Origin of the sequence: Sulfitobacter sp. 1A12056, assembly GCF_043558125.1 — a bacterium.
Taxonomy (GTDB): Bacteria; Pseudomonadota; Alphaproteobacteria; order Rhodobacterales; family Rhodobacteraceae; genus Sulfitobacter; species Sulfitobacter faviae.
Genome location: NZ_JBIFFY010000002.1, coordinates 1 through 107665, shown reverse-complemented (window position 1 = coordinate 107665; position 107665 = coordinate 1). Strand labels below are relative to the sequence as shown.

Annotated in this window: 121 protein-coding genes, 1 tRNA gene and 1 other RNA gene (1 of these 123 cut by a window edge); 67 read left to right on the top strand and 56 right to left on the bottom strand. The window is 63.3% G+C overall.

Going from position 1 to position 107665, the window contains the following annotated elements; translation table 11 throughout:
* Positions 1-267 carry the 3' portion of a M48 family metallopeptidase gene (locus tag ACGYLD_RS04865; RefSeq protein WP_271692480.1) on the top strand. The gene continues 420 nt to the left of window position 1, outside the view, so the window shows 267 of its 687 coding nt (coding positions 421-687); its start codon lies off the left edge, out of view; it ends in the stop codon at positions 265-267.
* On the opposite strand, the gene ACGYLD_RS04860 is transcribed toward ACGYLD_RS04865, so the two are convergent.
* Complete coding sequence (locus ACGYLD_RS04860) at positions 264-1385, bottom strand: aminodeoxychorismate synthase component I (RefSeq protein ID WP_271692478.1); 1122 nt, start codon at positions 1383-1385, stop codon at positions 264-266. The two genes, ACGYLD_RS04865 and ACGYLD_RS04860, sit on opposite strands and share 4 nt — an antisense overlap.
* A gap of 8 nt (positions 1386-1393) precedes the next feature.
* Positions 1394-1687 (bottom strand): Dabb family protein, encoded by a 294-nt coding sequence (locus ACGYLD_RS04855; RefSeq protein ID WP_007118141.1) that lies wholly within the window; start codon positions 1685-1687, stop codon positions 1394-1396.
* A gap of 126 nt (positions 1688-1813) precedes the next feature.
* Between ACGYLD_RS04855 and ACGYLD_RS04850 the strand changes: the two genes are divergently transcribed.
* Positions 1814-2464, top strand: a complete 651-nt coding sequence (locus ACGYLD_RS04850) for a GntR family transcriptional regulator (RefSeq protein WP_067264652.1) — start codon at positions 1814-1816, stop codon at positions 2462-2464.
* A gap of 178 nt (positions 2465-2642) precedes the next feature.
* Positions 2643-3089: a GNAT family N-acetyltransferase gene (locus tag ACGYLD_RS04845; RefSeq protein WP_271692476.1), complete on the top strand. Its 447-nt coding sequence runs from the start codon at positions 2643-2645 to the stop codon at positions 3087-3089.
* On the opposite strand, the gene ACGYLD_RS04840 is transcribed toward ACGYLD_RS04845, so the two are convergent.
* Together ACGYLD_RS04840 and ACGYLD_RS04835 are read right to left on the bottom strand one after the other, a co-directional pair.
* Complete coding sequence (locus ACGYLD_RS04840) at positions 3086-4048, bottom strand: acetyl-CoA carboxylase carboxyltransferase subunit alpha (RefSeq protein WP_271692475.1); 963 nt, start codon at positions 4046-4048, stop codon at positions 3086-3088. The genes ACGYLD_RS04845 and ACGYLD_RS04840 overlap by 4 nt on opposite strands.
* A 158-nt stretch (positions 4049-4206) precedes the next feature.
* Positions 4207-5166 carry an L-malyl-CoA/beta-methylmalyl-CoA lyase gene (locus ACGYLD_RS04835; protein WP_271692473.1) on the bottom strand — a complete coding sequence of 320 codons (960 nt, stop codon included), beginning with the start codon at positions 5164-5166 and terminating at the stop codon, positions 4207-4209.
* A gap of 257 nt (positions 5167-5423) precedes the next feature.
* On the opposite strand from ACGYLD_RS04835, the gene dgcN reads away from it, so the two are divergent.
* Genes dgcN through ACGYLD_RS04820 form a run of 3 tightly spaced genes read left to right on the top strand, consistent with a single transcriptional unit; the run spans position 5424 to position 8256 of the window.
* Positions 5424-6425, top strand: coding sequence for an N-acetyltransferase DgcN (gene dgcN / locus ACGYLD_RS04830; RefSeq protein ID WP_067264538.1), 1002 nt, complete (start codon positions 5424-5426; stop codon positions 6423-6425).
* A gap of 2 nt (positions 6426-6427) precedes the next feature.
* Positions 6428-7393 carry an N-acetyl-D-Glu racemase DgcA gene (gene dgcA, locus ACGYLD_RS04825; RefSeq protein WP_394401454.1) on the top strand — a complete coding sequence of 322 codons (966 nt, stop codon included), beginning with the start codon at positions 6428-6430 and terminating at the stop codon, positions 7391-7393.
* Between the two features lie 2 nt (positions 7394-7395).
* A complete protein-coding gene (locus ACGYLD_RS04820; RefSeq protein ID WP_394401451.1) occupies positions 7396-8256 on the top strand; it encodes a D-amino-acid transaminase in 861 nt (286 codons plus the stop codon).
* A gap of 3 nt (positions 8257-8259) precedes the next feature.
* Here ACGYLD_RS04820 and ACGYLD_RS04815 read toward each other — a convergent pair whose 3' ends face one another.
* Complete coding sequence (locus ACGYLD_RS04815) at positions 8260-8703, bottom strand: DMT family transporter (RefSeq protein WP_067264528.1); 444 nt, start codon at positions 8701-8703, stop codon at positions 8260-8262.
* A 106-nt stretch (positions 8704-8809) separates the two neighbouring features.
* Here ACGYLD_RS04815 and ACGYLD_RS04810 point away from each other — a divergent pair, with 106 nt between their 5' ends.
* The gene (locus tag ACGYLD_RS04810) at positions 8810-9268 is read left to right on the top strand and encodes a MaoC family dehydratase (protein WP_394401448.1); all 459 of its coding nucleotides are present in this window, start codon (positions 8810-8812) and stop codon (positions 9266-9268) included.
* Between the two features lie 85 nt (positions 9269-9353).
* Here the strand turns inward: ACGYLD_RS04810 and ACGYLD_RS04805 are convergent, their stop codons facing one another.
* Complete coding sequence (locus ACGYLD_RS04805; protein WP_067264526.1) at positions 9354-9665, bottom strand: DUF1244 domain-containing protein; 312 nt, start codon at positions 9663-9665, stop codon at positions 9354-9356.
* A gap of 152 nt (positions 9666-9817) precedes the next feature.
* Here ACGYLD_RS04805 and pyk point away from each other — a divergent pair, with 152 nt between their 5' ends.
* From pyk to ACGYLD_RS04780, 5 genes are all read left to right on the top strand, one after another.
* Positions 9818-11263 (top strand): pyruvate kinase, encoded by a 1446-nt coding sequence (gene pyk, locus ACGYLD_RS04800; RefSeq protein ID WP_271692464.1) that lies wholly within the window; start codon positions 9818-9820, stop codon positions 11261-11263.
* Between the two features lie 26 nt (positions 11264-11289).
* Positions 11290-11514, top strand: a complete 225-nt coding sequence (locus ACGYLD_RS04795; protein ID WP_394401445.1) for a hypothetical protein — start codon at positions 11290-11292, stop codon at positions 11512-11514.
* Positions 11515-11640: 126 nt separating this feature from the next.
* Entirely contained in the window at positions 11641-11841 is a 201-nt protein-coding gene (rpmI, locus tag ACGYLD_RS04790) for a 50S ribosomal protein L35 (protein ID WP_067264506.1), read from the top strand.
* A 15-nt stretch (positions 11842-11856) separates the two neighbouring features.
* Positions 11857-12222, top strand: coding sequence for a 50S ribosomal protein L20 (rplT, locus tag ACGYLD_RS04785; protein ID WP_067264504.1), 366 nt, complete (start codon positions 11857-11859; stop codon positions 12220-12222).
* A 254-nt stretch (positions 12223-12476) separates the two neighbouring features.
* Entirely contained in the window at positions 12477-13673 is a 1197-nt protein-coding gene (locus ACGYLD_RS04780; RefSeq protein WP_271692461.1) for a Hint domain-containing protein, read from the top strand.
* Here ACGYLD_RS04780 and ACGYLD_RS04775 read toward each other — a convergent pair.
* Together ACGYLD_RS04775 and ACGYLD_RS04770 are read right to left on the bottom strand one after the other, a co-directional pair.
* Positions 13662-13874 carry a hypothetical protein gene (locus tag ACGYLD_RS04775; protein ID WP_394401442.1) on the bottom strand — a complete coding sequence of 71 codons (213 nt, stop codon included), beginning with the start codon at positions 13872-13874 and terminating at the stop codon, positions 13662-13664. The two genes, ACGYLD_RS04780 and ACGYLD_RS04775, sit on opposite strands and share 12 nt — an antisense overlap.
* A gap of 93 nt (positions 13875-13967) precedes the next feature.
* Positions 13968-14642 (bottom strand): type 1 glutamine amidotransferase domain-containing protein, encoded by a 675-nt coding sequence (locus ACGYLD_RS04770; protein ID WP_209216575.1) that lies wholly within the window; start codon positions 14640-14642, stop codon positions 13968-13970.
* Positions 14643-14814: 172 nt separating this feature from the next.
* On the opposite strand from ACGYLD_RS04770, the gene pheS reads away from it, so the two are divergent.
* From pheS to ACGYLD_RS04750, 4 genes are all read left to right on the top strand, one after another.
* Positions 14815-15888 (top strand): phenylalanine--tRNA ligase subunit alpha, encoded by a 1074-nt coding sequence (gene pheS, locus ACGYLD_RS04765; protein WP_394401438.1) that lies wholly within the window; start codon positions 14815-14817, stop codon positions 15886-15888.
* Between the two features lie 67 nt (positions 15889-15955).
* The gene (locus ACGYLD_RS04760; RefSeq protein WP_271693862.1) at positions 15956-16237 is read left to right on the top strand and encodes a YrhK family protein; all 282 of its coding nucleotides are present in this window, start codon (positions 15956-15958) and stop codon (positions 16235-16237) included.
* A gap of 9 nt (positions 16238-16246) precedes the next feature.
* Positions 16247-18643 carry a phenylalanine--tRNA ligase subunit beta gene (gene pheT / locus ACGYLD_RS04755; protein WP_271692457.1) on the top strand — a complete coding sequence of 799 codons (2397 nt, stop codon included), beginning with the start codon at positions 16247-16249 and terminating at the stop codon, positions 18641-18643.
* Between the two features lie 20 nt (positions 18644-18663).
* A complete protein-coding gene (locus ACGYLD_RS04750) occupies positions 18664-19107 on the top strand; it encodes a YtoQ family protein (RefSeq protein ID WP_276153751.1) in 444 nt (147 codons plus the stop codon).
* A gap of 253 nt (positions 19108-19360) precedes the next feature.
* On the opposite strand, the gene ACGYLD_RS04745 is transcribed toward ACGYLD_RS04750, so the two are convergent.
* A complete protein-coding gene (locus tag ACGYLD_RS04745) occupies positions 19361-19525 on the bottom strand; it encodes a hypothetical protein (RefSeq protein WP_271692454.1) in 165 nt (54 codons plus the stop codon).
* On the opposite strand from ACGYLD_RS04745, the gene ACGYLD_RS04740 reads away from it, so the two are divergent.
* Entirely contained in the window at positions 19463-20416 is a 954-nt protein-coding gene (locus ACGYLD_RS04740) for a histidine kinase dimerization/phosphoacceptor domain -containing protein (RefSeq protein WP_333909712.1), read from the top strand. The genes ACGYLD_RS04745 and ACGYLD_RS04740 overlap by 63 nt on opposite strands.
* 122 nt (positions 20417-20538) lie before the next feature.
* Positions 20539-20970 carry a large conductance mechanosensitive channel protein MscL gene (mscL, locus tag ACGYLD_RS04735; RefSeq protein WP_209216569.1) on the top strand — a complete coding sequence of 144 codons (432 nt, stop codon included), beginning with the start codon at positions 20539-20541 and terminating at the stop codon, positions 20968-20970.
* 62 nt (positions 20971-21032) lie between these two features.
* Here the strand turns inward: mscL and ald are convergent, their stop codons facing one another.
* Positions 21033-22151: an alanine dehydrogenase gene (gene ald / locus ACGYLD_RS04730; RefSeq protein WP_271692452.1), complete on the bottom strand. Its 1119-nt coding sequence runs from the start codon at positions 22149-22151 to the stop codon at positions 21033-21035.
* Between the two features lie 138 nt (positions 22152-22289).
* Here ald and ACGYLD_RS04725 point away from each other — a divergent pair, with 138 nt between their 5' ends.
* Positions 22290-22748, top strand: coding sequence for an Lrp/AsnC family transcriptional regulator (locus ACGYLD_RS04725; RefSeq protein WP_120351940.1), 459 nt, complete (start codon positions 22290-22292; stop codon positions 22746-22748).
* A gap of 256 nt (positions 22749-23004) precedes the next feature.
* On the opposite strand, the gene rpsU is transcribed toward ACGYLD_RS04725, so the two are convergent.
* Positions 23005-23211: a 30S ribosomal protein S21 gene (gene rpsU, locus ACGYLD_RS04720; protein ID WP_007118112.1), complete on the bottom strand. Its 207-nt coding sequence runs from the start codon at positions 23209-23211 to the stop codon at positions 23005-23007.
* Positions 23212-23321: 110 nt separating this feature from the next.
* Between rpsU and ACGYLD_RS04715 the strand changes: the two genes are divergently transcribed.
* The 4 genes from ACGYLD_RS04715 (at position 23322) to ACGYLD_RS04700 (ending at position 25999) form a co-directional block, all read left to right on the top strand.
* Positions 23322-24014, top strand: a complete 693-nt coding sequence (locus tag ACGYLD_RS04715; protein WP_394401432.1) for a COQ9 family protein — start codon at positions 23322-23324, stop codon at positions 24012-24014.
* Positions 24015-24086: 72 nt separating this feature from the next.
* Positions 24087-24821 (top strand): energy-coupling factor ABC transporter ATP-binding protein, encoded by a 735-nt coding sequence (locus ACGYLD_RS04710; protein WP_394401429.1) that lies wholly within the window; start codon positions 24087-24089, stop codon positions 24819-24821.
* Positions 24796-25392 carry an energy-coupling factor transporter transmembrane protein EcfT gene (locus ACGYLD_RS04705; protein ID WP_394401426.1) on the top strand — a complete coding sequence of 199 codons (597 nt, stop codon included), beginning with the start codon at positions 24796-24798 and terminating at the stop codon, positions 25390-25392. The genes ACGYLD_RS04710 and ACGYLD_RS04705 overlap by 26 nt, the downstream gene beginning before the upstream one ends.
* Before the next feature lie 61 nt (positions 25393-25453).
* On the top strand, positions 25454-25999 hold the full coding sequence (locus tag ACGYLD_RS04700) for a biotin transporter BioY (RefSeq protein ID WP_209216564.1): 546 nt from the start codon (positions 25454-25456) through the stop codon (positions 25997-25999).
* A gap of 31 nt (positions 26000-26030) precedes the next feature.
* Here the strand turns inward: ACGYLD_RS04700 and ACGYLD_RS04695 are convergent, their stop codons facing one another.
* Both ACGYLD_RS04695 and ACGYLD_RS04690 read right to left on the bottom strand, forming a co-directional pair.
* Entirely contained in the window at positions 26031-27137 is a 1107-nt protein-coding gene (locus tag ACGYLD_RS04695; protein ID WP_394401423.1) for an acetyl-CoA C-acyltransferase, read from the bottom strand.
* On the bottom strand, positions 27134-28363 hold the full coding sequence (locus ACGYLD_RS04690; protein WP_394401420.1) for a class I adenylate-forming enzyme family protein: 1230 nt from the start codon (positions 28361-28363) through the stop codon (positions 27134-27136). The genes ACGYLD_RS04695 and ACGYLD_RS04690 overlap by 4 nt, the downstream gene beginning before the upstream one ends.
* Before the next feature lie 97 nt (positions 28364-28460).
* Here ACGYLD_RS04690 and ACGYLD_RS04685 point away from each other — a divergent pair, with 97 nt between their 5' ends.
* Positions 28461-29471, top strand: a complete 1011-nt coding sequence (locus ACGYLD_RS04685; RefSeq protein WP_276153749.1) for an NAD(P)H-quinone oxidoreductase — start codon at positions 28461-28463, stop codon at positions 29469-29471.
* A 162-nt stretch (positions 29472-29633) separates the two neighbouring features.
* Here the strand turns inward: ACGYLD_RS04685 and ACGYLD_RS04680 are convergent, their stop codons facing one another.
* Entirely contained in the window at positions 29634-30278 is a 645-nt protein-coding gene (locus ACGYLD_RS04680; protein ID WP_271692444.1) for a ribonuclease T2, read from the bottom strand.
* Positions 30279-30401: 123 nt separating this feature from the next.
* Here ACGYLD_RS04680 and ACGYLD_RS04675 point away from each other — a divergent pair, with 123 nt between their 5' ends.
* The 3 genes from ACGYLD_RS04675 (at position 30402) to ACGYLD_RS04665 (ending at position 33786) form a co-directional block, all read left to right on the top strand.
* Positions 30402-31181 carry a DUF1013 domain-containing protein gene (locus tag ACGYLD_RS04675; protein WP_067268570.1) on the top strand — a complete coding sequence of 260 codons (780 nt, stop codon included), beginning with the start codon at positions 30402-30404 and terminating at the stop codon, positions 31179-31181.
* A gap of 118 nt (positions 31182-31299) precedes the next feature.
* Complete coding sequence (locus ACGYLD_RS04670) at positions 31300-32421, top strand: endonuclease/exonuclease/phosphatase family protein (RefSeq protein ID WP_271692442.1); 1122 nt, start codon at positions 31300-31302, stop codon at positions 32419-32421.
* A gap of 186 nt (positions 32422-32607) precedes the next feature.
* Positions 32608-33786, top strand: coding sequence for a type III PLP-dependent enzyme (locus tag ACGYLD_RS04665; RefSeq protein WP_271692440.1), 1179 nt, complete (start codon positions 32608-32610; stop codon positions 33784-33786).
* 75 nt (positions 33787-33861) lie between these two features.
* On the opposite strand, the gene recR is transcribed toward ACGYLD_RS04665, so the two are convergent.
* The 4 genes from recR to ACGYLD_RS04645 form a co-directional block, all read right to left on the bottom strand.
* Entirely contained in the window at positions 33862-34455 is a 594-nt protein-coding gene (gene recR / locus ACGYLD_RS04660) for a recombination mediator RecR (RefSeq protein WP_271692439.1), read from the bottom strand.
* Between the two features lie 55 nt (positions 34456-34510).
* On the bottom strand, positions 34511-34855 hold the full coding sequence (locus ACGYLD_RS04655; RefSeq protein ID WP_007118099.1) for a YbaB/EbfC family nucleoid-associated protein: 345 nt from the start codon (positions 34853-34855) through the stop codon (positions 34511-34513).
* A gap of 51 nt (positions 34856-34906) precedes the next feature.
* The gene (locus ACGYLD_RS04650; RefSeq protein ID WP_271692438.1) at positions 34907-36673 is read right to left on the bottom strand and encodes a DNA polymerase III subunit gamma/tau; all 1767 of its coding nucleotides are present in this window, start codon (positions 36671-36673) and stop codon (positions 34907-34909) included.
* 77 nt (positions 36674-36750) lie between these two features.
* Complete coding sequence (locus tag ACGYLD_RS04645) at positions 36751-37113, bottom strand: YidH family protein (RefSeq protein WP_276153748.1); 363 nt, start codon at positions 37111-37113, stop codon at positions 36751-36753.
* A 63-nt stretch (positions 37114-37176) separates the two neighbouring features.
* On the opposite strand from ACGYLD_RS04645, the gene ACGYLD_RS04640 reads away from it, so the two are divergent.
* Positions 37177-38010: a neutral zinc metallopeptidase gene (locus ACGYLD_RS04640; RefSeq protein WP_271692436.1), complete on the top strand. Its 834-nt coding sequence runs from the start codon at positions 37177-37179 to the stop codon at positions 38008-38010.
* A 130-nt stretch (positions 38011-38140) separates the two neighbouring features.
* Here the strand turns inward: ACGYLD_RS04640 and ffs are convergent.
* Positions 38141-38238, bottom strand: an RNA gene (ffs, locus tag ACGYLD_RS04635) — signal recognition particle sRNA small type.
* A 37-nt stretch (positions 38239-38275) separates the two neighbouring features.
* On the bottom strand, positions 38276-40120 hold the full coding sequence (locus tag ACGYLD_RS04630; protein ID WP_271692434.1) for a 5'-nucleotidase C-terminal domain-containing protein: 1845 nt from the start codon (positions 40118-40120) through the stop codon (positions 38276-38278).
* A gap of 165 nt (positions 40121-40285) precedes the next feature.
* On the opposite strand from ACGYLD_RS04630, the gene nudC reads away from it, so the two are divergent.
* Together nudC and ACGYLD_RS04620 are read left to right on the top strand one after the other, a co-directional pair.
* Positions 40286-41254 carry an NAD(+) diphosphatase gene (gene nudC, locus ACGYLD_RS04625; protein ID WP_271692432.1) on the top strand — a complete coding sequence of 323 codons (969 nt, stop codon included), beginning with the start codon at positions 40286-40288 and terminating at the stop codon, positions 41252-41254.
* Between the two features lie 72 nt (positions 41255-41326).
* The gene (locus ACGYLD_RS04620; protein ID WP_271692431.1) at positions 41327-41800 is read left to right on the top strand and encodes an SRPBCC family protein; all 474 of its coding nucleotides are present in this window, start codon (positions 41327-41329) and stop codon (positions 41798-41800) included.
* Positions 41801-41816: 16 nt separating this feature from the next.
* Here the strand turns inward: ACGYLD_RS04620 and ACGYLD_RS04615 are convergent, their stop codons facing one another.
* Positions 41817-42674 carry a prephenate dehydratase gene (locus ACGYLD_RS04615; RefSeq protein ID WP_209216552.1) on the bottom strand — a complete coding sequence of 286 codons (858 nt, stop codon included), beginning with the start codon at positions 42672-42674 and terminating at the stop codon, positions 41817-41819.
* Positions 42675-42828: 154 nt separating this feature from the next.
* Between ACGYLD_RS04615 and ACGYLD_RS04610 the strand changes: the two genes are divergently transcribed.
* Both ACGYLD_RS04610 and ACGYLD_RS04605 read left to right on the top strand, forming a co-directional pair.
* Positions 42829-43329, top strand: a complete 501-nt coding sequence (locus tag ACGYLD_RS04610) for a cytochrome c family protein (protein WP_271692430.1) — start codon at positions 42829-42831, stop codon at positions 43327-43329.
* Positions 43330-43453: 124 nt separating this feature from the next.
* Positions 43454-44275: an alpha/beta fold hydrolase gene (locus ACGYLD_RS04605; protein WP_394401411.1), complete on the top strand. Its 822-nt coding sequence runs from the start codon at positions 43454-43456 to the stop codon at positions 44273-44275.
* Positions 44276-44316: 41 nt separating this feature from the next.
* On the opposite strand, the gene ACGYLD_RS04600 is transcribed toward ACGYLD_RS04605, so the two are convergent.
* Positions 44317-45570 carry a GAF domain-containing sensor histidine kinase gene (locus ACGYLD_RS04600; RefSeq protein ID WP_271692427.1) on the bottom strand — a complete coding sequence of 418 codons (1254 nt, stop codon included), beginning with the start codon at positions 45568-45570 and terminating at the stop codon, positions 44317-44319.
* Positions 45571-45836: 266 nt separating this feature from the next.
* On the opposite strand from ACGYLD_RS04600, the gene ACGYLD_RS04595 reads away from it, so the two are divergent.
* From ACGYLD_RS04595 to ACGYLD_RS04580, 4 genes are read left to right on the top strand one after another with little or no spacing between them, the layout of a single operon-like run.
* On the top strand, positions 45837-47765 hold the full coding sequence (locus ACGYLD_RS04595) for an extracellular solute-binding protein (RefSeq protein WP_394401408.1): 1929 nt from the start codon (positions 45837-45839) through the stop codon (positions 47763-47765).
* Between the two features lie 9 nt (positions 47766-47774).
* On the top strand, positions 47775-48866 hold the full coding sequence (locus tag ACGYLD_RS04590) for a microcin C ABC transporter permease YejB (protein WP_067268603.1): 1092 nt from the start codon (positions 47775-47777) through the stop codon (positions 48864-48866).
* Entirely contained in the window at positions 48866-49972 is a 1107-nt protein-coding gene (locus ACGYLD_RS04585; RefSeq protein ID WP_271692426.1) for an ABC transporter permease, read from the top strand. Before ACGYLD_RS04590 ends, ACGYLD_RS04585 begins: the two co-directional genes overlap by 1 nt.
* Entirely contained in the window at positions 49969-51549 is a 1581-nt protein-coding gene (locus ACGYLD_RS04580; protein ID WP_394401405.1) for an ABC transporter ATP-binding protein, read from the top strand. Before ACGYLD_RS04585 ends, ACGYLD_RS04580 begins: the two co-directional genes overlap by 4 nt.
* Positions 51550-51677: 128 nt before the next feature.
* Here the strand turns inward: ACGYLD_RS04580 and ACGYLD_RS04575 are convergent, their stop codons facing one another.
* Positions 51678-53141: a D-alanyl-D-alanine carboxypeptidase family protein gene (locus tag ACGYLD_RS04575; protein ID WP_394401402.1), complete on the bottom strand. Its 1464-nt coding sequence runs from the start codon at positions 53139-53141 to the stop codon at positions 51678-51680.
* 263 nt (positions 53142-53404) lie between these two features.
* Positions 53405-54112 (bottom strand): HAD family hydrolase, encoded by a 708-nt coding sequence (locus ACGYLD_RS04570; protein WP_271692423.1) that lies wholly within the window; start codon positions 54110-54112, stop codon positions 53405-53407.
* A 156-nt stretch (positions 54113-54268) separates the two neighbouring features.
* Here ACGYLD_RS04570 and clpS point away from each other — a divergent pair, with 156 nt between their 5' ends.
* The 7 genes from clpS to ACGYLD_RS04535 all read left to right on the top strand — a co-directional run bounded on the left by clpS (position 54269) and on the right by ACGYLD_RS04535 (position 59123).
* Positions 54269-54592 carry an ATP-dependent Clp protease adapter ClpS gene (clpS, locus tag ACGYLD_RS04565; RefSeq protein ID WP_067268646.1) on the top strand — a complete coding sequence of 108 codons (324 nt, stop codon included), beginning with the start codon at positions 54269-54271 and terminating at the stop codon, positions 54590-54592.
* A gap of 3 nt (positions 54593-54595) precedes the next feature.
* Complete coding sequence (locus tag ACGYLD_RS04560) at positions 54596-55588, top strand: class I SAM-dependent methyltransferase (protein ID WP_271692422.1); 993 nt, start codon at positions 54596-54598, stop codon at positions 55586-55588.
* A 19-nt stretch (positions 55589-55607) separates the two neighbouring features.
* Positions 55608-56408 carry an SDR family NAD(P)-dependent oxidoreductase gene (locus ACGYLD_RS04555; protein WP_067268615.1) on the top strand — a complete coding sequence of 267 codons (801 nt, stop codon included), beginning with the start codon at positions 55608-55610 and terminating at the stop codon, positions 56406-56408.
* Between the two features lie 89 nt (positions 56409-56497).
* Positions 56498-56574, top strand: a tRNA-Met gene (locus tag ACGYLD_RS04550).
* Positions 56575-56715: 141 nt separating this feature from the next.
* The gene (locus tag ACGYLD_RS04545; protein ID WP_067268618.1) at positions 56716-57147 is read left to right on the top strand and encodes a thioesterase family protein; all 432 of its coding nucleotides are present in this window, start codon (positions 56716-56718) and stop codon (positions 57145-57147) included.
* Positions 57148-57222: 75 nt separating this feature from the next.
* Positions 57223-58191, top strand: a complete 969-nt coding sequence (locus ACGYLD_RS04540) for a Gfo/Idh/MocA family protein (RefSeq protein WP_271692421.1) — start codon at positions 57223-57225, stop codon at positions 58189-58191.
* Positions 58188-59123 carry an acetamidase/formamidase family protein gene (locus tag ACGYLD_RS04535; RefSeq protein WP_271692420.1) on the top strand — a complete coding sequence of 312 codons (936 nt, stop codon included), beginning with the start codon at positions 58188-58190 and terminating at the stop codon, positions 59121-59123. The genes ACGYLD_RS04540 and ACGYLD_RS04535 overlap by 4 nt, the downstream gene beginning before the upstream one ends.
* A gap of 68 nt (positions 59124-59191) precedes the next feature.
* On the opposite strand, the gene ACGYLD_RS04530 is transcribed toward ACGYLD_RS04535, so the two are convergent.
* The 7 genes from ACGYLD_RS04530 to hmgA form a co-directional block, all read right to left on the bottom strand.
* Positions 59192-60871, bottom strand: coding sequence for an ABC transporter substrate-binding protein (locus tag ACGYLD_RS04530; protein WP_394401398.1), 1680 nt, complete (start codon positions 60869-60871; stop codon positions 59192-59194).
* A 235-nt stretch (positions 60872-61106) separates the two neighbouring features.
* Complete coding sequence (locus ACGYLD_RS04525; RefSeq protein ID WP_394401395.1) at positions 61107-61295, bottom strand: DUF2783 domain-containing protein; 189 nt, start codon at positions 61293-61295, stop codon at positions 61107-61109.
* Positions 61292-62899, bottom strand: coding sequence for an FAD-dependent oxidoreductase (locus ACGYLD_RS04520; protein WP_394401393.1), 1608 nt, complete (start codon positions 62897-62899; stop codon positions 61292-61294). The genes ACGYLD_RS04525 and ACGYLD_RS04520 overlap by 4 nt, the downstream gene beginning before the upstream one ends.
* A gap of 10 nt (positions 62900-62909) precedes the next feature.
* Positions 62910-63164, bottom strand: a complete 255-nt coding sequence (locus ACGYLD_RS04515) for a hypothetical protein (protein WP_394401390.1) — start codon at positions 63162-63164, stop codon at positions 62910-62912.
* A complete protein-coding gene (locus ACGYLD_RS04510; protein WP_394401387.1) occupies positions 63164-64114 on the bottom strand; it encodes an MBL fold metallo-hydrolase in 951 nt (316 codons plus the stop codon). Before ACGYLD_RS04510 ends, ACGYLD_RS04515 begins: the two co-directional genes overlap by 1 nt.
* A 46-nt stretch (positions 64115-64160) precedes the next feature.
* Positions 64161-65414, bottom strand: coding sequence for a fumarylacetoacetase (fahA, locus tag ACGYLD_RS04505; RefSeq protein ID WP_394401384.1), 1254 nt, complete (start codon positions 65412-65414; stop codon positions 64161-64163).
* The gene (gene hmgA, locus ACGYLD_RS04500) at positions 65389-66801 is read right to left on the bottom strand and encodes a homogentisate 1,2-dioxygenase (RefSeq protein WP_394401381.1); all 1413 of its coding nucleotides are present in this window, start codon (positions 66799-66801) and stop codon (positions 65389-65391) included. The genes fahA and hmgA overlap by 26 nt, the downstream gene beginning before the upstream one ends.
* A 66-nt stretch (positions 66802-66867) precedes the next feature.
* On the opposite strand from hmgA, the gene ACGYLD_RS04495 reads away from it, so the two are divergent.
* Positions 66868-67317 carry a MarR family winged helix-turn-helix transcriptional regulator gene (locus ACGYLD_RS04495; RefSeq protein ID WP_067268636.1) on the top strand — a complete coding sequence of 150 codons (450 nt, stop codon included), beginning with the start codon at positions 66868-66870 and terminating at the stop codon, positions 67315-67317.
* Positions 67318-67343: 26 nt separating this feature from the next.
* On the top strand, positions 67344-68228 hold the full coding sequence (locus ACGYLD_RS04490; RefSeq protein WP_271692413.1) for a DMT family transporter: 885 nt from the start codon (positions 67344-67346) through the stop codon (positions 68226-68228).
* Between the two features lie 2 nt (positions 68229-68230).
* Here the strand turns inward: ACGYLD_RS04490 and ACGYLD_RS04485 are convergent, their stop codons facing one another.
* A complete protein-coding gene (locus tag ACGYLD_RS04485) occupies positions 68231-69040 on the bottom strand; it encodes a division plane positioning ATPase MipZ (protein WP_271688345.1) in 810 nt (269 codons plus the stop codon).
* Positions 69041-69274: 234 nt separating this feature from the next.
* Here ACGYLD_RS04485 and ACGYLD_RS04480 point away from each other — a divergent pair, with 234 nt between their 5' ends.
* On the top strand, positions 69275-69949 hold the full coding sequence (locus tag ACGYLD_RS04480; protein ID WP_394401378.1) for a hypothetical protein: 675 nt from the start codon (positions 69275-69277) through the stop codon (positions 69947-69949).
* 187 nt (positions 69950-70136) lie between these two features.
* Here the strand turns inward: ACGYLD_RS04480 and rpmE are convergent, their stop codons facing one another.
* The 12 genes from rpmE to ACGYLD_RS04420 all read right to left on the bottom strand — a co-directional run bounded on the left by rpmE (position 70137) and on the right by ACGYLD_RS04420 (position 77278).
* Positions 70137-70358, bottom strand: a complete 222-nt coding sequence (gene rpmE / locus ACGYLD_RS04475; protein ID WP_067262252.1) for a 50S ribosomal protein L31 — start codon at positions 70356-70358, stop codon at positions 70137-70139.
* An 11-nt stretch (positions 70359-70369) separates the two neighbouring features.
* Complete coding sequence (gene rplS, locus ACGYLD_RS04470; protein WP_067262249.1) at positions 70370-70753, bottom strand: 50S ribosomal protein L19; 384 nt, start codon at positions 70751-70753, stop codon at positions 70370-70372.
* A gap of 272 nt (positions 70754-71025) precedes the next feature.
* On the bottom strand, positions 71026-71187 hold the full coding sequence (locus ACGYLD_RS04465) for a DUF1328 family protein (protein ID WP_082849512.1): 162 nt from the start codon (positions 71185-71187) through the stop codon (positions 71026-71028).
* 69 nt (positions 71188-71256) lie between these two features.
* Entirely contained in the window at positions 71257-72045 is a 789-nt protein-coding gene (gene trmD, locus ACGYLD_RS04460; protein ID WP_271692411.1) for a tRNA (guanosine(37)-N1)-methyltransferase TrmD, read from the bottom strand.
* A complete protein-coding gene (locus ACGYLD_RS04455; RefSeq protein ID WP_394401375.1) occupies positions 72042-72833 on the bottom strand; it encodes a hypothetical protein in 792 nt (263 codons plus the stop codon). Before ACGYLD_RS04455 ends, trmD begins: the two co-directional genes overlap by 4 nt.
* 15 nt (positions 72834-72848) lie before the next feature.
* A complete protein-coding gene (gene rimM, locus ACGYLD_RS04450; protein ID WP_271692409.1) occupies positions 72849-73376 on the bottom strand; it encodes a ribosome maturation factor RimM in 528 nt (175 codons plus the stop codon).
* Positions 73373-73522 carry a hypothetical protein gene (locus ACGYLD_RS04445; RefSeq protein ID WP_271692408.1) on the bottom strand — a complete coding sequence of 50 codons (150 nt, stop codon included), beginning with the start codon at positions 73520-73522 and terminating at the stop codon, positions 73373-73375. Before ACGYLD_RS04445 ends, rimM begins: the two co-directional genes overlap by 4 nt.
* Positions 73522-74151, bottom strand: a complete 630-nt coding sequence (bluB, locus tag ACGYLD_RS04440; protein ID WP_067262242.1) for a 5,6-dimethylbenzimidazole synthase — start codon at positions 74149-74151, stop codon at positions 73522-73524. The genes ACGYLD_RS04445 and bluB overlap by 1 nt, the downstream gene beginning before the upstream one ends.
* Positions 74152-74167: 16 nt before the next feature.
* On the bottom strand, positions 74168-74554 hold the full coding sequence (rpsP, locus tag ACGYLD_RS04435; RefSeq protein WP_067262240.1) for a 30S ribosomal protein S16: 387 nt from the start codon (positions 74552-74554) through the stop codon (positions 74168-74170).
* Positions 74555-74597: 43 nt separating this feature from the next.
* A complete protein-coding gene (locus tag ACGYLD_RS04430; protein WP_067262239.1) occupies positions 74598-74906 on the bottom strand; it encodes a chorismate mutase in 309 nt (102 codons plus the stop codon).
* Entirely contained in the window at positions 74903-76423 is a 1521-nt protein-coding gene (gene ffh, locus ACGYLD_RS04425; RefSeq protein ID WP_271692407.1) for a signal recognition particle protein, read from the bottom strand. The genes ACGYLD_RS04430 and ffh overlap by 4 nt, the downstream gene beginning before the upstream one ends.
* A gap of 270 nt (positions 76424-76693) precedes the next feature.
* On the bottom strand, positions 76694-77278 hold the full coding sequence (locus ACGYLD_RS04420; protein ID WP_271692406.1) for an FMN-dependent NADH-azoreductase: 585 nt from the start codon (positions 77276-77278) through the stop codon (positions 76694-76696).
* A gap of 126 nt (positions 77279-77404) precedes the next feature.
* On the opposite strand from ACGYLD_RS04420, the gene ACGYLD_RS04415 reads away from it, so the two are divergent.
* Positions 77405-78292: a LysR family transcriptional regulator gene (locus ACGYLD_RS04415; protein ID WP_271692405.1), complete on the top strand. Its 888-nt coding sequence runs from the start codon at positions 77405-77407 to the stop codon at positions 78290-78292.
* A complete protein-coding gene (locus ACGYLD_RS04410) occupies positions 78280-79182 on the top strand; it encodes a DMT family transporter (RefSeq protein WP_271692404.1) in 903 nt (300 codons plus the stop codon). The genes ACGYLD_RS04415 and ACGYLD_RS04410 overlap by 13 nt, the downstream gene beginning before the upstream one ends.
* A 234-nt stretch (positions 79183-79416) precedes the next feature.
* On the opposite strand, the gene ACGYLD_RS04405 is transcribed toward ACGYLD_RS04410, so the two are convergent.
* The gene (locus ACGYLD_RS04405; protein ID WP_271690001.1) at positions 79417-79773 is read right to left on the bottom strand and encodes a helix-turn-helix transcriptional regulator; all 357 of its coding nucleotides are present in this window, start codon (positions 79771-79773) and stop codon (positions 79417-79419) included.
* 240 nt (positions 79774-80013) lie between these two features.
* On the opposite strand from ACGYLD_RS04405, the gene ACGYLD_RS04400 reads away from it, so the two are divergent.
* The 7 genes from ACGYLD_RS04400 (at position 80014) to smc (ending at position 86710) form a co-directional block, all read left to right on the top strand.
* Positions 80014-80364 carry an AtpZ/AtpI family protein gene (locus ACGYLD_RS04400; RefSeq protein WP_067260640.1) on the top strand — a complete coding sequence of 117 codons (351 nt, stop codon included), beginning with the start codon at positions 80014-80016 and terminating at the stop codon, positions 80362-80364.
* A 1-nt stretch (position 80365) separates the two neighbouring features.
* The gene (locus ACGYLD_RS04395) at positions 80366-81127 is read left to right on the top strand and encodes a F0F1 ATP synthase subunit A (RefSeq protein WP_067260637.1); all 762 of its coding nucleotides are present in this window, start codon (positions 80366-80368) and stop codon (positions 81125-81127) included.
* Positions 81128-81191: 64 nt separating this feature from the next.
* The gene (locus ACGYLD_RS04390; protein WP_007118046.1) at positions 81192-81416 is read left to right on the top strand and encodes a F0F1 ATP synthase subunit C; all 225 of its coding nucleotides are present in this window, start codon (positions 81192-81194) and stop codon (positions 81414-81416) included.
* A gap of 90 nt (positions 81417-81506) precedes the next feature.
* On the top strand, positions 81507-82064 hold the full coding sequence (locus ACGYLD_RS04385; RefSeq protein ID WP_136720208.1) for a F0F1 ATP synthase subunit B': 558 nt from the start codon (positions 81507-81509) through the stop codon (positions 82062-82064).
* Positions 82065-82079: 15 nt separating this feature from the next.
* On the top strand, positions 82080-82640 hold the full coding sequence (locus ACGYLD_RS04380) for a F0F1 ATP synthase subunit B (RefSeq protein ID WP_168613456.1): 561 nt from the start codon (positions 82080-82082) through the stop codon (positions 82638-82640).
* 95 nt (positions 82641-82735) lie between these two features.
* A complete protein-coding gene (locus ACGYLD_RS04375) occupies positions 82736-83026 on the top strand; it encodes a hypothetical protein (protein ID WP_168613455.1) in 291 nt (96 codons plus the stop codon).
* A 228-nt stretch (positions 83027-83254) separates the two neighbouring features.
* Positions 83255-86710: a chromosome segregation protein SMC gene (smc, locus tag ACGYLD_RS04370; protein ID WP_271692403.1), complete on the top strand. Its 3456-nt coding sequence runs from the start codon at positions 83255-83257 to the stop codon at positions 86708-86710.
* Between the two features lie 136 nt (positions 86711-86846).
* Here smc and ACGYLD_RS04365 read toward each other — a convergent pair whose 3' ends face one another.
* Entirely contained in the window at positions 86847-87203 is a 357-nt protein-coding gene (locus ACGYLD_RS04365; protein WP_394401368.1) for a helix-turn-helix domain-containing protein, read from the bottom strand.
* A 164-nt stretch (positions 87204-87367) separates the two neighbouring features.
* On the opposite strand from ACGYLD_RS04365, the gene ACGYLD_RS04360 reads away from it, so the two are divergent.
* On the top strand, positions 87368-88276 hold the full coding sequence (locus ACGYLD_RS04360) for a LysR family transcriptional regulator (protein WP_271692400.1): 909 nt from the start codon (positions 87368-87370) through the stop codon (positions 88274-88276).
* Between the two features lie 75 nt (positions 88277-88351).
* Here ACGYLD_RS04360 and ACGYLD_RS04355 read toward each other — a convergent pair whose 3' ends face one another.
* Entirely contained in the window at positions 88352-89950 is a 1599-nt protein-coding gene (locus tag ACGYLD_RS04355) for a phosphoenolpyruvate carboxykinase (RefSeq protein ID WP_271692399.1), read from the bottom strand.
* Positions 89951-90329: 379 nt separating this feature from the next.
* Between ACGYLD_RS04355 and ACGYLD_RS04350 the strand changes: the two genes are divergently transcribed.
* The 7 genes from ACGYLD_RS04350 to ACGYLD_RS04320 are packed head-to-tail and all read left to right on the top strand — an operon-like array spanning position 90330 to position 95707.
* Positions 90330-91031: a response regulator transcription factor gene (locus ACGYLD_RS04350; RefSeq protein WP_067260621.1), complete on the top strand. Its 702-nt coding sequence runs from the start codon at positions 90330-90332 to the stop codon at positions 91029-91031.
* A gap of 42 nt (positions 91032-91073) precedes the next feature.
* Complete coding sequence (locus ACGYLD_RS04345) at positions 91074-92762, top strand: sensor histidine kinase (protein ID WP_271692398.1); 1689 nt, start codon at positions 91074-91076, stop codon at positions 92760-92762.
* Between the two features lie 21 nt (positions 92763-92783).
* Positions 92784-93212, top strand: a complete 429-nt coding sequence (locus tag ACGYLD_RS04340) for an HPr kinase/phosphorylase (protein WP_271688325.1) — start codon at positions 92784-92786, stop codon at positions 93210-93212.
* The gene (gene rapZ / locus ACGYLD_RS04335; protein ID WP_271692397.1) at positions 93209-94114 is read left to right on the top strand and encodes an RNase adapter RapZ; all 906 of its coding nucleotides are present in this window, start codon (positions 93209-93211) and stop codon (positions 94112-94114) included. The genes ACGYLD_RS04340 and rapZ overlap by 4 nt, the downstream gene beginning before the upstream one ends.
* Complete coding sequence (locus ACGYLD_RS04330; protein ID WP_271692396.1) at positions 94111-94503, top strand: PTS sugar transporter subunit IIA; 393 nt, start codon at positions 94111-94113, stop codon at positions 94501-94503. Before rapZ ends, ACGYLD_RS04330 begins: the two co-directional genes overlap by 4 nt.
* A gap of 16 nt (positions 94504-94519) precedes the next feature.
* A complete protein-coding gene (locus tag ACGYLD_RS04325) occupies positions 94520-94789 on the top strand; it encodes an HPr family phosphocarrier protein (RefSeq protein ID WP_067260603.1) in 270 nt (89 codons plus the stop codon).
* A 33-nt stretch (positions 94790-94822) separates the two neighbouring features.
* Positions 94823-95707 carry a lysophospholipid acyltransferase family protein gene (locus ACGYLD_RS04320; protein ID WP_271688322.1) on the top strand — a complete coding sequence of 295 codons (885 nt, stop codon included), beginning with the start codon at positions 94823-94825 and terminating at the stop codon, positions 95705-95707.
* A 79-nt stretch (positions 95708-95786) separates the two neighbouring features.
* On the opposite strand, the gene ACGYLD_RS04315 is transcribed toward ACGYLD_RS04320, so the two are convergent.
* A complete protein-coding gene (locus ACGYLD_RS04315) occupies positions 95787-96662 on the bottom strand; it encodes a 3-hydroxybutyryl-CoA dehydrogenase (protein WP_168612495.1) in 876 nt (291 codons plus the stop codon).
* 156 nt (positions 96663-96818) lie between these two features.
* Between ACGYLD_RS04315 and ACGYLD_RS04310 the strand changes: the two genes are divergently transcribed.
* Positions 96819-97652: a DUF6473 family protein gene (locus tag ACGYLD_RS04310; RefSeq protein ID WP_276154330.1), complete on the top strand. Its 834-nt coding sequence runs from the start codon at positions 96819-96821 to the stop codon at positions 97650-97652.
* 73 nt (positions 97653-97725) lie between these two features.
* Here the strand turns inward: ACGYLD_RS04310 and ACGYLD_RS04305 are convergent, their stop codons facing one another.
* The 7 genes from ACGYLD_RS04305 to ACGYLD_RS04275 all read right to left on the bottom strand — a co-directional run bounded on the left by ACGYLD_RS04305 (position 97726) and on the right by ACGYLD_RS04275 (position 102218).
* A complete protein-coding gene (locus ACGYLD_RS04305) occupies positions 97726-98652 on the bottom strand; it encodes an electron transfer flavoprotein subunit alpha/FixB family protein (RefSeq protein ID WP_067260593.1) in 927 nt (308 codons plus the stop codon).
* A complete protein-coding gene (locus tag ACGYLD_RS04300; protein ID WP_209216512.1) occupies positions 98652-99410 on the bottom strand; it encodes an electron transfer flavoprotein subunit beta/FixA family protein in 759 nt (252 codons plus the stop codon). Before ACGYLD_RS04300 ends, ACGYLD_RS04305 begins: the two co-directional genes overlap by 1 nt.
* 161 nt (positions 99411-99571) lie before the next feature.
* Positions 99572-100147: a cob(I)yrinic acid a,c-diamide adenosyltransferase gene (locus tag ACGYLD_RS04295; protein WP_394401362.1), complete on the bottom strand. Its 576-nt coding sequence runs from the start codon at positions 100145-100147 to the stop codon at positions 99572-99574.
* On the bottom strand, positions 100147-100353 hold the full coding sequence (locus tag ACGYLD_RS04290; protein WP_067260586.1) for a twin transmembrane helix small protein: 207 nt from the start codon (positions 100351-100353) through the stop codon (positions 100147-100149). The genes ACGYLD_RS04295 and ACGYLD_RS04290 overlap by 1 nt, the downstream gene beginning before the upstream one ends.
* A gap of 57 nt (positions 100354-100410) precedes the next feature.
* A complete protein-coding gene (locus tag ACGYLD_RS04285; protein WP_394401359.1) occupies positions 100411-101244 on the bottom strand; it encodes an SDR family NAD(P)-dependent oxidoreductase in 834 nt (277 codons plus the stop codon).
* A 57-nt stretch (positions 101245-101301) separates the two neighbouring features.
* Positions 101302-101994: an SH3 domain-containing protein gene (locus tag ACGYLD_RS04280; protein ID WP_394401356.1), complete on the bottom strand. Its 693-nt coding sequence runs from the start codon at positions 101992-101994 to the stop codon at positions 101302-101304.
* Entirely contained in the window at positions 101991-102218 is a 228-nt protein-coding gene (locus tag ACGYLD_RS04275; RefSeq protein WP_394401353.1) for a hypothetical protein, read from the bottom strand. The genes ACGYLD_RS04280 and ACGYLD_RS04275 overlap by 4 nt, the downstream gene beginning before the upstream one ends.
* Here ACGYLD_RS04275 and ACGYLD_RS04270 point away from each other — a divergent pair.
* The gene (locus ACGYLD_RS04270; protein WP_394401351.1) at positions 102208-104649 is read left to right on the top strand and encodes a DNA topoisomerase IV subunit A; all 2442 of its coding nucleotides are present in this window, start codon (positions 102208-102210) and stop codon (positions 104647-104649) included. The genes ACGYLD_RS04275 and ACGYLD_RS04270 overlap by 11 nt on opposite strands.
* Before the next feature lie 25 nt (positions 104650-104674).
* Here ACGYLD_RS04270 and ACGYLD_RS04265 read toward each other — a convergent pair whose 3' ends face one another.
* Positions 104675-106033, bottom strand: coding sequence for a cytochrome P450 (locus tag ACGYLD_RS04265; RefSeq protein WP_394401348.1), 1359 nt, complete (start codon positions 106031-106033; stop codon positions 104675-104677).
* Positions 106034-106160: 127 nt separating this feature from the next.
* Here ACGYLD_RS04265 and ACGYLD_RS04260 point away from each other — a divergent pair, with 127 nt between their 5' ends.
* Both ACGYLD_RS04260 and ACGYLD_RS04255 read left to right on the top strand, forming a co-directional pair.
* A complete protein-coding gene (locus ACGYLD_RS04260; RefSeq protein ID WP_271692384.1) occupies positions 106161-106739 on the top strand; it encodes a hypothetical protein in 579 nt (192 codons plus the stop codon).
* A 162-nt stretch (positions 106740-106901) separates the two neighbouring features.
* Positions 106902-107665, top strand: a 764-nt coding sequence (locus ACGYLD_RS04255; protein ID WP_394401345.1) for an elongation factor Tu, incomplete at its 3' end; no start/stop codon positions are given.

The window sequence follows — 107665 nt, the reverse complement described above, 5'->3', positions numbered from 1 at the left end:
AAACCCTATGCCCGCATCACCCTGCGCGATACGCGCTCCCGCTGGGGGTCTTGTTCAAGCGACGGGGCGCTGATGTTCTCTTGGCGGCTGATCATGACCCCGCCCGAGGTGCTGGACTATGTCGCCGCCCATGAGGTCGCGCATCTGGCACAGATGAACCACTCCCCCGCCTTCTGGGCCGAGGTCACGCGGATCTACGGCGATTATCAGGCGCCGCGCCAATGGCTGCGCGACCATGGCGGCGGGCTGCACCGCTATCGATTCTAGGCCAGCGTTGCGAAACGCGCCTTCAGCAGCGCTTCGGCATATTCATCCTCGGCCGTGCTGTCATGCACCACGCCGCCGCCCACGTTCAGCCGCAGCCGCCCCTCTGGGTGACAGGTCGCCGTGCGGATCGCCACATTGAACTGCATCGCACCCGTGGGGGCGATCCACCCCACCGCGCCGCAATAGGCATCGCGCGGGGCCGGCTCCAAGGCGCGCAGGATCTGCATCGCGCGGATCTTGGGGGCGCCGGTGATCGAGCCGCAGGGAAAAAGCGCGTGAAAAAGGTCGGTCAACCGCTTTCCCGGCAAGACCTGCGCCGTGATGCGCGAGGTCATCTGGTGCAGGGTCTCATAGGTCTCGATCTCGAACAGTTTCGGCACCTCGACACTGCCCACCTCGGCGATCCGGCTGATGTCGTTGCGCAAAAGGTCCACGATCATCAGGTTCTCGGCCATGTTCTTTTCCGAAGCCGCAAGGTTGGCGCACAGCTTCGCGTCCTCCGCAGCATCCCGCCCGCGCCGCGCCGTGCCCTTCATCGGACGGGCGGTGAGCTGTCCCTCGGCGGTGAGCGCAAAGAACAACTCCGGCGAGCGCGACAACAGCACAGGCCCGCCAAGATCGACGAAAGCCCCATGTGCCACGCTTTGCCGCTGGCGCAGCCGGGCATAAAGCGCCGCTGGCGTCCCGGTATATCGCCCCTCCATCCCAAAGGTCAGATTGGCCTGATAGATGTCCCCCGCGCTGATGAAATCCTGCACTTCAGCAAAGGCGGCCTGATACTGTGCAAAATCCCAATCCGGCGTGAGCGCCGACAGGCTGGCATCACCCGCATCTTCGGCAAAACCATAGGCCTCGGGCGCATCAAAGACGCCAAAACGCAGCAGGGGCAGCCCGCGCGCCGCAGGCATCAACGCACGCAGCTTGTGCGAGCCGAGATAGCCCAACTCATAACTCGCATAGCCCGCCAACCAGGCGCCGCTTTCCTGCGCCGCTTCAAGTGCTGCAAAGGCCGCAGGCACCTCAGCCGGGGTATCGGCACTGATGATCCGCCGCGGCGCGGTAAAGGCCGTGCCGTGCCCCAGCGGGCCAGTGTCGAAAAGAACGCGCGGGCCAGCCATGGCGCGCCTTAAAAGTCCGCAGGCACGCGCATATCGCGCAGAGGCCGCACGATATCGATGGATTCCTGGTAGATCGGATGCGCCTTATAGGCGGCCAGCGCCTCGGCATCCGGGAATTCGGCATAGACGACCACATCCACATCCCCCGACAGCGCATCAACACGGGTGTTCTCGCAGATCTCGAAAGTCGTCGAATGCGGAATGTCGGCCAGTTTCCAAAGCCCCGCCACGATCGTCGGAATGTCCTTGGGGTCCTTGGCCGAGAAAAAGACCACATGACGGATGAAGTTTCGTTTGGTCACGGCGCGTCTCCTTAAGGCAGTTTGACCTCCGATAAATCGCCGCAAGGCCCGCGACAACGGGTGATCGCGTCTTGGCTGCAAAATGCCGCGCTTGACGGGTGGCCGCTTTGTGATCACAACCGCATCATGAACCTGACCCCACGCCCTGTTGAGGCCACACCACTGGCCCATGATCGTGTCTACCGCCGCCTGCGCGCGCGGATCATGCATGGTGATCTGCCGCCCGGCCACGCCCTCACCCTGCGCGGCATCGGCAAGGAATATGAGGTCTCGATGACCCCGGCGCGCGAAGCGGTGCGGCGGCTGGCGGCAGAGGGGGCGCTGACCATGTCGACTTCCGGGCGCATCTCCACCCCCGAACTCAGCAACGAGCGGATCGAGGAGCTGGCCGCTCTCCGCGCGCTCTTGGAGGTCGAGCTTGCCTCACGCGCCCTGCCACGCGCCCATATGGCGCTGATCGAGCGGATGCAGACGATCAACACCAATATTGCCGAGGCCGTGGCCCACCGCGATGCCGTCAGCTACATCCGCACCAATCTCGAATTCCACCGCACACTTTATCTGCGCGCCCAAGCGCCCGCCATGCTCGCCATGGCAGAGACGGTCTGGCTGCAACTGGGCCCCACCATGCGCGCGCTCTATGGCCGCCTGCGCCGGACCGAGCCGCCGCATTTCCACCGTCTGATCATCGCCGCCCTGCGCGCCGGCGATGAGCCGGGGCTGCGGCTGGCAGTGCGTTCGGATGTGACACAAGGTCTGCGCATGCTGGCCAGCTGATCCCGCCCATGGCTTGACAGCCGGGCAGCAGCGGCGCATCAAAGGCATATGGAAAAGACCATCTTCACATCTGTCTATTACCCCCGTTCCTGATCGGCGCGGCACCCATTCCCATATCCACAAGCCGCCACAGCGCGGCTCTGCTTGTCTCCCTGTGGTGATCACAGAAAGAGACGACATGCCCCCCATTCGACCCGCCGTGAAATCCGACCTGCCGATGGTGCTCGATCTGGCCCACGCGCTGGCCGCCTACCACGGCGACACTGCCACCGTGACGCGCGCCGCGCTGGAACGTGACTGCTTCGGCCCCAACCCGTGGGTCACCCTTCTGGTGGCCGAAGGCGCAACCGGCCTGCATGGCTATGCCGCGCTCTGCCCGCGGATGCAGTTGCAATTCGGCGCAAGAGGGATGGACCTGCACCACCTCTTCGTCTGCGACACGGCCCGCGGTCGCGGCATTGGCCGCGCGCTGGTCGAAGCGGCGCTGGACCACGCCCAGAGCCAAGGATGCAGCTATGTCACCGTAGGCACGGATACAAAAAACCGACGTGCGCAGGGCTTCTACCGCGCCGCCGGTTTCGATCAAATCACGCCTGATCCGCGTTTTCGGCGGCGGCTGGCTTAGGCCGCCAGCCCCTTGCGCCCCATCTCAAGGAACTTGGTCCGGCGTTCCTGAACCAGCGTCTTGCCGTCCTTGCCGTCAAGCTCCTTGAGCATCGCTTCAATCGACTTGCCCACGGCCTTGATCGATTCCTCGGCATGGCGGTGCGCCCCGCCCATCGGCTCGGGAATGATCCGATCGATCACACCAAGCGTCTTGAGCTCTTCCGCCGTCAAACGCATTTGCTCGGCGGCTTCGCGCATCTTCTCGCTGTCTTTCCACAGGATCGACGCACAGCCTTCGGGCGTAATCACGGAATAAACCGAATGCTCCAGCATAGCGACGCGGTTCGCCGTGGCGAATGCCACCGCCCCGCCAGAGCCGCCTTCGCCTACGATCACGCTGACCAAAGGCACGCCGATCTGCAGACATTTCTCCGTCGAACGGGCAATCGCCTCGGACTGGCCGCGCTCTTCGGCACCCTTGCCGGGATAGGCGCCGGGCGTGTCGACGATGGTGACCACCGGCAGGTTGAACTTGTCGGCCAGTTCCATCAACCGCACCGCCTTGCGATAGCCCTCAGGCCGCGCCATGCCGAAATTACGCTCAATCCGGCTCTTGGTGTCATTGCCCTTCTCATGGCCAATCACCACCACCGGCGTATCGTTGAACCGCGCCAACCCGCCCATGACAGCCAGATCATCGGCAAAGTTCCGATCCCCCGCCAAAGGCGTGAATTCGGTGAAAAGCGCCTCGATATAATCCTTGCAATGGGGCCGCTCCGGATGGCGCGCCACCTGACATTTCCGCCAAGGCGTCAAAGAGCCATAAAGGTCTTCGAGCATCCCGGCGGCTTTCTTATCCAGCGCGCGGGCCTCATCGGTGATGTCCATCTCTTCATTGGACCGGGCCAACGCCCGCAGCTCTTCCGCCTTGCCTTCGATCTCGGCCAGTGGTTTTTCGAAATCCAGATATTGGGTCATTGCATGCTCCGGCTTGTTGCCTGTGTATATGGAGCGCCGCGCGCCGGTTTGCAACGCGGGTTTGCAAGGCAGGCGAGCCCACGCCCCTCCCTCTTCATCCTTTTTCAAATACCCTCGGGGGGCCGGGGGCAGGGCCCCCGGCGGCTTGCCAAAAGCGCTCAGCCCCCGGAGATCATCTCGGACTGGCGTACGATCACCTCCGCCTGTTTGATGCTGGCGATATCCACCAACCGCCCCTTATAGACGGTGGCCCCTTCGCCCTTGACCTTGGCCTCTTCCATCGCCGCGAGGATTTCGCGCGCCTCGGCCACAGCCTCTTCCGACGGGGTGAACACCTCGTTGCTCAGCGCCACCTGCTTGGGGTGGATCGCCCATTTGCCGACCATGCCCAAGGTGGCCGAGCGGCGCGCCTGTGCGCGGAAACCCTCGTCGTCCGAGAAATCGCCGAAAGGCCCGTCGACGGGCAGCACACCATGCGTGCGGCAGGCGGCGACGATGGCGGCCTGCGCCCAGTGCCACGGGTCCGACCAATGCTTCTGCTCGCCGCGCTGCATATAGTAGTTTTCTTGCGTGCCGCCGATGCCGGTGGTCTGCATGCCCATGGAGGCGGCGAAGTCGGCGGCCCCAAGCGACATGGCCTGCAAACGCGGAGAAGAGGCGGCGATCTCTTCCACATGGGCGATACCGGCGGCGGATTCAATAATGACCTCAAAGCTAATTTTCTTCTCGCGGCCCTTGGCGGTCTCAACCGCCGTCACCAGCGCGTCGACGGCATAGACATCCGCCGCGCAGCCCACCTTGGGGATCATAATCTGATCAAGCCGCGGCCCGGCCTGCTCCAGCAGTTCCACCACGTCACGATACCAATAGGGTGTGTCCAGCCCGTTGATCCGCACCGAAAGCGTCTTGTTGCCCCAGTCGATCTCGGAAATCGCCTTGATGATATTGGCGCGCGCGCTGTCCTTGTCCGAAGGTGCCACGCTGTCTTCGAGGTCGAGGTTGATCACATCGGCATTCGACGCTGCCATCTTTTCAAAGATTGCCGGGCGGGAGCCGGGGCCGAACAATTGGCAGCGGTTCGGGCGGGCAGGGGCGGCAGGCTGAATGCGGAAGCTCATGGGGCACCTATGGGTAATTTTGTTTCATCAAGCGTCTTCATTCTGGTATGAAATTGCGCCCCCAATCGCAAGAAGGTTTTCGCAGGCGCAGCATTTCGAAGGGTTTGCCTGCAAAACCAAGCTGCGCACGAATTTTGCGCAGCCAACGGTAATTTGCGAGAATTGCTGCGCATTTGCATGCAGATGCGTCGACAACGCCACGCACTTGCGTATTCTCGCGCGCAATATGCGGACAAATTCAATGCCGGAGGCTTGCCATGATCAAAACCCCCTATCTGCTCTTTCTGGGCGACGCACCTGACTCTCTGTCCGCCAAGGTCGCTCAAGGCATCAAGGATTGGCGGCCCGACAATGCGGTCGGCCAGTTCCGCATGGAGGGCTGCAAGGCCGATCTCGGTCTGCAAGACATGACGCTGGCCGAAGCGCGCGAGGCAGGGGCCGAGACATTGGTCATCGGTGTCGCCAACCGTGGCGGTAAAATCAGCGCGGCATGGAAAGAGGTGCTGATTGAGGCGCTGAACATGGGCTTCGACATCGCCTCGGGCCTGCACAACCTGCTACGCAACGAAGCCGATCTGGTGGCGGCTGCCGAGGCGAACGGCACCACATTGCATGACGTGCGCGTGCCCAGCGTCGAATACCCCATTGCCGACGGCAAGAAGCGCAGCGGCAAGCGGGTTCTGGCCGTGGGCACCGATTGTTCGGTCGGGAAAATGTACACCGCCCTCGCGCTGGACGAGGCGATGCGCGAAAAGGGCATGAAAAGCACCTTCCGCGCCACCGGCCAGACCGGCATCCTGATCACCGGCGAAGGCGTGCCGCTGGATGCCGTGATCGCCGATTTCATGGCGGGATCGGTGGAATATCTCACCCCCGCCAATGACGATGACCATTGGGACATCATCGAAGGGCAGGGCAGCCTGTTCCACGTCTCTTATTCCGGGGTGACTATGGCGCTGATCCACGGCGGCCAGCCCGATGCGCTGATCCTGTGCCATGAGCCGACCCGGACCCATATGCGCGGCCTGCCGGAATACAGCCTGCCCAGCCTCGAAGCGGTGCGCGACATGGCGCTGACGCTGGCGCAGGTGCCGAACCCCGACTGCAAGGTCGTCGGTATCTCGGTCAACACCTACCATATGTCCGAGGCCGAGGCGGATGCCTATCTGGCCGAGGTTGAAGAGCGTCTTGGCCTGCCTGCGGTCGATCCCTTCCGCCAAGGGGCAGCGCGACTGGCCGATGCGCTGGCGGCGCTGTGACCATGCAGATCGATGTTACCGCAGATACCTTCAAACTGGCGCAGGTCTTTACCATCAGCCGCGGCTCGCGGACCGAAGCCAAGGTGCTGACCGTCCGCGTGACGGAGGGCGGCGTGACCGGCTGGGGCGAGTGTGTGCCTTACGCCCGCTACGACGAGACCCTCGAATCGGTCACGGCTGAGATCAACGGCCTGCCGGGCGATATCACCCGGCAAGCGCTCTATGATCTTCTGCCTGCCGGGGCCGCGCGCAACGCGGTCGACTGCGCACTGTGGGATCTGGAAGCCAAACGCGCAGGCAAGCGGGTGTGGGAACTGGCCGGGCTGACCGCCCCGGGGCCGGAGATCACAGCCTATACCCTCTCGCTGGACGAACCCGAGGCAATGCGCGCGCAGGCGGCGAAACATGCGCAGCGGCCGCTGTTGAAGATCAAACTTGGCACCCCCGACGACATGCCGCGGCTCGAAGCGGTGCGCGCCGGGGCGCCCGATGCCACCATCATCATCGACGCCAATGAGGGCTGGTCGGCTGAGGTCTATGCCGACCTCGCCCCGCATCTGGTCCGTCTGGGTGTGGCGCTGGTCGAGCAACCTCTGCCCGCTGGCGAAGACGACGCGCTTTTGGGAATGGATCGCCCTGTGCCGGTCTGCGCGGATGAAAGCTGCCACGACCGCGCTAGCCTGCCGGGCCTCAAGGGCAAATATGATGTGGTGAACATCAAACTCGACAAGACCGGTGGGCTGACCGAGGCGCTTGCGCTGCGCGATGCGGCGCGGGCCGAGGGGTTCGAGGTCATGGTAGGTTGCATGGTTGGCTCGTCGCTCGCGATGGCGCCCGCAACGTTGGTCGCCCAAGGCGCGAAGGTGGTGGACCTTGACGGCCCGCTGCTTCTGGCCGAAGACCGCGACAATGCTTTGAAATTCGACGGCGCGGGCGTGCATCCCCCCGCCGCAGCGCTCTGGGGGTGACCATGCGAACTGTCTATGTAAACGGCGAATACCTGCCCGAGGATCAGGCCAAGGTCTCGATCTTTGACCGGGGCTTTCTGATGGCCGATGGGGTCTATGAGGTGACGAGCGTGCTGGATGGCAAGCTCATCGCCTTTGACGGCCATGCCGAGCGTCTGACCCGCTCGATGAACGAACTTGACATGCGCGCGCCTGCGACGACCGAAGAACTGCTGGAAATTCACCGCGAGTTGGTGCGGCTGAACGACATCAAAGACGGGCTGATTTACCTTCAGGTGACGCGCGGGTCGGATGGCGACCGCGATTTCGCCTTCCCCGATCCCGACACCACCGCGCCCTCGCTGGTGTTGTTCACCCAGTCGAAACCGGGTCTGGCCGACAACCCCGCCGCCCGTGACGGCATCCGCGTGATCAGCATCGAAGACATCCGCTGGGGCCGCCGCGATATCAAAACGGTGCAGCTGCTCTACCCGTCGATGGGCAAGATGATGGCCAAGAAAGCCGGTGTCGAAGACGCGTGGATGGTCGAAGACGGTTTCGTGACCGAAGGCACGTCGAACAACGCTTATATCGTCAAGGACGGTAAGATCGTGACGCGCGAGACCTCGAACGACATTCTGCATGGCATCACCCGCAAGGCGGTGCTGGAACTGGCCCGCGAAGCGCAGATGCAGGTGGAAGAGCGAAACTTCACCATCGAAGAGGCGCAGCAGGCGGATGAGGCTTTTGTCACCTCGGCCAGCGCTTTCGTGACGCCGGTGGTTGAGATCGACGGGGCCAAGATCGGCAGCGGCACGCCGGGCAAGCTTGCGCCCCGTTTGCGTGAAATCTATCTCGAAGAGATGCGCAAAACCGCGATCTGAGTTTCAGAACCGCGATAAAACCAGCCCCGCCGCCACCAGCGCGGCGGCGGCGATGCGGGTGGGGGTGATGGCCTGCACCGACAGCCCCAAGAGCCCCGTGGCATCGATCACCAGCGCAGCGCTCAACTGGCCGAGGATCAGCGCCGAGATCACCGTCAACGCCCCCAGCGTCGGGATCGCCCAAAGCACCGACCAGACGTAGAAGGCCCCCAGCACCCCGCCCAGCAGCAAGACGGGTGAGGCCGAGGTCGCGCGGGGCAGGGCGCTCAACTCGCCGCGCAGCAGCAAGACCCCCAACAGGATCGCAAAGCCGACGCCAAAGGACACCGCCGCCGCAGCGACGCCGCTGCCAATGTTGCGGCCCAAGGCAGCATTGATCGGGGTTTGCAGGGCCACGGCGGCCCCGGCGATGGCGACGGTGATAAGGGCAAGGATGGGGGTGTTCATGGCGGCTCCGCTCTGCTTGGCCCCAGCATGAGAGATGTCCCGCCGGGCGCAAGGGCTTTCGCAGCGAGCGCCCGCGCGGCTAGACTGGCGCAAAGAGGAGGCCGCGATGCGCAAAGAGATTGACCGGGCAGAGATGGAGGCCGCCGTGGGCCGTGAGTTGGGCGTCTCGCCGTGGTTCATGATGGATCAGGCGCGGATCGACGCCTTTGCCGATGTGACCGAGGACCACCAGTTCATCCATGTCGACCCGCTCCGCGCGGCCAAGACGGATTTCGGCGGCACCGTGGCCCATGGGATGCTCACCCTGTCGATGATGTCGGGCATGGCTTACGGCGCGCTGCCGGTGGTGGCGGGCACGAAGGCGTCGATCAACTACGGGTTCGACAGCGTGCGCTTCATCGCACCTGTGCATTCCGGCAAGCGGATTCGGGGAAGGTTCACGTTGGCCGAGGCGCAGAGGCGCGGGCGCGGTGCCCTGATGACCCGCTTTGCCGCAACGGTAGAGATTGAAGGCGCCGCGCGTCCTGCGCTCAAGGCGGATTGGCTTGTGCTCTATCAGTTCTAGCGAAGGCTTTGAGCGCGCTTGGCCGAGGCAAAGGCGGGCGCACAGGGATGCGCGCCCGCTTTGTGGGTTCATCCAAGCGGGTTGCTCAACCCTTTCCGACATTCTCTTCAAAGGCCGTTTTGAACGCCTCTTTCTGGCTGTCGTTCGCATCGGTCTGATAGTTGGCTTTCCATTCGTCCATCGTCATCCCGTAGAACAACTCGCGCGCCTCGTCCTTGCCCATCTCGATCCCGCGTTCGTTAGCGGCCTCTTGATACCAGCGCGACAGGCAGTTGCGGCAAAAACCGGCGAGGTTCATCATGTCGATGTTCTGCACATCCGTCCGATCTTCCATCAGGTGTTTCTGCAACCGGCGAAAGGCGGCGGCTTGCAGTTCGATCTCTTGTTGGCTGGGCATGACAGCTTCCTTCTCATATCACTGGACGGGACCGCGATGGACCGTCATTCTGATGAAACCTTTGACAGGCACTCATGGGGGCGCTAGGCCACCGGACAGGCGATGTTATCGTTAACATTCGCTCTGGGGACATAGGACACGAAGGAACAGATATGAGACGTTTGCGCAATGTAAAGATCGTGGCCACCCTTGGGCCAGCCTCCGAAACCCGAGAGGTGATCGCGGCATTGCACAACGCCGGGGCGGATGTTTTCCGCCTGAACATGAGCCACGGAAGCCACGAAGAGATCCGGGAAAAACACCGGATCATCCGCGATATCGAGAAAGAGACCGGCGGCGCGATCGGCATTCTGGCCGACCTTCAGGGGCCGAAGCTGCGCGTTGGTGTGTTCGAGGGCGATGGGCCAACCTTGGAAGAAGGTGCGTCTTTCCGGCTCGATCTTGATGAAACGCCGGGTGATGCGACCCGCGTCTGCCTGCCCCATCCTGAGATTTTCGCGGCGCTTGAGCCGGGCGCGAGCCTGTTGGTCAATGACGGCAAGATCCGCCTCAAGGTGCGCGACTGCGGCCCGGATTTCGCCGATTGCGAAGTGGTGACGGGCGGTGTCATCTCAAACCGCAAGGGCGTGAACGTGCCTGACGTGCTGCTGCCGCTGGCCGCGCTTTCCGAGAAAGACCGCGCCGATCTGGAGTTCGTCTGTGAATTGGGGGTCGACTGGCTCGCCCTCAGCTTTGTCCAGCGGCCCGAGGATGTGACCGAGGCGCGCGATCTGGTCAGAGGCCGGGCGGCGGTGCTGTCGAAGATCGAGAAGCCTGCGGCGGTGGAGCGGTTCGAAGCGATCTTGGATGTCAGCGACGGCATCATGGTGGCGCGGGGCGATCTGGGCGTGGAGCTGCCGGTGCAGAATGTGCCGCCGATCCAGAAACGTCTGGTGCGCAAATGCCGCGCGGCGGCCAAGCCGGTGATCGTGGCGACACAGATGCTCGAATCGATGATCGAAAGCCCGATGCCGACCCGCGCCGAAGTTTCGGACGTGGCCACCGCGATTTACGAAGGCGCCGACGCCGTGATGCTGAGCGCCGAATCCGCCGCCGGGGATTACCCGCTACAGGCCGTGGCGACGATGGACAACGTGGCCCAAGAGGTCGAAGCCGATGCGACCTATACGCAGATCATCGAATCCTCGCGCACGGCGGATCGCACCACCGTGGCCGATGGCATCGTCGCCGCCGCGCGTGAGATTGCCGAGACGACGGACATCAAGGCGATTTGCTGCTTTACTCAATCGGGCACCACCGCCCTACTGACCGCCCGCGAGCGGCCCCGCGTGCCGATCATCGCCCTGTCGCCGCTGGTCAACACCGCGCGCCGTCTGGCGCTGAGCTGGGGCACGAATTGCATCATCACCGATGGGCATGACCGGTTTAAACTGGCGGTGCTGAGCGCCGCGCGGGCCGCCTTGTCAGAGGGGTATGCCGGGCCGGAGGATCATATCGTCGTCACCGCCGGTGTGCCCTTCAACGTGCCGGGCAGCACCAATATTCTGCGCGTCGCGCCCTGTGACGAACGTTTGATTTACGCCTCCGATCCAGAGTAGCCTTTCCCCAGATAGGGGGATGTTGCGTGGACTCTGACTTGGCAATGGTGGTGGGCATCGTTCTGACGGTGCTGTCGATCCCCTCGATCCTGTCTGCGGTGACCGACCGTCGGTCGCCGCGCGCCTCGGCCATCACGATCTTGATCGCGGGCGGGTTGATCGTCTTTGCGCTGCGCGAAAACCCGGGGCGCTATTCCTTTGAGAACCTGCCGGAGGTCTTCGTCTCGGTCGCGGCGGACTTCTTGCCCTGAGGGGTCGTGCGAAACCTCTTGCATCCCTGACCGAGCGCGCCTATACGGCGCATCTTAGCCTGCACGACCGGCCTCAAGTGGCATGCCGAGTCGTGTTTATACCGAACTCAAAAGACGGAGACGGAAATGCCCAAGATGAAGACGAAATCGAGCGCCAAGAAGCGCTTCAAGGTCTCGGCGACCGGCAAGGTCATCGCCAGCCAAGCCGGCAAACAGCACGGCATGATCAAGCGGACCAACAAGTTCATCCGTAACGCACGCGGCACGACAACCCTGTCGGAAGCCGATGCAAAGATCGTCAAGGGCTTCATGCCCTACGCCCGCTGATTAAGGAGAGCCGAGATGTCCCGAGTTAAAGGTGGTACAGTCACCCACGCGCGTCACAAGAAGATCATCAAAGCCGCAAAAGGCTACTATGGTCGGCGCAAGAACGTCTTCAAGGTCGCCACGCAGGCGGTCGACAAGGCCAACCAATATGCAACGCGTGACCGCAAGAACCGCAAGCGCAACTTCCGCGCCCTGTGGATCCAGCGGATCAACGCCGCCGTGCGCAGCCACGACGAGGCGCTGACATACAGCCGCTTCATCAACGGTCTGACGCTGGCGGGCATCGAAGTGGACCGCAAGGTTCTGGCCGATCTGGCCGTGCACGAGCCCGAAGCCTTCGGTGCGATCGTCAAGCAAGCGCAGGACGCGCTGGCGGCCTAAGCCAAGATTGCTTTGAATTTGCGAAAGCCCTGCCGGATGGTGGGGCTTTTTGCGTTTGGGGGATCTGCGTTTCGGGCCGGCGTGCGGGCCTTGCCACAATCTTGCCCCGATAATCCCTTGCCACGGCCTTGCCTGCTCCTCACCCCCATGGACAATCTGCCTCAACGACAGGTCACTGTGCAGCCTATCTGCACCGGTGCCGCAGCAATTGGCGCTGTTTGTCGGCAAGTTATTTGTAAAAGGTGGGGAGGTTTATGCCCGGAATTGTAATCAATAGGTTGGACGAAGACCCCCATGAGACGGTCTATGGTATTCGCGATGATACCAGTTCGCGCGGCGTCGATCTGGAGGGCGCGCGGATCACGCTGACCTATGCCGATGGCTCGGTCGAGACGCTGACGTGGCATGCGACGGATCCCTATACGAATGGCGCGGCGGTGGGCGAGGATACGCAGATGTCCTTTGGCTATGACTGGCACCATCTGGAGACGACCAAACCGCTCGCCACGATGGAGATCGACCTTCAGCCCGCCAGTTCCGTTTTCGACACCACCACCACGGCGGACGACGATCCAAACGGCGGCTCGACCCCCACCTCGCTTGAGGGGTTTCCCTTCCGTGTGGAGTCCGGTTCGCGGGATTTGGCCGGTGATCTTGAGGTGACCTATTCCGGCATCGTCAATCTGGCGGGCAGCCCGGCTGCGGGGGATCTTTTCACCACCATGACCGTCGATTTCTCAGACCTGCCCGAGGGCGGGTTATTGGGAAATTTGGCATGGAAGTCCGACATCGACACGATGCGCGAGGCGGGCGATCTGGTCTCGACCGGCGTGGCCTGTTTCGCGCGCGGCACGCTGATCACCACCGAGGCAGGCGATCTTCCGGTCGAGGCTTTGGCCCCCGGCGTGCGCGTGCTGACCCAAGGCCACGGCTATCAGGAACTCGTCGGGGCGCTGCGCCGTTCGGTCGGGGCGGGGGAGTTGGCGAAGAACCCCAAGCTATACCCCATTCGGATCAGTGCCGGAGCCTTGGGCGCGGGGCTGCCGAAGCGTGACCTCATGGTCTCAAGACAGCATCGCATGGTCGCGCGTTCAGGCATCGTCAAGCGGATCTGCGGCGCGATGGCCGTGCTCGTCGCCGCGATCCGGTTGACCGAACTGCCGGGGGTGCATGTGGATGAGGGCGTCTCACAGGTGGAGTATTTCCACTTGGTCTTTGAAAAGCATCAGATCGTTTATGCCGAGGGCGCGCCGAGCGAGAGCTTTTTGCTGAATACCGAAACGGTGAAAACCCTCGGTCAGGCGCAGCGCGAGGAGTTTGCGACGCTCTTCCCCGCTTTGGTTGAGGATGACGGCTTCGGCACCCCCGCGCATCAGATCCCAGCGGGCCCCGTGCAAAAGCGGTTGATTGCAAAGCACAAAAAAAACGGGCGCGCCCTGCTATCGGTCTAGGGTGTCGGGGTCATAGGGATTGTGGCTGGCGGCGGTCAGGTTGATTCCATCCTGTGCTGCGCGATGCGCAATCGCCTCTTCGCTGCGGTTCAGTTGCACCGCGATCACGCTGGTCGCCGTGCCCTCTGCCGCAAGGATGCGAAGCTGTTCGAGGTCTTCGGCGCTCCATGGGGCGCCGGTGCTGCGGTCATAATCTGCCATGTCGGAGGCTCCTTTCACGAGCAAAACACGGCGCGGCCTGTGGCGGTTCCTCCCATAGGGGAGAGGGGGCACGCTTTGCGCCCCCTCCTGCCGTCACTTCAAAAGCGCCAGCATCTCTTTCGCCGCTTCCTCGGAAGAGGCGGGGTTCTGGCCGGTGACCAGCTTGCCGTCGACCAGCACATAGGACGCCCAATCGTCGCCCTTGCTGTAGTCGCCGCCGTTTTCCTTCAGCATGTCTTCGACCAAGAAAGGCACCACATCGGTCAGGCCAACGCCCTCTTCCTCGGTATTGGTAAAACCGGTGACGCGCTTGCCGGAAACCAGCGGCTTGCCGTCGGCTTGGGTGTCCTTGAACACGGCGGGCGCGTGGCAGACGGCCCCCACGGGGCGGTCGGAGGCCCAGAAGGTTTCGATCAGGCGCTTGCTGTCGGCATCATTGGCCAGATCCCACAGCGGGCCGTGGCCGCCGGGGTAGAAGATCGCATCGAAACCATCGGCGTCCACATCGCCCAGCACTTTGGTCGAGGCCAGCGCCTGCTGCGCGGCGGCGTCGTCTTTGAAGCGGCGGGTGGCATCGGTCTGCGCGTCTTCGCTGTCACTGTTGGGGTCGAGCGGCGGCTGCCCGCCCTTGGGCGAGGCGAGGGTCACATCCGCGCCCGCGTCCTTGAAAACGTAATAGGGGGCGGCGAATTCTTCGAGCCAGAAACCGGTCTTGTTGCCGGTGTCGCCCAATTCGTCATGCGATGTCAGAACCATCAGGATTTTCATAGGTCTCTCCTTTCGGGGGAGGTTGGGCGCGCCGCTGAAGCGGGGCGCGCCGAGGGGATGCGGCCTAACGCTTTGCGGAGGTGGTGGTTCCCCCATGGCGCCACAACCCCTACGGCTTGCATTCGAGGGGCGAGAGGGCTAGCAGGACGGGGTATTATTCCAAGGGCCTGTCATGGACGATCTGAAGCAAAAGTACCTGAGCCAAATCGCCAATGCTGGCGACGAATCCGCGCTGGAAGACATCCGGCTGGCCGCCGTGGGCAAAAAGGGCGAAGTGGCGCTGAAAATGCGCGAGCTTGGCAAGATGACCCCCGAAGAGCGGCAGGTCGCTGGCCCCGCGCTGAACGCGCTGAAGGATGAGATCAACTCGGCCCTCGCCGCCAAGAAGGCCGGCCTTGCCGATGCCGCGCTGGACGAGCGCCTGCGCAGCGAATGGCTCGACGTGACCCTGCCCGTGCGGCACCAGCGTCAAGGGAGCATCCATCCGGTCAGCCAAGTGATCGAAGAACTGACCGCGATCTTTGCCGAGATGGGCTTTTCCGTCGCCGAAGGCCCGCGCATCGACACCGATTGGTACAACTTCGATGCACTGAACATCCCCGGCCATCATCCCGCGCGGGCCGAGATGGACACCTTCTATATGCACCGGGCTGAGGGGGACGAGCGCGCGCCTCATGTGCTGCGCACCCATACCTCCCCCGTGCAGATCCGCACCATGGAGGCCGAAGGCGCGCCTTTGCGCATCATCTGCCCCGGCGGCGTCTACCGTGCCGACTACGACCAGACCCACACGCCGATGTTCCATCAGGTCGAGGGGCTGGCGATCGACAAGGACATCTCCATGGCGAACCTCAAGTGGACGCTTGAGGAGTTCTTCTCGGCCTTCTTCGAAATCGACGGCATTAAGACCCGCTTCCGCGCCTCGCACTTTCCGTTCACCGAGCCTTCGGCCGAGGTCGACATCCAGTGTTCCTGGGTCGACGGCCAACTGCGCATCGGCGAGGGCGACGGCTGGATGGAGGTGCTGGGCTCCGGCATGGTGCACCCCAAGGTGCTGGCCGCGGGCGGGATCGACCCCGACAAATGGCAGGGCTTCGCCTTTGGCATGGGGATCGACCGGATCGCGATGCTGAAATACGGCATCCCGGATTTGCGGGCGTTCTTTGATTCAGACCTGCGCTGGCTGCGGCATTATGGGTTCGCGAGCTTGGATCAGCCGAATTTGCATGGTGGGTTGTCGCGCTAAACTGCGCATGGAGCCTGCGACGACCGCCGTAAAAACATCAAAATGCACCGCGTGAGGCATGTCTGATATGAAACTCTTTCGACACGAGAACCGCGAGAACAACGCCCGATCTCGCGCGCTTTATGCGAAGTTCGAGATTGCCTACACGCTTATCGATTTCTGCGCGGCTGTCTGTTTCGTTGTCGGCTCCGTGCTGTTTTTCTTCGAAAGCACGCAGACCAGCGCGACATGGCTCTTTTTGATCGGGTCGATCTTCTTTGCGGCCAAGCCTTGTCTGCGGGTGGTCCGCGAAATCAAACTTTATCGGATGGGCGACATGGCCGATCTGGCCAAACGTTACGAGAATTAGGGAACGATCATGAAATTCACCCTCTCCTGGCTCAAGGACCATCTCGACACCACGGCGTCGATTGATGAGATCACCTATGCCCTGACCGACCTCGGCCTCGAAGTCGAAGGCGTCGAGAATCCGGCGGCGAAGCTGGCCGACTTTACCCTCGGCTATGTGCAATCCGCCGAGAAACACCCCGATGCCGACCGGCTGAACGTCTGTCAGGTCGAAACCGACGAGGGCGTGATGCAGATCATCTGCGGCGCGCCGAACGCGCGGGCGGGGATTACCGTCGTTGTGGCCAAGCCGGGCGTTTATGTGCCGGGGATCGACACGACCATCGGCGTGGGTAAAATTCGCGGTGTCGAGAGCTTCGGCATGATGGCCTCCGAACGCGAGATGGAGTTGAGCGAAGAGCACGACGGCATTATTGAGCTGCCCTCGGGCAAGCCCGGCGACCGGTTCATCGACTGGCTGGCCGAGAATGATCCCGCGAAGGTCGACCCGGTGATCGAGATCGCGATTACGCCTAACCGCCCCGATGCGCTCGGCGTGCGCGGCATTGCGCGTGACCTCGCCGCGCGGGGTCTGGGCAAGCTGAAGCCGCGCGATTGCGATGCGGTCGAGGGCAGCTTTGCCTCGCCGATCAGCGTCAGCATTGATGACGACACGCTGGACGGCTGCCCGGTGTTCTATGGCCGCTTGATTAAAGGCGTGAAGAACGGCCCCAGCCCGCAGTGGCTGCAGGACCGGCTCCGCGCCATCGGGCTGCGCCCGATCTCGTTCCTCGTGGACGTGACCAACTTCTTCACCTTCGACCGCAACCGCCCGCTGCATGTCTTCGACGCCGACAAGGTCGCGGGCAACCTGCGCGTGCACCGCGCCAAGGGCGGCGAGGCGATCGCGGCGCTCGACGAGAAGACCTACACCCTGCAAGAGGGCCAGATGGCCATCTCCGACGACAGCGGCGTGGAAAGCATCGCGGGCATCATGGGCGGCGAGGCGACCGGCGTGACCGAGGAGACCGTGAACGTCTTTGTCGAGAGCGCCTATTGGGACCCGGTTCAGATCGCCTATGCGGGCCGCGCGCTGAAGATCAATTCGGACGCGCGCTACCGGTTCGAGCGCGGCGTCGACCCGGCCTTCACCCCCGAGGGGCTTGAGCATGCCACGCGGATGATCCTCGATCACGCGGGCGGTGAGGCCTCCGAGGTCGTGGTCGCGGGGCAGGTGCCGGACACGTCGCGCGCCTACAAGCTCGATACCGCGCGGGTGCAGTCGCTCGTCGGCATGTCGATCCCTGAGAGTGACCAGCGTGAGACGCTGACCGCGCTCGGCTTCCAGCTCGACGGCGACATGGCGCAGGTACCAAGCTGGCGCCCGGACGTGCAGGGCGAGGCCGATCTGGTCGAGGAAGTCGCGCGTATCGCCTCGCTGACGCAGCTCGAAGGCAAGCCCCTGCCGCGCCTGACCACGGGCGTGCCGCGCCCGGTGCTCTCTCCCATGCAGCGCCGCGTGGTGACCGCCCGGCGCACGGCGGCGGCGCTCGGCTACAACGAATGCGTGAGCTACAGCTTCATCGACCAAGCCTCGGCGGCGCTCTTTGGGGGCGGCACCGATGCGACGCGGCTGGAGAACCCGATTTCGTCGGACATGAGCCACATGCGGCCCGACCTGCTGCCCGGCCTGCTGCAAGCTGCCGCCCGCAATCAGGCCCGCGGCTTTGCCGACATGGCGCTGTTCGAGGTTGGCCCCGCCTTCTCCGGCGGGGAGCCGGGCGAGGAGCAGGTCATTGTCTCCGGTCTTCTGGTGGGCCGCACCGGTCCGCGGGATGTGCATGGCGCGGCGCGTGCGGTGGATGTCTATGACGTGAAGGCCGATGCCGAGGCGGTGCTGGCCGCCATCGGCGCGCCCGCCAAGGTGCAGATCCTGCGCGGCGCTGATGAGTGGTGGCACCCGGGCCGTCACGGCAAGATCTGCCTCGGCCCCAAGAAGGTTCTCGGTGTCTTCGGCGAGGTGCACCCGCGGGTTCTGGCGGCGATGGACGTGAAAGGCCCGGCAATGGCCTTCACCCTCTACCCCGCCGAGGTGCCGCTGCCGCGCAAATCCGGCGCCACGCGCCCGGCGTTGCAGATCAGCGACCTGCAGGCGGTCGAGCGTGACTTCGCTTTTGTCGTCGATGCCGATGTCGAGGCGCTGGCGCTGGTCAATGCCGCTAAGGGTGCCGACAAGACCCTGATCGAAGACGTCCGCGTTTTCGATGAGTTCATCGGCGGCAGCCTCGGCGAAGGCAAGAAATCCCTCGCCATCACCGTGCGCCTGCAGCCCAGCGACAAGACGCTGAAGGATGCAGACATCGAAGCCGTGGGTGCTAAGGTGGTCGAAAAGGTGACCAAGGCCACCGGCGGCGTGCTGCGCGGCTGAACCAAGGAAGGACGGAAGCGATGAAAGTCTATCTCTCCGGTGAGATCCACACCGACTGGCGCGAACAGATCACCGAAGGGGCCAAGGATCTCGACGTGACCTTTACCGCACCCGTCACCGACCACGCCGCCTCTGATGACTGCGGCGTGGCGATCCTCGGCGCGGAGGACGACAAGTTCTGGCACGACCGTAAGGGCGCACAGATCAACGCGATCCGCACCCGCAAGGCGATTGCCGAGGCGGATGTCGTCGTGGTGCGCTTTGGCGACCAGTACAAGCAGTGGAACGCGGCCTTCGACGCGGGCTATGCCGCAGCACTTGGCAAATCGCTGATCACCCTGCACGGCCCCGACCACGCTCATGCGCTGAAAGAGGTCGACGCCGCGGCGCTCGCCGTGGCCTCCGAGCCTGCGCAGGTGGTCGAGATTCTGCGCTATGTCTTGACCGGTACGCTGCCGGGGTGACGCGGCAGCGGGGCTAGCCGCGTTAAAATTGAACATCTATCAAGGGTTTAAGCGCGAATCGATTCGGTAGCATGCTGGACGCCGCTGCTTTGCGGACTAAACCTTCACTAGCTGGAGGTTCATCAGCCGTGATCTGCCCCCCGAAAGGCAGGCCATATCCGACCCCCGCTGCCGTGCCATAGTCGCGCGGCGGGTTAACTTTGGAAGGAGAAGGTCCATTTTAGCCGACACGCCCGCAGAGCAGGACGAGCGTCTAGAGACGCTCTATTCCTATGATATTCTTGATACCGAAGCCGAAGCGGATTTCGACGATATCGTCGAGCTTGCGTCCAATATCTGCGAAACGCCCGTCTCTCTGATCAGTCTGGTTGATGAAAAGCGCCAATGGTTCAAGGCGCGCGTCGGGTTCGAGCCGCATGAGACGGCCCTTGATCAATCGGTCTGCTCTCATGCCATTCTTGACGAAGGCTATACCGAGATTGCGGATATGGGGGCGGATCCGCGCACCTCGGACAATCCGCTCTATGTTGGCGACCCTCGGGTGAAATTCTATGCCGGTGCCAATCTTGTCGCGCCGAACGGCCAGCCGATTGGCACGCTTTGCGTGCTGGATACCAAGCCGCGGACCCTGAATGATTTTCAACGCCAAGCGCTGCAAACCCTGTCGCGCCATGTGATGATGCAGTTGGAACTGCGCAAGAAAATCCGCATCGAAGCGGCGCTGCGCGCCGAGATGGACCACCGGGTGAAGAACTCGTTCCAGACCATCGCCTCATTGCTGCGCATGGCGACGCGCAAGGTGCAAGACCCAGACGCCAAGGATGTGCTTGCCCTTGTCGAGCGCCGTTTCGGCGCGGTGGCATCGCTGCACAGCGAGTTGATGGGGCAGGGTGGCCGAAGCAAGGTGCAAACCACCTCCTATCTCGAACAACTGAACAAGCTTCTCGCCGCCAGCGCGCCGGACCACGTTACTATCTTTTGTGCGGCTGAGCCGGGCGAGTTGCAGGCCGTGCAGGCCTCAGCGCTCGGCATGATCGTGAGCGAATTCGTGGCAAATTCGATCAAACACGCCTTCGCCGGGGACCGGGCGGGGGAGATCAAAATCTCCCTACGGCGGCAGGAGGGGGCCGAGGGCTGGCTTTTGGAATGCCGCGACAATGGCTGCGGCCATGCCGGTGCCGTCTCGGGGGCCGATAGCACGGGGCTTGGGCGGATGTTGATGGCCACGGCAGCCGAGCAGTTGAACGGGCGTCTGACGACCGATTTCAGCCCCGAGGGCGCGCTTTTGCGGGTCTGTTTTCGGGATTGAACGGACGCGGGCCATAAAACGCGCGATTTACCGTAAAACTTTATTGACCGTTCTATATGCTAGTCCGCACTATCGACCGTGATGGCGGGGTTATCGGCGCGCCTTAGAATAGGGACAGAACTGTGATTCAAGAATTCAAGGATTTCATCGCCAAGGGCAATGTCATGGACATGGCCGTTGGTATCATCATCGGCGCGGCCTTCACGGCGATCGTGTCGTCACTGGTGGCGGACCTGATCAACCCGATCATCGGGCTTTTCACCGGCGGGGTGGATTTCACCAATAACTATGCCGTGCTGTCGGGCGATGTGCCCGCGACGGCTTCGCTAGAGCAGGCGCGGGAGGCGGGGGCTTCGGTCTTCGCCTATGGCTCGTTCCTGATGGCCGTGATCAACTTTTTCATCATCGCCTTCGTGGTCTTCATCCTGGTGAAGATGGTGAACCGGGTGAAGGCGGCTGCGGAAAAGCCGGATGAGGTGGCACCAGAGGTCAAGACCGGCCCATCGCAGCTCGATGTATTGCTGGAAATTCGAGACGCTTTGAAGACGCGCTGAGCGCTGCTTTCGAAATGGAAAGGCCCGCCAATCTGGCGGGCCTTTTGTTTGGCCGCTGACGTTCAGCCCGCGATGGCCTGATCCGCGGTGATGCTGTCGAGCCCGAGCGCTTCGCCCACGGCGGCATAGGTCAGCTTGCCCGCGTGGACGTTCAGCCCGGCCTTGAGGTGCGGGTCATCCGCGCAGGCCTGTTTCCAGCCCTTGTCGGCCAGTGCCAGCATGAAGGGCATAGTGGCGTTGCCAAGCGCGATGGTCGAGGTGCGCGCCACTGCGCCGGGCATATTGGCCACACAGTAGTGCATGATGCCGTCGACCTCATAAACCGGGTCTTGGTGCGTCGTCGCCTTGGAAGTCTCGAAGCAGCCGCCTTGGTCGATGGCCACGTCGACCAGCGCCGCGCCGGGTTTGAGTTCGGATAGTTGCGCTCGGCTGATCAGTTTGGGGGCCGCGGCCCCGGGGATCAGCACCGCGCCGATGATCATATCGGCTTCACGCGCCAGTTCGATGGTGTTGCCCGCGCTGGCATAGGCGGTTTTGAAGGTGCCGCTATAGATGTCATCGAGATAGCGCATCCGGGGCAGGGACCGGTCGAGCACGGTCACATCCGCGCCCATGCCCGCGGCGATGCGGGCCGCATGGGTGCCGACCACGCCGCCGCCGATGACCATAACCTTAGCCGGGCCGACACCGGGCACGCCGCCCATCAGCACGCCGCGCCCGCCATTGGCCTTTTGCAGCGTCCATGCGCCGACCTGCGGTGCCAAACGGCCTGCGACCTCGGACATCGGGGCCAGAAGGGGCAGGCCGCCATTGCGGTCGGTCACGGTTTCATAGGCAATCGCCGTGCAGCCCGAGGCCAGCAGGTCGTGGGTTTGATCCGGGTCGGGCGCGAGGTGCAGATAGGTAAAGAGCAATTGCCCTTCGCGCAGCATCTTGCGTTCGCCCGCCTGCGGCTCCTTCACCTTGACGATCATGTCGGCTGTGGCAAAGATTTCCTCGGCCGTGTCGATGATGCGCGCCCCGGCGGCGGTGTAATCCGCATCTTCGAAGCCCGCGCCGACCCCGGCCCCCGCCTGCACGATAACCTCATGCCCATGGGCGATGGCTTCTTGTGCGGCATTGGGCGTCAGGCCGACGCGGAATTCCTGCGGTTTGATTTCTGTCGGGCATCCGATTTTCATGGGGGGTCCTCCTCCTCCGTAGTGGGACAGGATTATCATATCCGCCGTGCATATCGCTGCGAAATTGGGGTCGCCAAGGGGCGCATCCTTCGAATATAATCGCGCTGGGTTGCTTCCTCACGCGAAAGTATTGCGCATATGGCCTTGGATGAGATTGATCGGCGTGTTCTGCGGGCTTTGCAGCGCAATGGGCGGATGTCCAATGCCGAACTGTCAGAGGTTGTGCATCTGTCGCCCTCGGCCTGCCATCGCCGTGTACAGCGGTTGGAGAAGGAAGGGTATATCCGCGATTATGTGGCCCTTTTGGACCCGCGCAAGCTGGATATGCCGACGACGGTCTTTGTTGAGATCACTTTGCAGGCTCAGGCCGAAGAGGTGTTGGAGGCTTTCGAGAAGTCGGTCTCGCGCATTCCCGATGTCTTGGAGTGTCACCTGATGGCTGGCACGGCGGATTACCTGTTGAAGATCGTGGCCGAGAATACCGAAGATTTCGCCCGTATTCACCGGCAGCATTTGGCGCGGCTGCCGGGGGTGGCGCAGATGCAGTCGAGTTTCGCGCTCAGGACGGTGTGCAAGACCACGGCGCTGCCGGTGTAGTTGGAAAGCCCGGAATCAAGGCCGTAAGGCCGCCGGGCAGCGCCAGACCGCCCGGACGGGTTGGCGCTTTTGCTGAGGTCGTGCCGTCCTGAGGTATTTCTCAAGCGCAGCTACCATAAACTGCCTAATTGAAGGGATTTCGAGCGCCTTCCCGCGGTCTGGCGCTGCCCGGCTCGGTTGCGCTCCCCCGCAAAACAAAACCCCCGCTGCCATGGGCACCGGGGGTTCTATATCTGTCGCGTGTCGCGGGGATGATTTACATCATACCTTCGCGTTGCGCTTTTTTGCGTGCCAGCTTACGGGCACGGCGGATCGCTTCAGCTTTCTCGCGCGCTTTTTTCTCGGACGGTTTCTCGAAATGTTGCTTGAGCTTCATTTCACGGAAAACGCCTTCGCGCTGGAGCTTTTTCTTCAGAGCCCGGAGGGCCTGATCGACGTTGTTGTCGCGAACACTAACCTGCATGTGGTTGTCACCACCTTTCTAGGATAAAGTTGCAAGGAATTGCAGGAAATGGGCCTATAACAGCCTATATCACGTTTGTCCACCCCATCACGCCCCGATAGGAGCCCGCCATGACACCGCCCAAGGCCGACCCAAAGGACCAATTGCTGGATGCCGCATTGATGCATGTGCCGTTTGACGGCTGGTCGCCCGCGACCTTCAACGCCGCGATCAAGGACAGCGGTCTGGACCCGGCGCTGGCCCGTGCGGTCTGCCCGCGCGGGGCGGTCGATCTGGCGGTGGCCTATCACCGGTGCGGCGATGCCAAGATGGTCGATGGCTTGGCGCAGGCCGATCTGTCGGCGCTTCGCTTCAGGGGCCGTATCACCAAGGCGGTGCGCCTGCGGCTCGAAGCGGGGGATCGTGAGGCGATCCGCCGGGGCAGCACACTGTTTGCCCTGCCGCATCACGCCCCCGAAGGGGCCGGGCTGATCTGGGAGACCAGCGATAAGATTTGGACCGCGCTTGGCGATACCTCGGAGGATGTGAATTGGTACAGCAAAAGGGCCACGCTATCGGGGGTCTATTCGGCCACGCTGCTTTATTGGCTGGGGGATGCCAGTGAGGGGCATCAGGCGACATGGTCGTTCCTCGACCGGCGCATCGACGATGTGATGCAGATCGAAAAGCTCAAATCCCACGTGCGCGAAAGCCCGACGCTGAGCCGTCTGATGGCCGGGCCGAACTGGCTGTTGAGCCATATCAAAGCCCCACGCGGGCAAGGTGACCCCGATCTGCCGGGCCGTTGGACGCCGCCAAGCTGAGGCGCGCTGCGGGCTTCCCCGCCCGCGCGGCAGGTGGTAGGGCGGGGCACCCGGTTTTACCACAGGCGCCCGATGACCAATCCGACCCTTCCGCTCATCGATATCGACAGCATCAGCTACACCCCCGGCGGCACGCCGGTACTACGTGGCGTGAGCCTGAGCTCCGATGCCGCGCGGATCGGCATCGTGGGCCGCAACGGGTCGGGCAAGACCTCTTTCGCGCGGGTTCTGTCGGGGCTGGTCCCTGCCGATGAGGGGCAGGTGCGGATTGCCGGGGTCGACGTGGCCCGTGACCGCCGCCGTGCGATTGGCGCGGTCGGTATCCTGTTTCAGAACCCGGACCATCAGATCATCTTTCCCACCGTGGAAGAGGAAATCGCCTTTGGCCTACGGCAAATGGGCCAATCCAAAGCGGAGGCCGCGCGGGGCGTGGCGGCGATCCTTGGTCAATTCGACAAGCGCCATTGGGCGCAGGCGTCAATCCACCAACTCTCCCAAGGGCAGCGGCAGTTGGTTTGCCTGATGGCGGTCTTGGCGATGCAGCCGCGGGTGGTGGTGTTGGACGAACCCTTTGCCGGGCTCGACATCCCCACGCGGTTGCACCTTGAACGGGTTCTGGCGGGGCTGGATCTGACGCTGGTCCATATCACCCACGATCCGGCGGCGGTGGCGGCATACGATCACGTCCTTTGGCTGGAGCGTGGCGAGGTCGTTCAGCAAGGCAGCGCCCGCCCGGTGCTGGGCGCCTTTGAGAGGCGGATGAAGGAATTGGGGGCGAGCGATGATCTCTCTGACCTCGCCGGTTGAGACCCGCGCCCATGGCTGGCCGGCCGGGGTCAAGCTGGGGGCGCTCTGCCTGGCCACGCTGCTGCTCTTCGGGGTGGAGGAGCCGGTTTGGCAAATTCTCTTCTGTGCCGGGATGCTGCTGCTCTATGCCCTGCCGGGGCGGCCCTTTCTGCGGGCCGGGTTGGGGCGTCTGTGGATGCTTTGGCCTTTCGTCGGGCTGATCCTGCTGTGGCATGTCTTGACCGACGATGCGGAGGCGGGGCTTGTGATCGCGCTGCGGATGGTCACCGCCGTGGGGCTTGCGAACCTCGTCACCATGACCACGAAGCTCAGCGATATGATGGGGGTGGTGCATTGGCTCGCCGCCCCGCTGCGCCGTTTCGGGCTGCGCACGCGCAGCCTTGAGTTGGCCGTGGCGCTGGTGGTGCGTTTCACCCCGGTGCTGGCGGCCAAGGGGCAGATGCTGTCGCTGGCGTGGCGGGCGCGGTCGCGCAGGCGGGCGGGCTGGCGCGTGGTGATGCCCTTCACGGTTCTGGCCATCGACGACGCCGAACATGTGGCCGAGGCGCTGCGCGCGCGGGGCGGTCTGTAGTGCTTGACCGGGGCAAGGGTGTGGCCTAGGCAATGGGAAATTCAACCCAAGGATCCTTCCAATGGAACGCAATCTGACCATGATCGCCCTCTTTGCCGCGTTGATCGCGGCGCTGGGCCTGATTCCGAAATTCACGCTTGGCTTCGGCGTGCCGATCACGGCGCAGTCGCTGGGTGTCATGCTCTGCGGCACGGTGCTGGGCGCATGGCGCGGTGGCCTTGCGGCGCTTTTGTTCGTGGCGCTGGTGGCGCTGGGTCTGCCGCTTCTGGCCGGGGGCCGTGGCGGTCTGGGCGTCTTTGCCTCGCCGACCGTGGGTTTCCTCGTCGGCTTCCCGATCGGGGCTTTCGTGACCGGCTTTATCATGGACCAGTGGCGCAGCGCGCCGGTGGGTCTGGCGGCTGGGGTTTCGGCGGTCTTGGGGGGCATCCTCGTGGTCTATGCCTTCGGCATCTTCGGCATGATGATGACGCTGAACAAAACGCTGGTCGAGGCGACCCTGCTGGTCCAAGCCTTCATCCCCGGTGACCTGATCAAAGCCGTGCTGGCGGGGTTCATCACCTCCGGTCTGGCCAAAGCGCGCCCGGCAAGCCTGCTGTCGCGCAGCTAAATGATTGGCCCGCTCCCTAAGGGGCGGGCCGCTACAGCCGTATCAGCGCGGCAGAGCCGATCCCCCCGGCGGCGGCAATCGCCGCCAAGCCGGTGCCTGATCCCCGCGCCACCAACTCATGCCAAAGCCGCACCGCATTGATCGCGCCCGAAGCGCCAATCGGATGCCCGCGCGCCAAAGCGCCGCCGCCCCTGTTGACGATCCGCGGCGCGATCCCCGCGCCGGTGACGCAGGCGATGGCCTGCACGGCATAGGCCTCCATGATCTCGGCGCGGTGCAAGCCGCTGGCTTTCAATCCGCTCTGACGAAAGACTTCTCCGATGGCCACCAATGGGGCCAGCCCCGGCTCTTCGGGGCGGCTGCCCTTCGTCGCTGCCGCGGTGAGTTCGACTTTCGGCGCGGCGAGGTCCGCCGCCACCCGTTCTGACACGACGACGCAAAAGGCCGCGGCATCGGCGGCGACGGCGGCATTGGCGGCGGTGATGTCGCCGGAAAGCGCCTTGGCCCGGCTGCAAAGCGCGGGGGTGAGGCGGCGGGTGAAGGCATCGGTTGAGACGCCCGCGAGCGGCACCAGTTCCGCTTCGGTTGGGGGCTGTGCGCGGGCCTTCGCATGGCTTTCCACGGCCCAGTCATCCTGTTCTGCGCGGGAAATGCCTTGGGACCGGCCAAGCGCCGCGGCGGCCTCCGCCATGTCCGGGTCGCGTTCGGGCCACGGGGTGAAGGGCGCTTGGGTATAGGCCTCTGCCGGGCGGCCATCGGCGAAGGTGCGGTAGCGCAGCGGCTGGCGAGAGTAGCTTTCGGCCCCGCCCGCCATGACGATATCGGCGGCCCCGGAAAGGACCATCTGCCGCGCCAGCGCCAGCGCATCCAATCCCCCCGCGCATTGCCGGTCGATGCTAAGCCCCGCCACCTGTTCGGGCAGCCCCGCGGCCAAAGCGATGCTGCGCGCGGGGTTGCCGCCGGGGCCGAGGGCGGTGCTGCAAATCACCTCGTCGACCTGCGCAGGGTCCAGCCCCGCGCGGCTAAGGGCAGCAGAAAGGACCGGCGCGGCAAGCTCGGGTAGGGAAAGATGCGCCAGCGCACCGCCGCGCGGGGCGACCGGGCTGCGGCAGGCCGAGACGATAGAGGCGCGGGTCACGTTTGCCCCTCCACCCAATCCGAGAGGGCGCGCAGGTCGGGCTTGCCCGAGGGCAGCAGAGGCAGGTCGGGGCAGAAGTGGACGCGCCGGGGGGAGGTGAGGGGCCCGAGCGTCGCGCGGCAATGGGCAATGATCTCTTCGGCGGGCGGCTCTCCTGCCGGGGCTTCGACCACCGCGACCAGATGCTGCCCTCGCAGCGCATCGTCTCGGGGCAGAACCGCGCAGGGCAGGCCAGTTTGGGCGCTGATCACGGCCTCCACCTTTTCGGGGAAAACCATCTGGTCGGCGATCTGCACCATGCGCTGCCGCCGCCCCTTGATCCAGAGGTTGCCCTTGGCATCCAGCGCCCCCATCTCACCCACGGTCACGAAGCCCTCCCGGCAGCGGGTCTCTTCGCTGTGGCCGAAGGCGTAGCCATCGAAGAGGTAGGGGCTGCGCACCCAGATCTCACCAACATCAGTTGTGGGTTCACCCTCAGCATTCATCAGACGCAGCTCGACACCGGGGTAGGGGCGGCCCACCGTGCCTTCGGGCGTATTGGCATCGGCCAGCGTGATAAAACTCGTCTCTGCCGCGCCGTAGAAAACATGCACCGCCGCTTGGGGGCAGAGCCGCCCCACCGCCGCCCGGGTCGCCGGATCGAGCGCGCCACCGCCGCAAATGACCAAGCGCAGCGATGGCAGCGGGGCTACGGCAGCGCGGGCAAGCAGGCGCAGCTGGGTCGGCGTGGCGTAGAGGATCGTCGCCCCGGCCTCGGCGATCCGCTCTGCCTGCCGCCGAGGGGCGTGATCCGCCAGCACATGCGCATCAAGGCCAAGATGCAGCGCTTCCAGCACCGCATAGAGCGATAGCGAATGGCTGAGCTGCCCCAACACGGCGACGCTGTCGCGGGGGGTAAGGGCGAAACGGTCGGTATTGACCTCAAAACTGGCGATCCAAGAGGCTTGGCTGCGGCGGACCGCCTTGGGCCGCCCCGACGCGCCGCCGGTGAGGGTGAGAAAGGCCGCGGGCGGGCAGGAGATGCCATCGGGCAGGGGGCGGTCGCTGAGGCAAAAGGGGGCCTGCTGGGTGATCGCTGTGGTGAGGGCGGCCAGCGCGTCGAAGGCCGGAGTGGCGGGCAGGGCGCGGAAGCTGTTGTGCTGGCCTTCGGGCGCGCGGGGCAATTCGCGCTCCCCTGCGTAAAGCCGCGCGGCCTTATGCCATTTGAACCTGCCTTGCCCGCGCATCCGCCTCTCCCTCTTCCGTCGGGTCTCAAATTCCGGGTGCACGCCCCGGGGCCGCCCGTTAGGCTGCGGCGAAACCAGACCCGAGGATACTTCAGACATGACAGAGACCATGCGTGCAATCGAAATCACCGAACCCGGCGGTCCGGACGTTCTGCAAGGCACCACCCGCCCGCGGCCCCAGCCGAAACACGGTCAGGTCATCATCAAGGTCGCCTATGCCGGGGTGAACCGTCCCGATGCGCTGCAACGCGCGGGCCGCTACGCGCCGCCCGCCACCGCCAGCGATCTGCCGGGGTTGGAGGCCTCGGGCGAGGTGGTCGAAGTCGGGCCGGGGGTGACGACGCTGGCCCCGGGCGATCTGGTCTGCGCCCTGCTGCCGGGCGGCGGCTATGCCGAATATGTCGCCACCCCCGCGGCGCATTGCCTGCCCATTCCCGAAGGCATGGGGCTGAAAGAAGCGGCTTGCCTGCCTGAGACCTTCTTCACCGTCTGGTCGAACCTTTTCATGCGCGGTGGGCTGAAGGCCGGAGAGAAAGTGCTGATCCACGGCGGCTCTTCCGGGATCGGCACCACGGCGATCCAACTGGCGCGCATCTTGGGCGCGCGGGTTTTCGTGACCGCGGGCACTGATAGCAAATGCGCGGCCTGTATGAAGCTGGGGGCCGAGGTTGCGATCAACTACCGGGATACGGATTTCGTCGATGTCGTGCAGGCCGAGGGCGGCGCGGATGTGATCCTCGACATGGTGGGCGGCAGCTATATCAACCGCAACCTCAAGGCCTTGGCCGAGGATGGCAGGCTGGTGCAAATCGCGTTTCTGCAAGGGGCCAAGCAAGAGGTGAACTTCGTCACGCTGATGACCCGCCGCCTGACCATGACCGGATCGACCCTGCGCCCACAGAGCGATTTGGCCAAGGCGCGGATTGCAGAGGAGCTTTTGCAGAATGTCTGGCCCCTGTTGGAGCAGGGCCGCGTCGCGCCGGTGATGGACAGCACTTATGACCTGTCCGAAGCGAATGACGCCCACTGCCGGATGGAAGCCAGCGGCCATATCGGCAAAATCGTCCTGAAGGTGGGCGGTGAACTGCAAGGCGGAGAAGATCAGTAAAACTTGAGACAGTAACGAATTGTTAACCAGTAATTCGTTTACTGGAGGCACGGGTGGCCGGGACGCTGACCACCCGTGTTGGAGAGAGAGCCGAAAGGCGTTGAATGCGGGGGAGGAAATTACGCCTCTCCCGCTTTCGCCAGACTATAGGCCCGGATGGGTCTAGCGCAGAGGGGTGAACAGCGCGTTATCAAGCGTGCAGTCCCGCCGAGCGTCCGGCCCGCAGGGGATGAACTCAAGCTCGCGGGACAGGCAGATGCGCGCCTCTTGGATGTGCCCTTGCTTGCAGGAGATGGTGATCCCCCGCGCGGTCAGGTCCGGGTTCGCTTTGAGGAAGGCTTCTTCCACCACCGCGGCGGGGAGGGACACGGTACGGTCGAGCTTGCGAAAGACCTCGGGGCGCTTGATGCGGGCATATGCCTCCCGCGAGAGGGCGAAGTAATCCGCCGGGTCCAACCCGCTGCAAGACCCGTGTTTCTTCCACTGGTGCCATGCCAAGCCACCGGTGCCCATGATATCGGCCATCGCCCCGGTCTGGGCACGGCTGGGCGGGCGGCGGCCGCTTTGGCAATAGGACGGGTATCCCCGTGTAAACTGGGGCCAGAGGCCATGCAGGGTCCAGCCGTGGTCTTTCGCGGCATCGCATTGCGGAGATTGCCGCGCGTCGCCGGTCAATTCGCACCAATTGGGCGACCATGACAGGGACATGACGTAGTAGTCGAATTCGCCCGAACGCTCCCCTTCGGCCAGCGTGGCGGTGGGGGCGATCAGCCCGAGGATCAGCAGACAGGCGCGCAGTGGCCGCATTGGGTCTTCCCTTATGACGTTTGAGCCAGTATACAGCGGCCAACTTCCCCGACAATGGAGACCGTTCTGCCAAGCAGGACAGCCTTTCAGGCGACGGGAAAATTGCGTTTTTAGGAGAGTGACATGGCAAAACCGATTATGGCCAAAGCCACCGCCGTCTGGCTCGTGGACAACACCACCATCAGCTTCAAGCAGATCGCCGATTTCGTCGGCATGCATGAACTCGAAGTGCAGGGCATCGCCGATGGCGACGTGGCGCAGGGCGTGAAGGGTTTTGATCCGGTTGCCAACAACCAGCTGACGCAGGAAGAGATTGACGCGGCGCAGGACAACCCGCTGCACAAGCTGAAGCTCAAGTTCAACGCTGCCGCCGAGGGCGAAGAGAAACGCCGCGGCCCGCGCTATACACCGCTCAGCAAACGTCAGGACCGTCCCGCGTCGATACTGTGGCTGGTCAAGTTCCACCCCGAGCTTTCCGACGGTCAGGTCAGCAAACTGGTGGGCACCACCAAGCCGACGATCCAAGCGATTCGCGAGCGCACGCATTGGAACATCGCCAACATCCAACCGATCGACCCGGTCGCGCTGGGCCTGTGCAAACAGTCCGAGCTTGATGCCGCCGTGCAAAAGGCTGCCGCGAAAAAGGCCGCCGCGGGCGAGGTGATGAACGACGACGAGCGCCGCAAACTCGTCTCGACCGAGCAGAGCCTCGGCATGGAGAGCGAGCCGAAAATCCCCACGGCCATCGAAGGGCTGGAAACCTTCACCCTCTCCGGCAACAGCACGGATGACGAGGAAGAAGAGAGCCACACCAAGGGCGATTACTCTGACGCCGACAGCTTCTTCTCGCTGCCCGACAGCACCGATGAAGACGATGAGGACGAAGACAAAGCCAAGGGCTAAGCACCTTCAAGGCGGTGTGGCGAAAGGAACTTTCGCCGTAAAGATGTGTTAGATGACAGGGCGTCGGGTATTCCGGCGCCCTGTTTTGCTTTGTAGAAAGGGCGCGACGCGCCGGGGGATGGATTTGGAAACGGCATTGGACTGGATGATCTGGGGGCTGGCGGGCTTGCTAATACTGGGCAGCCTGCTGCCGCTGAGCAAATTGCCCTTCGGGGCGATCCGCGGGCTGGCCTTTCCTCGGGAACAATTCCTCGGCTTGGCACTGTTGCTGGCAATCGGGTTCGCACTGTCGCAGGGGGTGACGGCACCCTCGGGCATGGCCGGGATCGCGTTGATGCTGGGGGTCGCCGCGCTTCACGCGCTTTACATCACCAAGTTCACCCCGCTGTGGCGCAAACAATCCTTGGCGGCCTCGCCCGCGTTGCGTCGCGCGACGGACCGGCATTTCAGCCTGCTGGCCGCCAATGTCAAAATGTCCAACCGCGACTATGGCAAGCTGATCGCACTGGCCGAGGCGCGGGTGCCAGATATCTTCATGGCGATCGAGGTGGATCAGGCCTGGATCGACGCGCTGGATGACGGTCTGGGCAAGAACTACGAACACCGCGTCGACGTGCCGCTCGACAATGGGTATGGGCTTTGCCTCATGTCGAAACTGCCGTTGTCAGAGGTCGAGGTGCGCGAGCTGGTCACCGAAGAGGTGCCCTCCATCCGCGCCCGGGTGCACCTGCCGGTGGGGGAGGATTTCCGCCTATACGTCGTCCACCCCGAACCGCCCGTGATCGAACATGACACCAAGGGGCGCGACAGCGAGATCGCCTTGGTCGGTATCGAGGCTGAGAAGGACCCGCTGCCCGCCGTGGTCTCGGGGGATCTGAACGATGTGGCTTGGTCGACCACGACCCGGCGCTTTCAGCGGCTTTCTGGTCTTTTGGACCCGCGGGTGGGGCGCGGCATGTACAACACATTCAGCGCGACGATGCCTTGGATGCGCTGGCCTTTGGATCACCTCTTCCACGATCCGCAGTTTCGTCTGCTAGAGATGGACCGCCTGGACAAGATCGGGTCGGACCATTTCCCGATGTGGTTCGTCCTCGCCATGGCCGAGACCGAAGCCGCCGAGAGCGACCCCGAAGAAACCGACCCCGAAGAAGAGCGGGAAGCCAAGAATATGATCAAAGAAGAACGGAAAAGAGACCGCGACCCCATCGGCAGCGATTGGGAAGACGAGGAAAACTAACAATTTGCCGTAGGGGCAATTTTACCCCTTGTACGAATCCAAAAACGGCGTATGTGGCGCGTTACAGACGCCAACGCACGCGCCTCTGGCCGGTCAGTTCCCACTCTGACTGACCCGCGTTTATGTAGCGACGGTAACGTCTCTTGAAACGACACGCGGGGAACCAGCCCCACCTGCTCTTTGGAGATGACCATGAATGCTACAGTCCCCGGCGCCCTGCGCGCCGCACCGTCCTTTCACGCCGACCAGGCTGCAGCCTATATCGCCGCCAACAGCTTTGACAAGCCCACGCTGGTGATCAGTCGCGACCGTGTGGCCGCGCAATATGACGCGCTGCACAAGGGCTTGGGCGACGCGCATATCCACTACGCGGTCAAGGCGAACCCGGCCCCCGAGATCATTCGTCTGCTGGTCAAGAAAGGCTCTGGCTTTGATGCGGCCTCGCGGGCCGAGATCGAACTGTGCCTGAGCCAAGGGGCCAAGCCCGAGAATATCTCTTTCGGTAACACCATCAAACGTGCCTCGGACATCGCTTTTGCCCATTCGGCGGGGGTGACGCTGTTTGCGGCGGATAGCGAAGCCGAATTGGACAAGATCGCCGCCCATGCGCCGGGCGCGCGGGTCTACCTGCGCTTGATCGTCGAAAACTCCATGGCCGACTGGCCGCTGAGCCGGAAATTCGGCTGCGCCGGTTCGGCGTTGCCCGCGCTGCTGAACCACGCGGTTGCCGTGGGCCTCGTGCCCTTCGGCCTGTCCTTTCACGTCGGCTCTCAAACCCGCAAGGCGGAGTTTTGGAACCCGGTGTTGGATCAGGTGGCCCCCCTGTGGCACGCCGCCCGTGCGGATGGCCATGACCTGCAATTGCTGAACCTCGGCGGCGGTTTTCCGGCCTTCTATGGCGAGGATATCGAAGGCTCCCGCGCCTATGCCGCCGCTGTGATGCGCGCCGTCAAAGCCCGCTTTGGCGACGTGCCCCAGGTCATGGCAGAGCCGGGCCGTGGTCTGGTGGCCGAAGCCGGGCATATCGCTGCCGAAGTCATGCTGGTCAGCCGCAAATCCGCGGATGATCTGCACCGCTGGGTCTATCTGGATATCGGTCGTTTCTCGGGTCTGGCCGAAACCGAGGGCGAAGCGATTCGCTATCAGATCGTCACACCGCATGACGGGGAAGAGACCGGACCCTGCGTTTTGGCCGGTCCGTCCTGCGATTCGGCGGATATTCTCTACGAAAAACGCCCGATCCACCTGCCTCTGGCCCTGCGCGATGGCGATAAAGTGATGATTCGTGCTTGCGGAGCCTACACAAGCTCGTACAGTTCGGTTGGGTTTAACGGATTTCCGCCGCTTGATGTGATCGTGCTCTGACAGCGCGATCTGCGTCGCCCCGGAAAAGGGCCGTCTGCTTTGGGAGGAGCGGGCGGCCCGCTTTGATTCTGGGGGTTAAAGCGACTTGCGCGCCTGCATCGCGGCGGTGATCGTCCCGTCGTCGAGGTAGTCCAGCTCCCCGCCAATCGGCACGCCTTGGGCGAGGGAGGTGAGCCGCACTCGGCCCTCCAGCTGATCCGCGATGTAATGCGCCGTGGTCTGCCCGTCGATCGTGGCATTGAGCGCGAGGATCACCTCTGTCACCCCTTCGGTATCGATCCGGTCCACAAGGCGCGGGATGCGCAATTCCTGCGGGCCAATGGCGTCGAGCGCCGAGAGCGTGCCGCCCAGCACATGATAGCGCCCTTTGAACACGCCAGAGCGTTCCATCGCCCAGAGGTCGGCTACGTCTTCGACCACGCAAAGCTCTCCGTTCGCGCGTTTCTCGCTGGTGCAGATGTCGCAGATGTCGGCGGTGCCGACGTTGCCGCAGTTCAGACATTCGCGTGCCGTGGCGGCGACGGCCTGCATCAGGTCGGACAGGGGGGTCAGCAAAAGCGCGCGTTTGCGGATCAGGTGCAGCACCGCCCGCCGGGCCGAGCGCGGGCCAAGGCCGGGCAGTTTCGCCATCAGCTCGATCAGGGCGTCAATGTCGCGGGTAGAGCTCAAGAATGGCACCTATGGGCGTTGAAAGAGGGGCGGGACCGGCCCGCCCCAACCGGGATCAGAAGGGCAGCTTCATGCCCGCGGGAAGGCCCATGCCTTCGGTCAGCTTGCTCATCTCGGCCTGTGCGCGTTCCGAGGCTTTGCTCTGCGCATCTTTGATGGCGGCGAGGATCAGGTCTTCGACCACTTCCTTCTCGTCCTTATTGAAGATCGACGGGTCGATATCGAGGCCCTTCAACTCACCCTTGGCGCTACAGGTCGCTTTGACGAGGCCCGCACCGGATTCACCTTCGACGGTGATGTTGTGCATCTCCTCTTGCAGCTCGGCCATTTTGCCCTGCATTTCCTGCGCTTTTTTCATCATCCCGGCCATATCGCCGAGGCCGCCTAATCCCTTGAGCATCTGGGTCTCCTTGTTGCGTTGTCGTTTATATGTGGCGCGGGGGCCGGGGGATCAACCGTCCTCGAACGGATCCCATTCGTCTTCGACTTCGGGCAGCGCCTCTGCCGTGGCGGCGGCGGCGATGTCTTCTGGGGTTCGGATCGCGGTGATCCGGGCCTTGGGAAACTGCGCCAGCACCGCCTGCATCATCGGATGGTCCTGCGCCTGTTTCTTCAGCGCCAGTTCACGCGCATCGCGGACCTGCGCGATGGTCTCGGCCCCGCCCTCGTTCACCAGCGACACCGCCCAGCGGTTACCGGTCCAGAGTTGCAATTTCTGCCCCAGCCGCTGCGCGAGATCGCGCGGCGCGTCGTCGGTGGGGACAAACTCGATCCGGCCGGGCTGATAGGCGGCAAGCTGCACGCAGGTTTCCACCTCAACCAGCAGTTTCACGTCGCGGTTCACGCGGATCAACTCGACGACATGTTCGAACGTCGGGAAACGCGCCAGCGCAGCGTTCAGGTCTTGCGCCAGCGCGGTGGTCTGCCCCTGCGGACCGGGGTTCGAGGCCATCCGCTGCTGCGCCTGTTGCACGGCCTGCGCGCCGGTGCTGCCCTGCGCGGCGACATTGCCCCCGCCGTTGCCGCCACCGCCAACGGGGCCGGGGGCCGGGGGCGGGCTGCTGTTTTGCAGCTTGCGCACCAGTTCCTCGGGCGAGGGCAGATCGGCCACATGGGTGAGGCGGATCACGGCCATTTCGGCGGCCATCATGGCGTTGGGCGCGGCGGCGACCTCGTCCAGCGCCTTCAGCAGCATCTGCCAGAGCCGCGTCAGCACCCGCATCGGCAGGGTCTCGGCCATCTGCTGGCCACGGGCACGTTCCTCAGGCGCGATGGTGGGGTCTTCGGCGGCATCGGGCGTGATCTTCACGACCGAGACCCAATGGGTGATCTCGGCCAGATCGCGCAGCACCGCCATCGGGTCGGCCCCATCGGCATATTGCGCCGAAAGTTCGGTCAGCGCGGCACCTGCATCGCCGCGCAGCACCATGTCAAAGAGGTCCAGCACCCGGCCACGGTCCGCCAGCCCCAGCATGGCGCGCACCTGTTCGGCCCCGGTCTCGCCCGCGCCGTGGCTGATCGCTTGATCCAGCAGCGAGGTCGCGTCGCGGGCGGAGCCTTCGGCGGCGCGGGTGATGAGCGCGAGCGCGTCGTCGGTGATCTCGGCATTCTCGGCAGTGGCGATCTTGCGCAGCAGGGCGATCATCACCTCGGGCTCAATCCGGCGCAGGTCGAAACGCTGGCAACGCGAGAGCACCGTCACCGGCACCTTGCGGATCTCGGTGGTGGCAAAGATGAATTTGACGTGCTCCGGCGGCTCTTCCAACGTTTTCAGCAGCGCGTTGAAAGCGCCGGTCGAAAGCATGTGCACTTCGTCGATGATATAGACTTTGTACCGGGCCGAGGCGGCGCGATAATGCACCGAATCGATGATCTCGCGGATGTTGGCGACGCCGGTGTTCGAGGCCGCGTCCATCTCCATCACGTCGACGTGGCGGCCTTCCATGATGGCGGTGCAATGTTCGCAAACGCCGCAGGGGTCAGTCGTCGGCCCGCCGTTGCCGTCCGGCCCGATGCAGTTCATCCCCTTGGCGATGATCCGCGCCGTGGTCGTCTTGCCGGTGCCGCGAATGCCGGTCATCACAAAGGCCTGCGCGATCCGGTCGGCGGCGAAGGCGTTCTTCAGCGTGCGCACCATGGCGTCTTGGCCAACGAGATCGGCAAAGGTTTCGGGCCGGTATTTGCGGGCCAGAACGCGGTAGGCGGATGTATCTGTCATGGTGCCCCAGATCGGATTCGGTCAAGGCCGTAAACTATGCGCTCCGCGCCGTGGCGTCTACCGTGCTTGCGGAAGGCTCAGAGCATCCAAAGGATCACCCCGACCCCGGCAGAGGCGAAGGCAAGCAGGATCGCCAGAACCTTCATGCGGCTGTTGGGCTGGGCATTGGCGTGATGGTCGCTCAGCCGCCTTTGGGTTTTCGCCGCCGACGCCTGCGCGGCCCAGTAGACGTAAAGCGCGGCAAGAATGAAGACCGAGGCCACGGCTTTCGCCACCCAAGTCGGCTCGAACTCCCCAAACACGGCGCGCAGACCTATCGCCACGGCGACAGCGGCCATGCCGGTGCGCATCCAGCCCGCAAAGGTGCGTTCATTGGCGAGAATCGTGCGGTCCTCGGCCCAGTCGGTGCGGTCTTCGGCTAGGTCATTCTTATCACTCATTGAACCAAACTGCGCCTTGCGCGTTCATGTGGCAATAGGCTTTGACAAAACGAGGGACGGTTCATGCGGTTGGGTGGAATTGGGCGGAGCAAGAATGTCATCCGACGCAGTGGAAAGGCCGGCAAGGCGGGGGGGCTTGGATTGGTCGGCGTCTTGGCAGTAATGGCCATCGGCTATTTCACCGGCATCGACGTGACGCCGCTGTTGACCGGCCAAGGCGGCGGTCAGGTCCAACAGTCCCGCCCGTTGAGCGACAGCGAAGACCCGCAGGTCGATTTCGCCGCCCGCGTGCTGACCACGACCGAACAGGTTTGGAGCCGGATTTTCCAAGAGCAATTGGGTGAAACCTATAAACCGCCCAAGCTTGTGGTCTTTGAGAATGTGACGCAAAGCGCCTGCGGCGGGGCCTCTGGCGCAACGGGGCCGTTTTACTGCCCGGCGGACAATATGGCCTATCTCGACACCGCGTTTTTCCGCACGTTGGACCAGCGTCTTGGTGCCGGAGGCGATTTCGCGGCGGCCTATGTGATTGCCCATGAGGTCGCGCACCATGTGCAGAACGAAATTGGCGTTCTGCCGCAGGTCGCCCGGATGCGGCAGCAGGCTTCCGAGGTTGAGGCGAATGCCCTGACCGTGCGTCTTGAACTGATGGCCGATTGTTTTTCTGGCATCTGGGCCTCGAACGTCGAAGGCTTGATGGAGAAGGGTGACCTCGAAGAGGCGCTGAATGCTGCGCGGATGATCGGGGACGATCATTTGCAGCGACAGGCCGGTCAGGTGCCGCAGCCGCATACTTTCACCCATGGCACGTCAGAGCAGCGCGCGCGTTGGTTCGAGCGGGGGTTTGAGAGTGGCCAGATTGCGGCCTGCGATACGTTTGAGGCGGATCGGTTGTGAGGCGATGCCCGTGGTGCCCACGGGCTGGGCGTCTCGCCTCTCGAATGCATCATTTATTTGGAGAAGCTACCCCTCTCATCGCTTCTGCGAAGCGACTGCCGGGGCGTTGCATTGCTGCGCAATGCAACTGTGGTGAGAGGCTGATAACGACCCAAGCGGAGCTCGTTACGGCTGCTTCCTTCCGGATCTGACCGGGTTGGCGAGGCGCTTGCCCGCACCAACCTCTCAAGGCCCATATAGGAGGGCATGGAGCGAAGTGCAAGCCTCACAAGCGGATCGCGATTTGGGCGAAGCCCGAGGCGGTCATGCCGCGCGGGGTGGGCGACAGATGGGCGATGTCTTGTAAGAAGGGCAGGGCCTCGGGCGAGGTATAGAGAACCGCCTGCGCCCCCGCTGCATCGAAGCGCCATGGCGGCGCGTCGGACCATGGGCACTCCTGCGGCGTAGCGAGAGCGGCAATTAGGGCGTCGGACAGCGGAAGCGGGCTGCGCAGGGCGACGTCATCCCCCGCCGCGCGGTCAAACCCGCCGCCGCCCGCCGCGCGGAACTGGTTGGTCGCGAGTAGAAACTTCTGGTCTGGCCTCACCGGTGCCCCTTGCCATGAGAGCGCAGTGACCCGTCTGCCGCGGGGGCGGCAGGGGTCAATGGCATAGGTAACGCCAAAAATTGTGTCGCAGTGGAACGGCGGGCGGCAGGGGTCGAGTAGCGGGCCGGGGGTGCTACCGAGCGGGGCAAACACCTCTGCCGCTTTTTCCAAACGCCGGCGCAGGTCGGCACCGGTGAGGCGCAGCGCCCAGACCGCGTTCTGATAGGGAAGCAGCCCGGCGATATGTCGGCGTTGCACTGCGCCCGGCGGGATATGCAGGAAATGCCCCGGCCCGCCGCGCCCGCCTGCCGTATGCGCCGCCGTGGCGGCGAGGATCGGGAGTTCGCTATCCGCCGTGCCCGCGACCCCTTGGCGGATCACCTCGGCCTGCGCGCGGGCGCTCAGCGCGTCGATGGGGGTGGGCATGGCGAGGGCAAAGTAGTTGTGCAGCGCGGTGTCGGTATGGCCGACCACCTCCTCCAGATGCCTCCGCACGCCGATGTGGCTGACCCGGGCCGCGCTCAGCACCGTGGGATCGGCCAGCGTTTGTGTGCTGTTGTCGCGCAGGTGGCTTTGATGGCCCGAGACCGTCCAGCGCCCCTGCGCATCCCGTTCAAGCGCCAGATCCAGCACCGCCAAATCGGACCCGCCAAAGCCCGGCATCGCCGCCGGACGGTCGGACAGCGTGCCGGCCTGCGTATCAACCCCCTCGCGCGGGCCATGGTCATCTCCGGGAAAACGAAGATGGGTGTGGCCGGTGATCACCGCGTCGATCCCGTCGATCTGGGCCAAAGTGCAGATGTCTTCCTCGGTGGTGATTTCACCTTCATGGGCGATGCCCATATGGGCCAGCAGCACGGTCAGATCGGCCCCCTCTGCCCGCAGCGTCAGGGCGGCGCTGCGCAGGCTTTCGAGCGGGCAAATGATCTCGGCCTCATTCTCCAAAACCTCGCGGTTCCAGATCGCGGTTCGGCCCGGCAGGACCGAAAGCAGGCCTACCCGCAGCCGAGAAGAGGGATGCCCCGCAACGGCAGGCAGCAGGCACGAGACGACGGCCCAACGGCGCAGCGGGCCGGGGTCGGTCAAATGCAGATTGGTCGAGATCAGCGGCATGTCCAGCGCCCCGGCCACAGCGCGCAGATAGGGCAGCCCATGGTCGAGGTCGTGATTGCCAAGGCCCAGACCGTCATAATGCAGATGGTTCACACAGGCGACAAGGGGATGCGTATGGGTGACCGGCATCTGCGCCAGTTGATCGCCCAAGGCATTGCCCTGCAACAGATCGCCATTGTCGAGCAGGATACAGGCGGCCCCCTGTTCCGCCGCCTCTGCCCGGGCGGTGCGGATCAAGGTGGCGATCCCGGCCAGCCCGTGATGGCCCACCGAACGGTCGCCCACATAGTCATGCCCCACGATCTGCATATGCAGGTCCGTCGTGGCCAGTATGCGCAGACGTGCCTCGGCCGGGATGCCACCCTCAGGGGGAACGACACCGGTCGAGGCATATGTGCTGCGCCTGTTCACTGAAAAGGTAAGTACTCGTTAAATTTTGCAACTTAAAGATGTTTTGATACGACCAGATTTCAACCGATCTGGCAAGGGGGCTTGGGATTGCCAATCTCTCATGTGCCGTGGCATGGCTGGGCAAAACGCCAAAAGCCTGTATCGGGCCTGTATCGGGAGAGCGCCATGCGTCACGCGGAGACGGTAACCTTTGGAGGCTCGGCCCTTGATCGGGCGGGGGAGATACGCGGCAATCCGGAAGCCTTGGCGCAGTTGCGCGCCGACCCGGCGGCGCGGGCGGTGGTCTTTTGGCGCGGCAAGCCGCTGATCGCGCCCGAACGCCCCGCCGCTTTGGCGCGATTGGCGATGGATCACCCCGTCTTGCAAGAGGCCGAAGGCACGGCGATCTTGCTGGGGCGCGAGGATGGGGCGCCGCGCTTTGCGGTCGATATCTCCGGCTGGGAACCCCCCGATCTGGATCAATCGCAACTGGGCGCGTTCCTTGACCCCAGCGAACAGCGCCATCCGCTTTTGGGCGATGACATGGCCTTTGCCGAGTTGCGCAGGGTGATGACATGGCTTGATCCGCGCGATGCCGAACTGGCGGCCAGCGGCAAGGCGATCCTCGGCTGGCACGACACCCACCGCCATTGCGCGCGCTGCGGCAGCGCCACCGATCTGGCGCAGGGTGGCTGGCAACGGGTCTGCCCAGACTGTGGCGGCGCCCATTTCCCGCGCACCGATCCGGTGGTCATCATGCTGATCACACACGGAAACTCGGTCCTCATGGGCCGCTCCCCCGGTTGGCCCGAGGGGATGTATTCCCTGTTGGCGGGCTTTGTCGAACCGGGAGAGACGGTAGAGGCCGCTGTGCGGCGCGAAGTCTTTGAGGAGGCGGGCGTGCAGGTCGGCGCGGTGAGCTACCTCTCCAGCCAGCCATGGCCCTTTCCGGCGTCCCTCATGCTGGGCTGTGCGGGGCAGGCGCTGAGCCGGGAGTTGACCATCGACCCGGTTGAGATCGAAGACGCGCTTTGGGTCACCCGCGAAGAGATGATGGAGGTTTTTGCCGGAAGCCATCCGCGGCTTCTGCCCGCCCGCCGCGGGGCCATCGCGCATTTCTTGCTGGAAAACTGGCTTGCGGATAGACTGACCTGACACACCGCGCTGACGGGCCCGGACAAAGCGGCGCGGGTGGCAAATGCGAGCAGAAGAATTGGAACGGACCGAATGAAATTCTCCACCAAAGAAGACATCGAAGCGCCGATTGAGGCTGTCTTTGACATGTTGTGCGATTTTGAAAGCTTTGAGCGGGCAGCGATGCGGCGCGGGGCCGAGGTGCAGCGCGCCGATGCCCTGCATCAGCCCGGCGTCGGGATGACATGGAAGGCGGTCTTCCCCCTGCGCGGAAAGCGGCGCGAGTTGACGCTAGAGATGGTGACCTTCGACCGGCCCAACGAGATGGTGATCGACAGCATGTCGCAGGGGCTGGCGGGGCAGATGTCCTTTGAATTGATGCCCCTGTCGCGCAACAGCACGCGGGTTTTGGTCGCGCTTGAGGTCAAACCGCTGACCCTTTCGGCGCGGCTTTGGGTGCAATCGCTGAAACTGGCCAAGACGACATTGACCAAGAAATACAAAGATCGCGTGGCGGAATATGCCCGTGGGATGGAAGAGCGCTACGCGGGCGGCGTCAAGGTCTAAGCCCGCGCGGCCAGACTTACATCCCGGTCGGCGCGCCCCGGCCGGGATGGGCGGGGTAGGCGCCGAGAATCTCCAGCTTGTTGGTGAAATACCCCAGTTCATCCAGCGCGCGTTTCACCGCCGGGTCTTCGGGGTGGCCTTCGATATCGGCGTAGAACTGCGTTGCGGTGAAGGAGCCGCCGACCATATAGCTTTCCAGTTTGGTCATGTTGACGCCATTGGTCGCAAAGCCCCCCATCGCCTTGTAAAGCGCGGCGGGAATGTTGCGCACCTCGAAGACGAAGGTGGTCAGCATCCGCTCGGCCCGGCGCGAAAGGTCGATCTTGGGCGCCATCAGCAAAAAGCGGGTGGTGTTATGGTCCATATCCTCGATATCGCGGGCCAGCACGGTGAGGCCGTTGATCTCTGCCGCGACCTCGCCTGCGAGAACGCCATCGGTGCTGCCTTCGGTCGCGGCCAGTTCGGCGGCGGCCCCGGCGGAATCGGCGGCGGGTTCAGAGGTGATGCCATGTTGCTGCAAAAAGCTGCGTGCCTGCGGCAAAAGCACCAGATGTGCGCGGACATGTTTGATGTCTTCCAATGCCACGCCGGGGCGGGCCATCAGGGCGATGCGCACCCGCACGAAGGCTTCGCCGATGATATGCAGCCCGCTTTCCGGCAGCAGGCGGTGAATGTCGGCCACCCGGCCATAGGTCGTATTCTCGACCGGCAGCATGGCCAGTTCGGCGCGGCCCTCGTTTACGGCCCGGATCACGCCTTCGAACGATTGGCAGGGCACCGGTTCCATGTCGGGGCAGGCCTGAAGGCAGGCCTCGTGACTATAGGCGCCAAGGGCCCCTTGGAAGGCGATGCGCGGCGTGGTCTGGGCGGTCATGGATCGTATCCTGCTGCAAAAGGCGCGGAGAAGGGCAATTGGTCGCGGTAACTACACCTTGCCTGCGCCAAGGGAAAGCAATAGATACGCGGGCAACGATGCCAAGAACCATGGCCCGCCCATGGTGCCAATACCAAGTGATGGACCCTGACGCATGTTCGATACAATGACCCTGACCAAAATCGCAGCCGGCGTATTCGGCGCCTGGTTGGTACTTCTGCTGGGCAAATGGGCGGGTGAAGAGATTTACCACGCCGACGCACATGGGGAAGCGTCCTATGTCATCGAAGTGGCCGACGCCGGTGGTGACGAAGGCGGCGAAGAGATCGATTTTGCCGCCGTGATGGCCGAAGCCGATGCTGACAGCGGGTCGAAAGTCTTCCGCAAATGCGCCGCCTGCCACAAGGTCGACGGGTCCAACGCTGTTGGTCCGCACCTCGACGGTGTCGTTGGCCGCGATATCGCCTCGGTTGACGGTTTCGGCTATTCCGGCGCGCTGACCTCGCTCGAAGGCGATTGGACCCCGGAAGAGCTGAGCGCCTTCCTGCAAAGCCCCAAAGGCTACGCGCCCGGCACCACCATGGGCTTCGCCGGTCTGCGTAAGGTCGAAGACCGCGCCGACGTGATCGCTTACCTGCAAAGCGTTTCCAACTGATATCCCGCGCCATCGCGTGAGAGAAAGCCGCCCTCCGGGGCGGCTTTTGCGTTTGGGCGGGGCGGAACGTCTTATCCCTGGAGGTGTTGGGCCATGAAACGTCCACACCGAAAGGAGACGCGCCATGCAAAGTCACAAAACCACGGTCGATGGAATCGAAATGCGTTGGGAAGAGACGGGGGCGGGGGATCCCGTAATCCTGCTTCACGGCATTCCCACCTGTCCCGCGCTTTGGCGGGATGTCGCGCCCAAGATTACGGGCCGTCGGGTGCTCGCTTGGGAGATGCCGGGCTATGGGGCCTCAATCCCGCAGGGCGAGGGGCGCGATATTTCGGTCGCCAAACAGGCGGACTATCTGGTTGCTTGGATGCGCGATCAGGGCATCACGCGGGCGATCCTCGCGGCGCATGACCTCGGCGGCGGGGTCGCGCAGATCGCGGCGGTGCGTCACCCTGAGATGATCAGCGGGCTGCTTTTGACCAATGCGATCAGCTATGATTCGTGGCCCGTACCGCTGGTCAGCGCGGTGGCCAAGACCGGCGGCGTGGCGAAACATGCGCCCGATGGCTCATTCCACCAGTTGCTGAAGATGATGTTCTCGAAGGGGCATGAGACCGACGCCGCCGCCGAAGCGGCCTTTGACGCCCACGCCCCGCATTACGCGCAGCACGGAGAGGCCGAAGCCTTTGTCAGGCAGGCGCAGTCGCTGGACGTGGAAGACACGAAAGCCATCGCGGACAAGCTGCCCACCCTCAACATCCCCGCGCGGATCGTTTGGGGTGCTGCGGATGACTTCCAAAAGATCGAATATGGCGAGCGGTTAGCGAAAGATCTGAATGCGCCCCTGCGACGGATCGAAGGGGGCAAACACTTCACGCCGGAGGATCACCCCGGCGTGCTGGCGGATGAGATCAACGCGCTGATCCGCACGGTCGACGGGCAGTGATCGGATGCGGGGCGCGGCATAGTACGCGCCCCGTTTTGACTTTACTGAGCGGCGATCACCGGGGCGGTGGCATTCGCGGCGGCAATCCCGCCGATGTCGCAGCGCCAAGCGGGCAGGCGGATCACGGCGCGGCTTTGGCCCGCTTCCACATGCACCTCGAAATCCCCACCGTGCATTTCGATTAGTTTGCGGGTCAGCGGCAGGCCAAGGCCGAGCCCGCCCTTCGTGCTGCGGTGCTCCATCATGCCGCCGACGACGAAGGGTTTGTAAAGCTCGGCCAGATCGACGTGCTCATCGAATGAGCCGTTGTCGATGATCGAAATCTCGATATTGCCCTCGGCGTCTTTGAACGTCTCCAAGGCGATCTCACTGCCGCCATGCAGGACGGAGTTCAGCACAAGTGCCGTCACCGCCAATTCGATCTGGTCGCCGTCGATATGCATCTCCTCAAGCGGGAGACTGTCGCGCAGCGTGATGGTCTTGGGCGTCGCATCCGTGGTGGCGAAATGCAGGGCGGAGACCGATTGCAGAAGGTCGCTCAGGTTGCATTTCCGCTCGTTCAGGCGCAGCTCGCCGGTGCTGACATTGCTGTAGGAAATGATCGTCTCGATCAAGGCGCTCAGATGGTCGACAGACCGGCGGGCCGAGCGGATCAGGAGCGGATTGACCCCCTGTTCGGCCTTGGCCTCCAACATGCGCAGACTGCCGAAAAGAACCGTCAGCGGGGTGCGGAGTTCGTGGCCCACCAGCGTCAGGAAAGTGGCTTCGGCGCTGTTGTCGGCCTCTTGCTCGGACGCGTCCGGCTGGGAGCGTTCAAGGGCCGCGACCACCATGCGGCCCATATCTTCCAATAGGGCGATCTGCTTCTCGGAGGGCGCCTCATGCGGTTGCAGGTCCAGCGCGCACAGGCTGCCGAAGCGATGGCCCGAGGACAGGATCAGCGGCACACCGCAGTAATAGCGTGCCTCGGGGCCGCCCTCGGCGACCATGGGGTGACGCGCGAACCGGGGGTCTTTGCTGAGGTCGGGAACCACCAGCGGCGCGTCCGACATGATTGTATGGCTGCAAAACCCGGTATCTTTCGGCATCGGCCCCAACGGGTAGCCGACCACGGATTTGTACCATTGGGTATCTGCCTCCACGACGCTGATATGTGCGATCGGACAGTCAAGCAGGCGGCGCGTAGCCTCGCAAATGGTGTCGAACAGTGCTTCGTTCTCGGCCGTAAGACCGGGCACATCGAAAACGGCGCGCAGACGGGCTTCTTCGTTAAAGGGAATCGGGTAGGTTCTCATGCTCAGCTCCAGTTTACGCATCGTTAATCTGAGTGAAGAATCTGTTAACTTTAGGGCGAGAAACGGGCTGGGCCGCGAAGATACAGGGGCGGCGGGCTACACTTTGTCGCGAGCTGGGGCGGGGGAAACCGCCAATCCGCGGGGCATGCTTTGCGGTGGACCGCCCGTGCGGGGCAACCTTACATATTCGCAACTTGTATCTTGGCGTCGCACAGCGTTAGCCTAGATGACGCCTATCCGGACTACGCCACGCCAAGGAGTGACCTATGCCCCGTGCCCAGACCCGCGCCGCGACCCGTCCTTCGGTCATTGATGACCTGCCGCTCTGGCTCGCGACGCTGACGCTGATGGTGGCGGCCCTGCTGGCCGGTGCCGCTGCGGCACAGGAGCAGAAGATCATCAAAAGCCACGGTTATTCCTTTTACGGCGATCTGACCTATCCGGCGGATTTCGAGCATTTCGCCTATGTGAACCCGGATGCCCCCAAGGGCGGGGAAATCTCGATCCCCTTCGTCGGCACGCTGGATTCGATGAACCCCTATTCCGGCAAGGGCCGCGCGCATCTGTTTTCGATCTTCGGTTTCGAGAGCCTGCTGGGCGAGGCGCCCTCGGGCGAGCCGCTGCCCTCGGATGTCTATGGCGAGAGTTACTGCCTGCTCTGCGAGAGCCTCGAATACCCCGAGGACAAGTCTTGGGTGACCTTCCACATGCGCCCCGAGGCGCGTTTCTCGGACGGCACGCCAGTGACGGCGCATGACATCGTGTTTTCGCACAACCTGCTGCTGGACGAGGGGCTGAAATCCTACGCCGACGCGGTGCGCAAGCGCATTCCCAAGGTCGAGGCGCTGGATGATCATACAGTGAAATTCCACTTCGCCGACGGCATCTCGCGTCGCAGCCTGATCGAGACGGTGGGCGGCGTGCCAGCATGGCCGAAACATTGGTTCGAGGAAACCGGCAATACCCTCAAGGACAGCTGGATGGACCCGCCCCCCGGATCCGGCGCCTATATGGTCGAAAGCGTCGACCTGACCAAGCGCATCGTGCTGAAACGCAATCCGGACTACTGGGGTAAGGACCTGCCAATCAACCGCGGCCGCATGAACTTCGACCGTATCCGGCTGGAAATCTTCAGCGACGATACATCGGCTTTCGAGGCCTTCAAGGCCGGCGAATACACCTTCCGCGCCGAGGGGGACTCCAAGAAATGGGCCACGGGTTATGACTTCTCCAAGGTGAGTGAGGGTGCCATCGTCAAAGCAGAACTGCCCGACGGCTCGCCTCCGACGCCCTCGGGCATCATCTTCAACTTGGGCCGCGAGACGCTGCAGGACCGCCGCGTGCGCGAGGCCGTGGCGCTGATGTTTAATTTCGAGTGGACCAACGAGTCGCTGCAATACGGGCTGTTTAGTCACCGCGCTTCCTTCACGCAGGACACGCCGCTGATGGCGCAGGGCGCGCCCGAGGGGGCTGAACGGGCGCTTCTGGAAAGCCTCGGCGATCTGGTGGCGGAGGAGTTGCTAACCGAGCCCGCCGTGGTGCCGCATAGCTCCGACCCCGCGCGCCTGTTGGACCGCCGCAACGCGCGCCGCGCTTCCAAGCTGCTGGAAGAGGCAGGCTGGACCGTGCAGAACGGCATGCGCGTGAACGAGGCCGGCGAGCCCCTGCGGCTGAATTTCCTGATGAACTCCGCCGGGTCGCCGACGATTTCGGCAGTGATCGAGAACTTCGTCGGTAACCTCACCTCCATCGGCATCGACGCGCGGCTCGAGAAGGTGGACAGTTCGCAATACACCGCCCGCGAGCGTGACCGCGACTACGACATGATCTATGACGCCTATGCGGCCTTCCTCGGCACCGGCACCGGTCTGGCGCAGCGCTATGGCTCGGAGGCGGCGGAGTTCTCGCTCTTCAACCCGGCAGGCCTCGCCAGCCCCTTGGTGGACGCGATCATCGAGGCATCGCTCGATGCCGAAACGGCTGAGGAGGAAGACGCCGCCCTCATGGCCCTCGACCGGGCGCTGCGGCACGAGTTCTTCATGATCCCGACGTGGTACAACGACAGCTACTGGGTGGCCTATTACGACCAGTACGACCACCCCGAGATCCCGCCCTACGCTTTGGGGTACCTTGATTTCTGGTGGTACGACGAAGAGGCCGCCCAGCAGTTGCGCGCCTCGGGCGCCTTGCGGTAAGGCGACCAAATGGGAGCCTATATCCTCAGACGGCTATTGCTGGTGATCCCGACGTTGTTCGGCATCATGCTGGTCAACTTCGCACTGGTGCAATTCGTGCCCGGTGGCCCGGTGGAACAGGCCATCGCCCGGATTCAGGGCGGCGGTGACGTCTTTGGCGGTTTCGCCGGGGGCAACAACGATGCCGGTGTCGATACCATGGCCCGCGGGTCCGACAGCACCTATGTCGGCGCACGCGGCTTGCCGCCCGAGTTGATCGAGGAATTGGAGAAGGAATTCGGCTTCGACAAACCCCCGGTGGAGCGGTTCTTTCACATGCTGTGGAACTACATGCGGCTCGATTTTGGCGAGAGCTATTTCCGCGCCATCAGCGTGATCGACTTGATCAAGGAAAAGCTGCCGGTCTCGATCACGCTGGGGCTCTGGTCGACGCTAATCGCGCATCTGGTCTCCATCCCCTTGGGCATCCGCAAGGCGGTTCGGGATGGCTCGCGGTTCGACACGTGGACCTCGGGCGCGATCATCGCGGCCTACGCGATCCCCGGATTCCTTTTTGCCATCCTGTTGCTGGTGCTCTTCGCTGGCGGCTCCTACTGGCAGATCTTCCCGCTGCGCGGCCTGACCTCGGATAATTTCGACAGCCTAAGCCCCTTGGGCAAGGTGGCCGATTACTTCTGGCACATCACCCTGCCGGTGCTGGCCTCCACGATCTCGGCCTTTGCCACGCTGACGCTGCTCACCAAGAACAGCTTTCTGGACGAGATCAAAAAGCAATATGTCATCACCGCCCGCGCCAAGGGCCTGTCCGAGAGCAAGGTCCTCTACGGCCATGTCTTTCGCAACGCGATGCTGATCGTGATCGCCAGTTTCCCGGCAGTCTTCATCTCGGTTTTCTTCGGCGGGTCGATCATCATCGAGACGATCTTCAGCCTCGACGGGTTGGGGCGCCTCGGTTTCGAGGCCGCGGTGGCGCGGGACTATCCGATCGTCTTCGGCACGCTCTTCATCTTCGGCCTCATTGGCCTCGTGGTCGGCATCCTGTCTGACCTGATGTATGTGCTTGTCGACCCGCGCATCGACTTCGAGAAGAGGGAAGGCTGATGGCGCTCTCTCCGCTGAACCAGCGCCGCTGGCGCAATTTCACCGCGAACCGGCGCGCCTATTGGTCGCTGTGGATCTTCGCCATCCTGTTCGGGATTTCGCTGCTGGCCGAGTTCGTAGCCAACGACAAGCCGATCCTCGTGAGCTATCGCGGCGAATACTACACGCCGATCTTCAACTTCTACCCCGAGACCGCCTTCGGCGGCGACTTTCAGACCGAGGCCGCCTACCGCGATCCGGAGGTGCAATGTCTTATCGCCACCGGCGGGCTGGACCTCTGTTTCGACGATCCGGAGGGCTACATCCTCGACGCCGAGGATGGCGAGGTCGAAGGGGAGGCAATCGAGACAGGCTGGGCGCTCTGGCCCGTCATTCCTTATTCCTACGACACCGCCGTGGACCGCCCCGGTGCCGCACCCCTGCCGCCCAACTGGCAGAACTGGCTGGGGACCGACGGCACCAAGCGCGACGTCATGGCCCGCGTGATCCATGGTTTCCGCCTGTCGGTGGTCTTCACCCTGATCGTGACTGGCGCGGCCTCGCTCATCGGTATCCTCGCGGGCGCGGTGCAGGGGTTCTTCGGCGGCTGGCTCGACCTCATTTTCCAGCGCATCATCGAGATCTGGTCTTCGACCCCGTCGCTCTACGTCATCATCATCATGTTCGCCATTCTGGGCCGAAGTTTCTGGCTTCTGGTCGTGCTGTTGGTGCTGTTTTCGTGGACTGCATTGGTGGGCGTGGTGCGGGCCGAATTCCTGCGTGCGCGCAACCTTGAATACGTCCGCGCCGCCCGCGCGCTTGGCGTGGGCAATGGTACGATCATGCTGCGCCACATGCTGCCCAACGCCATGGTGGCGACGCTCACGATGCTGCCCTTCATCATCACCGGCACGATCTCCACGCTGGCGACGCTCGACTTCCTCGGCTTCGGCCTGCCGTCCTCGGCGCCCTCGCTGGGTGAGTTGACGCTGCAGGCCAAGCAGAACCTGCAGGCGCCGTGGCTCGCCTTCTCGGCCTTCTTCACCTTTGCCATCATGCTGTCGCTTCTGGTCTTCATCTTCGAGGGCATCCGCGACGCATTCGACCCCAGAAAGACCTTCTCGTGACTGCATTGTTGGACGTCAAAGACCTGCAAGTCTCCTTTCGGCAGGACGGGCAGTTGATCCCGGCGGTGCGCGGGGTGAGCTTTGCCGTGAACCGTGGCGAGACGGTGGCGCTGGTGGGCGAAAGCGGCTCGGGCAAATCGGTCTCGGCGCTGTCGACCGTGTCGCTGCTGGGCGAAAGCGCTGAGGTGAGCGGGTCGGTCACCTACAACGGCCAGCAGATGATCGGCGCCGACGACAAGCTGCTGCGCGACGTGCGCGGCAACGACATTTCCTTCATCTTCCAAGAGCCGATGACCTCGCTCAACCCGCTGCACACGATCGAGAAGCAGTTGGCGGAATCGCTGGCGTTGCATCAGGGGCTGCAAGGTCCGGCGGCGCGGGCGCGGGTGCTGGAACTGCTCCAACAGGTCGGCATCAACGACGCCGAAAGCCGCATGGGCGCCTATCCGCACCAGTTGTCAGGCGGGCAGCGGCAGCGCGTGATGATCGCCATGGCACTGGCCAACAAGCCCGACATCCTGATCGCGGACGAGCCGACGACGGCTCTCGACGTGACCATTCAGGCGCAGATCCTCGACCTGTTGAAGGATCTGAAAGACGAGATGGGCATGGGGCTTTTGTTTATCACCCATGACCTTGGCATCGTGCGGCGCATCGCTGACCGGGTTTTCGTCATGCAAAAGGGGCTGGTGGTCGAGGAAGGCCCGACGGCGGAGATTTTCGACAACCCGCAGCACCCCTACACGCGCAAACTGCTCGGCGCCGAGCCCACTGGTGCGCCCGCGCCCGTGGCCGAAGATGCGCCCGAAGTGCTGCGCACCGACAATCTCAAGGTCTGGTTCCCGATCCAGAAGGGCCTGCTGCGCCGGACCGTGGGCCATGTGAAGGCCGTCAACGACACCAGCCTGTCGATCCGCGCGGGCGAGACATTGGGCATCGTCGGCGAAAGTGGCTCGGGCAAAACCACGGCAGCGCTGGCGATCATGCGGCTCATCGGCTCCGAAGGGGAGGTGACCTTTCGCGGAGAGGACCTGCGCAAATGGTCCACCAAGAAGCTGCGCCGGCTGCGCGCCGACATGCAGATCGTTTTTCAGGACCCCTTCGGCTCGCTCAGCCCGCGGATGACCTGTTTCCAGATCATCAGTGAAGGGCTGGCGATCCACAAGATCGACAAGGGGCGCGACCGGCGCGAGTTGGTGGCCGAGGTGATGACCGAGGTTGGGCTCGATCCCGCGACGATGGACCGCTACCCGCATGAGTTTTCCGGCGGTCAACGCCAGCGCATCGCCATCGCCCGCGCCATGGTGCTGCGGCCGAAGCTCTTGGTGCTGGACGAGCCGACCTCGGCCCTAGACATGACCGTGCAGGTGCAGATCGTTGATCTTCTGCGGGATTTGCAGGCGAAATACGGGCTGGCCTATCTTTTCATCAGTCACGATCTGAAAGTGGTGCGGGCGATGTCGCACAAAGTGATGGTGATGAAACGCGGGAACGTGGTGGAATATGGGGACGTCGACGCGCTTTATGACAATCCGCAGACGGAATACACGCGGAACCTGTTGCAGGCGGCAGGGTAAGCGGGCCTTGCATTTGCGGAGAGGGTAGGGGGGGCGCTGCCCCCATCGCGCCGGGGGCGCGATTCCCCCGCGGTATTTTTAAAAGGATGAAGTTGGTTTGGGCGGCGCTTTGGCCGCCCGGTGGTGGTTTAGCCTTCGCTGGGGCCGATCATGAAGCAGCTGACGTTGCGCGCGGCCAGACGGCGGCAGGCGAGGTCGGCGCTTTCGCGGGACATGCCGAGGAAGTTCGCTTCAAAGCCTTGTGGGCGGCGCACCACTTTGCGCAACGTGCCGTCGAGGGTTGACATTTCGGCCAGTGCGGTTTTCAGCAGGACCTTCTCGGCGGCGTAGCGGCTGGGGAAACGGCCCACGTTCACGCCCCAGTGGCGCCCGCCGGAGGTGGAGACGCGGGTCACGATCTCTTGCTCTACCGCCTGTTGTACCGCCAGCGTCACGTCCTTGGGGCGCGGTTCGGGGCGGGGGGAGGCTTTGGCGGCGGCGATGACGACCTCGGCCTCATTGGCCCCTGGCGTGGGCGCGGCGGCGGGCGGGGTTGGCGCCGTCTCAACCGCTTCGCGCAGCGCTGCGGTGATATCGCTGTTGGAGACCACGCTGGTTGCTTCGGGCGCAGCGGCGGTGGCCACGACCACGACATCGCTGCGGGGGCGCAGTTGCGGGCGTTTGGAGGTGGTGACGGCGCCGACGAGGCGGATCGTTTTGCCAGCAGCGCCGGGGGCGGTTTCCACATCGGCGTAGACGGGTGGGACCGGTTTGCGCAGCGGCGCGGAGGAGGGCGCGCGGCGGAAGCCGAGGTCCATAAGCTCGGCCACTTTGGCGTTGCGCGAGGCGGTGGATTTGCCGCCGAAGACGGTCACGATGATGCGCTCATTGCCCCGTTCGGCCGAGGCGGTGAGGTTGAAGCCGGCGGCGCGGGTGTAGCCGGTCTTGATGCCGTCCGCCCCTTTGTAGGACCCCAGAAACCGGCGGTTTGTATGGGAGACCTTGCGCACGCCTGCGTCGGCGGTGATGCGCGAGAAGAGGTTGTAGTATTGCGGGTAATCATAGAGCAGGTGGCGGCCCATGCGGGTCATGTCGCGGGCGGTGGAGAGGTGGCCGCTCTCGGTCAGCCCGTGCATGTTTTTGAACGTGGTGCGCGTCATGCCAAGCTGTTTGGCAGTGCGGTTCATCCGGCGGGCGAAGGCGGCCTCAGAACCACCGATGGCCTCGCCGATCGCGGTGGCGGCGTCATTGGCGGATTTTACGGCGGCGGCGCGGATGAGATAGCGTAGGGCGATCTTTTGGCCCGGGCGCATGCCCAATTTGCTGGGCGGCTCGGAGGCCGCGTTTTTCGAGATCGTCACTTGGGTATCGAGAGAGATTTCCCCCCGTTCGACCGCTTGGAAGGCGATGTAGAGGGTCATCATCTTGGTCAGGGAAGCCGGGTGCAGGCGGGTATCGGCATTCTCGGCGTGGATTTCTTTGCCGGTGCGAGCGTCGATGACATAGGCGGCGTAGGGGGCAGCGATCGCGCTGAGGGGCAGGAGAACCAGAACCCAGAGTGCTGCGAATAGAAATAGCCCGTAACGGGCCGGCTGAATGCGCCGAGCCTTCATATTTGCCTGCCTTTTACTGCCTCAGGCCGCCGATTTCCGGCTGACCATTTATTAATTGGTTCAAGGCTAGCATAGGACGCCGCATCGCGGAAGCCGTCGAATCCAGTGAACAGGGGAAAAAGGGGCGGATCTCTCCTCCAATATGTAGAGGCTTGCACACATCAACCCACTATAAGCGCGAATAAGGCAAGAATTGGGCGTAAATTGGCCCGCAGTGCGGCATTTTCGGCGATGTGTCAGAACGACTCAGGCGCGGGGGCGAGTCACCCCGACACGATCTTTTCGATCGTTTCTGGGAGGGCTGAGAGGTCGCTGATCTCGGCAAAACGGGGGGAATTGGTTGGCGCTTCGGCATGTTCCATTGCCCATGTGAGGTCATGCGGCACATAGACGCCCCAGCCGCCTGCCGCGATCATCGGGCGCACGTCGGAGGCCATCGAGTTGCCAACCATCAGCCCCCGTTCGGCACCTTGGCCATGCTGCTCAAAAATGTGGCGATAGGCGGCTTCGGTCTTGTGAGAGACGATTTCGACCGCGTCGAACCTGTCGCGCAGGCCCGATTGGGCCAGTTTGCGCTCTTGGTCCAGCAGGTCGCCTTTGGTCACCACGATGAGCCGGTAGTCGCCGCGTAGGTTTTCCAGCACGTCTTCGACATGGGGCAGCAATTCGATGGGATGGTCCAGCATGTCACGTCCGGCGGCGAGCAGATCGCTGATCACCTCGGCAGGGACTTTGCCTTCTGTCACCTCGATCGCGGTCTCGATCATCGATAGGGTGAAGCCTTTGATTCCATAGCCGTAATGCGGCAGATTGCGCCGTTCGGCCTCCAGTAGCCGGGCCATCAGGTGGTCGCGTTCACTATGTTCGGCGAGAAGGGCTGCAAAACGGTCGTGAGAGAGTGCAAAGTAGCGTTCATTATGCCACAATGTGTCATCCGCATCGAAACCGATAGTGGTGAGTGCCCCGCCCATATGTGCTGCCTCTTTCCTAAATTGGTTCAGGGGTTATATAGACGGCTGCACGACGAACAAGCTCTACCCCCAGCCGCAGGAGCAGCAATGCACCGTGACGACGTGAAAGCAGATTGGACGATCCAGCCCGCAGGCCGGTCCGCGCCGGGCGCGTGGATGATGGCCGACGGCCCCAAGGATGACGACGACAGCGAGTTGCTGACCAAGACCCGCCCCAAGACCAAACGCCCGCCGCTCTACAAGGTGATGTTGCTGAACGACGATTTCACCCCGATGGAATTCGTGGTGCATGTTTTGGAACGTTTCTTTGGCCTGAACCACGCGCAGGCGTTCGAGATCATGTTGACGGTTCACAAGAAGGGGCTGGCCGTGGTTGGCGTCTTTAGCCACGAGATCGCGGAGACGAAAGTGGCGCAGGTGATGGATTTTGCCCGGCGTCACCAGCATCCGCTTCAATGCACCATGGAAAAAGAAGAATAACACGTGATTGATCCGCGACTGGAACTGGCCCTGAACGGCGGTGGGCTGGACCTGCCCGAAACTGGGGTGATCGCTGTCTTTCAGCCCCCCGTGGATGCGGATTTGGCCGGTCTTCCGCCCGAGCGTTGTAAGATCATTCACGATTTCAAACCTGCCTATGACGCATGGACGGCGCGGGGCTATGAGGCGGCGCATTCGATCGAGGGGCGCTATGCTGCGGCCATCGTCTGCCTGCCGCGCGCCAAACATGAGGCCCGCGCTTTGGTCGCCCAAGCTTGTGCCGTAAGCGATGGGCCGGTGGTGGTCGACGGGCAAAAGACCGATGGCGCGGATTCCATCCTGCGCGAGATGCGGGCGCGGGTGACGGTGCAGGGGCCGATCTCCAAGGCGCATGGCAAGCTTTACTGGATCGACGCGGGCGCGAGCGACTTCTTCACCGATTGGGAGGCCGGTCCGGCCCAAACAGAGGGTGGTTTTTGGACCGCGCCGGGGGTGTTCTCTGCCGATGGGGTCGATCTGGCCTCGGCGCTTTTGGTGGATGTGCTGCCCGATAACCTCGGGGCCGAAGTGGCCGATCTGGGGGCGGGCTGGGGGTTCCTTTCAGCGCATGTTTTGACGCGGCCCAAGGTGAAGACGGTGCATTTGGTCGAGGCCGGGCATATGGCGCTGGAATGCGCGCGCCATAACGTCACCGATGACCGCGCCGTGTTCCATTGGGAGGATGCCACCCAATGGCAGCCGCCGCACCGGATGGATACCGTGGTGATGAACCCGCCTTTCCACACAGGCCGCGCCGCTGAGCCGCAGATCGGTCAGGCCTTTGTCGCCGCTGCCGCGCGGATCCTCTCGGGGCAGGGCGATCTGTGGATGGTGGCCAACCGGCATCTGCCCTATGAGGCGGAACTGAAGAAACGCTTTGCTCAGGTGGCCGAGCTTGGAGGCGATGCGCGGTTCAAGATGTTCCACGCCACACGCCCGCTGACCCGGCGCCGCTGAGCCTAAAGGGGGTATCCCGATGTCATTCTCGATCTCTGGTAAAACAGCCATCATCACCGGCGCGGCGGACGGGATCGGCCTTGCCATCGCGCGGCATCTGGCCGACCGGGGCGCCAATGTCATGTGCGCCGATTCCAACGAGAAAAAGCTGATGGAAGAGCTGGGCGACACGCCGGACGACGGGAATATCCGCGTCTTCGCCGGTGATCTGCGCCAGCGGCTGACCATCGCCAACCTCGTCTCGGCCACGATCGATGCTTATGATCAGGTTGATATCCTCGTGAATGCCTCGCGGCAGGTGATGCCGACCGATCCGCTCGATGTGGAGGATGGCTCGGTCGAGACCCTGTTGCAGCAAAACCTGATGACGGCACTGCAACTGTCGCAGCAGGTGGCGCGGCGGATGATCAAACAAGCCGAGGGCCAGACCGAGGGGCAGGTGGGGTCGATCATCAACCTTAGCTCCATCGCGGCACAGCGCCACCAGCCGGATATGATGGGCTATGCCATCGCCTCGGCGGCGGTGCAGCAGATGACCCGCTCTCTGGCGCTGGTGCTCGCGCCGCATCGGATACGGGTGAACGCGATCTCTTTCGGTTCGGTGATGAGCGCGTCCCTCCGCGCTGCCGTGGCCGAAAACCGCGATTGGCGCGACGACATCCGCGCGCATACGCCGCTTGGCCGGATCGCCGGGCCGAACGAGCTTTGCGAGGCGGTGCAATTCCTCGCCGCCGAAAGCTCGGGCTTCATGACGGGCGAGATCATGACCATCGACGGCGGGCGCACGCTGCTCGATGTGGTCTCGGCCCCCGCGCATTGAGGGCGGGCGGCAGTTTTCTGCGGCAAAAGTGAAATCATCCAGATTTCGCCCTTGACCCCAATGCCAAGCTGCCTTATCCGACGCGCCACGGCGTTATAGCTCAGTTGGTTAGAGCGAACGACTCATAATCGTTAGGTCCCTGGTTCAAATCCAGGTAACGCCACCATCCTCCCCCCCCCCTTTGTTTCAGATGAACATCCGGCGTCAGCGCTGCTGCGTGCGCGTCGCGCTTGGGTTGCGCATGGAGCTGGAAGGGATAGAAGATAGCCCATGCCCCGCGCGGGTTTGAGCAGATGAAAGAAGCCTTATGACCACGGAAAACTTCGTTCACGAGATCAACGTCACTTGGGGCGATTGTGACCCGGCGCAGATCGCCTATACCGCGCGGCTGCCCTATTTCGCATTGGATGCGATCAACGCGTGGTGGGAGGCGCATTTTGACGGTGACGGCTGGTTTCAGCTTCAGATCGACCGCAATATCGGCACGCCTTTCGTCAACCTGTCGATGGATTTCCGCAGCCCGGTCACCCCGCGGCACAAGCTGATGTGCGAAACCTATCCGACGCGGCTTGGTAATAAATCCATCACTTTCGGCATGAAGGCGCGGCAGAATGGGGTGCTGTGTTTCGAAGGGTCTTTCACCTGCGTCTTTACCATCGCGGATGTGTTCAAAAGCCAATCCGCGCCCGAAGAATTGGCTCGTGTGATCAAACCTTTGGTCCGCGCCGACCTCGCTTGAGGCAATTGCGCCGCGAGCAGTTGAAGTTCCCCCGATTGCAGCGTCTTATCGCGCAGCACATTGAGGGAGACGAAGATGACGATCAGGACTGCGGTAATCGGGTTGGGGATCATGGGGCGGCGCATGGCCGAGAAAATGGTGCTGCACCCTGACTTCACGGTCACCACTATGTGGGATCCCGACCCCGCGGCCTCTGCCGCCGCGCAAGAGGTCGCGCCGGAGGCGGTTGTCTCCGCCACGGCGTCCGAAGCGATGGCCGATGTCGATCTCGTCTATCTCGCCTGCCCCCCGGTGCCGCGCAAAGCCTATGCGCTTGAAGCCGCGGCGGCGGGCAAGGCGATCTTCCTTGAGAAACCGCTTGGCGTGGATATCGCTGAGAGCCGCGCTTTGGTCGCCGAGTTGCAGGCCGCAGGCGTTCCGGCGGCGGTCAACTTTACCCAAGCGGCGGGGGCGGCGCTGACCGATCTGACGCGGTCGATCCAAGAGGGCGCGCTTGGCGATCTCTGCGGCATCGACATCATCGTGACCTATCCGGCTTGGCCCCGGGCATGGCAGGTGGATGCCGATTGGCTGCGCTTTGCCGCTGAGGGGGGCATGACGCGTGAGGTGATCTCGCACTTCCTGTTCCTGAGCGAGCGGGTGCTGGGGCCGCTGACCCTACAATGGGCCCATGCGGAATACCCCGACGAAAAGCTATGCGAAACCCATGTGGCGGCGCGATTGGTTAACGCCGAAGGTTTGCCAGTTTCGATCCTCGGTTCTGTCGGCGGCGCGCAGCCGGACCGGCAGGAGGTGACGGTGAAAGGCGCGAAGGCCAGCCGCCGCATCTCGGAATTCTCCATCGATACCGTCTCGACCGGTGAGGATTTCGCGCCGACCAGTGACGCCCCCGCCGACACCCGCGCCACCAGCCTCAAGGCGCAGCTTGATGACATGGCACAGCTGATGGCGGGCAAGCCCAGCCGTCTGGCCACGCCAGAGGAAGCGCTGCGGGTGCAGGAACTGATCGAAGGCATCTTGGCCAACCGGGGGGCGCAGTCATGACCGCCACGCTGCATTCTTCGCCCGAGAGCTGCCATTGGGGCTATTTCGAGGCCAGCCGCCCGCCTGCGCTGACCATCCAAAGCGGCGAAGAGGTGATCATCAACACCGTCTCTGGCGCGCCCAATTGCCTGCCGCCCGAGGGCTTCCACGTCCCACCCGAACTCTACGACATCCACAAGGCAGGCCCGCCGCCGATGCCGGGCCATATCCTGACCGGGCCGGTCGCCGTCGAAGGCGCGATGCCCGGCGATGTGCTGAAGGTCGAAATCCTTGATGTCGCGCTGCGGCAGGACTGGGGGTATAATTTTATCCGCCCCTTGGCAGGCACGCTGCCGCAGGATTTCCCCGAGACCTATCACAGCAACATCCCGCTCGACGCAGAGCGGGGCGTCGCCCGGCTGCCTTGGGGGCTGGAACTGCCCTTGGCCCCGTTCTTTGGCGTGATGGCCGTGGCGCCGCCGCCCGAATGGGGCCGGATCGCCACCATTGAGCCGCGCAAGCATGGGGGCAATCTGGACAACAAGGAACTGGGGGCGGGCAGCACGCTTTACCTGCCGGTCTTCAACGAAGGGGCGCTGTTTTCCTGCGGGGATGGGCATGGCGCGCAGGGCGATGGGGAGGTCTGCGTCACGGCGATTGAGACGGCGCTACAGGGGCGCTTCCGTCTGACCGTGTTGAAGGACCGCACAGTCAGCTATCCGCAGGCCGAAACGCCGAGCCATGTGATCACGATGGGCATGGCCCCCGACCTCGACCGCTGCGCGGAGATGGCCCTGCGCGAGATGATCACATTGGTCTCAGCACGCGCGGGGATCAGCCGCGAGGATGCCTATGTGCTCTGTTCGCTGGCGGGCGATCTGCGGATCACCCAGACGGTGAACCGTGAAAAGGGCGTGCATATGATGATGGCGAAAGAGTTGATCGGCGGTTAACCGCGCCGCCGCGCCAAGAAAAAGGGCCGCATCGCTGCGGCCCTTTCGCGTGTCTACTTAGCGGCAGATCACTCTTCCGCCCAAGCCATCCGCGCCGGGTGATATTCGAACCCGATGTGATGCGCGGCACCCACCAGCCCCTCGCGGGTGTGGTTGTAGAGCGAGCGCCAGTAGGGCTGGATCGTGACGCCATCGTCTTGCAGCATCTTCTCACCCTTCGCCATGATCTCGCGGCGCGCTTCGACATCCGCCGTTGCCAGCGCCTCTGACAGCAGGGCGTCGAACTCGGGGTTGGCATAGCCAAACTCGTTCCACGCCTCGCCCGAGCGGTAGGCCAGCGCCCAGATCTGCACGCCCAAGGGCCGCGCGTTCCAGTTGGTGGAGGAGAAGGGGTATTTCACCCAGTCGTTCCAGAAGGTCGAGCCGGGCAGGATGGTGCGTTTGACCTTGATGCCTGCGTCGCGCAGTTGAGCGGCCACGGCATCGGTCGTGTCTTTGCGCCATGCATCGTCGATCGAGAATAGCTCATGCTCGTAATCCGCCATGCCCGCCTCTTCCATCAGCGCGCGGGCGGCTTCGGGGTCGGTCTTGGGCGGCTCGATCTCGGCGTATTCGGGATGCATCGGGCCGACGTGGTGGTTCTCGGCGACGAGGCCGCGCCCGGCGTAGCCGAGTTCCAGCAGCACGGCATTGTCGACGGCCAGTTGCAGCGCGTTGCGCACGCGCTTGTCCTCATAGGGTTTCATGCCGTCGACTTCGGCCAATTGGTTGGGGCGGATCACAATGGTCGCCGCCGTGGCGATCTCATTCTCGACCCAGCCGTCAAGCGTGCTCATCACGTCGATATATTCGCCTTCCATGGAGTAGAAAGCGTCAACCTCTTCGGCCTCGGCGGCGGCGATCCATGCGGAAGGATCGGTGCCGTAGTCGATATATTCCAAACGGTCGATATAGGGCCCGCCGAAGACCTCACTGCCCCACCATGTGTGATCGGGGTTCTTCACCAGCACGCTTTTCACGCCAACTTCGAGCGACTCGGGCAGGTAGGGGCCGGTGCCTTTGGGGTTTTCCAACATGTTGTCGGGGTCGAACCCTTCGGGCGTGATCGCGGCGGGGTAGTCGGCCATGCCGGGGATCAGCGTGATGTCGGATTTGGGCAGGGTCAGCTTGACCGTATGATCATCCACCACCTCGATCGCGCCCTCGATGGCCTTGCCGGTTTCCTCGTCCACCAGTGTGGCGAAACGGCCCGCCATGGAGTTGCCTTCGAGCGACTTGTCGCACCAGCCTTCGATGTTGCGCGCCACGTCCTGCGCGGTGAAGGCGGTGCCGTCGTTCCATGTCACGCCCTTGCGGACGTTCAGCGTGTATTCGGTGGCGTCGTCGTTGATCTCCCAGCTTTCCAGCAGACCGGGGGTGAAGGTGCCGTCATTCTCCCAGATGGCGAGGTATTCCAGCCAGCCGCGGCTGAAGTTGGCGATCTGCGACCAGTCATAGGTGCGCGGATCTTTCAGGGCACGCACCTCCATCTGCATCCGCACGGTGCCGCCTTCCTTGAGGTTGGCATGTGCCGCCGCGCGCGCGGGCGCGGCCATGCCAAGCATCCCGTAGGCTGTGGCGGACGTGGCCCCGAAGGCGCTCGCAATCGCCAGAAACTCGCGTCTGCTGACGGGGTCTTTCTTGGCGTTCTCGGCTGATGTCAGCACGGATTGCGGCAGCGGTTTTCCGGTGCGTGTCAAAAATTCCATGATTTTCCTCTCTGTTGGTGCGTTGGCCGGGCCATCGCGGACCCCCACTTTTCACGGCGGGGCAGGTGATGCAGTTGACCTGCTTTTGTCGCCTCTTGAGGTGGGCGCGGGGTGTTTAGTCTGCCGATCAGGCGCGTTGCGTCAAGCCTGTCGCGGGAAGTTGAGCAGCAAGCTAGCGCAGGAAAGCGGCCCGGCAAGCGCGGGCGTGGGGGAAAAGTGCTGTGAGGCTGGCGGGTTAGGCCAGATCGCGCGCGGCTTTGAAAAGCGCCGCAAGCCGGGCCGGGTCGCCGAGTTCATTGGCCAGGATCAGAACCAATCGGGCGTTGAGGGCGTGGCTTTCCGCCTCGGTCAGCCCTTCATGGGCGGCCATGAGGGCGGCATAGACGCTGTCGCCCTCGGTGCCGAGGTTGTCTTCGAGGATCATGCGGTGGCTCCTTTCGCACGGTCAAAGGCGCGGGCAATCGCGGCGCTGTCGGGCTGGTCGAAAACCGCGCAGACATGGCCATCGGGGCGCAGCAGATAGAGGAACCCGCTGCCATAGCGCCGCTGCGCGTGGCCGTCCTTGCCCTGAAAACAGGGGTAAGCATCATGGGATTGATCGATGCCGATCCGGGCAAGGCCGGGGAGGGCGGGGGCGGTGATCTCGCCCACGGCGAGCAGGGTGAACTGGCCCTGAACCGCACCCAACAGCCAGCAATCCCCCGCAGGCCCGACCAATGGCGCGTCGATCAATGCGCTGCCGGGGCGCAGGGGCGCATCGCCTGCGGTTTGCAGCGGGCTATGGGCCAGCGTGCAGGGCTGCGACAACCGGCCTGAGTTGATCAGTTTGCGCGCGAAAGGGTGCTTTGCTGCGAGGGTCAGCACCCCGTTGCGAAACAGGGTCTCAATGGGGGATTTCGGCGTCATGAAATTGGTCGCGCGGGCGGAGTTGCGCATGTTTTCGTCCGCGCCATGGCCGCGTTCGATGTCATAGCTCTCGATCAGGCTGATGGGCGCTTCGCCCTGCACCACAGCCGCCAGTTTCCAGCCAAGGTTGTCGACATCCTGCACCCCGCCATTGCCGCCCCGCGCGCCAAACGGGCTGACCACATGGGCGCTGTCGCCGACAAAGACGACGCGGTCATGCACGAACCTCTCCAGCCGCGCGCAGCGGAACTTATAGACGCTCATCCAATCCAGCCGGAATGGCGCATCGCCCAGCATTTGTTTCAGGCGGGGGACGACCTTCTCTTCGGTCGCTTCGGCCTTTGGGTCGGTCTCTGGCCCCAGTTGCAGGTCGATGCGGTAGATGTTGTCGGGCTGTTTGTGCAGCAGCGCGGATTGGCCGTTGTGAAAGGGCGGGGCGAACCAGAACCACCGCTCGGGCGTGTCATGGTCGCCGAAGGGGGAGGTCTCCATCTCTACATCGGCGATGAGGAAATGTTCGTCAAAGGTCTGCCCCTCGAAGGGCAGGTTCATCCGTTTGCGCGTGGCCGAGCCTGCGCCATCGCAGGCGATGTACCAGTCGGTTTCAAGCCGGTAGGGGCCATCCGGTGTCTCGACCGTCAGTTCAACATGGTCGGCGTGGCCCTTGTGACCGGTCACCTTGTTGAGAAAGCGCAGGTCGATCAGGTCGGGGAACTCCTGCGCGCGTTCAATGAGATACTCTTCGACGTAATATTGCTGAAGGTTCACGAATGCTGGATATTTATGCCCCGGCTCTGGCAGCAGGTCGAAGTTATAGACTTCCTGTTCCCCGTGAAACTGGCGGCCCACTTTCCACGTCACGCCCTTTTCCAACATGCGCTCACCGATGCCGAGCCTGTCGAAAATCTCCAGCGTCCGTTTCGCCCAGCAGATCGCGCGCGAGCCGAGGGAGACGACGTTGTTGTCATCCAGTACGACCGATTTGACCCCGCGCAGGGCCAAGTCCACGGCCATCGACAGGCCGATAGGGCCAGCGCCTACAATCACAACCGGATGCCGCGGCTCGGGCGCGGTCAGGCCGGGTGGGGGGCTGTAGGGGAAAGGGGTGTAGGCATAGGCCATGGCGGTATCCTCAGAGAAAGGCGCGCAAGAACAGCAGGGCCAGCAAGACCAGCGACACCAGCGCCACCCGGCGGCGCGCACCGCGGTATTCGGGCGCGCGCAGCATCTTTGACCAAACCTGCGCGGCATCGCGCAGCCCGGCGTAGGGCTGCCCGCTGCGGCGCGCCGCATGGTGGCGGTGCTCCATCACCAGCGCGAAGACCAGATAGAACCAGAGCGCCAGCGCCAAGACGATCAGGGCGGGAAGAAGCGCGGGCAGGGACATCAGTCCGACAGCGCCTCCCACATCTCTTTGTCGCGCGCCGCCGTCCAGATGCGCGGCGTGTCGATGTCCAGCGCCTCGTCATAGGCGCGGGCGACATTGAAGGGCAGGCAGTGTTCATAGATTGCATAATCGCCGAACTTGGGGTCGCATTCAGCCCGCACGGCGTCCCATGCCTCTTTCAAGGTGCCGCCACGCAGGGCCACGCGGGCCGCCGGGCGGTAGGTGGAGCGGACGAATTCGGCGGTGCTGTCAATTGCGGCATTGACCATCTCGCGGCCCACCAGCGCGTCCCCGCGGCCCGGCGCGATGGCGTCGAGGTCGAAGGCGCGGATGCGTTCCAGCGTGTCGGGCCAGTCGTGGAAATGCCCGTCGCCGCAGTAGCAGGCGGAGTGATATTCCACGATGTCGCCGGTGAACATGACGTTTTGGTCCGGCACATAGATCACCGCGTCGCCCGCCGTATGGGCGCGACCCAACTGCATGATGTCGACCCGGCGCTTGCCGAGATAGACGCTCATCTGCCCGTTGAAGGTGGTGGTGGGCCAGGTCAGCCCCGGAATGCTCTCATGCCCTTCGAAGAGGCGGGGGAAACGCTCGAATTCGCTGTCCCAATCCTCTTGCCCGCGTTCGGCGACCATGGCGCGGGCCTTCTCGGACATGATGATCTGCGAGGCACCAAAGGCCGAGGCACCCAGCACGCGCACGGCGTGGTAATGGGTCAGCACCAGATGGCTGATCGGCTTGTCGGTCACCGAGCGGACGCATTCGATGACCTTATTGGCCAGTCGCGGTGTCGCCTGCGCTTCGATGATCATCACGCTGTCGTCGCCGATGATCACGCCGGAGTTCGGATCACCCTCGGCGGTGAAGGCGTAGAGCCCCTCGCCCACCTGGGTAAAGGAGATTTCCTTTTCGGTCATGTCGCCTTGTGATGCGAATTGCTTGGCCATGTGTTGTCCTTCTGTCTTGCTTCGCCAGCGCGGATACGCGGCCTGTTCAGGAAAAGTCGATTGCCGGGCGGACCTTGCCGGTGCAGGCGCCGAAACCCACGCGAAAGCCATCGCCCTGTGCGTGGCCGGTGAGGGTCAGCGTGTCGCCATCTTCGACAAAGCTGCGGGTGCTGCCGTCTGCGAGGGTGATCGGCTCCTTGCCGCCCCATGACAGTTCCAGCAGCGACCCGCGCTGCGATTTTTCGGGGCCGGAAATCGTACCGGAACCGAGCAGATCGCCCGCGTTCATCGCACAGCCCGAAGAGGCATGATGGGTCAACTGCTGCGCGGCGGAGTAATACATCTCGCGGTAGTTGGTGCGGGCGATTTCCTCGGCCTCGCCGCCCTCGGGCTGGAGCATCACCGACAGGTCGATGTCATAAAGGCCGGGTTTGCTCTCGCGCAGATAGGGCAGCAGGTCTTTCTCACGCTCCGGCGTCGAAGTGCGGAATGGCTCAAGCGCGTCACGGGTCACGATCCACGGGGAGATTGACGTGGCGAATGCCTTGGCCTGAAACGGGCCGAGCGGTTGGTATTCCCACGCCTGAATGTCCCGCGCCGACCAATCGTTGAGCAGGACGTAGCCAAAGATCATCTCATCCGCCTCAATGATGCTGACGGGCTGGCCCATCTCGGTCGAGGTGCCGACGATCGCGCCCATCTCCAACTCGATATCGAGTTTCTGGCAGGGACCGAAATGCGGTGCTTCGGCGTCGGGGGCTTTCAACTGACCGTTTGGCCGCGTGATTTCTGTCCCCGAGACCACGACGGTCGAGGCGCGACCATTATAGCCGATGGGGATGTGCAGCCAGTTCGGCGGCAGCGCGTTCTCGGCCCCGCGAAACATGGTCCCGACATTCGTGGCGTGATGCTTGCCTGCGTAGAAATCTGTGTATTCCGACACCATCATCGGCATGTGCAATTGCGCCGCGTCCATCGGCACCAGATGCGGGGCAACGGCGGCTTGATCCGGCGCATCGGCGCTGAGCAATTCGATCAGCCGGGACCGCAAAGAGGCCCAAGCCGTGGGGCCAAGCTCCATCACATCGTTCCAATAGGGCACATCGAACACCGGCTCTTCGGCGAGGGCGATCAGCCCCTCTTCCTCAAGCGCGGCCATGTCCACGATCTGATCGCCGATCGCCACGCCGCAGCGCGCCTCCAGCCGGTTGGTCGAAAAGACGCCGTAGGGCAGGTTGTTCAGCGGGAAATCGGTGGTGGCCGAATTGGCGCTTTCAACCCAAGAGGTCATCAGGGTCATATCGGTCCTTTCGGGAGCCGCGGGGGCACTTCTTGCCCGGCGTGCCGTCGAATTTCTTCTCAAGGCTTTCCCAGCAGTCGATGTAATCGTCCTGCAAGGGCGCTTCCTTGGCGGCGAATTCGGTCAGATGTTGGGGAAAGCGGGTCTCGAACATGAAAGACATCGTGTTGTCGAGCTTGTGGGGTTTTAACTCGGCGTTCGACGCGCCTTCAAAGGCATTCCGGTCCGGCCCATGCGGCAGCATCATATTGTGCAGGCTCATGCCGCCGGGGACGAAACCCTTGGGCTTGGCGTCATACTGGCCGTGAATGTTGCCCATGAGTTCGGACATGATGTTCTTGTGATACCACGGCGGGCGGAAGGTATCCTCAGCCACCATCCAACGGTCACGGAACAGCACGAAGTCGATATTGGCGGTGCCTTCGACGCCCGAGGGCGCGGTCAGCACGGTAAAGATCGACGGGTCCGGGTGGTCGAAGAGTACCGCGCCCACCGGGCAATAGGTGTTCAGGTCGTATTTCACCGGTGCGTAGTTGCCGTGCCATGCCACCACGTCGAGCGGCGAATGCCCGATCTTGGTCTCATGGAACTGGCCGCACCATTTGATGGTGACGGTGGAGGGCACCTCGCGGTCCTCGAAAGCCGCCACGGGGGTTTTGAAATCACGCGGGTTCGCCATGCAGTTGGCGCCGATCGGGCCGCGCGCGGGCAGGTGGAACTTCTGGCCGTAGTTCTCGCAGACAAAGCCGCGCGCGGGGCCGTCCAGCACCTCCACCCGGTAGACCAGCCCGCGCGGAATGATGGCGATCTCCTGCGGGGCGACGTCCATGACGCCCAACTCGGTGCAAAAGCGCAGACGGCCCTCCTGCGGGACGATCAGAAGCTCGCTGTCGGCGGAGTAGAAATAGCTGTCCACCATGCTCTCGGTCACCAGATAGATATGGCTCGCCATGCCGACTTGGGTGTTCACATCCCCCGCCGTGGTCATCGTGCGCATGCCGGTCAGCCAAGTCAGCGGCGTGTCGGAATGCGGCACCGGATCCCAGCGGTATTGGCCAAGGCTGGTCACATCCTGCGGCTGATGCGGTGCGGACTTCCAATAGGGCAGGTCGATCCGCGTGTAGCGCGACGAATGTTTGACCGAGGGCCGGATGCGGTAGCACCACGTTCGCTCGTTCTGATGAGAGGGCGCGGTAAAAGCCGTGCCGGACAGCTGTTCGCCATAGAGGCCGTAGTTGCATTTCTGCGGGGAGTTCATGCCCTGCGGCAAGGCGCCGGGCAGGGCTTCGGTTTCGAAATCATTGCCGAAACCCGGCATATAGCCCGGATGCGTGCCCGATGTGGTGGCCGCGGTTGTCATCGTCGATGGCTTGGACTGGCTGGTCATCTGTGCCCCCTTGCAGAATCTGTTACAAGCGTAATAGTTGGATTTGTAACTAACAAGCGGCGCAGCATGGCGGACGGTGACTTTCAGCTTCAGTATTTTCTGCCCTACCTGCTGAACCAAGCGGCGGAGGCGTCATCGCTTGAGTTTCAGCAGATCTACAAAAGCCGCTACGGCATGCTGCGCACCGAATGGCGGGTCTTGTTCCACCTCGGCCTCTATGGGCAACTCACGGCAAGCGAAATCGGCCAGCGCGCGCGGATGCATAAGACCAAGATCAGCCGCGCCGTGCACCGCCTGACCGAGCGCCGCTTCGTCACCCGCAGCCGCGACCCAGAGGATCGGCGGGTAGAGCATCTGTCGCTGACCCGGCAGGGCCAAGCGGCCTATGACGATCTGCGCGCCGTGGCGCAGCGCTACAATGCCGCGCTGATGGATGCGCTCGACCCTGCCGAGGCGGCGGTGCTGCGGCGGGCGCTGCTCAAGCTGTCGGATGTGGGGCAGGGGGGCTTTACTTAGCCCGTGGAAACCGCCACCGATGGCGCATGACCGATCAGACCAAAGGCCTCCTGCTCACCTTTCTTGGGGTGATGTGCATCGTTCCCGAAGCGCTTTTCGTGCGCGTCATCGACGCGCCGATGCTGACGCTCGCCTTTTGGAAGGTGACCCTCGTGGGCATGGCGATTGGCGCGGGCCTGCTGCTGGCCCAAGGCACCGCCCCCTTCCGCGCCCTCAGCCGCGCCGGATGGGCGAGCGCGATCTACATCGGCGGCGTGGCCTGCGCGGGGGTCGGCTTCGTGCTGGCCGTGCGCCTGACCTCGGTCGCGAATGTGGTCTTCATCCTCGCCTCGCTGCCGGTCTTTGCCGCGATCTATAGCCGGGTCTTTCTGAGCGAGCCGATCAGCCGCCGCATGTTCTTTACCATCGCAGCGGTGCTTGCCGGGCTGGCCGTGATCGCCTTCGGCTCGGGCGAGACCGAGAATGCCTCGCGCGCGGGCGATCTGCTGGCCCTGTCGATCTCGGCCATCTTCGCCGGAGCGCTGACAGCGGCGCGCCATGCGCGCGCGGTGTCGATGGTGCCGGCGGTGGCATTGGCCTATCTGCTGGCCGGGGCGGTGCTGCTGCCCGTGGCCCAGCCGCTGCACATGCCCACCGCAGAACTGCTGCAGATGCTGCTCTACGCGGCGTTCATGGCTGCCAGCGCCGGGCTCATCGCGCTTGGCCCGCGCTATATCTCAAGCGCTGAAGTGGGCCTGCTCGTTTTGTTGGAATCCGTGCTGGCGCCGCTGCTGGTCTGGGCGGTGCTGGGAGAAGACCCCGGGATCTACGCGTTGATCGGCGGGGGGATCGTGGTGGGCGCGCTGTTCCTGTCGAACCTCATCGCCCTGTCGCGCCGCCGCCGGGTCGTGCCCCCGCTGCCGCGCCACTAGGATCAAAAGTCGGGGCTGACGCCCGGCAACTCCAACGCCTTGATCAGCTCACGCAACTCCTGCCGCGCGGCGATGTTCGAGATATTGAGCTGTTTCACGCCAATATCCTTGAGGTCCAGCAAGGTCAGACCGCGCGGGAATAACTCCCGAAAGATCACCCGCTCATTGAACCCCGGCGCGGTGCGAAAGCCGATCCGCTTGCTGAGGTTGTTGATCGCGCGCTCCATCTTCTCCTTATTGACCATGCGCTGCGCCCCCAAACGGTTGCGCACCACGATCCAATCAATCGCCGACAGCCCGGCCTGCGCCCTGAGCTGCCGCGCGTTCCAAACCATCTCGGAATAGACGGAGGGGCCGGTGATCTTTTCGCCATTGGCATCGATATGGGCCAAAAGATCAAAGTCGATGAAACTGTCGTTCAACGGCGTGATCAATGTGTCCGCCAGCGAATGGGCCACCTGACTGAGCCGCGTGTGCGATCCGGGGCAGTCGATCAGAATGAAATCATTGTCCGGCTCCAGCGCGGCCACGGCGGCGCTCAGGCGATGGTCATACATGTTCTCACCGGGGCGCAGGCTGCTGGCCTCTACATCCGGCAATTCGCAAAGCGTCGGACTGGCCAGCGTCAGGCCGGACTCGCGCATGAAGGCCCGGCGGTTCTCGATATAGCGCCCAAAGGTCCGTTGCCGCAGGTCGAGGTCCAGCCCGCTGACCTTATGGCCAAGCCGCGCCAGCGCCGTCGCCACATGCATGGAAACGGTTGATTTGCCCGCGCCGCCTTTTTCGTTACCGACGACGATAATATGCGCCATACTGCTGTCCCTTCGCGCCTGCCCTTCAAGGCAGGATATTGTTGAGCCGCACTATATGTAGGGTTCACGCCTTTGGAAAGTGGCGAGGCCGCTTGTTCAGCCCGACCGTGGCAGCCCTGCCGCGTTTGGACATCGCGCACATTTGCGCTATTTTCACCGGTTAAGGCGCCGTGTAACACCGTGCCTTACCGCGCGCCGCGCACCCCAACGAACCGCTCAAGCAAGGCCTCCCCCATGCCAGATCACCACCCCGCCACATCGAAACCAACAACTGCCCGCGGCGTGCTGCCGTCTCTGGGCATGGTGATCGCGGAATTCGCGCTGGTTTGCCTGCTGGTGGCGCTGGTGCCCGTGACAGTCTACCTTGATACGGCCGTTCTGGGCGATGGCGTCACCGAAGACTCGCTGACCGAACATATGCACAACACCCTGCTGGCCATCGCGGCTGGGATTTTCATGATGGGCGCTTATCAACATGCGGGCATGCGGGGGTATCTGACACTGGCGGCCACGCTCTTCGCCTGCATGTTCCTGCGCGAATATGACGCCGCGCTGGACCGTATCCAACACGGATTTTGGATCTACCCCGCCCTCGTGACACTGGCGGTGGGCAGCTTCATCGCATGGCGCAATCGCGGCACCACGCTGCTGCCCATGCTGCACCACCTGCAAACCCGCTCCGCCACCTTCGTCTATATCGGCGTGGTGCTGCTGCTCTTCTTCTCGCGGATTTTCGGCACCGGCGCCCTGTGGGAGGCCGTCATGGGCGCCGCCTATGACCCGCAAATCAAAACCACCGTCCAAGAGGGCACGGAACTGCTCGCCTATCTGCTGATCGCCTATGGCGCGGTGCTGTCCCACCTGCACGGCTACGGCGCCCAAGCCGCCCTACAAGAACGCCGCCTCTAACCCGGCCTCCCCCATGCGCGCCGGCCCCCACCGGCACGCACACCCCCTTAACTTCATCCTTTTAAAAATACCTCCACAGCGCTTGCCGCCCACACCCGGCCCCGGCCCCATCCACTGCCCCATCCCCCAAACGCAAAAGGCGCGACCCCCGAGGGGCCGCGCCTTTGTTTCGCGCTGTCGGTAAGGCTTAGAAGCCCAGACCTGCGTATTTGTTCTTGAACTTCGACACGCGGCCGCCGGTGTCCATGATGCGGCCAGTGCCGCCGGTCCAGGCAGGGTGCACGGAGGGGTCGATGTCGAGCGACAGCTGGTCCCCTTCTTTGCCCCATGTCGATTTCATTTCCACAACGGTGCCGTCGGTCATCTTGACGTTGATGATGTGGTATTCGGGATGTGTATCGGTTTTCATCGACCAGTCCTTTATGCGTTCGCGCCGGAAAGCGGCTTGTAGTGGACGTTCTCGGCGATCCGTGCGGATTTGCCGCGACGGCTGCGCAGGTAGTACAGCTTGGCACGACGCACGCGACCACGGCGCACGACGGTGATGCTGTCGATGTTGGTCGAATGCAGCGGGAACACACGCTCCACGCCTTCGCCAAAGGAAATCTTGCGCACGGTGAAGGACCCGGCGATGCCGTGACCGTTCTTGCGCGAAATGCAGACGCCTTCGTAGTTCTGCACACGGGTGCGGGTGCCTTCGGTGACTTTGAAGCCAACACGAACGGTATCACCGGCACGGAAGTCGGGGATCTCTTTCCCCAGTTCGGCGACTTGTTCCGCCTCGATCTCTGCGATCAGGTTCATCTGACCATTCTCCTATGATGTTCGCGGTATTCCACGAAATTATGTCGCGACCCAGAGCTTCGGGTTCTATCGGGCAGCGCCGGGATCGTTTCCGATCAAGGCCCCCCGCCGGAGGTATCGTCGTCATTACTTAGTTTGCTGCGTTAAACGCAAAGCGCCGGAGCCGCCAAAGCGATTCCGGATGCGCGGGGTATAGGGGGCAAAAGCGATAGGATCAAGGGGGCTGTGGCCACCTTGATCCCCAGTATTTCAGACCTCTGCGCGCTGTCGCGTCAGGCCAGCGCGATCACGCCCAAGACAACGAGCAGGAACAGCACCAGAACGATGCCGATCAGCACTTTCGCCCCGGTCATCGCGGCACCCGATACGCGGCCAAAGCCCAAGAGGGCAGCAACGGCGGCGACGATCAGCAGAATAAGAATAAGTTCAAGCATTTGGATTCTCCCTCCGATATGGGAGATCAACGCGCCGCGCAGGGGCGGGTTCCGTATCGGGGCGCGGGCTCAGGTCTTGCTCTCGAACGCGGCCCACATGTCGGGGCGGCGCTTGCGGGTCAGCTCTTCGGCCTGCGCTTGTCGCCATTTCGCAATCTCGCCATGGTTGCCCGACATCAAAACGGGCGGAATCTCGCGCCCTTCCCATTCGGCGGGGCGGGTATATTGCGGATGTTCCAGCAAGCCCGAGGCGTGGCTTTCTTCTTCGATGCTCTCGGCATTGCCCAGCACGCCGGGCAAGAGGCGCACAGTGGCGTCGATCATCGCTTGGGCGGCCAACTCGCCCCCCGTCATGACGAAATCGCCCAGGCTGACCTCGGTGATGCCGAAATGCTCGATCACCCGCTCGTCGACGCCCTCGAATCGCCCGCAGAGCATTGTCACCCCCGCGCAGCTTGCCAAATCGCGCGCCATGGTCTGATCGAACCGCCGCCCGCGCGGCGACATGTAGAGGATCGGCCAGCGCCCATGGGCGTGGCTTTGCGCGCGCGCCAGCGCCGGGCCGACCACATCGGCACGCATGACCATGCCCGCCCCGCCGCCTGCGGGGGTGTCATCGACATTGCGGTGCTTGCCGATGCCAAAGTCGCGCAGGTCATGGGTGTGCAATTGCCAACGCCCTTCGTGCAGCGCTTTTCCGGTCAGGCTGGCGCCCAGCACGCCGGGGAAGAGATCGGGAAACAGCGTGACGATCCGGGCCTGCCAGACATCGGCGTAATCGGGCGCGTCTTGCATCAGGGCGCGGGGTTTGAGGCTGGGCCGTGCGCTTTGACGTCCGTGAGAGCGGGTGGGTTTCATGCGGTTCCTGCCTGTTGCAATAGAGCGGTCTTGGCGCGGCGGCGCGCCTCGGGGTCATCGGCGTGTTGACGGTTGGCGTCAAGCAGAGCCTGCAAAAGTTCCGCAGGCAAGCGCCGGTTCTCGGGCGGGGGCACGGTCATCTGCGCCAAGACCTCAGGCGGCAATGCGCAAAGGTCCAAGAGCGGCGTGGCGGGGCCAAGCGGCAGCTCGCGGCAGGCCTCCAGCCGCGCGTGATGCACCGGGCAGGGCAGGCGGTGAGCAATCGTTTCGGCCACCCCATCCAAATCTGCCGCTGGGGCGTAGCGGGCAGTGAAAGTGGCAAGGTCGAGCGTCATGGAGGAGGCTTTGACATGCTCCCAATAGGCCGAAGCGATCCAATCCGCCGGGTCGCGGGTCGAGAGGTAGACCATGATCTCCGCCCGGGGGAAACGGCGGCGCAGGCTGCGGGTAAAGGTCTCCATCAACACGGGCGCGGCGCTGTAATCAGCAAGATCGCCCCGCCCGGGCATGTGACCGGCCAGTTCCTCGGCCGAGAGGACCAGCGTCCGGCGCGGCATCCGGGGCAGGGCATCGAGAAGGGCGTCGAAGCGGTATTCGGCCTTGAGCAGCGTGAGCGGATCGCGCCATGTGGCGTAGCCGCGCGCGGCATGCAGCAGGTCTTTCATCTGCCAGCGCAGGCGCAGGGCAACATGGGGTTTCAGCAGGGCGCGGTTGGCGCGCAGGGTGGCTTGAACGGAACTGGTCCCGGTCTTGTGAAAGCCGGGATGCAGGATGATCCGGCGGGGCATCATCCGGCTCCGGTCTCAGCCATCCTTGCCCTCGGGCAGCACGCCCAAAGGCGGGTCGGCGATGATCCGGCCCGAGGCGAGATCGACCGTCGGCACGGCGGCTTTGGTGAAGGGCAGGAAGGTGGTGGCCGAGGTGCCTGCAAGTTGCAGTTCCAACAGATCGTCCGCCCCGTGGTTCTGCACCGTTTTCACGCGCCCCAGCAGTACGCCCCCGGTGTCATAGACCTCAAGCCCGATGAGATCGGCGTGGTAGAATTCGTCATCCGGCAGGCCCGGCAATTGATCCCGCGCGGCAAAGAGCGAGGCACCGCGCAGATCGTCGGCCTCTTCCTTGGTGGTGATTTCGGCGATGCGCGCGGCAAAGCCGTTTTTGACCGGGTGCAGCAGGGCGAGGTTGAACTGGCGGCTGCCGTCCTCGGTGCTCAGCGGGCGGTAGCTTTCGATGTCTTCGGGCACGGCGCAGTAGCTTTTCACGCGCACTTCGCCGCGCACGCCATAGGCGCCCGCGATGGCACCGACGCAGATCAGGTCTTGGTCACTCATTGCAACAACTCCGAATTCACGCAGATCGTCCCGGTCCATTCACCGGCCCCGGCTCTGCACTCGTCCTGCATTAACTGCCGATCGTAGCGGATGCCAAGGACAAAGCCGAGCACGAGCACGGACAGAAGGAACAGTAGCTTTCTCATTAGCGGGTCTCGACCTTGAGGCGGGGGGCGCGGGTCTCCCAACCCTTGGTTTCCAGTTCCGGCGTCAGGCTGTTTTCCTCGGGCCAGCCCATACAAAGATAGGCCACCAGCGACCAGTCCTCTGGCACCGCAAGGTCACGGTTCAGCCGGGCGGGGTCAAGCACCGAGACCCAGCCCAGCCCGAGGCCATGAGCGCGGGCGGTGAGCCATAGGTGGGTGATCGCCCCCACCACCGAATAGCGCCGCATCTCTGGCATGGTGCCCGCGCCGAGGCCGCTGCCCTTTTCGGTGCTCTCATCACAGTAGATCGCCAATTGCTCGGGCGCGTCGCTCATTCCCGAGAGTTTGAGCCCGGCATAGAGCGCGGCCTTTTCACCCTCGTATCCGGCGAGGGCGCGGGCATTGGCGGATTGGAAATTCTCAAGCGCGGCTTGGCGCGCGGTGTCGGAGGCAACGCGGATGATCCGCCAAGGTTCCGACAGGCCCACAGAGGGGGCAAGATTGAAACTGTCGAGGCAGCTTTGCACCAGCGCCTCGTCCAGCGGGTCTGTGCGAAAGCGGCGCACGTCGCGCCGCCATCGCATCAGGTCGTGCAGCCCGGCACGGAAGTCATCAGAGAATGTATCCATGCCGGGCGCTCGAAGCTTATTCTGCGGAAGCTTCTTCGGCAGGGGCGTTGGCAGCTTCGGCAGCGGCAGCGGCCTTGTCGGCTTTCTCCTGCGCGCGCTCTTGGGCTTTCTTGCCCGGTGCGCCCTTCTTGGGGTTGTTACGCTCGGTCTTTTCGCGGATGCCAGCGGCTTCCAGCATGCGAACGACGCGCTCGGTAGGCTGGGCGCCTTTGGCGATCCATTCCTGAACCTTTTCAACGTCCATTTTCACGCGGTCTTCGCTGTCTTTGGGCAGCAGCGGGTTGTAGGTGCCCAGCTTCTCGATGAAGCGGCCATCGCGCGGCATGCGGCTGTCGGCGGCCACGATGCGGTAGAAGGGGCGCTTTTTGGAACCGCCGCGGGCGAGACGAATTTTCATTGCCATGGTGTTTAATCCTTTAGGTTGGTTGGGGGGACGGGAGGCCGTCCTATTCTTGGTGGGTTTTGTGGTGCCGAATGACTTCGGCGATGATGAAGTTCAAGAACTTCTTGGCGAAGACGGGGTCGAGGTCCGCCGCTTCCGCCAAATCTTCGAGCCGCTCGATCTGGGCCGCTTCGCGGGCCGGATCGGAGGGGGGAAGGTCGTGCGTGGCCTTGAGTTTCCCCACGGCCTGCGTGTGTTTGAACCGCTCGCCCAGGGTATAGACGAGGATCGCATCGAGCCGGTCGATCGAGGCGCGGTGCTCTTTCAACAGCTCGGCGGCGCGGGCGGCGGTATCCGTGAGGGGCTCGGTCATTTTTTCTTCCCGAAACCGCTGAGGCCGCCGGGCAGGCCCATGCCGCCGCCGAGGCCACCGCCCATGCCACCCAGACCGCCGGGCAGCTTGCCGCCCATTTGCTTGGCCGCCGCTTCCAGCGCCTTGGGGTCCATCTGGGAGGGGTCCATGCCGCCGGGCATGCCGCCCTTGCCCATCATGCCCTTCATGGCCTGCTTGAGCATACCGCCTTTGCCCATCTTGCCCATCTTCTTCATCATGTCGGACATCTGGCGGTGCATCTTCATCAGCTTGTTAAGGTCAGAGACCTCCATGCCGGCACCCTTGGCGATCCGCTTCTTGCGGCTGGCCTGCAGCAGGGCAGGGTTGGCGCGCTCTTTCTTGGTCATGGACTGGATGAGGGCGATCTGCTGCTTGAGGATCTTGTCGTCGAAACCGGCATCTTCGACCTGTTTCGCCATTTTCCCCATGCCGGGCATCATGCCCATCATGCCCTGCATGCCGCCCATCTTGATCATCTGTTCAAGCTGCATCTTCAGGTCGTTCATGTTGAACTGACCCTTGGCCATGCGCTTCATCATCTTCTCGGCCTGTTCGGCCTCGATGGTTTCCTGCGCCTTTTCGACCAGCGCCACGATGTCGCCCATGCCGAGGATGCGGCCCGCGATACGCTCGGGCTCGAAGGTCTCAAGCGCGTCCATCTTTTCGCCCAGACCGACGAACTTGATCGGCTTGCCGGTCACGGCCCGCATCGAGAGCGCAGCACCGCCACGGCCATCGCCGTCCATCCGGGTCAGGACAACGCCGGAGATGCCGATACGCTCGTCAAAATTCTCAGCCGTATGCACGGCGTCTTGGCCGGTCAGGCCGTCGACGACCAGCAATGTTTCACGTGGATTGGCCACGTCGCGCACGGCTTCGACTTGGCTCATCAACTCTTCGTCGATGGACAGGCGGCCCGCGGTGTCGAGCATATAGACGTCGTAGCCGCCCAAGCCCGCCTGCGTTTTGGCACGTTTGGCGATCTGGACGGGGCTTTCGCCTTTGACGATCGGCAGCGTGTCGACGCCGATCTGCGTGCCGAGGATTGCCAACTGCTCCATCGCCGCGGGGCGGTTCACGTCGAGCGAGGCCATCAGCACGCGCTTGCCCTCACGGTCTTTCATCCGTTTGGCGAGTTTCGCGGTGGTGGTGGTTTTACCGCCACCCTGAAGGCCGACCATCAGGATCGGCGCGGGCGGGCTGTCGATCTTCAGCGCGCCGGGCTCGCCTTCGCCTTTCAGCACATCGATCAGCGCGTCATGGACAATTTTTACGACCTGCTGGCCCGGCGTGACCGATTTGGTCACCGCTTGGCCGGTGGCCTTTTCCTGTACCGTTTTGACGAACTCACGCGCCACGGGCAGCGAGACGTCGGCCTCCAACAAGGCGACGCGCACTTCGCGCAGGGCGGTTTTGACGTCTTCGTCGCTGAGCGCGCCTTGTTTGGTCAGGCGGTCAAAGACACCAGAGAGCCGTTCGCTTAGATTTTCAAACATGGGCACAGGGCCTTTCGGGTCGGTTGCACTTGCCCCTATTTAAGGACGCGCGCGAAAATGCACAAACGCCCCAGTGGGCGCAACGCGCTGACTGGGGGCGATCCCGACGACAAGCCGGGACCGGAAGGCAATGCTTCCGGAGATTGGGTGGCGTTTACGCGCTGCGGGGCTGTGAGTCAAGCCGCGTGGGGTGGCTGGCGAAAGGCCGCCACGCAAAAGCCGCGCCCCCGGTGTGGGGACGCGGCCGATTTGGAGGAGAGGGCGGGGCGCTTAGGCCGCGTCGCGCAGCGCGTCGATCTGCGCATGGGCGCGGGCGATGGTGCCTTCGGCGTCCACGGCCAGCTGGTCCGCTGCGACGAAGGTCACATCGGTGATGCCCAGAAAGCCCAGCACGAAACGCAGGTAGCCGCTGGCGAAATCGGCGGCGGAATCGATGCCCGTCCCGCCCGAGGCGAAGGCCACGATGACGCGTTTGTCCTCCAGCAGCCCTTGGGGGCCGTCTTCGGTGTAGCGGAAGGTCACGCCGACGCGGGCGATCAGGTCAATCCACGCTTTCAGCGAGGCGGGAATGGTGAAGTTATAGATGGGCGCGCCGATGACGATCGTATCGGCAGCCTGCACTTCGGCGACCAGCGCGTCGGAGAGAGCGAGGGCTTCTTGATCCAACTCTGAACGCTCTTCGGCGGGTTTCACCCGGGCGCTGGCCCATGTCGAATCGATCAGCGGCAGGGGTTCGCTGGCGATGTCGCGGGTGACGACGTCACTGTCGCCGAGCGTCGCTATGATCCGGTCTGTCAGTTTGCGGGTGACGGAGTTCTCGCGGTTCACCGAGGTTTCGATGCGCAATGTGGCCATGGTGTTGATCCTTGTTCCAAGGGTAAATCTGATGCCATTGAATTGGCCATTGTGCTCGCGAACGCAACTGCCAGAATGAACGTTACCATGTTCGTAAATGCACAAGTCGGGAAGGCGAGGTGAACAATGGACAATTGGGATGAAATCAGGACCGCCTATCAGGTCGCCCAGCTTGGCACCGTCAGCGGCGCGGCAGAGGTGCTGGGCGTGCACCATGCCACCGTGATCCGCCATATCGACGCGCTGGAGGGGCGGCTCGGCGTGAAGCTGTTTCAGCGCCATGCCCGCGGTTACACGGCCACCGAAGCGGGGGAGGACCTTCTGCGGGTGGCGCGGGCGACCGACGATCAGTTCAGCCAGTTGGCCGGGCGGATCAAAGGGCGCGGCAGCGATGTTTCGGGGGAGTTGGTAATCACCTCGCTCGATTTCCTCGCCCCGCAGCTTGCGCCCTTGCTGACCGAGTTCCAACGCCAGAACCCCGAACTGGTGGTGCGCTATCTGATCGGAGACCGCTTGTTCCGGCTGGAATATGGCGAGGCGCATGTCGCCATCCGTGCCGGGGCCGCGCCGGATCAGCCCGACAATGTGGTGCAGCCCTATGCGCAACTGGCGGTGGGCGCCTATGCCAGCCGAGATTATGTGGCGCAGTACGGCATCCCGCAGGGGCCGGAGGATTACCACAAGCATCGTTTCATCGCCGCCGACAACCGCGACAGCCGCGCGCCCTATCACAAGTGGCTCTGGTCTACGGTGCCAGAGGAGAGCGTGACATGGCGCAGCACCAGCGGCGCGGCGATGGAGGCGGCATTGCGGGCCGGGGCCGGAATCGGCGGCCTGCCCGCCGCCATGGGGCGCAACGATCCGCAATTGGTCGAGATTCACGCGCCGCGCCCCGATTGGGGCAGTGCGCTTTGGCTGGTCACCCATGTCGATCTACACCGCACCAGCAAGGTGCAGGCGGTGCTGCGGTTCCTCAAGGAACATGCCGAGGAAGCGGTCGCATGTCCCGAATAAGCGCCTCGGCGCAGGGGCATCTGGCGATGCTTTGCTTCTCGGCTTTGGTGGCCGGGTCGTTCTCGCTCGGGTCGCAGGTGGCGAATGAGATCACGCCGACGGCGTTGAACGCCGTGCGTTTTGCCTTGGCGACGGTTTTGGTCGGGGCTTTGGCATGGGGGCGGGGCGATATCAGTCGCGCGGGCTTTGCAGCGCCTTGGCGCTACTTCGTGCTGGCGGGGCTGTTCACGCTCTATTTCGTTTTGATGTTTGAAGGGCTGAAGACCGCGCCCCCGGTGGCCGCGGCGGCGGTCTTTACCCTCGTGCCGGTCATGGCGGCGGGTTTCGCGTGGCTGCTGATGCGACAGGTTATGACAGGGCGGATGGCGCTGGCACTGGCCATCGGCGGGGCGGGGGCGCTTTGGGTGATCTTTCGCGGCGACCTTTCGGCGCTTCTGGCCTTCGACATCGGGCGGGGGGAGGCGATTTATTTCGTCGGCTGCATCAGCCACGCGCTCTATACCCCCATGGTAAGGCGGCTGAACCGCGGAGAAAGCGCGGTGATGTTCACCTTTGGCACCCTGTTGGCGGGCACGGTGCTTTTGGGGCTTTACGGCTGGGAAGACCTCCGCGCGACCGATTGGAGCGCGCTGCGTGCCTTGGTCTGGATCACCATCCTCTATGCCGCGGTCTTCGCCACGGCGGCCACGGTGGTTCTGCTGCAATTCGCGGTGCTGCGGCTGCCTTCGGCCAAGGTCATGGCCTATACCTATCTCACGCCCAGCTGGGTAATCCTGTGGGAGTTGGGCTTTGGCAATGCCCTGCCGGGGGCGCTGGTCTGGGGCGGGGTGCTGCTGACGATCCTCGCGCTTTCGCTGCTGCTGCGCGCGGATGGCGAAGAAAAGTCATAAAAAATTCAAAAAGTTGCGGAATCGGCGGAACCTAAGCGCGACGCCCGGCGTTGGGGCGTGAATTAACAGTGAAGGACACCACCATGCGTAGTATTATTTACCTGATCGGGTTGATCGTCGTGGTTTTGGCTATTTTGCGTTTCGCATTCGGCGTCATCTGACCGTCGATTGATCCTCCCCTTGTCTTATTTACCTCGTGGCAAGGGGGGATCACTCTATCGATATAATCTTCACCTACTCTGACCCTGAGCGCATCTCGCCTTCGCCGCCCTCAGGCAGTTCGATCTCCAAGAAACGTTCGAAGGCATCAAGGTTCACCGGCTCGAATTGCCCGAACCCCTGCATCCAAACCGACGCATCGCGCAGCGCATCCGGTTCCAGTTTGCACCATTTCACCCGCCCCCGCTTTTCCTGACTGATCAGCCCCGCCGCTGTCAGCACGCCTAAATGTTTCGAGATCGCCGCAAGCGACATCTCGAAGGGCTCGGCGACATCGGTCACGGCCATATCATCCTCCAGCAGCATGGCGAGGATGGCGCGACGTGTGGGGTCGGCGAGGGCGGCAAACACCTGATCGAGGTCTTGGGTCATACGCTTGAATAGCGCGGGGCGCGCACAGGCGAAAGCGGGCATTGCGGCTAACTTAACCGCTGAGTTGAATAACCCTTCGGCGCGATTTCCGTGGGATTTGCCGGGCCCATTTCAAGTGCCAGCGGGCTCCGCCTACCGTAAGCCCTTGTAAACGAATAAAAACCCGCGGCGGCCAAGGTTGTTGACTCTAACCCGCCCTGACAGTAGCACCGCAGCAGATATTCCTAAGGGGAATTTGGTGTGACCAGCCCGGACCAACGGCAGCAGATGGAGCAGCTTGAGGCCAGACTGGCGGCTGCGAAAGAACGCGGCGCACCCAAGCCCCGGGCGGATGAACATTACTCGCAGGCCAATATGGCATGGCGAATGGTGATCGAACTTGTGGCCGGTCTTGGGATCGGTTTCGGCATCGGATACGGGCTTGATGTGCTCTTTGGCACGCTGCCCATCTTCATGGTGCTATTTGTAATGCTGGGCCTTGCGGCGGGGGTGAAGACGATGCTCCGCACCGCTGAGGAAATCCAGGGTAAACAACAGGCCGAACCGGCCGAACAGGATACGCCCCATTCGGGCAAGGACGAGGGAGCCTGAGATGGCAACAGAGACACACGGCGCTGAAACAGGCGGTCTGGAATTCCACCCGATGGACCAGTTCATCGTATCGCCGCTCTTTGGCGACGATGCTTCCGTTGCTTGGTACACCATCACCAACGCGACCTTCTGGATGGCGCTGGCGGTTCTGGCCACTTTCGCGATGCTCGTTCTGGGCAGCGCGCGCCGCTCGGTCGTTCCGGGCCGTATGCAGTCGGTGGCTGAACTGGCCTATGGCTTCATCCACAAGATGGTCGAAGATATCTGCGGCAAAGAGGGGCTGAAGTTCTTCCCCTATATCATGACCCTGTTCATGTTCATCGTCATGGCCAACTTCCTCGGCCTGATCCCGACAGCCTTCACCCCCACCGCGCATTTCTCGGTGACCGTGGTGCTGGCGCTGGCGGTGTTCATCACCGTGACCGTCGTCGGTTTCGTCAAGAATGGCGCGGCGTTCCTGAGCCTCTTCTGGGTGTCCTCGGCGCCTCTGGCCCTGCGCCCCGTGCTGGCGATCATCGAGCTGATCAGCTACTTCGTGCGCCCGGTCAGCCACTCCATTCGTCTGGCGGGCAACGTCATGGCGGGCCACGCGGTGATCAAGGTTTTCGCCGGTTTCGCCGCCATCGCTGTCATCTCACCGGTTTCGGTCGTCGCGATCACCGCGATGTACGGTCTCGAAGTGCTGGTGGCCTTTATTCAGGCCTATGTCTTCACCATCCTGACATGCGTGTACCTCAAGGACGCGCTGCACCCCGCACACTAACAACCCCAACAACGGCGGGGCTTCCCGTCAAAGTTTTAACTTCCAATCGTAAGGAGATACCCCAATGGAAGGTCAACTCGCACATATCGGCGCAGGCATCGCAGGTCTCGGCACAGGCATCGCAGCCCTGGGTGTCGGCAACGTTGCCGCCAACTTCCTGTCCGGCGCACTGCGCAACCCCTCGGCAGCCGCAAGCCAGACAGCGACCCTGTTCATCGGCATCGCTTTCGCAGAAGCTCTGGGGATCTTCTCGTTCCTCGTCGCTCTGCTGCTGATGTTCGCTGTCTAAGCTCTCGGAACTGTAATCCTTACGAGCGGGCAGGCGCGCATCGCCGTGTCTGCCCGGCTGTAACGGCAAAGTTTCCAAGGAGAAGCCACGATGGCAACTGTAACAACCAGCGACGGGCTGGCCGACGCGACCGGCATTGCGACCCATGCTGCCGAAACGCCGGGCATGCCGCAGCTGAACTTCGATCACTGGGGCAACCAGATTTTCTGGCTGATCCTGGCGCTGATCGCCACCTACCTGATCCTGTCGCGCGTGGCTCTGCCTCGTATCGGTGCGGTTTTGGCTGAACGCCAAGGGACCATCACCAATGACATCGCGGCTGCCGAAGACCTCAAGGTCAAGGCGCAGGAAGCCGAAGCCGCCTATGACAAGGCCCTGATCGACGCCCGTGCCGAGGCACAGCAGATCGTGGCTCAGGCAAAAGCGGACATGCAGGCTGATCTGGATGCCGAAATGGCCAAGGCCGATGCCGAGATTGCCGCGCAAGTGGCGGAATCGGAAAAAGCCATCGCCGAAATTCGCGCGGGCGCCATGGACAACGTACAAGCCGTTGCCAAGGACACCGCCGAGGCCCTCGTCGCCGCTCTGGGTGGCACGGCCGATACCGCAACCGTCAGCGCTGCCGTCGACGCGCGGATGAAAGGATAAGCCATGACCAAATCCATGCGCCTGACACTTTCGACCCTGCTCGCCGGTCTCGCCGCTTCGCCGGCGCTTGCCGCCACGGGGCCGTTCTTTTCGCTGCGCAACACCGATTTCATCGTGTTGCTGGCCTTCCTGCTGTTCCTTGGGATCCTGATTTACTTCAAGGTGCCAACGCTTTTGATCGGCATGCTCGACAAACGCGCCGACGGCATCAAGACCGAGCTGGAAGAAGCCCGCGCCCTGCGTGAAGAAGCGCAAACCCTGCTGGCCTCTTACGAGCGCAAGCAGAAAGAGGTGCAGGACCAAGCGGACCGGATCGTGTCTTCTGCCAAGGAGGACGCCCGTCTTGCCGCCGAACAGGCGCGGGCGGATATGGCCAAGTCGCTTGAGCGTCGCATGGCCGCCGCGAAAGACCAGATCAGCTCGGCCGAGGCCGCCGCTGTGAAGGAAGTCCGCGACCAAGCCGTGACCATCGCCGTGGCCGCCGCGCGCGACGTGATCGCCAAGCAGATGACCGCCGCACAGGGCAACAAGCTGATCGACGAAGGCATCGCCCAAGTCGAAGCCAAACTGCACTGAACCAGCGTTTTATAGAGTTTTGAAAGTCCCGGCCCCGCCGGGGCTTTTTCTTTTGCGTTAGGCTTTTGTTAACTCTGCAGGGGCAGGGTTGAGCCATGCGGTTGCTCGTTATCATTGTAGTCTTATTCAGCCTCGCGGCCTGTACGGCGCCCAGTCGGGAGTTTCGGGGGCTGCCAGCGCAGCGGATCACCGTGGAGGGGTCGGTGTTCGATGTCCGCGTTCGAGGGGAGCGGGCAGAGGCGGTGCGGGTAAACACCCAATACGCACCGCGCTTTGGCCCCATCCGCGCGCGGGCCGGGCGCGCGATGGCACTGGTTAGCGGCTGTGAGGTGAAGGAGGTTCTGGGCGATCAGGCGCTGGCGCTTGGGGTGTTGGATTGTGATTAGCCCGGGCTTTGTATTGCGGCATCGCATGGGGCGAGGGGCGCGGAATGGGCGAAGCGTGCTATCGACCCGATCCAACCGCGTGCCCGATAGGGCAACCTCGCCGATCAAGACAATATCTTGTGGATAACCGCCGACCGCCCCCTCTCCCTTGGGGCTTTTGATTGACTCGGACCCATGCCAAACGGCAAGTTCGCCGCTCAGGCGAGAATCAATCACGGCAGGGCTAACTTGCGCTTTTCCAAACTCAGATTAACCGGCTTCAAAAGCTTTGTGGACCCGACCGACCTCGTCATTTCCGACGGGTTGACCGGGGTCGTGGGGCCGAACGGCTGTGGCAAATCCAACCTGCTCGAAGCGCTACGGTGGGTGATGGGCGAAAACCGCCCCACGGCCATGCGCGGCGGCGGTATGGAAGATGTGATCTTCGCCGGAGCCTCCTCCCGGCCCGCACGCAACTTCGCCGAAGTGGCGCTGCACCTAGACAACAGCGACCGGCTCGCGCCTGCGGGGTTTAACGAGCAAGACGCGCTTGAAATCGTCCGCCGGATCACCCGCGACGTGGGCAGTGCCTATAAGGTGAACGGCAAGGATGTGCGTGCCCGCGATGTACAGATGCTTTTCGCCGATGCCTCGACCGGGGCGCATAGCCCCGCTTTGGTGCGGCAGGGGCAGATTGCCGAGTTGATCAACGCCAAGCCGAAAAGCCGCCGCCGCATTTTGGAAGAGGCCGCTGGCATCTCGGGGCTGTATCAGCGCCGCCATGAGGCCGAGTTGAAACTCAACGGGGCGGAGCAAAACCTCGCCCGCGTAGATGATGTGGTCGAACAACTGGCCGCGCAATTGGCCACGCTGGCCCGGCAAGCCCGGCAGGCGGCGCGGTATCGTGAGATTGGCGAAGCATTGCGCAATGCCGAGGGCTTGCTGCTGTATCGCCGCTGGCGCGAAGCCGATGAGGCGCGTGCGAAAGCCGAGGGGGAACTGCGTGCCCGCATCGCCGCCACGGCAGAGGCCGAAGCGCAGGTGCGCCGCGTGGCCGAAGGGCGTGAGGAGGCCGAAGCCGCCTTGCCGCCCCTGCGCGAGGAAGAGGCGATTGCGACTGCGATCCTGCAACGTTTGACCACGCAGCGCGACACGTTGACTGAGGAAGAGGCACGGGCGGCGTCGCTGATCGAAACCCTGACAGGCCGCATTGCCCAACTGACCCGCGATATCGACCGCGAAGGCGGGCTGAATCGCGACGCGGAAGAAACGATCGCGCGGCTCGAAGAGGAAGCGGAAGACCTCACCAAGGCGGACAAGGGGCACGACAGCGCGGTTGAGGCGGCGGAACAGGCTGCGCGGGAGGCAGCCGAAGTCTTGCAAACCCGCGAGGCCGATCTTTCGCAGCAGACCGAAGACGTGGCCCGTTTGGCGGCGCGCCACAGTTCGGCGGAACGCCTGCTTCAGGACAGCCGCAAGACGTTGGAAAAGTCGGAAGCCGAGGCCCGCAAGGCCCGCGATGCGGTGGCGCAAAGCCAAGCGACCCTCGACAAGGCCGGGCTAGATTTCGCGGCGGCTGAGAAGGCCGAAGCCGCTGCCGTCACCGCCTCGGCGGCGGCGGATGCCGCCCTTTTGGCTGCCGAAGAGACTCGCGCCGACACGCAATCGCGCGAGGCTGAGGCCCACGCGGAGCGCTCTGAGGCGGAGGGCGAGGCCAAGGCTCTGCGCGCCGAGGTTGGCGCGCTGGCAAAGCTGGTGGAGCGTGACAGTGCCGAAGGCGGGCAGGTTCTCGACCGGTTGCAGGTGGAACAGGGCTTTGAGAAAGCGCTCGGCGCGGCCTTGGCCGATGACCTGCGCGCGCCTGAGGTAGAGGCCGATCGCCCCTCAGGCTGGGCGCATTTGCCGAGCTACCCGGCGCCTCAGCCACTGCCCGCCGGGGTGACGCCGCTCACACAGCATGTCACCGTGCCGCAGGTGCTAGAGCGCCGGATGGCCCAAGTCGGACTCGTTGACGCCGACGCGGGCGCTGAGCTTCAGGCGCAGTTGCAGCCGGGGCAGCGCTTGGTGTCGAAGGAGGGGGACCTCTGGCGGTGGGACGGTTTCCGTGCCATGGCCGAAGATGCGCCATCGGCCGCCGCGCTGCGCTTGCAGCAGTTGAACCGGTTGGAAGTCCTGAAACAGACGTTGGAACAGGCCAGCACCCGTGCCGATGCCGCGCGGGCGGCGCATGAGACCCTCCAGCAGCAATTGGCCGAACAGGCCGAGGCCGACAAACGGGCCCGCGAGGCGCGGCGCGATGCGGACCGGCAGGTCGCCGAGGCGGGCCGCGCGTTAAGTCGGGCAGAGGCGGATCGCAACCTCGCCCAAAGCCGGTTGGAATCCCTCGGCCTTGCCGTGAAGCGCCATGAGGAAGCCGCGATCACCGCGCGGGCCGAGGTGATGGACGCCGAGCGCACGCTGGCGGGCTTGGATGACCTTTCCGCCGCCCGTGCGACTGTCGAGGATGTCCGCATGACGGTCGAGGCGTCGCGGATCACCATGATGTCGCGCCGCTCGGCCCATGACGAATTGCGCCGCGAGGGCGAGGCGCGCAGACGGCGGCTGCAAGAGGTCGCGAAAGAGGTCAGCGGCTGGCGAAATCGCTTGGAGACGGCGGGCAAGCGCAGCGCTGAATTGGTCGAGCGCAAGACCGCGTCGGAGGCCGAATTGACTGAGGCGAGCGCCGTTCCGGCGGAGATCGCGGCGAAGCGGGAAGACCTGTCAGGCGCGATCACCTCTGCCGAGGCCCGCCGCGCCCATGCCACGGAAACGCTGGCCGCCGCGGAAGCCGCCTTGAAAGCCGCGACGGATGCCGAGCGCGACGCGGAGCGGCAGGCATCGGATGCGCGGGAGGCCCGTGCCCGGGCCGAGGCCCGCAGCGATGCCGCCCGTGAAACGGTGACCCATGCGGCAGAGCGCATTCAGGACGAACGGCAAAGCACGCCCGAGGCGCTGCGCGATGCGCTTGATGTCGAGACGGATCAGATTCCACCGGTGGAAACGCTTGAAGAGGACGTGAACCGATACAAGCGGCAGCGGGATTCCTTGGGCGCAGTGAACCTGCGCGCCGAGGATGATGCGAAAGAGATACGCGAAGAGCACGAAGCGCTGCTGACTGAGAAGGCCGATCTGGAAGAAGCGATCAAGACCCTGCGCAGCGGCATTGCGGGCCTCAACCGCGAGGGGCGGGAGCGGCTGCTGACCGCCTTTGATCAGGTGAACGCGAATTTCTCGATGCTGTTCACCCATCTCTTCGGCGGCGGTGAGGCGAACCTTGTGATGGTCGAAAGCGACGATCCCTTGGAAGCCGGGTTGGAGATCATGTGCCAGCCGCCGGGCAAGAAGCTGAGCACCCTCAGCCTGCTGTCGGGTGGGGAGCAGACATTGACCGCGATGGCGCTGATCTTTGCCGTCTTCCTCGCCAATCCGGCCCCGATCTGTGTGCTGGATGAGGTCGACGCGCCGCTTGATGACGCAAATGTGACCAGGTTCTGCGATCTGCTGGACGAAATGTGCCGCCAGACCGACACGCGCTTCCTGATCATCACGCACCACGCTGTGACGATGGCCCGGATGGACCGGCTCTTTGGCGTCACCATGGCGGAGCAGGGGGTGAGCCAGTTGGTTTCTGTCGATTTGAAAAAGGCGGAAACGCTGGTCGCGTAAAGGTGGGAGACGCCGGTTCCTTTAACCGGCCCTTAAAGCGGGTGCGCATCAGTTTGCCGCGGGCTGTATTGGCCGCTGGTCAGTTGTTATGAGCCGTATGTTTGTTATCGGTATGTGCGTAAACGAACTTCTGCGTTCAGCCTTTCCGCGACACGGTGACGCCGGAAACATCCTCAATAAACGTTAAAATTCGGGCCTTTACGGCATCGTCCTTGATAGAGCCGATGGCGCTTACGATGTCGAGAGAAGGGTCGTTTCTGCTCTCGGGGGTGTCATCGTCAAGCCCTTCGAAGAAATAGCCGGGGGTGACATCCAGTATACGGGCCAGCTCATGCAAACGGCTGGCGGCGATCCGGTTGGAGCCGATTTCATACTTCTGGATCTGCTGAAAGGACAGTTTGAGTTCGCGTGCCACATCGGTCTGGGATTGCCGTCGCAGGGTGCGTGCCTGCTTGAGCCGGCGACCGACGTGAACGTCTACGGGGTGGGACATGGTTCAATACCTCAGGTTGAGTACAATATATTCACTACCCGCAATGTATTGAGGATCAATTGCCTAGTTCTGGCCTCTTTGCGTTAACCAATTCACCCTAGCTGTATGGATTATGTTGCGTTACCGGGTGATTCATGTACCATCTCTTGCCTATGAACCAGCATATGTCGGATATTGAGCGGGTCGCACCCGTGCCCCAAGCCTTGCAGAAGGACCCCGCTCCGGCGCTTCTGTTCGAGATGATGCGCTCTTTCGTGACGCTGGCGCATACTTTGAACCTCAGCCATGCGGTCGCCGAATTGGCCAGCACGCGGCAAACGGTACGGCGACATATCCAGCAGTTGGAAGAGGCGATGGCCGCGCCGCTGTTTACCATCGAAAATCGCCGCTATTCCCTGACCAAGGTCGGCCTGGAAGCCTTGCCCGAGGCACGCGATATTCTCGATCGGGGCAAGCTGTGGCTGGATGGCAAAACGCGCCATGCCGATGGCATGCTGCGCCTTTCGCATGAAGAGCCGAACGGTTGGTCCTTTCACCAACAACAGCAGCCTCTGTCGCTGATCTGGGACGGTGGCTCTGCCATGCTTCAGGCCGTGTTGCAGGCGTGGAGCTTGAGCCGGGGTGAGTTGGAAAGCGAAGCCTTTCGCGCCATGCGCCCCTATGTGTTGGTGTATCGCGATTCGCCCAATGGATGGATTTGTACCGAAGTGGGGGAGAAATCCTTTTACACGCAATGGTGGGGCTGGACCAACGCGCGCAGCAGCATAGGACGGCCGATCAAGCTGTTTCCGGGCGGGCCTGAGTTCGAGAATATGCTGAACTACCCCTTTCGGGAGGTCGAAGCGACCTGTGGCGTTCGCTTGGACGAGGTGGTCACCGAAATCCCGCGGGAGGAGGGGGGCGCGCCGGTGCCTTTGGCCTATAAACGTTTGCTGATGGCCGGGCGCTATCCGGATAAGAGCTTTGCCCTGATCGCGGCGGTTGATCGGTCGACCTCGGTCAATATCGTCGGCGTCGATGATAGTTTCCTGCGCGAGATGCCTTTGGATGCGAAGGTGACTTTCGCAGGCTAAGGGTTACGGAGCGTGAGATGCGAAAAGGGCCGCCCAACAGGGGCGGCCCTTTCTGTTTCATCCTTGGCGAAAGGCTCAGCTGATCGCCGCGGCTTTCACGTCGTCGTCGATATGGGGCAGGTACTGCTCGAAGTTGTCCGAGAACATCTTGACCAGTTTTGCCGCCTGACGGTCATAGGCTTCCGGGTCGTCCCAAGTGCGGCGCGGGTCGAGCAGAATGTCGGCGACGCCGTTCACCTCGACAGGGACATCGAAGCCGAAGTTCGGATCCTTACGGAACTCGGCATCCGCCAGACGGCCCTCGAGGGCGGCACTCAGCAGGGCGCGGGTCGCCTTGATCGGCATCCGCGAGCCGGTGCCGTATGCGCCGCCGGTCCAGCCGGTGTTCACCAGCCAGCAGGTGGCGCCGTGCTGGGCGATCTTTTCGCGCAAGAGGTTGCCGTAAACCTCGGGCCGGCGCGGCATGAAGGGGGCGCCGAAACAGGTGGAGAATGTGGGCTCCGGCTCGGTTACGCCACGCTCGGTGCCCGCCACCTTGGAGGTGAAGCCCGACAGGAAGTGATACATCGCCTGCGCCGGGCTCAGCCGTGCGATCGGGGGCAGCACGCCGAAGGCATCGCAGGTCAGCATGATGATGTTTTTCGGGTGGCCGCCGACGGCCTTCTCACTTGCGTTCGAGATGTAGTGCAGCGGGTAGGCGGCGCGCATGTTGGCGGTGAGCGAGTCGTCGTCGAAGTCGAGCTCGAAGGTGTCGGGATCGAAGACCATATTCTCGATCACGGTGCCGAACTTGGAGGTCGTTGCGTAGATCTCCGGCTCCGCCTCGGGGTTGAGGTTGATGGTCTTGGCATAGCAGCCGCCTTCGAAGTTGAAGGTGCCATTGTCGGACCAACCGTGCTCGTCATCGCCGATCAGCGTGCGCTCGGGATCGGCGGAGAGGGTGGTCTTGCCGGTGCCCGAGAGGCCGAAGAAAACCGCGGTATCGACCGGGTTGCCGTTGGCGTGGTTGGCCGAGCAGTGCATCGGCATGATGCCTTTTTCCGGCAGCAGGTAGTTCAGCAGGGTGAAGACCGACTTCTTGTTCTCGCCCGCGTATTCGGTGCCGCCGATGAGGATCATCTTACGGTCGAAGTTCATCGCGATCACGGTTTCGCTGCGGCAGTCATGCTTGGCCGGATCGGCTTGGAAGCTGGGGCAGTTGATGACGGTGAAATCGGCGGTGAAGTCCTTCAACGCTTCGGCATCGGGGCGGCGCAGCATGGTGCGGATGAAAAGACCATGCCAAGCCAGCTCGGTAACCATGCGCACGTTGATCGCATGTTTGGGGTCCGCCCCGCCGACGAGGTCTTGGACGAAGTAGTCCTTGCCTTGCATATGTGCGAGCATGTCTTCGTAAAGCGCGTCGAAGCCCTCGGGCGACATCTCGGCGTTGTTTTCCCACCAGATGCTCTCGGCCACGCTGTCGGTCTTGACCACGTGTTTGTCCTTGGGCGAGCGGCCCGTGAACTTGCCGGTGGTCACGAGGAAGGCCCCGCCTTTGCCAAGGCTGCCTTCGCCCCGTTTCAATGCCGCCTCGACCAGCGCAGGCTCGGTCAGGTTGTAATAGACATCGCCAAGCCCGCTGATCTTTTGATCCTCAAGGCTGAACTGCGGGTTTACCCGTCCAAATGTCATATGATGTCTCCTGTGGTAGCGCGTGAGCAGCGCAGAACGTGTCCGAGCGGGCGCAATTGCCCTGGGCGTCGGGGGCCTTGAGAGCCTCTTAACACGGGCGTTTTCTGGTTGAACAGGCAGCTTTGTCACAGTTAGCGCCATCATCTAAAACTTTGTTTCCGAGCGCTTAGAACCCGGCCCAATGCGGCGCGCGGGGCCCCGGCTTCCTCTTGGAGCGGGCCGGTCAAAGTGCGGCAATTTAGCCATTCCTAACCAAATTATGACGGAATTGGTGCATCTCAGAGGCACGATTCGCACTTAAGGATTGATTCGATCTGGAATATTGGAGATCACTGACTCCAAAAATAAGAACGAATTGAGCAGCATAAGGAAGCAGGCAATGTCAAAGATCGCATTGGTAGACGATGACAGGAACATCCTGACATCCGTTTCGATGACTCTTGAAGCTGAAGGTTTCGAAGTGGAAACCTATAACGATGGCCAAGCGGCGCTGGACGCCTTCAACAAGAAACTGCCCGATATGGCGGTGCTGGACATCAAGATGCCCCGTATGGACGGCATGGATCTGCTCCAACGTCTGCGCCAGAAAACAGCGATGCCGGTGATCTTCCTGACCTCCAAAGACGATGAGATCGACGAGGTGCTGGGTCTGCGCATGGGGGCTGACGATTACGTCAAAAAGCCCTTCAGCCAGCGCCTGTTGGTCGAGCGTATCCGCGCTCTTCTGCGCCGCCAAGACGCGGTCGAGACCAATGAGGTCGGCGATACCGAAGAGACCAAGGTGATGGAACGCGGCGATCTGCGGATGGACCCGCTGCGCCACGCGGTGAGCTGGAAGGGCAAGGATGTGTCGCTGACCGTGACCGAATTCCTGCTGCTGCAAGCCCTCGCGCAGCGCCCCGGTTTCGTGAAATCGCGCGACCAACTGATGGATGTGGCCTATGATGATCAGGTCTATGTGGATGACCGCACCATCGACAGCCACATCAAGCGCCTGCGCAAGAAGATGCGCAGCGCGGATGATGAATTCTCGGCGATCGAGACGCTTTACGGCATCGGCTATAGATATAACGAAGAGTAAACCCGTCGGTTAACGCGGGTCGAAAGGAAGCTTGTGCGGGACATGGCTGCTGGCAGGGACGGTGATGTTGTACTGGGGGACGATTGGGTCACTCCCGACAGTGCCGCGCCGGATGAAATTCGGGTCAAGCGCGAACGGCGGGGGCTGTTCTCGCTCCGCTCCTCGCCGCTGACGCGCAAGATCATTACCTTCAACCTGATCGCGCTGAGCGTTCTGGTGGCGGGGATCCTCTACCTCAATTCCTCGCGCGACAGTCTGGCGCTGCAACGCGCTGCGGCGCTGGTCTCTGAGACCGAGCTGATCGCCGATGTGATCGAAGCGCAACTGCCCGCGGGTGCGCCGGTGAACCTGACCACCGGCGATGGCGTCGATGTGGCTGCCACGCTCGACGGGCTGGACCTGCGCGGCGGTATCGAAGTCTTTGTCTATGATCCGGCGGAAACCTTGGTCGCCCGCACCGCAGGCAGCCTCACCGTGGCCGAGGCCCTCGCCGCCTCCGAGGCGGGTGAGCGGACCTTGCTGAACGACGGGTTGAATTGGCTTTGGGACCGGGTCTCGGCCCCCTTCAGCACCGATGAGCTCACCGCCACCCCGCCGCTTGAAGAGCAATTGCGCGGCATGGTTGGCACCAGCGTGATCAGTGGCACCCGGCGCGAAGGCACGCTTGCCATCGAAGGCGGCACGCTTTTCAGCGTGGTGACTCCCATCATGCAGGGCGAGACCCCCGTCGGCGTGGTCGCCGTGGCCAGCGCCGCGGGAGAGATCGACCGCCTTGTGCGCAGCGAACGCGAGCGCGTCTTGCAGATTTTCGTCATCGCGACCCTCGTCTCCATCGGCCTCAGCCTCGTTCTGGCCTCGACCATCGCCAATCCGCTGGCCGACCTCTCTGCCGCCGCCGAACTGGGCCGCGACAAGGACGCGCGCAAAATGAACCCCGGCCGCATCCGCATTCCCGATCTGACCGCGCGGCCTGATGAGATTGGCCGCCTGTCAGGCGCGCTGCGCGGCATGGTCTCGGCGCTCTACAACCGGATCGACGGCAACGAACAATTCGCCGCCGATGTGGCCCATGAGATCAAGAACCCGCTCGCTTCGCTCCGGTCTGCCGTGGGCACGCTGCGCATGGTCAAGCGCGACGACCAGCGCGAGAAACTGCTGGATGTGATCGAACATGACGTGCGCCGCCTCGACCGTTTGGTGAGCGACATTTCCAATGCCTCGCGGCTCGATTCCGAACTGGTCAAGGAAGAGGAAGAGCCCTTCGACCTGCTGCAAATGCTGGGCAATCTGGGCCAGTACCTCGGCGAAGACGCGAAATCCAAAGGCATCGATTTCATCACTGATCTCCCCGCTGCGCCGATCACCGTGCATGGGCTGGAAGCCCGTTTGGCGCAGGTCTTTGTGAACCTGATCACCAACGCGATTTCCTTTTGCGAAGACGGCGACGCGATCCGGGTCTGGGCCCGCAAACGTGCCAATCGCGTGTTGATCGTGGTCGAGGACACCGGCCCCGGCATCCCCGAGCAGGCGCTCGGCAAAATCTTTAAACGCTTCTATTCGCAGCGCCCCGAAGAGCATTTCGGCAATAACTCCGGCCTCGGCCTCGCAATCTCCAAGCAGATCGTCGAAGCCCATGGCGGCGTGATTTGGGCCGAGAACATCCGCCCGACCGAAGCCGACATTACCTCCGAACCGCTCGGCGCGCGTTTTGTCGTGGGGCTGCCCACCTGAATCCCGGGCGCGGGGCCTGATATGACCGTCGAGCGCGAAAACCTCCACGCCAGCTGCGTGGCGATCAATGGGCGCGGGGTGCTGATCCTTGGGCCGTCGGGTGCAGGCAAATCGGCGCTCGCCCTGCAACTGATCGCCCTCGGTGCCAAGCTGGTGGCCGATGATCGCACCGATATCATGCGCGAGGGGGATCAGGTGATCGCCAGCGTCCCCGAGCCGATCCGTGGCCTGATCGAGGCACGCTATGTGGGCATTCTGCGGGCCGAGGATCACGGCCCCGTGCCGCTGGCCCTCGTCGTCGATCTGGCCCGCACCGAAGACCAGCGTCTTCCCGAAGGGCACAGCCATATGCTACGGGGTGTCACGTTGCCCTGTTTTCACAAATGCGATAGCGCTCATTTTGCGGCAGCAATTCATCTGTATATGTCAGGTGTGGAAGAACCGAATTGATCAGTCAGACCTCATCAACAGACCCCGCCCCCCGGCGGTTGGTCCTTGTCACCGGCCCTTCGGGCGCCGGGCGGTCCTCCGCGCTCAACGTGCTGGAGGATGCGGGGTTTGAGGCGATCGACAACCTGCCGCTGCGGCTGCTGCCCGCGCTGCTTGACCGCCCCGGCGATGCGCAATCGGTGGCCTTGGGGATCGACGCCCGCAACCGGGACTTTTCCACCGAAGGCGTGCTGGAGCTGATGGGCCGCCTAACGGCTGAACCGGGGTGGCGCGCGGAACTGCTCTATCTCGACTGCGCGCCCGATGTGCTGCTGCAACGCTTTTCCGAAACCCGCCGCCGCCATCCGCTGGCCCCGGCTGACCGCCCAGTCGACGGGATCGCACGCGAGCAGGAACTGCTCCACCCGATCCGCGCCCGTGCCGACGTGCTGATCGATACGACAACGCTGAACGTTCACGAGCTGCGCGCCGAGGTCGAGCAATGGTTCGCCCCCGGCGGGCAACGCCAACTCACGGTCTCGGTACAAAGCTTTTCCTACAAGCGGGGCCTCCCGCGTGGCGTTGATGTGGTGCACGACTGCCGCTTTCTGAACAATCCCTATTGGGTGCCCGAATTGCGCAGCAGCGACGGGCGCGACCCTTCCGTCGCGGCCCATGTGGCGGGGGACAAACGCTACGCGGATTTCGCCGACAAGGTGCTCGACCTCAGCCTCCTGCTCCTGCCCGCCTACCGCGAAGAGGGCAAATCCCATATCTCCATCGCCTTTGGCTGCACGGGCGGGCAACACCGCTCTGTCGCCATGGCCGAAGATCACGCTTTGCGCCTTGCAGAGCAGGGCTGGCAGGTGTCAATTAGGCATCGAGAGCTGGACCGTCAGCATCGTGAAGGAAGCAAGCCGTGATCGGGATCGTCATCGTCGCACATGGGGGGCTGGCGCAAGAATATCTTGCCGCCATCGAACATGTCGTGGGATCCCAATTCGGCGTGCGCGCCATCGCCATCGAAGCCGACCATGACCGCGCAGACAAAGAACGCGAGATCTGCAGCGCCGCCGATGCGGTGGACCAAGGCGCCGGTGTGGTGGTTGTCACCGATCTTTTCGGCGGCTCCCCCTCGAACCTCAGCCTCTTGGCTTGCCGCCCGGAAAACCGCCGGATCATCTACGGCGCGAACCTGCCCATGCTGATCAAACTCGCCAAATCGCGGCATATGGATGTGCCCGATGCCGTGCGCGCCGCGCTCGAAGCTGGTAAGAAGTATATCGACAGCCAGAATGTCAGCGCAGGTTAGAAGGCCCCAAGACGTCATGCCCGAATTTTCTTTAAAGATCGTTAACGAAAAAGGCCTGCACGCGCGCGCCTCCGCCAAATTGGTCGAGGTGGTCGAGGCGTTTGATGCCCGTGCCGAAGTCAGCAAGGATGGCATGTCGGCCTCGGGCGACAGTATCATGGGGCTCTTGATGCTCGGCGCGTCGCGCGGCACCACCATCGATGTCCAAACCTCCGGCCCCGATGCCGAGGCCTTGGCCGAAGCTTTAACCGCCCTCGTGGCGGATAAGTTCGGCGAAGGGTTTTAGGCCCGCCAAGCGGGAAAAGGAACCGCCGACCCCATGGATGACGTGCAAAACATCGCGGCTGAGCCGGCCCAGACAGGCGACGGCACGGTGACCTTCACCAAATACGACCGCCGCAGCCTGTCCTATGCCTCGACCTTCGATGACCCATGGAAGGCGCGGGTGATCTCCGCGATGGAGCTTTTCACCGGCAAGCTCAAAATCCTGCGGCTAATCCGCAAGTTCGAACAACGCGGCACCCCCTCGGGCCAAGCCTTTTGGCGCGCAGCGCTCGACACGATGGGCATCGACCTCACAACCCCGCAAGAGCAGTTGGACCGCATCCCGAAAGAAGGGCCCGTCGTAGTCGTGGCAAATCACCCCCACGGTATGGTCGACGGTATGATTTTCGCCGATCTCATCGGCCGCGTGCGCCCCGATTACCGTATCCTCACCCGGTCGCTGCTCACTTCCATTGACGAGGTGGCAGGCAGCTACATGATCCCGGTGCCCTTCCCACATGACCCGGATGCGCAGCGCAAAGGCGTGGAAATGCGCGCCAAGGCCATGGCCCATCTCAAAGAAGGCGGCGTCGTGGCGCTCTTCCCCTCAGGCGTCGTCGCGGCCTCGGAAAGCTGGTGGGGCCCGGCGGTCGAAGCGGAATGGAACGTCTTCACCGCCAAGATGATCCGCCGTTCCGGTGCGCAGGTGGTGCCGATGCGCTTCCCGGGCCAGAACAGCCGCGCCTATCAGATTGCCAACAGGCTCAGCCCGATGCTGCGCCAAGGGCTCTTGCTGCATGAGATCGCCCACGCCTGCGACAAACCCCAAGGCCCCATCGTCGGCCACCCGCTCGCCCGCCAAGAGATTGACCGCTGGGCCGACGACCCGCGCGGTTTCATGGCTTGGCTGCGCGCCCATACTCTGGCGCTCACCAACTAAACTTCATCCTTTTAAAAATACCCTCGGGGGAATCGCGCCTCTGGCGCGATGGGGGCAGGGCCCCCAACACCCTCGCAACTCAGCGCGTCGGAACGGGCTTTTCGCCCCGGTAATCATAGAACCCACGCTGCGTCTTGCGGCCCAACCACCCGGCTTCGACATATTTGGTCAGCAGCGGGCAGGGGCGATATTTCGTATCCGCCAACCCGTCATGCAGAACGTTCATAATGGCAAGGCAGGTGTCGAGACCAATAAAGTCCGCAAGCTCCAGCGGCCCCATCGGATGGTTCGCCCCCAGCTTCATCGAACTGTCGATCGACTCGACGTTGCCGACCCCTTCGTAGAGCGTATAGACCGCCTCGTTGATCATCGGCATCAGGATGCGGTTCACGATAAAGGCTGGGAAATCCTCCGCCGAGGCGGCGGTCTTGCCCAAACGGTCCACCACGGCTTTGCAAGCGTCATAGGTCTCGCTGTCCGTGGCGATGCCGCGGATCAATTCGACCAGCTGCATCACCGGCACAGGGTTCATGAAGTGAAAGCCCATGAATTTCTCGGGCCGGTCGGTGCGGCTGGCAAGGCGGGTGATCGAGATCGAGGAAGTGTTCGAGGTCAGGATCGTCGTCGGCTTCAGATGCGGGATCAGGTCTTCAAAGATCGCCTGTTTCACCGTTTCGCGCTCGGTCGCGGCTTCGATCACCAGATCGCTTTGGCCCAGATCGCTTAGCGTCTGCGTCGTGGTGATGCGCGCCATGGCGGCGTCCCGGTCGGCGGCGGTGATCTTTTCGCGGCTGACTTGGCGGTCCATATTGCCGGTCACGGTTTTCATCGCTTTGGCCAGCGCATCGGCGCTGACATCGTTCAGCAGCACGTCGTAGCCCGCCAGCGCCATGACATGGGCGATCCCATTGCCCATTTGCCCCGCTCCCACGATACCGATTGTCTGGATGTCCATGGCCTGTCCTTTGCTTGAGTTCGGCGCACAATAGGGCGCGTGGCGGGGGTGCCGCAAGGGCAGCTGTTTACGAAATCTCACGACAAATTCGCCCATTAACAGAATCGCAGCCCCTGTTGTGCAATCTGGCTTTGGGTGAACAAAAAGGTGGGTTCGATGACCTATGATGCAGTGGGGCCAGCGCCTCTGGACTATTTGCCATGCCGCTACGGCACGTCAAAGCTGATGTTTCGCGGCCCGCGCCGCAGGTTGGAGGCGCCCTATATCGCCTTTCTCGGCGGGACGGAGACCTATGGCAAATTCATTGAAGAGCCGTTTCCCGCGCGGGTCGAGGCCGAGATCGGCAAGACCTGTGTGAACTTCGGCTTTCCCAACGCGGGGATCGACGCTTTTGCCCACGACCCTTTCGTCGCGCAGGCCGCCTCGCAGGCAGATGTGACGGTGGTTCAGGTCATGGGGGCGCAGAACATGACCAACCGTTTCTATTCCGTGCACCGGCGTCGGAACGACCGTTTCGTCGGGGCCTCCGCGCTGTTGCAGACGATCTACCGCGAAGTCGATTTCTCGCAGTTCCACTTCAACCGGCACATGCTGACGCACCTCATGCAGGTCTCGCCCGAACGGTTCGAAGCGGTGCGCGCGGAGCTTCAGCAGGCGTGGATGGCGCGCATGCGTTTGATGTTGGGGCAGATACAGGGGCGCACGCTCCTGCTTTGGCTGGCTGACCGCCCGCCGGTCGCCACAGCAGCGCAGCCGGTGAGAGAGTTGGGCCATGATCCGCTTTTCGTGACACGCGAAATGTTGGACGCGGTGGCCCAACACGCCACGGCCAAGATCGAGGTCGTCTCTCCCAAAGACCCCTCAGGGGCGCCGACCGCTGGCATGGTGGTCAGTGAATTCGAGGCGCAGGCCGCGTCGGAAATGCTGGGCCCGATGGCTCATGCCTCTGCCGCCGCCGCTTTGACCGATGCGCTGCAAAGCATGTCCTGACGCTCCCGGTAGGGGCATGCACGAAAAAGGCCCGCCGAGAACGGCGGGCCTTTGGTGTTTCAGGTGAAAAGCCTTACAGCTTTTCGATCAGTTCCGGCACCGCGTCGAAGAGGTCTGCCACGAGACCGTAGTCGGCAACTTGGAAGATCGGCGATTCTTCGTCTTTGTTGATCGCGACGATGATCTTGGAGTCTTTCATCCCGGCAAGGTGCTGGATCGCACCCGAGATGCCAACCGCGACATAGAGGTCGGGGGCGACCACTTTGCCGGTCTGACCCACCTGCCAGTCGTTCGGGGCATAGCCCGAATCGACCGCCGCGCGGGAGGCGCCAACGGCCGCGCCCAGTTTGTCGGCAAGTTTCTCGATCAGGGCAAAGTCCTCTTCGGAGCCGACACCGCGACCACCGGAAACCACCACGCCCGCGCTTGTCAGCTCGGGGCGGTCCGATTCGGCGACCTTGTCTTCGACCCATGTGGACAGGCCGGGGTTCTCGGCTGCCGAAATGGTCTCGACCGAGGCGGACCCGCCGTCACCGGCGGCATCGAAGGTCGATGTGCGGAAGGTGATGACTTTCTTAGCGTCGTTGGACTTCACGGTCTGCACCGCGTTGCCCGCGTAGATCGGGCGCTCAAAGGTGTCGGCATCGACAACACCGGAGGCATCCGAGATGACCATGACATCAAGCAGGGCCGCAACGCGGGGCATGATGTTTTTGGCGTCCGTAGTGGCGGGCGCGACGATGTGGTCGTAGTCACCGGCAAGGCTGACGATCAGCGCCGCGGTGGCTTCGGCCAGACGGTGGCCCAGCATCTCGTCTTCGGCGACCAGCACCTTGGAGACGCCATCGATCTTGGCCGCCGCTTCGCCAGCCGCCGCAGCAGAGCTGCCCGCCGCCAGAATGGTCACGTCGCCCAGTTGCTTGGCCGCGGTCACCGCCTTGGCGGTTGCGTCCATCGACAGTTCGCCGTCGGAAATCTCTGCAATCAGAAGAACAGCCATTACACAGCCCCCGCTTCTTTGAGTTTCGCCACAAGCTCGTCGACCGAGCCGACCTTGATGCCAGCGGCGCGTTCCGCGGGCTCTTCGGTCTTCACGATCTCCAAGCGGTTGGAGACGTCGACGCCGTAGTCCTCGGCGGTCTTCTCATCCAGCGGCTTTTTCTTGGCTTTCATGATGTTGGGCAACGAGGCGTAGCGCGGCTCGTTGAGGCGCAGGTCTACGGTGACCACGGTCGGCATGGTGACTTCGATGGTCTGCAGGCCGCCGTCGACTTCGCGGGTCACTTTCGCCTTGTCGCCTTCGATGGCGATGTCGGAAGCGAAGGTGGCCTGCGACCAGCCCATCAGCGCCGAGAGCATCTGCCCGGTGGCGTTCATGTCGTTGTCGATCGCCTGCTTGCCGCAGAGCACGAGGCTCGGCTGCTCTTCGTCGACGACGGCTTTGAGGATCTTGGCCACGGCCAGCGGTTCGATGTCCTTGTGCACATCGTCCGAGGCCACCACGAGGATCGCGCGGTCGGCACCCATGGCGAGGGCGGTGCGCAGCGTTTCCTGCGCTTGCTTCACACCGATGGAGACGGCGACGACCTCTTCAGCCTGGCCGGCTTCTTTCAGACGAATCGCCTGTTCGACGGCGATTTCGTCGAAAGGGTTCATCGACATTTTCACATTGGCAAGATCAACACCCGATCCGTCCGCTTTGACACGAACTTTCACGTTATAGTCGATCACGCGTTTGACAGGCACCAGTACCTTCATGAGCGGTCTCTCTCCTCAGTTTGCGACGCGGGCTGGTGGCCCGGTCTCCCTAATTCTCCAGACGGGTGTAACGAAGCGGATCGGATCAAAACAGGCCAAAATCGGCAGGTTGGCAGTTTTGAACGCGGCGTTTTCCCGGTTTTTCGTCTGTTAGCGCTATTTTACGCCCGGTTCGCCCCCGGCACCCAAAGCACGTCTTCCTTGCCCGCGTTATTGGCCATCCGTGCGGCGACGAAGAACCAATCGCTCAGCCGGTTCAGATAGGTCACGCAGGCGGGGTTCACCGCCGTTTGCTCAGCCAGCAGCACCGCCAGCCGCTCGGCGCGGCGCGCCACGGTGCGGCAGACATGCAGATGCGCGGCCAGCGCGCGCCCGCCGGGCAGGATGAAGCTGCGCAGCGGCTCCAACTCGGAATTCATCACGTCGATCTCACGCTCCAGCCGGTCGACCTGTTCTTGAGTGACCCGCAGGGGCGGGTATTCCGCATCCTTATCGGCTTCCATATCGGGGCGGCAGAGGTCGGCGCCGAGATCGAAAAGGTCGTTCTGAATGCGCGCCAACGCTTCGTCGGTGGCGCCCGTGGCTTCAAGCCGTGCAACGCCGACAAAGCAGTTCAACTCATCCGAGGTGCCATAGGCCTCGACCCGCGCGTCATGTTTGGCGACACGGTCGCCATTGCCAAGGGCGGTGGTGCCCTTGTCCCCGGTGCGGGTGTAAATCTTGTTCAGTACAACCATTAGATCGTGCCCCCTCGGAAATAGACATAGGCAAGGATCAGCAGCACGGCGATGAACTGCGCGATGATCCGCCAGCGCATCAGCTTATTGGCGTTGCGTTTGTTGAATTTGCCCCCGGTGGCAAAGCCGCCCAGCCCCATCAGGAGCACAACGGCGACCGCCACGACAGAGATCAGGACGATCACGAAAAACGGATCATTTGGCATGGGCTGTCCTTTCGTTGGCCTGAGATGTAGCGGCACCGTGCAGCCGCGCAACCAAAATCAGCGGCTGGTGACCCAGTCCAACGCCCGCGTCGGCAGGATACGCCGTAAAATACCGCCGATATGCGTTGGGGTTGTGACGAAATAGCGCGGGCGGGCCCGGGGGGATTCGACGGCGTGGACCAGCTTCTCGACCACCGCCTCGGGCGGGAGTTCGAAGCGGTCCTTCTTGCCGCTGTCGTCATAAAGCCGGGGGCGCATTGTGCTTTCATACTCCGCCGCGCGGGGGCTGCTTTGCCAGTCGATCCAACGCTCGAAACGCGGGATGGCCTTGGTCCGCAGTTTCGAGGTGACAGGGCCGGGTTCGATCAGGATCACCGCGACCCCGGTGCCGCGCATCTCAAGCCGTAGGGTATCGGTCAGCCCTTCAAGGGCGAATTTCGTGGAGTTATACGCCCCGCGCCACGGCATCGCCACCATGCCAAGCACCGAGGAACATTGCACGATCCGCCCGTGCCCCTGCTTGCGCATCACCGGGATCACCGCGCGGGTCAGGCTGTGCCAGCCAAAGAAATTCGCCTCGAATATCTCGCGCAGGGCATCGGTGGGGAGGTCTTCGACCAACCCGGGCGTGGCGTGGGCACCGTTGTTGAACAGCGCGTCGAGCGTGCCGCCGGTTTGGTCCAGTACATTGGCAAGCGCCGCTTGGATGCTGGCCTCATCGGCGTAATCGAGGCGGGGCGCGTCGAATCCTTCGGCTTGCAACCGGTCGCAATCCGCTTGTTGGCGGCAGGCAGCGAAAACGCGCCAGCCACGGGCGCGCATACCGTGGGCGGCTGCATAGCCGATGCCGCTGGAACAGCCGGTGATGAGGATGGAGCGGGTCGCAGACATGCAAAGGGCCCTTCGTGTGAAAGGCCCTTCATCGCGCGATGCTATGGGATTGGCAAGTTAGCCGTTGCTGAGCAGGAAGTCGGCCATCCAGCCGGATTCGCTGCCGTCGACGCTGCGGAAACGCACCCAGCCTGCGCCGTTGTCTTCGATCACTTCGACAGCGTCGCCTTTGCCGAGCTTGCCGACCACGCCGAAGTTGGTGCCCGGACCGCCGCGGACATTCACGCGGGTGCCGTTGACTTCGCGAATGTCGGCCTGCGTCGTGCTGACAAAGGTCGCGCCATTGTCAGCGCCTTCAATCAAGCTCGGGATGACAGCGGGCGCATTGGCGCTTGTCGTCGTGTAAGCGGCCTTTTCCACTTTGGGGGCAGGGGTGCTGACGGCCTTGGCCTTCACCACTTTCGCCCCGGCACGGTCCGCAGGGGTGGCCGCGGCCTTTTGCACCATCCCGTCATTGGCCTGCGGCAGGTCGCTCAGCGTCGTGAGGTTCAGCGCCACGCGGGTTGCCGTGGCATCACGCGCAGGGGTCCGTTCGGCGAAGGGGGTGATCGGGCTTTCCGCCTTGCGGGCCGCGTTCGCGGCGGTGGCAGTGACAAGGTTGGAAGAGGGGTTGGCGCTGGCGATCAGGGCTGCCTCAGCCGCTTCGGCGCTGGCCGTTTGCGAGCCTGCGGGCACGAAGTCGGCCCCGCCGCTCATTTCGTAGAATGCCCAGCCCATGAAACCAAATGTCAAAAAGATGAACCGTTTCATTTTTGCTGTTCCTCGTCCCGTGTCAAACCATGTTGTTGTTGAGAGACCAACGCGAAACTTCGCGAATGGTTCATTTCCGATTGGCAAGAATTCGCATAGCCAAAAAGTATTGCTTTTTTCTCACTTGAAACCGTGCAGGCGGCCATTTTGCCGAGTCGTTTGCCGGTAATCTGTCGCTTGCCCGCTCTGGCGTGCTTGGCTAAAAGACCCGTCATGTCAGACACAAGCACACCCCCAGAACTCGACCCGAATGACCTGTCCGAGCCGCTGCGCCGCGCCTTGGGGGATCGTTACCTGACCTATGCGCTGAGCACGATCATGCACCGGGCGCTGCCCGATGCGCGCGATGGGCTGAAGCCGGTGCACCGCCGCATCCTCTACGCCATGCGCGAGTTGCGGCTGTCGTCCACCGGGGGCTTCCGCAAATCGGCGAAGATTTCGGGCGACGTGATGGGTAACTACCACCCGCATGGCGATGCCGCGATCTACGACGCGATGGCGCGTCTGGCGCAGGATTTCAACGTGCGCTACCCGCTGGTCGACGGGCAGGGCAACTTCGGCAACATCGACGGCGACAACCCGGCGGCCTCGCGCTACACCGAGGCGCGGATGACCGCCGTGGCCGAGGCGATGCTGGAAGGGCTGAACGAGAATGCCGTCGATTTCCGCGAGAACTACGATGGCACGCTGACCGAGCCTGCGGTGCTGCCCGCGCAGTTCCCGAACCTTTTGGCCAATGGCTCCTCGGGCATCGCCGTAGGCATGGCCACGAACATCCCGCCGCATAACATCGCCGAGCTTTGCGACGCCTGTATCCACTTGATCAAGACGCCGGACGCGCGCGACGACACGCTCTTGAACTACGTTCCCGGCCCCGATTTCCCCACCGGCGGCATCATCGTCGAGCCGCCCGAAAACATCGCCAATGCCTATCGCACAGGTCGCGGCTCCTTCCGGCTGCGCTGCCGTTGGGAGGTCGAGGATCTGGGCCGTGGCGCGTGGCAGATCGTCGTCACCGAGATTCCCTATCAGGTCCAGAAGTCCAAGCTGATCGAGAAGATCGCCGAGCTGATCCAGACCAAGAAGATCCCGATTCTCGCCGACATCCGCGACGAATCCGCCGAAGACATCCGCATGATCATCGAGCCGCGCTCGAAGAACGTCGATCCGAATGTGCTCATGGGGATGCTGTTCCGCAACTCCGATCTGGAGGTGCGATTCTCGCTCAACATGAACGTGCTGATCGACGGGCAGACGCCCAAGGTCTGTTCGCTCAAGGAAGTGCTGCGCGCTTTCCTCGACCACCGGCGCGAGGTGCTGCAGCGCCGTTCGCGGCACCGGATGGACAAGATCGACCACCGGCTTGAGGTGTTGCAGGGCCTGATCACGGCGTTTCTGAACCTCGACCGGGTGATCGAGATCATCCGCTACGACGAAGACCCCAAGGCCGCGTTGATGTACGAGGACTGGAGCCGTGCGCATCAGGACACGCTCAGCCGCGCCATGGACGAGGCCGCTTATGTCTCGCCGCTCGCGGGGGTCGATGTCTCGAAACTGGCGGTCATCGCCGATGCCGAGGCGCAGGCCACCGGCGTGCTGGCCGAGAGCGGCGACACCCGCGCGATCCCGCACAGCTACGCAGGCCGCGAGAACGGTCTGTCGGACGTGCAGGCCGAGGCGATTCTCAACATGCGCCTGCGGTCCTTGCGGCGTCTGGAAGAAGACGCGCTGGTCGCCGAGCGTGACGCGCTGATGACCGAGCGTGCGGGGCTCGAAGACCTGTTGGAAAGCGAGGACCTGCAATGGTCCACCATCGCCGACCAGTTGCGCGCGACGAAAAAGCAGTTCGGCAAGGATTGGGTGATCGACGGCGTGAAGCGCGGCCAGCGTCTGACCGAGTTCGACACCGCCGGAGAGGTCGAAGACGTGCCGATCGAGGCGATGATCGACCGCGAGCCGATCACCGTGGTCTGCAGCCAGATGGGCTGGATCCGCGCCATGACCGGCCATATCGACCTGAACCGCGAGTTGAAGTTTAAGGACGGCGACGGCCCGTGCTTTATCTTCCATGCCGAGACGACGGACCGGCTGCTGGTCTTCGGCTCGAACGGGCGGTTCTACACCGTCTCCGCCGCCAATCTGCCCGGCGGGCGCGGCATGGGCGAGCCGCTGCGCTTGATGGTCGACCTGCCCAACGAGGTGCAGATCGTCTCGCTCTTCATCCATCAGCCGGGGCGCAAGCTTTTGGTGGCTTCCACGGCGGGCGACGGTTTTGTCGTGCCCGAGGATGACGTTGTGGCCCAGACCCGCAGCGGCAAACAGGTGCTCAACGTGCGCGGCGAGGGGGTCACGGCGCTGGTCTGTCACCCCGTCTCGGGCGATAGCGTCGCCACGGTGGGCGAGAACCGCAAGGTGCTGGTCTTCGGCCTCGACGAGCTGCCCGAGATGGGCCGGGGCAAGGGCGTGCGACTGCAGAAGTTCAAGGACGGCGGCCTATCGGACGCCATCACCTTCACGCGCGAGGCGGGTCTCACTTGGCAGGACCCGGCGGGCCGCACGCGGACCGAGGCCGATCTGGCCGAGTGGACCGGCAAGCGCGCAAGTTCGGGCCGCATGGCCCCCCGCGGCTTCCCGCGCGACAACAAGTTCACGTGAAACACCCGCGCCCCTCGGGGCGCGGTCAGTCCAGCGGCTCGGCGGTCATCCAGACGCCGCCCTCGGGGCGCAGGGTCAGGATCATCACCGGCTCCGGGTCGCGGCCCGGCACCGGGGTGAATTTGAACCGCCCCAGCAGGGTGGCGAGGATGATCACCGCCTCCTGCAGCGCAAAGCTCGCCCCGATGCAGATGCGCGGCCCGTCCCCGAAGGGCAGATAGGCGTAGCGGTCGATCGCCTTGCGGTCAGCGAAACGCTCAGGCTGGAAGGCATCCGGGTCCTCCCAGAGCAATTCGTTGCGGCCAAGCGCGTAGATCGGGATCATCACCGTGTCCCCGGGCCGGATCTCGCGGTCGCAGAGCGTGTCGTGCTTCTGCGCTGTGCGTGAGATGATCCCGGCGGCGGGGTAGAGGCGCAGCGCCTCGTCGATGATCATCCGCACCAGCGGCAATTTATCTACGTCCTCGCCGGTGCAGGCACGGCCCTGAAGCACGGCGCGCACCTCGCCCCGGGCGCGTTCTTGCATCTCGGGGTCGAAGCCCATCAGGTACATCGACCACGCCAGCGTCAGCGCCGTGGTTTCATGGCCCGCGACGATGAAGGTCAGCAGGTTGTCGCGCAGCTCGCTAGTGTTCATCTGGCGCTTGGTCTTGGGGTCCTCGCCCCCCAGCAGCAGATCCAGCAGGTCGGGCGTGCCGTCATGGCCGCGCGCGACTCGCGCCTCGATCGCCTGATCGGCCATGGCCTTCATCTGCTTCAGCGCCTGACCGGACATCATCCGCCCCGGGCGCGGCAGCCAGTCGGGCAGGCCGAGGATGTCGAACAGGCTGATCTTGCCGGCCTCGGCGATATAGTCGTCGATGGCGCCATGCACCTTGTCGCGGTCGAAGGTGCCGTCGCCCGAAAAAGTAACGTCGCCGATCACCTCGAAGGTCGTCGTCACCATCTCGTCGAGCATGTTGACCGCGCGTGGCCCGGCGGCGGCGATGCGCTCGGCTGAGCGGTCAGCGGCGGCGCTCATCACCGGGGCGAGGTTGCGCACGTTGCGTTGTGAGAAAACGGGTGCAGCCGCCCGACGCTGCCAGCGCCAATGCGCGCCCTCTGCGATGAAGAGCGACTCGCCGATGGCGGGGCGCAACAGGTTCTTGGTGACGTCGGACTTGGGGTAGTCCTCCAGCCGGTCCAAGAGGATCTGCCGGATCGCGCCGGGGTCCATCACCATATGCCAACGCTTGCCGGTCTTGCCCGAGACCATGGGCTGGGTGGTGGCGATCTTGGGAATGATGCTGAGCACATTGTGACGCGCCATCTGCAGGCTGCCGAGCATGCCGACAGGCTCGGTAACGAGCGGCACGCGAACGGGCAGGGGGCGGGCTTGGGTCATCTTGCTGTCCTCACTTTGAGTCTAAGATAGACCGGCCCGGGGACTGCGCAACTGCGGCAAATGATTGCGCCCCTTGGGCCCATCGGCTACCCCTTTTCGAAACCTTAACACCCCTGAGGGATTGCCCATGCTGAGAGTTCTTGCCCTGTTGACCTTCGTCGCGACGCTGGCCGCCTGCAACGGGGCATCCGACCTCGACAAGGCGCCGACCCCGCTGGGGGATTTCAACCTGCACCACAATATCGTGGTGGCCCCCAAGGCGCAGAAGGGGCCGCTCAGCCGCGAGGTGAGCAAGGACGAACTGGCCGAGGCCGTGCGCGCCGCCACCGCCGAGCGCTTTGACCGCTACGAGGGCGAGCGGCTTTATCACTTCGGCATCAGCGTCGAGGGCTACGTCCTGGCCCAGCCGGGCATTCCGCTGGTCTTTGCGCCCAAATCGATCCTGATCCTCAACCTGACGGTCTGGGACGACGCCAAGAACAAGAAGCTGAACCCCGAGCCGCATCAGATCACCGTCTTCGAATCCCTCGATCAGGGGCCGGTGGTGGGCTCGGGCTATACCAAATCCGCCGAGGAGCAGCTGAAGAACCTCAGCCAGAACGCGGCCAAGGCGATTGAGACCTATCTGGTTAAGAAAAACCGCGAAGAAGGTTGGTTCAACGGCGGCACAGCGCTGTCCCCCGCCGGGGAGCCGGAGGATAAATAGCCCATAGCCGGGGCGCGCCCGACCGATGCGGCAGGCCCACGGTGGGCTTTAAGTGGCGCCAAGACGCAAGTCTCGCTTGATTTTACCGCTCGAACCCAATACATCGCCCGCCAGATAGGGTTCGGGTCCCCGTTGGGGCCCCTCAATTAAAAGGGCGCCACCATGGCAAAGGCAAAGTTTGAACGCACCAAACCGCACGTCAACATCGGCACGATCGGCCACGTTGACCACGGTAAAACCACGCTGACCGCGGCGATCACCAAGTACTTCGGTGACTTCCAAGCGTATGACCAGATCGACGGCGCGCCCGAAGAGAAGGCCCGCGGCATCACCATCTCGACCGCGCACGTTGAGTATGAGACCGAGAACCGTCACTACGCCCACGTCGACTGCCCCGGCCACGCTGACTATGTGAAAAACATGATCACCGGTGCGGCGCAGATGGACGGCGCGATCCTGGTTGTGAACGCGGCCGACGGCCCGATGCCCCAGACCCGCGAGCACATCCTGCTTGGCCGTCAGGTTGGCATCCCCGCCATGGTCGTCTTCATGAACAAAGTTGACCAGGTCGACGACGAAGAGCTGCTCGAGCTCGTCGAGATGGAAATCCGCGAACTGCTGTCCTCCTACGACTACCCCGGCGACGATATCCCCGTTGTTGCAGGTTCCGCTCTGGCGGCGATGGAAGGCAACAAGCCCGAGATCGGCGAAGAGTCGATCAAGAAGCTGATGGCCGAAGTTGACGCCTACATCCCGACACCTGAGCGTGCCGTGGACCAGCCCTTCCTGATGCCCGTCGAAGACGTCTTCTCGATCTCCGGCCGTGGTACCGTTGTGACTGGCCGTGTTGAGCGTGGCGTGATCAACGTTGGCGACGAAATCGAAATCGTCGGCATACGCGACACCAAGAAAACCACCTGCACCGG

What these genes read in the sequence shown, in the direction of transcription:
- ACGYLD_RS04815 (WP_067264528.1), bottom strand. Translation starts at nt 8,703, where the DNA reads ATGAACACCCCCATCCTTGCCCTTATCACCGTCGCCATCGCCGGGGCC.
- ACGYLD_RS04355 (WP_271692399.1), bottom strand. Translation starts at nt 89,950, where the DNA reads ATGACATTTGGACGGGTAAACCCGCAGTTCAGCCTTGAGGATCAAAAG.
- ACGYLD_RS04540 (WP_271692421.1), top strand. Translation starts at nt 57,223, where the DNA reads ATGACGATCAGGACTGCGGTAATCGGGTTGGGGATCATGGGGCGGCGC.
- ACGYLD_RS04670 (WP_271692442.1), top strand. Translation starts at nt 31,300, where the DNA reads ATGGATTTGGAAACGGCATTGGACTGGATGATCTGGGGGCTGGCGGGC.
- rpsU (WP_007118112.1), bottom strand. Translation starts at nt 23,211, where the DNA reads ATGCAGGTTAGTGTTCGCGACAACAACGTCGATCAGGCCCTCCGGGCT.
- ACGYLD_RS04535 (WP_271692420.1), top strand. Translation starts at nt 58,188, where the DNA reads ATGACCGCCACGCTGCATTCTTCGCCCGAGAGCTGCCATTGGGGCTAT.
- ACGYLD_RS04665 (WP_271692440.1), top strand. Translation starts at nt 32,608, where the DNA reads ATGACCATGAATGCTACAGTCCCCGGCGCCCTGCGCGCCGCACCGTCC.
- ACGYLD_RS04725 (WP_120351940.1), top strand. Translation starts at nt 22,290, where the DNA reads ATGGCCTTGGATGAGATTGATCGGCGTGTTCTGCGGGCTTTGCAGCGC.
- ACGYLD_RS04845 (WP_271692476.1), top strand. Translation starts at nt 2,643, where the DNA reads ATGCCCCCCATTCGACCCGCCGTGAAATCCGACCTGCCGATGGTGCTC.
- ACGYLD_RS04555 (WP_067268615.1), top strand. Translation starts at nt 55,608, where the DNA reads ATGTCATTCTCGATCTCTGGTAAAACAGCCATCATCACCGGCGCGGCG.
- ACGYLD_RS04380 (WP_168613456.1), top strand. Translation starts at nt 82,080, where the DNA reads ATGCGCCTGACACTTTCGACCCTGCTCGCCGGTCTCGCCGCTTCGCCG.
- ACGYLD_RS04840 (WP_271692475.1), bottom strand. Translation starts at nt 4,048, where the DNA reads ATGACCCAATATCTGGATTTCGAAAAACCACTGGCCGAGATCGAAGGC.
- ACGYLD_RS04485 (WP_271688345.1), bottom strand. Translation starts at nt 69,040, where the DNA reads ATGGCGCATATTATCGTCGTCGGTAACGAAAAAGGCGGCGCGGGCAAA.
- ACGYLD_RS04650 (WP_271692438.1), bottom strand. Translation starts at nt 36,673, where the DNA reads ATGACAGATACATCCGCCTACCGCGTTCTGGCCCGCAAATACCGGCCC.
- fahA (WP_394401384.1), bottom strand. Translation starts at nt 65,414, where the DNA reads ATGACCCTGATGACCTCTTGGGTTGAAAGCGCCAATTCGGCCACCACC.
- ACGYLD_RS04570 (WP_271692423.1), bottom strand. Translation starts at nt 54,112, where the DNA reads ATGGGCGGGGCACTCACCACTATCGGTTTCGATGCGGATGACACATTG.
- ACGYLD_RS04575 (WP_394401402.1), bottom strand. Translation starts at nt 53,141, where the DNA reads ATGAAGGCTCGGCGCATTCAGCCGGCCCGTTACGGGCTATTTCTATTC.
- ACGYLD_RS04760 (WP_271693862.1), top strand. Translation starts at nt 15,956, where the DNA reads ATGAAACTCTTTCGACACGAGAACCGCGAGAACAACGCCCGATCTCGC.
- ACGYLD_RS04525 (WP_394401395.1), bottom strand. Translation starts at nt 61,295, where the DNA reads ATGATCCTCGAAGACAACCTCGGCACCGAGGGCGACAGCGTCTATGCC.
- ACGYLD_RS04620 (WP_271692431.1), top strand. Translation starts at nt 41,327, where the DNA reads ATGAAATTCTCCACCAAAGAAGACATCGAAGCGCCGATTGAGGCTGTC.
- rpsP (WP_067262240.1), bottom strand. Translation starts at nt 74,554, where the DNA reads ATGGCAATGAAAATTCGTCTCGCCCGCGGCGGTTCCAAAAAGCGCCCC.
- ACGYLD_RS04410 (WP_271692404.1), top strand. Translation starts at nt 78,280, where the DNA reads ATGTCCCGAATAAGCGCCTCGGCGCAGGGGCATCTGGCGATGCTTTGC.
- rplT (WP_067264504.1), top strand. Translation starts at nt 11,857, where the DNA reads ATGTCCCGAGTTAAAGGTGGTACAGTCACCCACGCGCGTCACAAGAAG.
- ACGYLD_RS04805 (WP_067264526.1), bottom strand. Translation starts at nt 9,665, where the DNA reads ATGCCCAGCCAACAAGAGATCGAACTGCAAGCCGCCGCCTTTCGCCGG.
- bluB (WP_067262242.1), bottom strand. Translation starts at nt 74,151, where the DNA reads ATGGATACATTCTCTGATGACTTCCGTGCCGGGCTGCACGACCTGATG.
- ACGYLD_RS04300 (WP_209216512.1), bottom strand. Translation starts at nt 99,410, where the DNA reads ATGAAGGTACTGGTGCCTGTCAAACGCGTGATCGACTATAACGTGAAA.
- ACGYLD_RS04320 (WP_271688322.1), top strand. Translation starts at nt 94,823, where the DNA reads ATGGATGACGTGCAAAACATCGCGGCTGAGCCGGCCCAGACAGGCGAC.
- dgcN (WP_067264538.1), top strand. Translation starts at nt 5,424, where the DNA reads ATGATCAAAACCCCCTATCTGCTCTTTCTGGGCGACGCACCTGACTCT.
- hmgA (WP_394401381.1), bottom strand. Translation starts at nt 66,801, where the DNA reads ATGACCAGCCAGTCCAAGCCATCGACGATGACAACCGCGGCCACCACA.
- ACGYLD_RS04325 (WP_067260603.1), top strand. Translation starts at nt 94,520, where the DNA reads ATGCCCGAATTTTCTTTAAAGATCGTTAACGAAAAAGGCCTGCACGCG.
- ACGYLD_RS04615 (WP_209216552.1), bottom strand. Translation starts at nt 42,674, where the DNA reads ATGACCGCCCAGACCACGCCGCGCATCGCCTTCCAAGGGGCCCTTGGC.
- dgcA (WP_394401454.1), top strand. Translation starts at nt 6,428, where the DNA reads ATGCAGATCGATGTTACCGCAGATACCTTCAAACTGGCGCAGGTCTTT.
- ACGYLD_RS04780 (WP_271692461.1), top strand. Translation starts at nt 12,477, where the DNA reads ATGCCCGGAATTGTAATCAATAGGTTGGACGAAGACCCCCATGAGACG.
- rpmI (WP_067264506.1), top strand. Translation starts at nt 11,641, where the DNA reads ATGCCCAAGATGAAGACGAAATCGAGCGCCAAGAAGCGCTTCAAGGTC.
- ACGYLD_RS04385 (WP_136720208.1), top strand. Translation starts at nt 81,507, where the DNA reads ATGGCAACTGTAACAACCAGCGACGGGCTGGCCGACGCGACCGGCATT.
- pheS (WP_394401438.1), top strand. Translation starts at nt 14,815, where the DNA reads ATGGACGATCTGAAGCAAAAGTACCTGAGCCAAATCGCCAATGCTGGC.
- ACGYLD_RS04405 (WP_271690001.1), bottom strand. Translation starts at nt 79,773, where the DNA reads ATGACCCAAGACCTCGATCAGGTGTTTGCCGCCCTCGCCGACCCCACA.
- ACGYLD_RS04360 (WP_271692400.1), top strand. Translation starts at nt 87,368, where the DNA reads ATGTCGGATATTGAGCGGGTCGCACCCGTGCCCCAAGCCTTGCAGAAG.
- ACGYLD_RS04280 (WP_394401356.1), bottom strand. Translation starts at nt 101,994, where the DNA reads ATGAAACGGTTCATCTTTTTGACATTTGGTTTCATGGGCTGGGCATTC.
- ACGYLD_RS04710 (WP_394401429.1), top strand. Translation starts at nt 24,087, where the DNA reads ATGACCAATCCGACCCTTCCGCTCATCGATATCGACAGCATCAGCTAC.
- rimM (WP_271692409.1), bottom strand. Translation starts at nt 73,376, where the DNA reads ATGAGTGACCAAGACCTGATCTGCGTCGGTGCCATCGCGGGCGCCTAT.
- ACGYLD_RS04350 (WP_067260621.1), top strand. Translation starts at nt 90,330, where the DNA reads ATGTCAAAGATCGCATTGGTAGACGATGACAGGAACATCCTGACATCC.
- ACGYLD_RS04295 (WP_394401362.1), bottom strand. Translation starts at nt 100,147, where the DNA reads ATGGTTGTACTGAACAAGATTTACACCCGCACCGGGGACAAGGGCACC.
- ACGYLD_RS04590 (WP_067268603.1), top strand. Translation starts at nt 47,775, where the DNA reads ATGGGAGCCTATATCCTCAGACGGCTATTGCTGGTGATCCCGACGTTG.
- ACGYLD_RS04600 (WP_271692427.1), bottom strand. Translation starts at nt 45,570, where the DNA reads ATGAGAACCTACCCGATTCCCTTTAACGAAGAAGCCCGTCTGCGCGCC.
- ACGYLD_RS04265 (WP_394401348.1), bottom strand. Translation starts at nt 106,033, where the DNA reads ATGACCCAAGCCCGCCCCCTGCCCGTTCGCGTGCCGCTCGTTACCGAG.
- ACGYLD_RS04685 (WP_276153749.1), top strand. Translation starts at nt 28,461, where the DNA reads ATGACAGAGACCATGCGTGCAATCGAAATCACCGAACCCGGCGGTCCG.
- ACGYLD_RS04305 (WP_067260593.1), bottom strand. Translation starts at nt 98,652, where the DNA reads ATGGCTGTTCTTCTGATTGCAGAGATTTCCGACGGCGAACTGTCGATG.
- ACGYLD_RS04530 (WP_394401398.1), bottom strand. Translation starts at nt 60,871, where the DNA reads ATGGAATTTTTGACACGCACCGGAAAACCGCTGCCGCAATCCGTGCTG.
- ACGYLD_RS04835 (WP_271692473.1), bottom strand. Translation starts at nt 5,166, where the DNA reads ATGAGCTTCCGCATTCAGCCTGCCGCCCCTGCCCGCCCGAACCGCTGC.
- ACGYLD_RS04495 (WP_067268636.1), top strand. Translation starts at nt 66,868, where the DNA reads ATGGCGGACGGTGACTTTCAGCTTCAGTATTTTCTGCCCTACCTGCTG.
- ACGYLD_RS04345 (WP_271692398.1), top strand. Translation starts at nt 91,074, where the DNA reads ATGGCTGCTGGCAGGGACGGTGATGTTGTACTGGGGGACGATTGGGTC.
- ACGYLD_RS04680 (WP_271692444.1), bottom strand. Translation starts at nt 30,278, where the DNA reads ATGCGGCCACTGCGCGCCTGTCTGCTGATCCTCGGGCTGATCGCCCCC.
- rpmE (WP_067262252.1), bottom strand. Translation starts at nt 70,358, where the DNA reads ATGAAAACCGATACACATCCCGAATACCACATCATCAACGTCAAGATG.
- ACGYLD_RS04705 (WP_394401426.1), top strand. Translation starts at nt 24,796, where the DNA reads ATGATCTCTCTGACCTCGCCGGTTGAGACCCGCGCCCATGGCTGGCCG.
- ald (WP_271692452.1), bottom strand. Translation starts at nt 22,151, where the DNA reads ATGAAAATCGGATGCCCGACAGAAATCAAACCGCAGGAATTCCGCGTC.
- ACGYLD_RS04490 (WP_271692413.1), top strand. Translation starts at nt 67,344, where the DNA reads ATGACCGATCAGACCAAAGGCCTCCTGCTCACCTTTCTTGGGGTGATG.
- ACGYLD_RS04430 (WP_067262239.1), bottom strand. Translation starts at nt 74,906, where the DNA reads ATGACCGAGCCCCTCACGGATACCGCCGCCCGCGCCGCCGAGCTGTTG.
- ACGYLD_RS04610 (WP_271692430.1), top strand. Translation starts at nt 42,829, where the DNA reads ATGTTCGATACAATGACCCTGACCAAAATCGCAGCCGGCGTATTCGGC.
- pyk (WP_271692464.1), top strand. Translation starts at nt 9,818, where the DNA reads ATGAGACGTTTGCGCAATGTAAAGATCGTGGCCACCCTTGGGCCAGCC.
- ACGYLD_RS04640 (WP_271692436.1), top strand. Translation starts at nt 37,177, where the DNA reads ATGCGGTTGGGTGGAATTGGGCGGAGCAAGAATGTCATCCGACGCAGT.
- ACGYLD_RS04390 (WP_007118046.1), top strand. Translation starts at nt 81,192, where the DNA reads ATGGAAGGTCAACTCGCACATATCGGCGCAGGCATCGCAGGTCTCGGC.
- ACGYLD_RS04715 (WP_394401432.1), top strand. Translation starts at nt 23,322, where the DNA reads ATGACACCGCCCAAGGCCGACCCAAAGGACCAATTGCTGGATGCCGCA.
- ACGYLD_RS04260 (WP_271692384.1), top strand. Translation starts at nt 106,161, where the DNA reads ATGCTGAGAGTTCTTGCCCTGTTGACCTTCGTCGCGACGCTGGCCGCC.
- ACGYLD_RS04775 (WP_394401442.1), bottom strand. Translation starts at nt 13,874, where the DNA reads ATGGCAGATTATGACCGCAGCACCGGCGCCCCATGGAGCGCCGAAGAC.
- ACGYLD_RS04415 (WP_271692405.1), top strand. Translation starts at nt 77,405, where the DNA reads ATGGACAATTGGGATGAAATCAGGACCGCCTATCAGGTCGCCCAGCTT.
- ACGYLD_RS04860 (WP_271692478.1), bottom strand. Translation starts at nt 1,385, where the DNA reads ATGGCTGGCCCGCGCGTTCTTTTCGACACTGGCCCGCTGGGGCACGGC.
- ACGYLD_RS04520 (WP_394401393.1), bottom strand. Translation starts at nt 62,899, where the DNA reads ATGGCCTATGCCTACACCCCTTTCCCCTACAGCCCCCCACCCGGCCTG.
- ACGYLD_RS04290 (WP_067260586.1), bottom strand. Translation starts at nt 100,353, where the DNA reads ATGCCAAATGATCCGTTTTTCGTGATCGTCCTGATCTCTGTCGTGGCG.
- ACGYLD_RS04510 (WP_394401387.1), bottom strand. Translation starts at nt 64,114, where the DNA reads ATGGCCAAGCAATTCGCATCACAAGGCGACATGACCGAAAAGGAAATC.
- nudC (WP_271692432.1), top strand. Translation starts at nt 40,286, where the DNA reads ATGCGTCACGCGGAGACGGTAACCTTTGGAGGCTCGGCCCTTGATCGG.
- clpS (WP_067268646.1), top strand. Translation starts at nt 54,269, where the DNA reads ATGATGGCCGACGGCCCCAAGGATGACGACGACAGCGAGTTGCTGACC.
- ACGYLD_RS04655 (WP_007118099.1), bottom strand. Translation starts at nt 34,855, where the DNA reads ATGCTCAAGGGATTAGGCGGCCTCGGCGATATGGCCGGGATGATGAAA.
- ACGYLD_RS04375 (WP_168613455.1), top strand. Translation starts at nt 82,736, where the DNA reads ATGCGGTTGCTCGTTATCATTGTAGTCTTATTCAGCCTCGCGGCCTGT.
- ACGYLD_RS04465 (WP_082849512.1), bottom strand. Translation starts at nt 71,187, where the DNA reads ATGCTTGAACTTATTCTTATTCTGCTGATCGTCGCCGCCGTTGCTGCC.
- ACGYLD_RS04675 (WP_067268570.1), top strand. Translation starts at nt 30,402, where the DNA reads ATGGCAAAACCGATTATGGCCAAAGCCACCGCCGTCTGGCTCGTGGAC.
- ACGYLD_RS04445 (WP_271692408.1), bottom strand. Translation starts at nt 73,522, where the DNA reads ATGAGAAAGCTACTGTTCCTTCTGTCCGTGCTCGTGCTCGGCTTTGTC.
- ACGYLD_RS04770 (WP_209216575.1), bottom strand. Translation starts at nt 14,642, where the DNA reads ATGAAAATCCTGATGGTTCTGACATCGCATGACGAATTGGGCGACACC.
- ACGYLD_RS04645 (WP_276153748.1), bottom strand. Translation starts at nt 37,113, where the DNA reads ATGAGTGATAAGAATGACCTAGCCGAAGACCGCACCGACTGGGCCGAG.
- ACGYLD_RS04395 (WP_067260637.1), top strand. Translation starts at nt 80,366, where the DNA reads ATGGCAACAGAGACACACGGCGCTGAAACAGGCGGTCTGGAATTCCAC.
- ACGYLD_RS04315 (WP_168612495.1), bottom strand. Translation starts at nt 96,662, where the DNA reads ATGGACATCCAGACAATCGGTATCGTGGGAGCGGGGCAAATGGGCAAT.
- ACGYLD_RS04595 (WP_394401408.1), top strand. Translation starts at nt 45,837, where the DNA reads ATGCCCCGTGCCCAGACCCGCGCCGCGACCCGTCCTTCGGTCATTGAT.
- trmD (WP_271692411.1), bottom strand. Translation starts at nt 72,045, where the DNA reads ATGAAACCCACCCGCTCTCACGGACGTCAAAGCGCACGGCCCAGCCTC.
- ACGYLD_RS04810 (WP_394401448.1), top strand. Translation starts at nt 8,810, where the DNA reads ATGCGCAAAGAGATTGACCGGGCAGAGATGGAGGCCGCCGTGGGCCGT.
- ACGYLD_RS04690 (WP_394401420.1), bottom strand. Translation starts at nt 28,363, where the DNA reads ATGCGCGGGCAAGGCAGGTTCAAATGGCATAAGGCCGCGCGGCTTTAC.
- ACGYLD_RS04585 (WP_271692426.1), top strand. Translation starts at nt 48,866, where the DNA reads ATGGCGCTCTCTCCGCTGAACCAGCGCCGCTGGCGCAATTTCACCGCG.
- ACGYLD_RS04750 (WP_276153751.1), top strand. Translation starts at nt 18,664, where the DNA reads ATGAAAGTCTATCTCTCCGGTGAGATCCACACCGACTGGCGCGAACAG.
- ffh (WP_271692407.1), bottom strand. Translation starts at nt 76,423, where the DNA reads ATGTTTGAAAATCTAAGCGAACGGCTCTCTGGTGTCTTTGACCGCCTG.
- ACGYLD_RS04285 (WP_394401359.1), bottom strand. Translation starts at nt 101,244, where the DNA reads ATGTCTGCGACCCGCTCCATCCTCATCACCGGCTGTTCCAGCGGCATC.
- ACGYLD_RS04340 (WP_271688325.1), top strand. Translation starts at nt 92,784, where the DNA reads ATGACCGTCGAGCGCGAAAACCTCCACGCCAGCTGCGTGGCGATCAAT.
- ACGYLD_RS04850 (WP_067264652.1), top strand. Translation starts at nt 1,814, where the DNA reads ATGAACCTGACCCCACGCCCTGTTGAGGCCACACCACTGGCCCATGAT.
- ACGYLD_RS04820 (WP_394401451.1), top strand. Translation starts at nt 7,396, where the DNA reads ATGCGAACTGTCTATGTAAACGGCGAATACCTGCCCGAGGATCAGGCC.
- ACGYLD_RS04420 (WP_271692406.1), bottom strand. Translation starts at nt 77,278, where the DNA reads ATGGCCACATTGCGCATCGAAACCTCGGTGAACCGCGAGAACTCCGTC.
- ACGYLD_RS04515 (WP_394401390.1), bottom strand. Translation starts at nt 63,164, where the DNA reads ATGTCCCTGCCCGCGCTTCTTCCCGCCCTGATCGTCTTGGCGCTGGCG.
- ACGYLD_RS04365 (WP_394401368.1), bottom strand. Translation starts at nt 87,203, where the DNA reads ATGTCCCACCCCGTAGACGTTCACGTCGGTCGCCGGCTCAAGCAGGCA.
- ACGYLD_RS04310 (WP_276154330.1), top strand. Translation starts at nt 96,819, where the DNA reads ATGACCTATGATGCAGTGGGGCCAGCGCCTCTGGACTATTTGCCATGC.
- ACGYLD_RS04455 (WP_394401375.1), bottom strand. Translation starts at nt 72,833, where the DNA reads ATGCCCCGCCGGATCATCCTGCATCCCGGCTTTCACAAGACCGGGACC.
- rplS (WP_067262249.1), bottom strand. Translation starts at nt 70,753, where the DNA reads ATGAACCTGATCGCAGAGATCGAGGCGGAACAAGTCGCCGAACTGGGG.
- ACGYLD_RS04605 (WP_394401411.1), top strand. Translation starts at nt 43,454, where the DNA reads ATGCAAAGTCACAAAACCACGGTCGATGGAATCGAAATGCGTTGGGAA.
- ACGYLD_RS04700 (WP_209216564.1), top strand. Translation starts at nt 25,454, where the DNA reads ATGGAACGCAATCTGACCATGATCGCCCTCTTTGCCGCGTTGATCGCG.
- ACGYLD_RS04270 (WP_394401351.1), top strand. Translation starts at nt 102,208, where the DNA reads ATGTCAGACACAAGCACACCCCCAGAACTCGACCCGAATGACCTGTCC.
- pheT (WP_271692457.1), top strand. Translation starts at nt 16,247, where the DNA reads ATGAAATTCACCCTCTCCTGGCTCAAGGACCATCTCGACACCACGGCG.
- ACGYLD_RS04480 (WP_394401378.1), top strand. Translation starts at nt 69,275, where the DNA reads ATGCCAGATCACCACCCCGCCACATCGAAACCAACAACTGCCCGCGGC.
- ACGYLD_RS04545 (WP_067268618.1), top strand. Translation starts at nt 56,716, where the DNA reads ATGACCACGGAAAACTTCGTTCACGAGATCAACGTCACTTGGGGCGAT.
- ACGYLD_RS04745 (WP_271692454.1), bottom strand. Translation starts at nt 19,525, where the DNA reads ATGCGGCTCGAACCCGACGCGCGCCTTGAACCATTGGCGCTTTTCATC.